The 115343-nt window shown below is 39.5% G+C and carries 76 protein-coding genes (1 of these 76 running past the window's edge); 47 read left to right on the forward strand and 29 right to left on the reverse strand.

All coding sequences use genetic code 11. The features are described 5' to 3' along the window. Nucleotides 1-263, forward strand: a 263-nt coding sequence (locus M2408_RS21615) for a hypothetical protein (RefSeq protein WP_259186550.1), incomplete at its 5' end; no start/stop codon positions are given. 593 nt (nt 264-856) lie between these two features. Here M2408_RS21615 and M2408_RS21620 read toward each other — a convergent pair. Then, nucleotides 857-2977 (reverse strand): hybrid sensor histidine kinase/response regulator, encoded by a 2121-nt coding sequence (locus tag M2408_RS21620; protein ID WP_259186552.1) that lies wholly within the window; start codon nt 2975-2977, stop codon nt 857-859. A 258-nt stretch (nt 2978-3235) separates the two neighbouring features. Between M2408_RS21620 and M2408_RS21625 the strand changes: the two genes are divergently transcribed. The 3 genes from M2408_RS21625 to M2408_RS21635 all read left to right on the forward strand — a co-directional run bounded on the left by M2408_RS21625 (nt 3236) and on the right by M2408_RS21635 (nt 10692). Then, nucleotides 3236-5248: a beta-N-acetylhexosaminidase gene (locus M2408_RS21625; protein ID WP_259186555.1), complete on the forward strand. Its 2013-nt coding sequence runs from the start codon at nt 3236-3238 to the stop codon at nt 5246-5248. A 355-nt stretch (nt 5249-5603) separates the two neighbouring features. Further along, complete coding sequence (locus tag M2408_RS21630; protein ID WP_259186557.1) at nt 5604-8909, forward strand: TonB-dependent receptor; 3306 nt, start codon at nt 5604-5606, stop codon at nt 8907-8909. Between the two features lie 10 nt (nt 8910-8919). Then, complete coding sequence (locus M2408_RS21635; protein WP_259186558.1) at nt 8920-10692, forward strand: RagB/SusD family nutrient uptake outer membrane protein; 1773 nt, start codon at nt 8920-8922, stop codon at nt 10690-10692. 227 nt (nt 10693-10919) lie between these two features. Here the strand turns inward: M2408_RS21635 and M2408_RS21640 are convergent, their stop codons facing one another. From M2408_RS21640 to M2408_RS21650, 3 genes are all read right to left on the reverse strand, one after another. Next, on the reverse strand, nt 10920-13259 hold the full coding sequence (locus M2408_RS21640; RefSeq protein ID WP_259186559.1) for a hypothetical protein: 2340 nt from the start codon (nt 13257-13259) through the stop codon (nt 10920-10922). 420 nt (nt 13260-13679) lie between these two features. Next, entirely contained in the window at nt 13680-13958 is a 279-nt protein-coding gene (locus tag M2408_RS21645; protein WP_259186560.1) for a DUF4342 domain-containing protein, read from the reverse strand. 273 nt (nt 13959-14231) lie between these two features. Further along, nucleotides 14232-16466, reverse strand: coding sequence for a glycoside hydrolase family 2 protein (locus M2408_RS21650; RefSeq protein ID WP_259186561.1), 2235 nt, complete (start codon nt 16464-16466; stop codon nt 14232-14234). Nucleotides 16467-16771: 305 nt separating this feature from the next. On the opposite strand from M2408_RS21650, the gene M2408_RS21655 reads away from it, so the two are divergent. The 4 genes from M2408_RS21655 to M2408_RS21670 all read left to right on the forward strand — a co-directional run bounded on the left by M2408_RS21655 (nt 16772) and on the right by M2408_RS21670 (nt 25104). Then, the gene (locus tag M2408_RS21655) at nt 16772-20032 is read left to right on the forward strand and encodes a TonB-dependent receptor (protein ID WP_259186563.1); all 3261 of its coding nucleotides are present in this window, start codon (nt 16772-16774) and stop codon (nt 20030-20032) included. Between the two features lie 12 nt (nt 20033-20044). Continuing rightward, nucleotides 20045-21778: a RagB/SusD family nutrient uptake outer membrane protein gene (locus tag M2408_RS21660; protein WP_259186565.1), complete on the forward strand. Its 1734-nt coding sequence runs from the start codon at nt 20045-20047 to the stop codon at nt 21776-21778. Nucleotides 21779-21904: 126 nt separating this feature from the next. Further along, nucleotides 21905-23512, forward strand: a complete 1608-nt coding sequence (locus M2408_RS21665; protein WP_259186566.1) for a beta-N-acetylhexosaminidase — start codon at nt 21905-21907, stop codon at nt 23510-23512. A gap of 86 nt (nt 23513-23598) precedes the next feature. Next, entirely contained in the window at nt 23599-25104 is a 1506-nt protein-coding gene (locus M2408_RS21670) for an alpha-L-fucosidase (RefSeq protein ID WP_259186568.1), read from the forward strand. A gap of 70 nt (nt 25105-25174) precedes the next feature. Here M2408_RS21670 and M2408_RS21675 read toward each other — a convergent pair whose 3' ends face one another. Together M2408_RS21675 and M2408_RS21680 are read right to left on the reverse strand one after the other, a co-directional pair. Next, complete coding sequence (locus M2408_RS21675) at nt 25175-25819, reverse strand: HAD family hydrolase (RefSeq protein WP_259186570.1); 645 nt, start codon at nt 25817-25819, stop codon at nt 25175-25177. A 239-nt stretch (nt 25820-26058) separates the two neighbouring features. Then, a complete protein-coding gene (locus M2408_RS21680; RefSeq protein ID WP_259186572.1) occupies nt 26059-27606 on the reverse strand; it encodes a DNA/RNA non-specific endonuclease in 1548 nt (515 codons plus the stop codon). A gap of 376 nt (nt 27607-27982) precedes the next feature. On the opposite strand from M2408_RS21680, the gene M2408_RS21685 reads away from it, so the two are divergent. The 9 genes from M2408_RS21685 to M2408_RS21725 all read left to right on the forward strand — a co-directional run bounded on the left by M2408_RS21685 (nt 27983) and on the right by M2408_RS21725 (nt 42805). Continuing rightward, the gene (locus tag M2408_RS21685) at nt 27983-28687 is read left to right on the forward strand and encodes a hypothetical protein (RefSeq protein WP_259186573.1); all 705 of its coding nucleotides are present in this window, start codon (nt 27983-27985) and stop codon (nt 28685-28687) included. Between the two features lie 5 nt (nt 28688-28692). Next, nucleotides 28693-30669 (forward strand): DUF4836 family protein, encoded by a 1977-nt coding sequence (locus tag M2408_RS21690; RefSeq protein WP_259186576.1) that lies wholly within the window; start codon nt 28693-28695, stop codon nt 30667-30669. 184 nt (nt 30670-30853) lie between these two features. Next, on the forward strand, nt 30854-31654 hold the full coding sequence (locus M2408_RS21695; protein ID WP_259186578.1) for a tyrosine-protein phosphatase: 801 nt from the start codon (nt 30854-30856) through the stop codon (nt 31652-31654). A 213-nt stretch (nt 31655-31867) separates the two neighbouring features. Beyond that, complete coding sequence (locus tag M2408_RS21700; protein ID WP_259186579.1) at nt 31868-33460, forward strand: DUF3843 family protein; 1593 nt, start codon at nt 31868-31870, stop codon at nt 33458-33460. A 256-nt stretch (nt 33461-33716) separates the two neighbouring features. Continuing rightward, nucleotides 33717-34271 carry an RNA polymerase sigma factor gene (locus M2408_RS21705; protein ID WP_259186582.1) on the forward strand — a complete coding sequence of 185 codons (555 nt, stop codon included), beginning with the start codon at nt 33717-33719 and terminating at the stop codon, nt 34269-34271. Nucleotides 34272-34327: 56 nt separating this feature from the next. Further along, nucleotides 34328-35284 (forward strand): FecR family protein, encoded by a 957-nt coding sequence (locus tag M2408_RS21710; RefSeq protein ID WP_259186584.1) that lies wholly within the window; start codon nt 34328-34330, stop codon nt 35282-35284. A gap of 3 nt (nt 35285-35287) precedes the next feature. Then, entirely contained in the window at nt 35288-38623 is a 3336-nt protein-coding gene (locus tag M2408_RS21715; protein WP_259186585.1) for a SusC/RagA family TonB-linked outer membrane protein, read from the forward strand. 17 nt (nt 38624-38640) lie between these two features. Next, a complete protein-coding gene (locus tag M2408_RS21720) occupies nt 38641-40170 on the forward strand; it encodes a SusD/RagB family nutrient-binding outer membrane lipoprotein (protein ID WP_259186586.1) in 1530 nt (509 codons plus the stop codon). 163 nt (nt 40171-40333) lie between these two features. Beyond that, nucleotides 40334-42805, forward strand: a complete 2472-nt coding sequence (locus tag M2408_RS21725) for a phosphocholine-specific phospholipase C (RefSeq protein WP_259186588.1) — start codon at nt 40334-40336, stop codon at nt 42803-42805. 66 nt (nt 42806-42871) lie between these two features. Here the strand turns inward: M2408_RS21725 and M2408_RS21730 are convergent, their stop codons facing one another. The 11 genes from M2408_RS21730 to M2408_RS21780 form a co-directional block, all read right to left on the reverse strand. Then, nucleotides 42872-44215, reverse strand: coding sequence for a TlpA disulfide reductase family protein (locus M2408_RS21730; RefSeq protein WP_259186589.1), 1344 nt, complete (start codon nt 44213-44215; stop codon nt 42872-42874). Nucleotides 44216-44226: 11 nt separating this feature from the next. Next, on the reverse strand, nt 44227-45453 hold the full coding sequence (locus M2408_RS21735; RefSeq protein ID WP_259186591.1) for a thioredoxin family protein: 1227 nt from the start codon (nt 45451-45453) through the stop codon (nt 44227-44229). Nucleotides 45454-45498: 45 nt separating this feature from the next. Then, entirely contained in the window at nt 45499-46992 is a 1494-nt protein-coding gene (locus M2408_RS21740; RefSeq protein ID WP_259186592.1) for a retropepsin-like aspartic protease, read from the reverse strand. A 39-nt stretch (nt 46993-47031) separates the two neighbouring features. Further along, on the reverse strand, nt 47032-48204 hold the full coding sequence (locus tag M2408_RS21745) for a TlpA disulfide reductase family protein (protein WP_259186593.1): 1173 nt from the start codon (nt 48202-48204) through the stop codon (nt 47032-47034). 2 nt (nt 48205-48206) lie between these two features. After that, nucleotides 48207-49586 (reverse strand): TlpA disulfide reductase family protein, encoded by a 1380-nt coding sequence (locus tag M2408_RS21750; protein WP_259186595.1) that lies wholly within the window; start codon nt 49584-49586, stop codon nt 48207-48209. 20 nt (nt 49587-49606) lie between these two features. Beyond that, a complete protein-coding gene (locus M2408_RS21755) occupies nt 49607-51160 on the reverse strand; it encodes a PKD-like family lipoprotein (protein WP_259186597.1) in 1554 nt (517 codons plus the stop codon). Between the two features lie 9 nt (nt 51161-51169). After that, on the reverse strand, nt 51170-51937 hold the full coding sequence (locus M2408_RS21760) for a DUF4843 domain-containing protein (RefSeq protein ID WP_259186599.1): 768 nt from the start codon (nt 51935-51937) through the stop codon (nt 51170-51172). 8 nt (nt 51938-51945) lie between these two features. Then, on the reverse strand, nt 51946-53400 hold the full coding sequence (locus M2408_RS21765; RefSeq protein WP_259186601.1) for a RagB/SusD family nutrient uptake outer membrane protein: 1455 nt from the start codon (nt 53398-53400) through the stop codon (nt 51946-51948). A 4-nt stretch (nt 53401-53404) separates the two neighbouring features. Then, complete coding sequence (locus M2408_RS21770) at nt 53405-56758, reverse strand: SusC/RagA family TonB-linked outer membrane protein (RefSeq protein ID WP_259186602.1); 3354 nt, start codon at nt 56756-56758, stop codon at nt 53405-53407. 304 nt (nt 56759-57062) lie between these two features. Then, complete coding sequence (locus tag M2408_RS21775; RefSeq protein WP_259186603.1) at nt 57063-58190, reverse strand: FecR family protein; 1128 nt, start codon at nt 58188-58190, stop codon at nt 57063-57065. A 113-nt stretch (nt 58191-58303) separates the two neighbouring features. Continuing rightward, nucleotides 58304-58876, reverse strand: coding sequence for an RNA polymerase sigma factor (locus M2408_RS21780; protein WP_259186604.1), 573 nt, complete (start codon nt 58874-58876; stop codon nt 58304-58306). Nucleotides 58877-59431: 555 nt separating this feature from the next. Here M2408_RS21780 and M2408_RS21785 point away from each other — a divergent pair. The 18 genes from M2408_RS21785 to M2408_RS21870 all read left to right on the forward strand — a co-directional run bounded on the left by M2408_RS21785 (nt 59432) and on the right by M2408_RS21870 (nt 90228). Continuing rightward, nucleotides 59432-60418 carry a LacI family DNA-binding transcriptional regulator gene (locus M2408_RS21785; RefSeq protein ID WP_259186605.1) on the forward strand — a complete coding sequence of 329 codons (987 nt, stop codon included), beginning with the start codon at nt 59432-59434 and terminating at the stop codon, nt 60416-60418. 173 nt (nt 60419-60591) lie between these two features. Continuing rightward, a complete protein-coding gene (locus tag M2408_RS21790) occupies nt 60592-62943 on the forward strand; it encodes a GH92 family glycosyl hydrolase (protein ID WP_259186606.1) in 2352 nt (783 codons plus the stop codon). A gap of 21 nt (nt 62944-62964) precedes the next feature. After that, nucleotides 62965-63684: a basic secretory family protein gene (locus tag M2408_RS21795; RefSeq protein ID WP_259186607.1), complete on the forward strand. Its 720-nt coding sequence runs from the start codon at nt 62965-62967 to the stop codon at nt 63682-63684. Nucleotides 63685-63694: 10 nt separating this feature from the next. Continuing rightward, nucleotides 63695-65989, forward strand: coding sequence for a GH92 family glycosyl hydrolase (locus tag M2408_RS21800; RefSeq protein ID WP_259186608.1), 2295 nt, complete (start codon nt 63695-63697; stop codon nt 65987-65989). A 253-nt stretch (nt 65990-66242) separates the two neighbouring features. Continuing rightward, a complete protein-coding gene (locus M2408_RS21805) occupies nt 66243-68531 on the forward strand; it encodes a GH92 family glycosyl hydrolase (RefSeq protein ID WP_259186609.1) in 2289 nt (762 codons plus the stop codon). Between the two features lie 176 nt (nt 68532-68707). Then, a complete protein-coding gene (locus tag M2408_RS21810) occupies nt 68708-69070 on the forward strand; it encodes a hypothetical protein (RefSeq protein ID WP_259186610.1) in 363 nt (120 codons plus the stop codon). A gap of 147 nt (nt 69071-69217) precedes the next feature. Further along, nucleotides 69218-70324, forward strand: a complete 1107-nt coding sequence (locus M2408_RS21815) for an efflux RND transporter periplasmic adaptor subunit (protein ID WP_259186611.1) — start codon at nt 69218-69220, stop codon at nt 70322-70324. Between the two features lie 13 nt (nt 70325-70337). Then, a complete protein-coding gene (locus tag M2408_RS21820) occupies nt 70338-74888 on the forward strand; it encodes an efflux RND transporter permease subunit (protein WP_259186612.1) in 4551 nt (1516 codons plus the stop codon). Between the two features lie 278 nt (nt 74889-75166). Beyond that, nucleotides 75167-76687 (forward strand): DUF6377 domain-containing protein, encoded by a 1521-nt coding sequence (locus M2408_RS21825; protein WP_259186613.1) that lies wholly within the window; start codon nt 75167-75169, stop codon nt 76685-76687. Between the two features lie 256 nt (nt 76688-76943). After that, complete coding sequence (locus tag M2408_RS21830) at nt 76944-79916, forward strand: TonB-dependent receptor (protein ID WP_259186614.1); 2973 nt, start codon at nt 76944-76946, stop codon at nt 79914-79916. A gap of 10 nt (nt 79917-79926) precedes the next feature. After that, entirely contained in the window at nt 79927-81447 is a 1521-nt protein-coding gene (locus M2408_RS21835; RefSeq protein ID WP_259186615.1) for a RagB/SusD family nutrient uptake outer membrane protein, read from the forward strand. A 36-nt stretch (nt 81448-81483) separates the two neighbouring features. Next, a complete protein-coding gene (locus M2408_RS21840; RefSeq protein WP_259186616.1) occupies nt 81484-82956 on the forward strand; it encodes a glycoside hydrolase family 30 beta sandwich domain-containing protein in 1473 nt (490 codons plus the stop codon). An 11-nt stretch (nt 82957-82967) separates the two neighbouring features. Next, a complete protein-coding gene (locus M2408_RS21845; protein WP_259186618.1) occupies nt 82968-84302 on the forward strand; it encodes a DUF5125 domain-containing protein in 1335 nt (444 codons plus the stop codon). 110 nt (nt 84303-84412) lie between these two features. Continuing rightward, complete coding sequence (locus tag M2408_RS21850; protein ID WP_259186619.1) at nt 84413-84793, forward strand: hypothetical protein; 381 nt, start codon at nt 84413-84415, stop codon at nt 84791-84793. Nucleotides 84794-85228: 435 nt separating this feature from the next. Then, nucleotides 85229-86173, forward strand: coding sequence for a FixH family protein (locus tag M2408_RS21855; protein WP_259186620.1), 945 nt, complete (start codon nt 85229-85231; stop codon nt 86171-86173). A 5-nt stretch (nt 86174-86178) separates the two neighbouring features. Beyond that, nucleotides 86179-88167 carry a TonB-dependent siderophore receptor gene (locus tag M2408_RS21860; RefSeq protein ID WP_259186621.1) on the forward strand — a complete coding sequence of 663 codons (1989 nt, stop codon included), beginning with the start codon at nt 86179-86181 and terminating at the stop codon, nt 88165-88167. Between the two features lie 31 nt (nt 88168-88198). Beyond that, nucleotides 88199-89065 carry an MbnP family protein gene (locus M2408_RS21865; RefSeq protein WP_259186622.1) on the forward strand — a complete coding sequence of 289 codons (867 nt, stop codon included), beginning with the start codon at nt 88199-88201 and terminating at the stop codon, nt 89063-89065. Between the two features lie 140 nt (nt 89066-89205). Then, the gene (locus M2408_RS21870; RefSeq protein WP_259186623.1) at nt 89206-90228 is read left to right on the forward strand and encodes a cytochrome-c peroxidase; all 1023 of its coding nucleotides are present in this window, start codon (nt 89206-89208) and stop codon (nt 90226-90228) included. Nucleotides 90229-90276: 48 nt separating this feature from the next. Here the strand turns inward: M2408_RS21870 and folP are convergent, their stop codons facing one another. The 4 genes from folP to M2408_RS21890 all read right to left on the reverse strand — a co-directional run bounded on the left by folP (nt 90277) and on the right by M2408_RS21890 (nt 93205). Beyond that, nucleotides 90277-91116 (reverse strand): dihydropteroate synthase, encoded by an 840-nt coding sequence (folP, locus tag M2408_RS21875; protein WP_259186624.1) that lies wholly within the window; start codon nt 91114-91116, stop codon nt 90277-90279. After that, the gene (locus M2408_RS21880) at nt 91113-91592 is read right to left on the reverse strand and encodes a DUF4920 domain-containing protein (protein ID WP_223584318.1); all 480 of its coding nucleotides are present in this window, start codon (nt 91590-91592) and stop codon (nt 91113-91115) included. Before M2408_RS21880 ends, folP begins: the two co-directional genes overlap by 4 nt. A gap of 186 nt (nt 91593-91778) precedes the next feature. Beyond that, the gene (locus M2408_RS21885) at nt 91779-92357 is read right to left on the reverse strand and encodes an L-threonylcarbamoyladenylate synthase (protein ID WP_259186626.1); all 579 of its coding nucleotides are present in this window, start codon (nt 92355-92357) and stop codon (nt 91779-91781) included. Between the two features lie 29 nt (nt 92358-92386). Next, nucleotides 92387-93205, reverse strand: a complete 819-nt coding sequence (locus M2408_RS21890; protein WP_108636324.1) for a 2,3,4,5-tetrahydropyridine-2,6-dicarboxylate N-succinyltransferase — start codon at nt 93203-93205, stop codon at nt 92387-92389. A gap of 102 nt (nt 93206-93307) precedes the next feature. Here M2408_RS21890 and M2408_RS21895 point away from each other — a divergent pair, with 102 nt between their 5' ends. The 5 genes from M2408_RS21895 (at nt 93308) to M2408_RS21915 (ending at nt 100327) form a co-directional block, all read left to right on the forward strand. Beyond that, entirely contained in the window at nt 93308-93718 is a 411-nt protein-coding gene (locus tag M2408_RS21895) for an RNA-binding S4 domain-containing protein (RefSeq protein ID WP_259186628.1), read from the forward strand. Between the two features lie 101 nt (nt 93719-93819). Continuing rightward, on the forward strand, nt 93820-96951 hold the full coding sequence (locus M2408_RS21900) for a SusC/RagA family TonB-linked outer membrane protein (RefSeq protein ID WP_259186629.1): 3132 nt from the start codon (nt 93820-93822) through the stop codon (nt 96949-96951). A gap of 14 nt (nt 96952-96965) precedes the next feature. Beyond that, entirely contained in the window at nt 96966-98396 is a 1431-nt protein-coding gene (locus tag M2408_RS21905; RefSeq protein WP_259186630.1) for a RagB/SusD family nutrient uptake outer membrane protein, read from the forward strand. Nucleotides 98397-98400: 4 nt separating this feature from the next. Further along, on the forward strand, nt 98401-99456 hold the full coding sequence (locus M2408_RS21910; RefSeq protein ID WP_259186632.1) for an isoaspartyl peptidase/L-asparaginase family protein: 1056 nt from the start codon (nt 98401-98403) through the stop codon (nt 99454-99456). Nucleotides 99457-99484: 28 nt separating this feature from the next. Next, nucleotides 99485-100327: a cyanophycinase gene (locus tag M2408_RS21915; RefSeq protein WP_259186634.1), complete on the forward strand. Its 843-nt coding sequence runs from the start codon at nt 99485-99487 to the stop codon at nt 100325-100327. On the opposite strand, the gene ytxJ is transcribed toward M2408_RS21915, so the two are convergent. From ytxJ to M2408_RS21940, 5 genes are all read right to left on the reverse strand, one after another. Next, a complete protein-coding gene (ytxJ, locus tag M2408_RS21920) occupies nt 100328-100657 on the reverse strand; it encodes a bacillithiol system redox-active protein YtxJ (RefSeq protein ID WP_223584325.1) in 330 nt (109 codons plus the stop codon). A gap of 5 nt (nt 100658-100662) precedes the next feature. Continuing rightward, a complete protein-coding gene (locus tag M2408_RS21925; protein WP_259186636.1) occupies nt 100663-101403 on the reverse strand; it encodes a hypothetical protein in 741 nt (246 codons plus the stop codon). A 147-nt stretch (nt 101404-101550) separates the two neighbouring features. Beyond that, on the reverse strand, nt 101551-102039 hold the full coding sequence (gene ribH / locus M2408_RS21930) for a 6,7-dimethyl-8-ribityllumazine synthase (protein WP_259186637.1): 489 nt from the start codon (nt 102037-102039) through the stop codon (nt 101551-101553). 83 nt (nt 102040-102122) lie between these two features. Next, the gene (locus M2408_RS21935) at nt 102123-102794 is read right to left on the reverse strand and encodes a tetratricopeptide repeat protein (protein WP_120261859.1); all 672 of its coding nucleotides are present in this window, start codon (nt 102792-102794) and stop codon (nt 102123-102125) included. 77 nt (nt 102795-102871) lie between these two features. Then, on the reverse strand, nt 102872-104797 hold the full coding sequence (locus tag M2408_RS21940) for a nucleoside-diphosphate sugar epimerase/dehydratase (protein WP_259186956.1): 1926 nt from the start codon (nt 104795-104797) through the stop codon (nt 102872-102874). Nucleotides 104798-105021: 224 nt separating this feature from the next. Between M2408_RS21940 and M2408_RS21945 the strand changes: the two genes are divergently transcribed. Together M2408_RS21945 and M2408_RS21950 are read left to right on the forward strand one after the other, a co-directional pair. Further along, the gene (locus tag M2408_RS21945; RefSeq protein WP_259186638.1) at nt 105022-106233 is read left to right on the forward strand and encodes an alanine dehydrogenase; all 1212 of its coding nucleotides are present in this window, start codon (nt 105022-105024) and stop codon (nt 106231-106233) included. 25 nt (nt 106234-106258) lie between these two features. Further along, on the forward strand, nt 106259-107110 hold the full coding sequence (locus M2408_RS21950; RefSeq protein WP_259186639.1) for an alpha/beta hydrolase: 852 nt from the start codon (nt 106259-106261) through the stop codon (nt 107108-107110). Here M2408_RS21950 and M2408_RS21955 read toward each other — a convergent pair. The 3 genes from M2408_RS21955 to M2408_RS21965 are packed head-to-tail and all read right to left on the reverse strand — an operon-like array spanning nt 107107 to nt 110150. Further along, nucleotides 107107-108150, reverse strand: a complete 1044-nt coding sequence (locus M2408_RS21955; RefSeq protein ID WP_259186642.1) for an ABC transporter ATP-binding protein — start codon at nt 108148-108150, stop codon at nt 107107-107109. The genes M2408_RS21950 and M2408_RS21955 overlap by 4 nt on opposite strands. 23 nt (nt 108151-108173) lie before the next feature. Next, nucleotides 108174-108584: a tRNA (adenosine(37)-N6)-threonylcarbamoyltransferase complex ATPase subunit type 1 TsaE gene (tsaE, locus tag M2408_RS21960; RefSeq protein ID WP_259186644.1), complete on the reverse strand. Its 411-nt coding sequence runs from the start codon at nt 108582-108584 to the stop codon at nt 108174-108176. A 12-nt stretch (nt 108585-108596) separates the two neighbouring features. Continuing rightward, entirely contained in the window at nt 108597-110150 is a 1554-nt protein-coding gene (locus M2408_RS21965; protein WP_120261853.1) for a bifunctional response regulator/alkaline phosphatase family protein, read from the reverse strand. Between the two features lie 260 nt (nt 110151-110410). On the opposite strand from M2408_RS21965, the gene M2408_RS21970 reads away from it, so the two are divergent. The 5 genes from M2408_RS21970 to M2408_RS21990 all read left to right on the forward strand — a co-directional run. Next, nucleotides 110411-111661: an HD domain-containing protein gene (locus M2408_RS21970; RefSeq protein ID WP_259186646.1), complete on the forward strand. Its 1251-nt coding sequence runs from the start codon at nt 110411-110413 to the stop codon at nt 111659-111661. A 33-nt stretch (nt 111662-111694) separates the two neighbouring features. Continuing rightward, complete coding sequence (gene lpxD / locus M2408_RS21975; protein WP_259186647.1) at nt 111695-112735, forward strand: UDP-3-O-(3-hydroxymyristoyl)glucosamine N-acyltransferase; 1041 nt, start codon at nt 111695-111697, stop codon at nt 112733-112735. Nucleotides 112736-112878: 143 nt separating this feature from the next. Next, entirely contained in the window at nt 112879-114279 is a 1401-nt protein-coding gene (locus M2408_RS21980) for a bifunctional UDP-3-O-[3-hydroxymyristoyl] N-acetylglucosamine deacetylase/3-hydroxyacyl-ACP dehydratase (RefSeq protein ID WP_259186648.1), read from the forward strand. A 10-nt stretch (nt 114280-114289) separates the two neighbouring features. Further along, nucleotides 114290-115078, forward strand: a complete 789-nt coding sequence (gene lpxA / locus M2408_RS21985) for an acyl-ACP--UDP-N-acetylglucosamine O-acyltransferase (protein WP_075990789.1) — start codon at nt 114290-114292, stop codon at nt 115076-115078. Nucleotides 115079-115101: 23 nt separating this feature from the next. Further along, on the forward strand, nt 115102-115343 hold the beginning of the coding sequence (locus M2408_RS21990) for an ATP-binding cassette domain-containing protein (RefSeq protein WP_259186662.1). The gene runs 382 nt beyond the window's last position; 242 of the gene's 624 nt are visible here — the first part of the coding sequence; it begins with the start codon at nt 115102-115104; its stop codon lies beyond the right edge, outside the window.

A 115343-nucleotide genomic window follows, 5' to 3' on the forward strand; every position in this document is an offset into this window, starting at 1 on the left:
GGTGGGAGAGTAGGTCGGTGCCTTTTTTTACACAGAAGCCCTTGCTGGAAACAGTCAAGGGCTTCTTGCGTTTACATACTTCCCAAAAGATTCCAGAGAGCAATGGAGCCGCAGTTATGGAGGAACTCTTATTTTACTACCTACAGGCGGAACTGTATTTTGTTCTTTGCCTGGTCAGGCCTGTTTGGTCGATTTCGGCTTATTGTAGTGGCTCAGTTTGTTCTCCTTCCATGGGGCGTTGTTGTTGTGAAGCGATGCCATAGTGGATCTTGTACTGTAAATATATCTGGTCAAGGAAACCAATCTGGTATTTGTGAGGACAATTCAGCTGGACAATGTGTCTATAGAGAACTGGATGTTTCAGGAAGTGCAGTATCCTCGAGCTGTCTAGCTTAAATTAACAAGGTCGTCGCTATAATGAAATGAATCCCAAAAGTTTTTGTCTAACTTTTGGGATTCATTATTTATAAGAAAACACATATTTGAGGAGAGACTAGCTATAGTTTACCAAGTGAGAAATGGGAAGCCAATCAAACAGATATTCCTCGAACATATGACGGGGTAAAAGCCATCAAAGATTTAAGTTCTGAACATGATATTGAAATGCTATTGGATTGTAAGCAGAAGGCCTGTTGAATATTCTATTACCATCCAAAGTGCCCGAATAATATCTTAAGAATTAACACCAACTAAGGTGTAATGAAGTGTTTCGGGATTATGAACAATTAGCACGAAAAAGGGGTCAGCAAATATTGCTGACCCCTTTGTTGTTTACCTTATGTTTACTTGATTGCGTGTCGATGTTAGCAGCCAATTGATATTGGACGTTAATGACAGTATAATCGAGCGATACAATCTATGATGTTAAAATCTGGACGAATGTTGCTAAATTAAAAGGCTTGACCATGATCCCGTCGAACTGATGGATCTGCCCCTGAGGACTATGTACGGATACCTGTGATTCATCCGATGTTAATGCGATTACTTTGTTGTTCGCTGAATGGATAGTGTTGTCCCCTTTAACTAAATTCAAAATATCCCAGCCGCTAGGGCCATTCATGTTAAGGTCAGTAATGACAATATCACTGGTATTATTTTGAAGATACTCCATAGCCTGTAGTGAATCCTGAAAAATCTGTACGTCTTTAAACTGTTGCAGGGCCTGCTTAACAAATAAATTATTGATAGGGTTATCATCGATAACGACAATACGTGAATTTAGCGGTAGATTGTCCTGTGTAACAACTTGCGTCAGGCTTTTCTTTTCATCAGCAATTGGAACGATTAACGTAAACGTCGAGCCTTTTCCTTGTTTACTTTGCACACTTAATGTTCCATTTAGTTGCTCCGCCATAAGCTTGGAAATATGTAATCCCAATCCAAAGCTATTTTTGGATCTGAGGTCAGTCATATAATATTGTTCAAAAATATGTTCCTGGTCTTTAGCTGAAATACCTTTTCCTGTGTCTGAAACCTCTACCTGTAAGGTTTTCTTTCCGTCAGGGTTGATGAATGCCTTAATCTCTACCTGCCCTTTGTCAGTATATTTAATGGCATTACTCAGGAGATTGGACACAATCTGACGCAAGCGATATGCTCCGCTCTTAATTAAGGTGTCTGGTTCTATGGCAATATTGCTGCTTAGCTTAAGCCCCTTTTTATCAGCCTGGCTTTGTTGCATTTTTATCAGATTGGCAAGTAAGTTGGCTGGTGAAAAATATTCTTCTTTAATTTCTAGCATGCCTGATTCTAATTTGCCAAGATTGAGTATATCTTCTACCGTATCATTGATCACATGGATATCCTGTGTGATGGAATCCAATAATGCGGGATTAACGCGATTGTTGGATGTGTTGTTCTTTAGGAGGTCAATGACGCTGACTAGCGAATTGACTGGTGTACGCACATCATGGCTCACATTGGCCAATATACTGGTTTTTTCTTTAGCTGTACGCAATGCATAATCCCGCGCTGCTGTGATTTTACGTTCGTAAATGAGGGTGTTATAATGATAGGACAGAATTAGGGTCACCATAATAATCATTAGGATGATTGAGGCAATAACTTGCTTCCCGAAAAAGGCAGAGTTTTCCTTATACAATTTGAAATCCTGTATCTCGGCCGCCCGTAAGGACTCATCTTCTTGTGTTTTTATCTTGAGCAGGGCGGTACTGATCGTACTAAAAAGTGCATAATTTGATTGTAGGAGTTGTCTTTCCTTATCTTGGAGCTCGACAAAAGAACGACGAATTTTGCTAAAATCTTGCTTATAGAACGTTTCATTCTGTTCAATTAATGTCTGTATCTGGCTGTGAATGGCCTTGATCTGATTGACATTAAATTGTTGTTCAAGTTTGTCGGCAACTAAAGTGTCATTTTTTGCTTTGAAAATCCGGGCGAAAAGTTTTTCTTTTTTTCTGACAATAGTATCCTTTTTTCTGACAGTTAAGGAAGTATCTCGTAATATTCTGCTAACAACGGAATCCGCATCTATCCGATTGGTTGTTGGACGTAATGTTCTACTGGTTTTAGTCAAAAGGGAAAGGGAGTCCTTTGCCAGGAAGATCATATTATCTACGGATTTCTTGATGCGTGCGAATTCATCAGAGAGATGTATGTTTTGTTCCAACGGCGTATTGGTTGAAAACGATATTCCTTTTTTGGAAGAAAGCGTAGAAAGAGAATCAATATAAAAACGAAGGCTATCTAAGTTTTTCGTATAGTTTGCTAAGTTTTCGGCACTGAAATCTACCGTATATGATCGGAATGCATTTCCTGCAGCATTATAGGATGCAAATAACTCATAAAATAAACTTGTCAATTGATTTTTGGAGCTATAGGCTTTATTTAGACGAGCTTCGGTTTTTTGATATTCAATATATTGATAGGTAAATATCGAACCGATATACACTAAAGAAAGAATCAGAAAAGCAATTAAAACTGTCCTGAAAATAAATATTTTTCTATTATTTTTCACGTTGTTACTCTTTCACCAATAAATTAATTATAGCCTCTTTGTTTAGTATGGAACTCAAATTTAATACTTAAAAATGAAAGCTGTTGTTTATAACTGTCAATTAATCGCTACTTTTTAAAAAACTTACACAATCGTTTGATTGAAAGGACAAGGCGGTAGTACAATTTTTATTTTCTATTTTACCGATGGAAACCTAAAAGAGTCAGATAGTTGACTCAAAATAATTCATTTCTAATAAAGGAACAAATTGTAAAACTGATGAAAAAACTGTTTATTTCAGCAATGTTGTCGTTAATTATCGGACAGGTAAGCTATGCGCAATCTATTGTAAATGTCATTCCAAAACCACAGGAAATCACTTATGGGGAAGGTTTATTCCAATTAGATAAACAAACGACCATAAGTTTTAAAAATTGTAGCGTTAAAGATGTGGACCTATTCGTTAGGCAATTGCGGCAAGCAAGCCATTATTCAATGATAGAAAAAAGGCAATCAAGCAATACGATTGAGTTTATTTTAGATAAAAAACTGGATCTTCCTAGTGATGAAGGGTATCAGTTGGATGTTTCTGCTAAAAAAGTGACGGTGAAAGCAAAGACAGCGCATGGTTTTTTCAATGCGTCACAATCGTTGCGCCAGCTTCTACCCGCTGCAATCGAGACAACTAATAGTACTGTTAATGAATCCACTTGGTCCATTCCTGCTGTTGCGATCAAAGATTATCCCCGATACCACTGGCGTGGGTATATGAAAGATGTAAGCCGCACATTCTATACGATAAATACTGTGAAGAAGTACCTGGATGCAATGGCTTTATATAAAATGAATACCTTTCATTGGCATTTGACGGATGATCAGGGATGGCGTATCGAAATAAAGAAATATCCCAAATTAACGGCCGAGAATGCGACTGTCTTCCATCGTACTGAAAAACAACCGGCTGAGCGTAGTGGTTTTTATACCCAAGAACAGATAAAGGAGGTGGTTCAGTATGCTAAAGAACGCAATATTACAATTGTTCCTGAAATTGACGTACCGGGGCACTCCTGGCCAACAATATTAGCCTATCCTGCCTTGGGGGTGAATAAGAATTCTTACCCCAATCATATTTTTCCTTTTGTGTCGTCCTGGAGTTATTGGGGTAACCAGTTTACACCAAATACGCTTGATCCAACAAAAGAGACAACCTATCAATTTTTGGATGATGTGTTTACCGAGATTGCCAGTCTATTTCCAGGAAGCTATATTCATTTCGGAGGGGATGAGGTCCGTCATGACTTATGGGAAAAGGAACCACATGTGCAGGATTTTATGAAGCAGCATCAGATTGCGGATGTCAAAGCATTGCAAAGTTATTTTGTACAACGTGTATCGGCTATCATAGTTCAGAAAGGCAAAAAACCTATTGGCTGGAACGATATTTTGGCTGATGCTAAGAATCTTCCCAAAAGTACAGCTATTATGAGCTGGCTTGGAGAGGAGGCGATTAAAGAGGCGACAAAAGATGGATTTAAGGCTGTGGCAACACCTGCCTCACATTTATATTTCGATATTACACAGGCGGATCGCAATGATGGTACAATGACTGACCTGGCCTATCCGCAGATTAATTCCCTAAAAAGGGTCTATGACTTTGATCCATCAAATGGATTGACGGCAGTGGAAGATCAATTGGTGCTGGGGGTGCAGGGTAATATGTGGTCGGCGATCGCCCAGGATATCAAAGATATGAATGTGCAGAATTTTCCACGGTTACTTGCTGTCGCTGAAATAGGTTGGGCATCTAAGTCAGAGAAAGATTATGCGGAGTTTTGCCGTAGACTGGATGCTAATCTTCCACGTCTGGATTCCATGCGGATTGATTACTATCATAATGGGGGGTATATTGCAGGTAGCTGGAAAAGTGATGACATTAAAGAGGAGTATAGTACATTAACCTTTGATGTGACCAAGAAGATTTATGACAATGGACGGGCACAAGCTGGTTTTTTCTTTGTAGATGGTAAGAATTTTCTGGAAATAGATGCTGTCCAATTGCTGCAGGATGGTCGTATTATTGATGAGGATGGACATCATGCGCTTGCGGACAAATTTAGAGGAACGAATAAGATTAAACCTTTTTATTACAATTTCACCGTGAGAGATTATAATCCGAATGCGAAGTACGAAATTAAGGCTCGTGTTAGGGGGGCTGGTGGAGTAGATTCAAAAGGTAATTTTACATTTAATCTGTCGCCAACTCTTCCTTTCAACAAAACGGAGAAAAGATAGTATATACAGTACATCTTTCGATTGAACAAAAGCAGCTGTCTCCGTAGCTGCTTTTGTTGTTAGAAAAACCCTCTAATTTCTAAATATCTGCTCTTTTTAGAGCGAACATCCCCTACTATGCCCGTTGTTTTATAAAAATAATGGGTTAATTATTCTAATAACCCATTTGTAAAACATAAAAAAACAACTTGGTTTTCAGTTTCTTTTGTTCAATTTCATTTTTATTTTCAGATTCTTTTATTTAATTTCCTATTAGAATCAACTATCTTTTGTAATTTTTTTACAAAAGATAAAATACCAATAAACCTTTTAGTAATTGTTTGTAAACTATTATCTAAACACCTCCATTTTAATTATGAAAAAGAATTATCTTTTTTACAGCAAAGCCAGACCTTTAAGTCTTTTAGGTCTAAGTCTTTTATGCTCGTCCCCTAATTTAATTGCGAGCAATTTGAAATCGAAATTAAGCTATTTTCATGTCGAACAGCAGCAAATTTCGGGTAATGTGAAGAATGAAAAAGGCGAACCGCTTGCGGGTGCTACAATTACCGTAAAAGGTAGCACGATCCAAGCGTCGACCGATGCCAATGGTAGCTTTTCTATCCGCGCCAAACAGGGCGATTTTCTGGTTATCAATTATCAAGGTTATGCGCGGCAAGAGGTCGCAGTAAGTAGCGGAACGATCGCTGTGACGATGATTGGCAATACCGAATCGTTAGAAGAGGTGGTTATCGTGGGGTATGGTAAACAGAAAAAGGGAAATCTAACCGGAGCTGTTGCAGCAGTAAACTCTGAACAACTGAAAAATATCTCGCCATCCAATCTGTCCAATACCTTGGCGGGAAGGGCTGCTGGGGTGAATGTGACCAATACCTCAGGGATGGCCGGAGCTTCCTCTTCCTTACGTATCCGTGGAGCTGCTGTCGAACCGCTTTATGTGATTGATGGTGTGGTGCGTGATAAAGCTGCTTTTGATGCCCTGGAAGCAAATGAAGTAGATCAGATGAGTTTCTTGAAAGATGCCGGAACTGCCGCTGTATATGGTACGAGAGCAGGTAATGGCGTTGTGCTAGTGACGACAAAAAAAGGGACTTCCCAGGCACCGGTGTTCAATGTGCAGAGTAATTATTCCTTCAGTGCACCAACACAGACGTTATTGGCCAATCTGACTACCGCGACGGATGAACTAATCTACCAGAATCGAGTTTCCCAATTCCGTTGGGAACAGGGAAAGAAAAGTGAACCGTGGGTGGCTCCAAATGGACAGCGTGAATTTGACTATTTTAAAGACAAAAATTATAATACCAATGATGTTATCTGGCGAAACCCTTTCAGCCATAGGCAGTCTATTGCTGTTAACGGCGGAGGCGACAAGATTACCTACTATGCCTTATTGAGCTATCGGAAAGAAAATGGATCTTATAAATCGCTAGATCACGAAAAGTTCAATCTCCGTAGTAATATTTCAGCGAAAATCAGTGACGCATTTAGTATGGATTTTAATATCTCGGCCAATCAGACGAACTCCAATAGGTTCTTCTGGCCATTTAGTACATCCGCCAGTGATGATGATTTTGATGTTTCGGATTTTTATAGGGTTACTTTCAACTGGCCTAAGATGTATCCCTTTTATCTGACCGCGGACGGAACGCCGAGCAATACCCCAACGGCTTATCCTGTACAGACACCGATGGGAAGCTGGCAGGCCTGGAATGTGATTGACCAGGTCATCGGCGATCGATACATTGATCGCAAAGTACGCCAGGTAAATCCGATCATGACCCTTAATTTAAAACTGGATAAACTGTTAGAGGGACTTTCTACAAAATTGGTGGGTAGTTACGTAGCAGAAGACTATATGCGCAAGCGTTATATGAGTTTCCAAAAGAATTATACATTTACTTCGCTGAATCCTAATGGGAACCGTTTCATACCAGCCCCACCATCGGAGGATAGGACAAATGTATTCACCTTTAGTCAGGCCCAGCCCTTTATGGACTATAATCCACAACGAAAATGGCAATACCAGGTGGACTGGTTCCTAAACTACAACCGCAAGTTTGGCAAACATACGGTGGATGGTCTGGTTGTTTATGAGCAGTTTAAATCGGGTAATACGAACATTACATCGCGGGCTGAAAATCCAATTATCCCATTGGATCAGATGTATATTTATCCGACAGACAGGAGCATGCGATCGACAGATGCCTTTGAATTAATGGATGCGCGACGCGGGGTGATCGGTCGGGCGAACTATAACTATGCGGATAAGTACATAGCCGAGTTTTCTTTCCGTTACGATGGCTCGCCTTTATTCCCAAATGATAAACGCTGGGGATTTTTCCCATCCATGTCCCTTGGTTGGCGGATATCAGATGAGAATTTCTTTTCGTCCATCAAAAATACGGTCAGTGATCTAAAACTACGTGCATCGTACGGAAGTTCGGGTAACTTTGTGGATGTGGAAGGCTATTCGATATTACCCTATTCGTATATGGAGAAATATAGCTCGATCATTACTTCGCGAACAGGAAGCAGAACACCGGTGCCGGGATATATTTTTGGCGATAGCTATTACACTGGGGTAACGTACCTCGATAATCCGACCACAAACCTTACCTGGACAAAATCCAAGAGTTATAACGTAGGGATAGACTTTGGTTTTGTCCACAATAAACTGACAGGTAGTTTAGATGGATTTATCCGGAAGGAAAGCGATATTCTCGGAACGAGGGGAATTAAGGTCCCGGATAATTATGGAAGAGGGCTGGCGCCGGAAAACTATGCGGCGCGAAGCTTTAGAGGGGGCGAGCTCTCACTCAACTGGAATGATAGGGTTGGTGAAGTTTCTTATGGTTTGAATGCGAATATGGGTTATGCAAAAGACCGATGGGATATTTTTGACGAGGAACCTTCCTACGCAGCAGGAGGACGGGAAAATTTTCGATCCAAGGTAGGGCGACCTGAAAATCGCATTATTGGTTTGGAAGCTTCGGGACTGGTCCGTACGCAGGCCGAAGCTGATGCACTGAAGGGAAAGGGCTTTAAGACTTATGGACGTGACCCTTATCCGGGCATGATTCTGTATAAAGATATCCGTGGACAAAATTATTCTGACCAGCCAGACGGCATTATCGATGACAATGATATGCAGTTACTTTCGGAGAATAATACACCGCGCATTAATTATGGATTTGGATTTAATGCCAGTTGGAAAGGTTTCTATGTATCTGCTTTATTTCAAGGCGTATTGGCTTATGATCGTGTGATCAGCAATCAGGAAGGAGCAGGAATGCGGCAACACGGGGATACGTTTAGACCCTATTATCCAATCTGGACTTCGGATGTCTGGACTCCGGATAATACGGATGCTAAATACCCACGTCCTGTAGGTTATAACTGGCAGGAATCTGGTGCCACCTCCTCAACATTCTGGATCCGAAATGGCGCTTATATGCGATTACGGGATTTAAATATTTCCTACACACTACCGCTGGCAATGATGGAAAAAATCAAAATGAAGAGTGTCAACGTATTCTTAAACGGAACCAATCTCTTTGTTTTTTCACCGATGAAGGAATTCCATGATCCAGAGCAAAAAATGTACGATTCCTATCCGGTGATGAAAACGTTTACATTGGGCCTTGATGTTAAATTTTAATTGATTTTTAATGATGAAAAAGATATTTTATCCGCTAGTTGCCTTGTTGCTGACAACGGCTTCTTGCAAGAATGTATTGGATATTGAGGATCTCAATTCGGTAAATGAAGACAAGGTGTGGAATGACCCCAATCTTGTCAATGCTTATCTGGCTAATTTATATACCTTATTTGGAAATTGGAACAGTGGGGCAGACAATAATTCGCAACAGCTTGCTGGAATTAATTTCCCTTTGAATGCAGTGACGGTCAATAACACGGCCTACAAGGCTTGGGACTATACCACCATGCGCAAGATCAATACTGCTATTCAAAAGGTGTCTGGAAGTACAGGATTAAATGATGCGACAAAGAAATCCATCCTAGGTCAGGCACTTTTTATGCGTGCCTATATGTATTTCAATATGGTCAAGCATCATGGTGGCGTACCCTACATCACAAAACCACAGGATCTGGAGGATGATGAATTGAAAGTTCTGCGAAACAGTACCAAAGAATGTTTTGACTTAATGGTAAAAGACCTGGATGAGGCGCTGACCTATTTGCCGATGACCATAGCGAAAGGTGCAGCGGATTATGGACGTATTGATGGTAATTTTGCCTTGGCCTTTAAAGCTAAAGTATTGTTGTATAAAGCATCACCACAATTTAATCCTTCCAATCCTTATGGAAATGCCTATTGGACAGAAGCGAATGCGGTGAATAAAAAGGCCTATGAGCAGCTAAAGGCACAGGGTTATAACTTGACCGCTGATTACTATAATATTGCATTGGTGGAGAAAGGTCCTGAGGTGGTCTTTGCTGTTATAAACTCGTATCCCAACAAAGTTGCCAACTGGGATAATGGGGTGCGGCCGGGCTCCGAAAGCCGGGGGACAGCTAGTGCTGTGCCAACCTGGGATTTTGTGAAAGAATTTCCAATGAAAGATGGTAAATTATATACAGATCCGACGGGTAAATACCATAAAACAGATGAGCAGTTCCTACAAAGTTATTGGGAGAACCGCGATCCACGTTTTGATAAATCCATTGTTTGGAACGGGAAGGTCTATGAGGTTTCGGGTAAAACGGGGAAAAGACAATATACCTCGCTGGGCATCGCGGATGCACTGGACAATTTTGGAGAAAATCCAAAAGCTGGAACAACTTCCTCAAATAGAGACCGGTATACAGGCTTTTTTATTTTGAAGAATTCAAAACTCTCTTTACGACAAACGCAGGTGGAGACCCAATATGATGTGGATTTTGTACTGATGCGCTATGCGGAAGTGCTATTGAATTATGCTGAAACAGCAAATGAAACAGGGGATTTGGCTACAGCAATGTCCCTTTTAAAACAGATTCGGATGCGTGCCGGTATCGAACCGGGAGGAGATAATAGCTATGGTATCATTGCGGGTAATAAATCCGATATGCGGGAGGCTCTATTGGCGGAAAGAAATATTGAGTTTTGCTTCGAAGGGCATCGCTTTTGGGACTTGCGTCGCTTACGTAAGCTTGCTGTCCTGAATAATAAAACCAAACAGGGAGTGGAAGCTATTGCGATCAATGCAAACGGAACCGATATGGATCTAAAGGCGGCAGCAGACTTGGCTAAAAATTATCAACTGAAAGAAAATCAGTTTAAGTACAATGTATTGCAGGTGCCTAGTACCGGAAATAAAATCAATCTGGTGCCAGATACATATTATTTCTTCCCGATTGCTCAATCTGTGATAGATAAGAACCCCAATATCAAGCAAAATAAAGACTGGGGTGGAGAATTCAATCCAACGTTGGAGTAGATATTCCTGTCAAAGAGATAGGGTCTATAGGACAGAAATTGTCATTTCTGTGAGATTGAAATTAGATAGAATTCTATGGCTCTATTGAAGTCCTTATAAGGAATGTAACAAAGGCTTGGCTTATTAAGTAAGTTTAATACCTTTCGGTTGTTTTTCATGGACTTTAAACTTTTTGTCACATACAGCATTTATCCAATTATTTTTATAAGGGCTGTATGTGACATCTTTTACTTAAAGATCTCTCTATAGTAAACCAGCTTACCAGATTCCGTGATACCTTGGATGGTTATACAAAAGCCCTTTGCTCGACTATTATTAAAAAAGGTGAAAAGTCCTGATGTATTTCCGGCTTCCATAGTTGCAAAGGCATTCCAATATAATGTTGATCGATAATCTTTGGGACTATTAAACTTCTTGGCTGTAGTTTCGTAGGTCACATTGGTATATTGTGTAATCGGCATGTACCCCATAAGGGTCTGCTTATCCACTGCCTTGCCAATCTCACGGTCGACTTCACCTACTGAGGACTGAAAAAGAAGAATGGCCGGCTGATTATCTGCCTGCGGTAAACTCGCATAATATTTTACCATTGGAAAGTTAGCCGCGTCTTCAAAGAGCCCATTACCATCAATATTGGATTCAAAATTAGTAAAGATCTGTTCTATTCCATTGATATAGATTTTGTAGTTTCTTTGCGGGTTATAACTTTTGAGTTGTTTCCGTATATAATCGCTAATATCATAAGACCGTTTAATCACATTGCTGTCAAGTGCTGGATATATTATTGCATCGGGCTTTATGTTGGTCGGAACATCTGCCATATAGAATCTTTTTTGAACGCGCTCTTGCTCTCTTTGCAATCGACTTCTGTGGACGACAACAGTTGCTAGCCTGCGCTGTCCCTTTGCGTCAACAGTGAAATTTGGAGCAAAGCTTTCGAGTTGGATTAAATCTGTCGTTTTATAATCTCTTTGTGGTAGGCTGTCAGCGATATAAACCGGACGTCGGAACTGCTGCGGATTCGCAAAAGTATAATGGACAGAAAACGGCTCAAATTTTAACCGACGGTAGATTTGGCTAAATTTGGTTTCTACGGAATCAAAAATGATTAAGTTGGGAATACTAAATCTGCCCAGAGAATCAAAACCAATTTCTTGGTATTTCATGCGTGATGAGCCAAAATCCTGATAACCGAAAGAAGCTCCTCGGTCAACGCCCTTGGATTTTTCCTCCTTCTTCAATAGGTTTCGGTAGCTTTCATAAAACTTAGCCCATCTGTCTTTTGGCATTATTATCTGGCCTTTTAAAACAAGTAATGTATCTTTATAGAATTGCTTATCGCTATAGCAGATTTCTCGGAGCCAGTTCACACTCTGAATATAACCGTCTCTATTCTTGCTTTTGTTCCAGTAAACTTGAGGTGCGATTAAATTGTCTGAGGCTAATGGTTTAAGGTATAGATCAGTCAATATACTTTCGTTGCTATCTATCGGAACATCAATATCCGTGACTGAAATTGATAATTTTGCAGACTCTTTTAATGGAAGCTGTAATTGGAGCCTATTCCCAGATTTTTCACCTTCACCGCGTTGTAAAGAAACCTCTGGCTTGAGCAGGATTTGTTCTTGTCCAATGATGGCTGTTCGCGAAGAAAGTAATTGATCTGAAGTATCGTTGACTTTAACTTGTAAAAGCCCATATTCCAAACTGTTATTCTGAAGCGGAATATTAATTTTTTTTCCCTTAATCAGGTGCACTTGTTCTTTGAAAAGAAAACGTTGTTGTAAGCTGGCTTCAATACGTACAGATTGTGAATCGATATTGGTCTGTAATTGGATGACGGTTTGATCATTCTCCGTTATCAGGCTAGCTTTACTGCCCAATTTCGCCGCTGGCAAGCTGTTTTTTCGAATGTTTCCATCCACAGCGGTCCATTCGATGAAATAGTTTGTAGCCAAATTCGGGGTAAAATAAATCATGGCAAGCCCTGCCCCGTCAGTCTGGAAATCACCTAAAAACTTACCCTGATCATCTGTCAGGCTACCTTTGGCCATGGACGGGATTCCATTGTTGTCCGTACATTTGATTGTAAGCTGATTCGAAATGTCACTTAATAATAAACCTCCTTCAGGATAAAGAAATAGATTGTAGTGCTTTTCTTTTTTAGAAAAATCAGATCGTTGGTCTGAAATAGGTTTTCCCAGTTGCAGTATGCCAATTTTCTTAAAATATGGGCGGCCTTGTGGACAATTCGGGTCATTTGTATAGGCATTGATAAATAACTCGTCTCCCTGATAAGTTGGTGGGATAACAAAATGACTTGCTGTAATACCTTGCGAAACCATTGCTACGGCCTGCTGGAATTCTTTACCCTGTCCATCTGCCCATTTGAGGTAGAGGTTAAATACATTTTTCGAAAGAAGACCTTCTTCCAAAATGTAACCTTTAAACCATACCGTATCGCCAGGAAAATAATAATCTCTGTCTGTATGCAGGTAAATACTGTTGCTTTGTGCGTAGCTGAAGTTTATTTGTATAAATAGAAGGAACAAGATAATATATCTCATGATCATAATTTATAAATGGTTTTCGCTTAGGGTTATTTTATAGCATTTACAATACTAAAAAGTTTTGTTCAGTTTAAGGTACGGAAATTAATTTTCTATTAAAAAATAAATATAAATCAATCGATTACATTGTTTTTGGTTAAAAATGGGGCAGAGAAAATGAGTGACGACTTAACAATAGGATGTGTGACGTGAAACTGAGAAAAAATGTTAAATATATTGTATAGAATGACTCTAGGACATCGTCATCGCGTATATCAAAAAAATCAAGACTCAGACAAAATAGGGGTTGTGGCAGATAATTTAATCCAAGGTTGGAATAATGTATTTTCCGATCTTTAAGTAAGATATTGATAAAAATAGAATGGGATGCCCATTGATGGGCAACCCGTTTATGTTAAGTTATGTCAAGGACAGCGTTTATTTTAGCTCGATCATTTTTTGTTTTTCTTCCTCCTGTTTATCCTCTTGTAAGATGGCCAACTGCAGGCTGCAAATCAAAGTAAGGATAATAAGGACTACAAAAGCTACCGGAAAGATAATTCCAATGATCACCGCCAGTAGTAATGATATGTTGAGGTATTCCTGTCCAGTTTTGGAAGAAACCTTTAAGCGTGAGCTTTTAAATGAATCAAAAAGGTCTTGAAAAGCTTTTGTGATTGTTTTGCTGTTAATGCTGAATGTTGTTTTAGTTGCCATGATGTTTATTTTTTAATGTTTTTATTTCTTATTTGATATCTCAAAGGTAGGGGAGATTCGCTGAAGGGGGGAGAGTCATTAGGCTAATCAGGAGTGAATCTCGGTAAACGGTTGGCTTATGTCGGTTAATGACCATCTGGTAATTTTTTTCTTAAAAGCTGGTTAGATGTGGATTCAGAATGATGATAGGGTAAGTCCGAAATCACTTTTACATAAAAAAGCCACACTAATGCAAGGACTAGTGCGGCTTTTTCATTCTATTTAATTTTGGTATTAGAGACCTACGTGTTCAGTTTTTGATTTGGTTGGTCCTGATGCATTTTGCTTATAAGATGGATCGTAATTCCAATGAATACTATCTGTCAATATCTTTCCGTCTTTTTGTATGATCTTAGCTTCGATCGTGTTCGCCCCCTTCGTAAGTTTGACGTTATCAAAAATGTAATGCACATCTGTTTGCCCTTTTCTAACGCCTTTGATAACAGTTCCGTTAACAGTTAAGGTTGGTTCGCCTCTATTGGAATAAATAGTTACCGGGGTAATTTCATTTCCGCGATTGATCATACGGCGTTGGGTGACATACAATACTGGTTCTTTGCTCCAATTTGCTTTATACCAGTAGAAGCCATCTTTTTTCAATTTTCTATCAAAAGAAACCAATCCTTTATAATTTCTCGGATTAACGTTCAGTGCGGTAATCGGTGTGGCGAAATCAAAAGTATTCCACACGTATGACCCTAGGAAAATAGGGCTTTTGGAGATTACGCCCCAATGGACTTCATGGAATTTTGTCGCATATTCTTCTGGGAAAAATGATGGATTGCTCCATTGGTTGCCGAAATTGCCTACCTCTTCCGCCTGATCCTCAGGAACTGCTTCGGCACCGTATTCAGAAAAGATAATCTTGTAGTCTTTAAACTCTTTACTTATACGTTGTGCCCATGTGGCTACATCGTCATCTTTATCAGATTTGTCCTCCAATTCACCATTATACCAACCGAAATAATGGTTGATTCCCTGTACATCTGCATTGTTGTTAACCGGATGATCAATTACATTGTATCCGCTTACGGAGACGGTGTAACGATCTGGGTCTTCGGATTTAGCGAGATCATTTAGTTTAGTTGTAAGTTCTACTGTGTAGGCGGACGGCGAGTAAACTTCGTTATGCATCCCCCAGATATAGATAGAAGGGTGATTGAAATTTTGTCGAATTAATTCTTTCAACTGTTGTTGGGCGTTGTTGTCTTCCAACGTTGTCACGCGATTCACAAATGGGATTTCGGCCCAGATCACAAGCCCGATACTATCGCATTTGGAATAGAAATATGCTGACTGTTGATAGTGTGCCAGACGGATAGAAGTAGCTCCCATTTCTTTGATAATAGATAGATCTTCGTCGTGGTCGGCGTTGCTCAAGGCTGAGCCTTTGCCCCAACGATCCTGATGTCGACATACACCATATAGAGGATACTTGATGTCATTCAAAAAGAAACCTTGGCCAGTGCGTAGTTCAAATTTGCGTATCCCTAAGGGTGCCATTACCTCGTCAATGACCTGACCATCTTTTTTGATCTGTGTCACAACCTTGTAAAGGTAGGGATCGTCCAGTCCTTGCCATAAATGCGGGTTTTTGACCACAATTAGTTGTGATAAGACCTGACGGCCCTGAGGTGGCAACGTATAAGCTGTTTGTTGTTTTGCTTTTATGGTGCCATCCTTTTCAAAGATGGTCGTTAATAATTCGATCGGTTGTGTTTTTCCGGATTTGTTGTCGATTTTTATTTTTAACGCTATATCTGCAGCCTTTTTTGAAACATTTTGTTGCGTGATATAGACACCTTGGGAAGCAAAGTCATTCACAGCAACATGAATGTCATCGGTGATAATAAGTTCAACAGGACGATAAATACCACCGTACATCGGGAATAGCGTGTGGTTGACCGGGATAACCTGTGGACTGGCTTCATTATTGACCTTGACCAGTAGCTCGTTTTCTACTCCCAATTGTACCATATTGGTTAATTCGAAGACAAAAGCGGAATAGCCGCCCTGATGTCGACCAACAAAACTGTAGTTGCCATTTCGTTGGGAATTATCGTAACTAACTTCATTTTTTCCTGTTTTGGCAGGGAGGGGTTTATTATTTAAGTAAACTTCGGTATTCGTATTTACTCCTTCAAATCGGATGAAAACACGCTTACCTTTCCAGTCTGATCCGGGGACAAATGATTTGCGGTAATAAGCATCACCGGTATAAAAACGTTCGTTTTTTCCAAGGCTGCCCGGCTTGATCTCTGCTGTCTGCATGTCGGTAGCATTCCAGGTATGTGGTAGGGTAACCAATTGCCACTTTCCATCAAATGTCTGGTTATAGTCTAATGCTGAGGTGGAAAATGGACCTTTTTTAAACGACCAGTTCGCATTGAACGGAATGACTGTTCTGGCTTGCAGATTCAGCATCGTTATCCCAATAAAGAAGAGCGTATAAAAAATCCTTTTAATCATATGGTTTTTAACTTAGGGTATTTGTTTCGTTTTCAAATATAACCAACAAAAAGACAATGCCTAATTAGCTTCTTTTTCGAAAAACAGTAAAATGAAAATAAATTTATTTTATGTAATTTATTTTTCAATTAACGTCTTATTTATTTCTTTATTATCCTGTTTGTAGGTTGTACACTACAACGTTTTCGAGAATAGCGCAAACGATTGTGTGGCTTTGGTCTTGGGTAATAACTTAATAATTTCTTTACAATTGCATTAGATATAAGACCAAATTACCAACACTAACAAACCTTAGAAAACATAATATGAATAGATCTCACTACGGACACCAATTTAGAAAAACGAGATTATATTGCCATCTCGCTTTCCTGACGCCGATGGTCGCATTTTCATTAATGGGCACTGCGCAGGCTAAAAATCCCCATCTATCAACAGTAAAAAATGGCACTTCAATGTCTGCTTTTCAGCAGAAAATCAATGGTACAGTTGTTGATGAAAATGGAAAACCTATCGCGGGGGTGACGGTCTCTGAGAAAGGGACTGCACATTCAACATCAACGGATAGTCAAGGGAAATTCTCCTTAGCTGTGTCCTCCTCGAATGCAGTGCTACTTTTTAATTCTGTTGGTTATGTTTCTAAAGAGGCAGCTGCGAATCAATCATCCCAGGTGACCCTCGCCAAATCGGAAGATATACTGGAGGAGGTCGTGGTGGTCGCCTATGGAACCCAGAAGAAAACGAATATGACCAGCGCCGTGACACAGGTAGACACCAAGGTTTTACAAAACCGTCCAGCACCGACAGTAGCAAATATGCTTCAAGGGGCGGCTCCCGGCTTAGTCGTTACCAGGCAATCGGGTAAACCAGGGGGACAGGGCCTAACGATTCAGTTGCGGGGAGCTTCTTCCGCTACGGATAACGTTCCGCCTTTGTATGTAATCGATGGTGTGATCAGTTCTCCCTCAACATTTGAAGGGTTAAATCCGAATGATATTGAAAATATCAGTGTACTAAAAGATGGTGGAGCGACAGCGATTTACGGCTCTCAATCTGCAGGCGGTGTTATTCTGATCCAGACCAAAAGAGGAAAAACTGGTCCTGGCCGTATTACTGTGATGAGCAATATGGGTATCCAGATGCCTTCTAATATGCCCGACCGTCTTTCTTTGGTTGAGGAGATGAAATATATGAATCTGGGACGGGCAAATGCCGGTTTAGCACCAGAGTATAATGATGAGGATCTAAACTATGCGGTTAACGGTCCAACATTCGTTTTGGGTGCGAACGGACAATGGCGTACCTATAATCAAAAGAATCTAATTGATGAGGTTGCTAAGAAGTCCTATAATCTGTACAACAACAATATCCAATTTTCGGGTGGTAGTGAGAAAATTACCTACATGGCCTCACTTGGTAATATGAGCCAGGCGGGTATGTTCAAAGTAGGCGAAGATCATTTTACACGCTGGAATGCCCGTGCAAACATCTCAGCTCAGGTAAATAAGTATTTAAAATTGGATATTGGGTCTGCCTATATCAATCAGGCAACCGATAATCCACAGGATGGTGGCTATGGTATTGATGGTGGTGGAAATGGAATATTGCGTCAGTTTTACTCTTCACGTATGCGTTTTCCGCTTTATAACGAAGATGGTACTTACTATCGGAGCGGTACTTCGTCCGCTATCGGTTACGCTTTAATGAAAGATGGCGGATTTAACCGGGACAGAAAAGATACCTATTTCAATAACGTAACAGCGACGCTGAGTAATTTTGTAAAGGGGTTGAATGTCAAATTGATGTATAGCCGCGAGAATACAAATCAACAGAACCGCAATTTTAGAAGGACTGTAACCTATTATTCTGGTCCGGATCCCAAAACGGCAAGTCAATTGAATAATCCGAATAACTATGCCATCACGGACTATAAAACATTATCGTTAAATTATCAGGCAATTGCGGATTATGATTTCAAGCTAGCAGAGAAACATAATTTTCATCTTATGGGTGGTTATCAGTTTCAGTCTTATGATTTTGGACAGATCACCGCAAGTGCAAAGAACTTGTATGTCAATGATAATCCAAGTTTAAATTTCACCTCTGATCCCTTGAATAAATCACACGAACAGCGCGCTGAACGTGGGAAAATGCAAGCATATTTTGGACGGTTTAACTATAACTATGATGAAAAATATCTTTTTGAGGCGACGGTTAGAAGCGATGAAAGTTCACGTTTATTTCCAGGTGTCCGTGTGAAGGTATTTCCATCCTTCTCTGCTGGCTGGAATATGAGCCGCGAAGCGTGGTTTGAATCAATTGCAGATGTCGTGAGTGAATTGAAGCCACGTGTATCATGGGGTAAAGTGGGCTCACAGGTTGGGATCCAATATTATGATTTTCTGGCGCAATTAAAGATCGGCCCTAATACGGATCCAGGAAGAACTGGGGTTGTTTTAGGTGATATTAAACAATCCTATATTTATCAGGATATGCTTCCGGCTTTGGGGATTAGTTGGGAAACCGTTGAAACACAGAATTTTGGATTGGATTTTAGTTTCTTAAAGCGTAAACTTAAGGGATCTTTTGACTACTACAACAAATATAATAACAATATGTTGGTGGCGGTTGACCTGCCCGAAACGCTGGGTATAAAGATCCCGCGGTCAAACGATGGAAAGCTAAAAACCTGGGGTTGGGAATTCAACTTGGGGTATAGCGATAAGGTCGGTGAGGACTTCTCCTATAATGTAAATTTCAACCTCGCGGACAATCAGAATCGGTTGGTAAGATATGGTGGAGCCGGTAATATCATCAGATCTGGCGTTAATCCACGGGTTGAGGGCTATGCACTGAATTCAATCTGGGGTTACCAGGCGGATGGTTATTTCCAAACCGAAGCGGATCTTGCACAAGCACCGAGTTATAAAGAGCTCTTGAACAAAACAGGAGTTCCCGGGTTGGGGGATGTCAGATATGTGGATGTCAATGGTGATGGGAAAATAAGCCCAGGTGGGGGTCAACTGGGAGATTCCGGTGATTTAGTTTATTTGGGGGATATCAACCCAAGATATCAGTATGGCTTTAATATCAATTTGAGCTATAAAAACTTTGATTTGGGTATGTTTATTCAGGGAATTGCCAAACGCAAATTTAAACCTAGCAATGAGCTGATCCAACCTTTACTGGCTTCTTGGTATATGCCTATGTCTTTCCAGACCGACTATTGGACACCGGAGAATACCAATGCGGCTTTCCCAAGACCTTATCTTGAGGGGACGCAGAATTTCCAGGAGTCAAGCAAATGGTATCTGAGCGGTGCTTATGCCCGCTTGAAAAACGTTCAGATCGGCTATACATTGACAAAGGATCAGATGAAGAGACTACCGTTTGAACGAATTAGATTTTATGCTTCAGGAGAGGATTTGTTGACATTATCCAAAATGGGGGTATTCAAAGGTGTCGTTGACCCTGAAATGAAACCAACGAGAGAGGGTTCAACGACGGAGATCGCTTCCCCTTATCCATTTGCTCGGACAATATCGTTTGGAATAAACCTTGATTTTTAAGAATTGATTACCATGAAAAGAAAATTTATATATATACTGCTCGCTTCACTTACACTTGGCTCAGTGCAATCGTGTAAAATTGATGAATTGCCAGAAACGACCGTACCGGATGTCGGTTTTTGGAATACAGTCGCTGATTTACGCTTGGCGGCAAATTATTTCTATACAACATTACCGGGGCTGACACAAAGGGAGGTAAATATGGACAACTGGTCGACTTTTGCCTATCCCAATGACAAAGGTGATCCAATTTCGGACGGCTCCCGTGTAAAACCGGCAACAAGTGATGACTACGACTACTCCAATATTTTTCAGGCAAATAAATTGATTGAAAAGTCCAAAGAAGTATTGGCAAAAGGAGGGGATCCTAAACAGGTGAATTGGTATGTCGGTGAGGCTCATTTTTTTAGAGCCTGGTATTATTTTGAGATGTTCAAGCGCTTTGGCGGCGTTCCATTGATTACTAAAACCATGTTGGTGGATGACCCTGATGTTTATTTGCCAAGAGCCTCGAGAGAGGAAGTACTGCAATTAATTTTTGACGATCTGGATTATGCGATCGAGGCGCTACGTACTGCTGATGAGATTAACACCGCAAAAGAGTATGGTCGTGTTTCGAAAACGGCAGCGTTGGCTTTTAAATCGCGGGTGGCATTATTTGAAGGAACACGGGAAGAGTTTCATGTATATGGCGAGCCTAGGAAACATCTTTTAATGGCAAAAGAAGCGGCAGAAGCTGTGATGAGTTCTAATATGCATGCTTTGTTTTCTCAGCCGGTCACAACAAATGGCCAAATCACAAACAATGCCTATTTCAACTTATTCCAATTGGCTGGGGAAGGCCGGGCAAATAGAGAAAATATTTTGGTCAGGGGTTATGGTATCAGTCAGGATAACAGTATCGTTTCTACACCTGTGCAACGCTATTATGAAGGGAATTCAATTGTACCCACCCAAAATTTTGTTGATAATTATGTGATGGCAGATGGACTTCCGACGACTAAGTCACCCTTGTATCAAGAACCCGATAAGACGATGACACATGCGGAATATTTTGGGAAACGCGATCCGCGGATGACTTTTACGTTGTTTAAAAGAGGAGATGAATATATTTCAGGTGGTAACTATACGATTCCTAACCCTAGTAGACAACGAAGCGGGTTTGGAATCCGTAAGTATGCCAACGAACAGTTCTGGGCAAGACAGGCTTCCTTTATCGATAAACCTGTTTTGCGCTATGCGGAAGTATTGTTGAATTACGCAGAGGCGGTCTATGAATTAGATAAAACTATTTTAGATGTGGATTTAGATCGGACTATTAATTTACTGCGTGAGCGTTTGCCACAGGTGAATATCGGTACAGCTGCTGCTCCTAATTTTGTTTCTATGGGCAAATTAACTAATGCTTTGGTCGCAAGTAATGGCTTAAATATGCGAGAAGAAATACGCCGTGAGCGAAATGTGGAATTGGCTTTTGAAGGATTCGCCTATTGGGATTTAATCCGCTGGAAAACAGCGGAAGTGGAAATGCCAAAAACTTTGTTGGGAAGTTATCTATTTACGGAATATCTGACTGATAAAGACCAAAAATGGGATGCAAAGACTCGGGTAAATGATAAAAATTATATTATTTTACAGGATGCTTCTTTAAGAAGATTTGAGACTCCAAGAGATTATTTGTGGCCAATTCCGACTTCGGAGATAGCTAAAAATCCTAAAATTACACAGAATCCCAAGTGGGATTAAGAATGAGGAAGATATCTTCGGGTATCTTCCTTTTTTTGTTTTCCGCGGATGATTAAATTTGACGAACAGTATTTACGATGACGATATGTTGGAATATTGTTTTGAAACTCACTAAACCAAATTTTGATGAACTTAAATAGCATCTTTCTTTTCTGCTTCTCTTTTTTTGTCATACAACATGTTCAGGGGCAAGTTGACATTATTCCAAAGCCGCTTTATGCGAAAGTCTCGGATAAACAGGTTGTAGTAAAGAACACACTTCTTGTTTTTGCTGATCCGGCATTCGGGACAGGAAGACAGTACTTTCAAAGACTTGTATTAGCCAAATATGGCCTGACCAGTTATGCTACAGATCAGCGAGATGCTGCGAATATCTGTTTGATAAGAGATGATAAATTGGATGAAGAGGCTTACAAGCTATCAATTACGGGGGCATCTATAAAAATTTATGCTTCTGCTCAGGCGGGCATTCTCAACGCTATATCGAGTGTTGACCAACTGTTTTCAGTTGCGGAGCGCAAAGATAATCAGATTCGATTAAACACAATAGAGGTCGAAGACAAACCTCAATTTGTCTGGCGAGGGTTTATGCTAGATGAATCGCGCCATTTTTTTGGTAAGGAGAAAGTGAAATCTTTACTGGATTGGATGGCTTTTTACAAGTTGAATAAATTCCATTGGCATTTGACAGATGAACCGGCTTGGCGCTTAAGTATACAAAAATACCCCTGGTTAACCCAAGTTGGAGGAATAGGCAATTATCTCAATCCTTACGCTCCGGTACAGTATTATAGTCAAGCTGATATTAGTGAGATCATTACCTACGCTGCTGAGCGAAATATTGAGGTCATTCCTGAAATTGATATGCCGGGACATGCTACAGCCGCAAACCGGGCTTATCCTTTCCTCTCTGGCGGGGGCAACGAAAAACATCCTGATTTTACTTTCCATCCTGCTAAAAATACAACATATACATTTTTGACTGATGTTTTGCGTGAAGTGAAAACACTGTTTCCCTCTGTCTATATTCATTTAGGAGGAGATGAGGTCGCTTTCGGCAGCGATGCCTGGGATAATGATGCCAAAGTTCAGGAATTGAAAAAGACAGTAGGTCTAAAGTCCAACAAAGAAGTTGAAGAGTATTTTATTCGTCGTATGGCTGATTCTGTGGCTGGGATAAACGGAAAGATTATTGTTTGGGATGAAATGGTGGATGCCAAACTGGCTAAGGATCAGACGGTCATGATGTGGTGGCGTCATGATAAACCAGAACAGCTAAACAAGATCTTGGATAAAGGCTATCAAGTTATCCTAACTCCTAGGTTGCCCATGTATTTTGACTTTGTACAACAAGAGAATCATAAGTATGGTCGCAAATGGGGGAAAGACTTCAATCCTTTGCAGGATGTGTACAATTTTGCTGGAAATCAATTGGATAGTTTGGGGAAAAGAAAAAAACAGGTCTTGGGTATTCAGGCTAATCTTTGGACTGAGACGGTGACCAATGTCAATCGTTTAGATTATCTTGTGTTCCCTAGAATAGCCGCATTAGCGGAGGCAGCATGGGTACCTGGAATAGGGCGTGATTTTGATGAATTTACAAAAAAGTTAAAAAAGCATTTGCCCTTATACCGCGATCAGGGACTTTATTATTTTGATCCATTTAAGGACAGTAATCCAGAGCCTGCGGTTATCAAGAAATCGCAAAAACAATATATAGATAATCCAAAGTAATAATCGGATGGACAACATATATCGGCTCAATAAACACAGATTTATTTGTCGTTGGGAGTAATCAATTTCAAAGAAATAATGATAAGATGAAATATAATAAATTAATCACAACATTGATTCTCGGCAGTATATTGCTGGGGGTAAAAACTACTTCGGCACAATGGACAGGTCCTCGCAAGAAAGTCGAAAACAAAGTAGAGGTGAAATATGGCCCTCTGACACCTGCACATCGGACAGATGAGGCGATGGAACGGTTCCGAAACTATGGATTAGGACAATTTATCCATTGGGGCTTGTATGCAATTCCTGGTAATGAATGGGAAGGGGTCAGTGCTCGAAAAGGAGCCGCGGCATCCGAATGGATACGTACCTGGAGTGGGCCAACAGCACCGAAGGATTGGAAGAATACTTATGATAATCTCTACAGAAAGTTCAATCCTACAGGTTTTGACGCAAAAAGCTGGGCTAAACAGGCAAAAGAAATGGGGGCAAAGTATCTTATTTTTACCACAAAACATCACGATGGATTTGCCTTGTGGCCTTCTAAATATACAGACTATACCGTGAAGAAGAGCCCTTATAAAAAAGATATTGTCAAGCAGGTCGTAGACGCTTATACAGAGGAAGGAATAGATGTATTTTTGTATTTTTCAATTCTAGAATGGAATAATTCAAACTATATGGGGAAAGCTCCCTCTACTCCTGAAGAAAAGGCTAAATTCAATAAGTTTTTGGAATACACGCGTAATCAGTTGCTAGAACTTCTGGAAAACTACCCGCAAATAAAAGGTTTTTGGTTTGATGGTACTTGGGATCAATCTTGGATCCAAGCGTATGATTTTACGTATAAATTAGAAAAAGAGCTGCGTGAAAAGCATCCCGGATTGATTATCGGAAGCCGATTTAGAAATGATGAATTTGAAAAGCGGCATTTTGACTCCAACGGCGAGATGCTAGGTGACTATGAACAAGGTTGGGAACGAAAAATGCCGAAGGAGTTTGAATGGTTGGAAGGACGTGACTGGGATTGTGTCATGACGATTCCACCGAATGGTTGGGGCTATATGAAAGACTGGTCTGGGATTTATACCAAGACCTCAGATGATCTCATCGATATGTTGATGAATTGCGTTTCCATGAATGGCAATTTCGTGCTAAACTTTGGCCCTGACGGGAATGGTCATATGCATCCTGGAGAGGATAAGCTCGCCAAGGAGATCGGAGACTGGATCAAGATAAATGGTGAAGCGGTATATGGTGTCAGACATGCTGGTCTTGCTCCATCCAAATTGGGTTACTTTACAAAAAAAGAAGATAATCTTTACCTTACGGTCTTTAATCGTCCAGTCAATAATATTGTTCGTATCGCTGTTCCTAAGGGTGCCGCTGAAGTTCCGGTTACGGCCACTATACTCCAAAATGGACAATCTTTAGAATTACGCCATACGGATATTGGTCTAGACTTAGACAAAAATACATATTACGATATTCGGCTTCCCAATTCGTTTAACTCAAATAAAGCTTTTGTGATCAAGATGAAATTAGGAAAACCAAAGTCGCAAAGTGAAAAGCTGATGGATGCTAAAATGTAGCTAACTACAATATTTTAATTCAAAAAAGCTGAACTTAAACCATAGTTGGAATAAAGTTCGGCTTTTTCTTTTATACAATGTTCAGCAATTCCTGCGGAACGTGAATAATATGCTTTGCACCATGCTGCCTCAATTCGGTTTCATCGCGAAACCCCCAGGTTACACCTATAGCAGTCACTCCTGCGTTATTGGCTGTGTCCATATCAACAGAAGAATCGCCTACATAGTAGCAGTTTTCTTTTGCTATCCCTAATGTCCAGAGGGTATCCAGGACAATATCTGGATCAGGTTTGGCCGGATGTCCTGTGCGGTGACCAAGGATCAGATCAAAAGAAATTGTAGGAAAATACTGTTCAATCAATGGGATAACCGCCTCATGATATTTATTGGATGCTACCGAGATGAGGTACCCCGAAGATTTGAGCGTCTGTAGCAGGGAGACAATGCCAGTATAGGCTCGGGTATGGGATATTGTCTGCTCTTCGTAGTAGGTCTTAAATGCCGTTAGTAGTGTTGCAATTATTTCCGTGGTTCGTGCATGTTCGGGAAGGGCCCGTTCGATCAGTTTCTGTACACCATTGCCTACAAATTTCTTATAAGCAGGTAACTGATGTATGGGATAACCATATTGCTGAAGGATTGCGTTGCAGCTGTCTCCAAGATCTTGTAATGTATCCAATAATGTTCCATCCAGATCGAATATTATAAGCTTCATGGGTTAAATCTAATAAAAAACTATGATGGATTGATAGTGCATTTTATGGATGAAATGGTGTTTTTTACAAGAATGTCAAGTTTTTTGACGCATCGCGGCTATACCGGTAAATAAAAAGACAAGACACAATGAATTGTGCCTTGTCTTTTTACTGTGGAGATCTTGGTATTTTAAGGCTTATCAAGCCTTGAGCTACTGTCTTAATCGGAATAAAATAATTCAATTAAGCCGACGATGAATTATTTCCAGATATTGGTGTTGATACTTTCTTTTTTCGTGTTGTCTAAATCTGGAAAAAATGTAAATCCGGTTACTTTTTCCAGATCGCTTACTGTTAGTTTATAATTATTAAAAGTGCTTCCTGAAGGCGGAGTTGTGTTGTCTATTTTATAGGCGATCGTATAGTATTCGTTCCCTTTCTTCATGGCTAGTGCTTTGAAATAGTATTTTGGTTTTGCGATATCTTTTCTGTCGTTGTCCTGTGCAAAGTCGAGCAGATTATCGGTATCTGTCGTGGGCATTGCTCCCGTTACCACATACATGGTGTCACATTGTGCGGTCCAGGTCCTGACCTTTGTTTCCAGGTTTGCCCAAAGACCCTGATTGAGACGGGATGCCTGTGCCGTCATATTGGTAAAATAAAATGTTGTTTTATTGTGGGTAATATTCAGGTTGCGGTCAGCACTAGGTAGCTGATGACCTCTGTCATAGCCCGTTGGTTGAAACCCTTTAAATAGATTTGGTTGGAATGCTGTTGATATAGAAGGATCATATCCCCAAGCATCTGTACGATTGCCAGAGCCTAAAATGCTATTATATAATGGATAAGCTACCCAGTAAGCCATTTTTAGCTTTTTATCATACAACATTGCATAGTTTCTCTGTGTGCTTGCATCAGGAAGAAAGTGCTGTATGAACACTTCATCATTGTTCAAATTGCTCATTTTGGGGATTTCCAGATAGGCTTGTGAATCGCCGATCCCGCCATTTGGTTTACCATTGTCTATTTTGATGTCAAAACTGTAACGATTTCCACCAATTAGGTTTTTCAGATTTTGATGTTGTGGTGTTGTCCATGTATAACTATCGCCATTAGGAGCAATAAATTTAATAGCCTTTCCGGTAATATCCTCTCCGGGAAGGAGAAAGAATTCCACGATAGCTGTTTGGCTGGTATTGGCCGAAACTTTTCCTTGTATATCTTTCTTTTCAGTAAGGTTAACATTCAGTTTTCCAGTTGAGAGATCAAATCCCCCTTGTGTGTGTACCGAAGGTATACTGACGACAATCTGATTGGCTTCTAAACCCGCTGTATTGGTAATGGAAAGATGAATCGCAATCTTGCTCAATTGTCTTACAAAATTGAGTGGGACGGTATTGTTGGTTTTATTTATATTTTCTGCATTGCTGGCATACATGAAATCCAATGCTGACTGGTTTGACTGATCACTCAGATCGATGAGATATTGAAAATCAGTAATGGATTTATAAGGATAATATGCAATGAAATCCACCTGTTCATTTGGTAAAAAGATAGGTGATTTGCTTTGAAATAATGAACCATTAATTGCGAATACATGATTGTTGACAGCATTCACAATTGAGGTTGATGTTAATCGCTGGCCTGATTTGATCATATAAACGCCAATTTGGTCGCCTTTGTCCCAAGAAGTCCCAGTAGCTTTGGTGTTAATTTGGCCAACAATTGTAGGTGTAAATTGTAATGCAGCTTGCTCTATTCTGGACTCATTTTTTTCACATGAATTAAGGGTAAGCAACGTAATCATAAAATAAACTATTCGCCACATTGTATGCTGTGGAACAGTCCTGGACTTGTAAATCATATTGATCGTTAGTGTTTGTTCGCAAAGAGGGGCAAAAGTACCTAAGAAAAGTTGAATTATCCGGGCATAAATATGCCTTTTTGTGCAAGCAAATGCTTTGATAATGCATCTATTTGATTTTTAGATATATTTATTGTGGGTATTGAATACTTTTAAGGAAGAAAACTATTTTAAATAGGTGGAAGGATGGGCGCTAAACATGTTCTTGGATATCGCTTTTTTTTAAAATTTTCCTAAAGTGACGAAAATAGCACAATGTTTGCTGTTAATGCCCGAACATATATTGATTTGATAATTTATTAATCGGTACCGAAAAGAAATGAAGAGAGTTTTTAAATTAAAAGAACCGTTGAATAGGTTTTATGTGGTTATATGTGCATTGTTGATGACTTTTACATTGTCCAGTTGTTTTGACTTTGTTGAACAGATTGACCTTAAACCCAATGGTTCGGGACATATTGCGGCAACATTGAACCTGAGTAAAAGTAAAACAAAGGTATCGTCTTTGATGAAGATGAAAAGCATAAAAGGGATACAGATACCAACGCAGGCCGAGATGGAAAAGGAAATCAAGGCGGCAGTTCAGCTACTCAAGCAAACAAAGGGTATCTCCAATGTTCAGTATCAAACGGATTTCACAAATTTTATTGTAAATATATCCTGTGACTTTAGTCAGATCGAGTCGTTAAATGCTTTTTCGGATATATTGGCTAATCGGTTTAAGACAAAGATATCAAATTCAAATAGATACTATTATAACGCTCAGACCAACGTTTTTGAACGTAAATTTGTCGCCTCGAGCAACTGGAAGACTAAATTTAATCAGTTGGGAAGCGATAATACAACACAGTTTTCGGATGCTTTTTATACACAGATTGTGCGTTTTGAAAAAGCGATAGTGGCTCAGGACAATAGCAAAGCTAAAGTTGCGGGCAATAAGAAGGGCGTGCTATTAAAATTACCGTTTATGGACTTGGTTTATGGTAAGTCTACATTGGCAAATAAAATCACACTAACAAAATAACCTATATGAAATCAAAAATTTTATTGACTGGGCTAGCATGTCTCTCTTTGATGGAGACTGTGAAGTCACAAGATTTAGTCAAGCTCATTCCAGAAGATGCTGAAGTTATTGCAGCATTCAATGTGAAGGAAATTGTTCAGAAGGCGAATGCAAACAAGTTGAATGAGTTGCTTCAGAAAGCTGGTCTGTTCAAGCAAATTGAAAAATCAGGTGCTTCAGTGGGGAATGATATCAAAAACTTGGGTATCGATTTGTCACAAACCTCCTATTTCTATAACAGAAAGACAGACAGCGTGAGTTTTCTCGAGTTTATATTTCCTTTGTCTGATAAAGGGCAATTCGAAAAACTGTTACATGATGTCGGTGAATCTAAACCTTTTGCCAATGGATATTCAAGCATAGGGATGAAGGCTGGGAGTGTGTTGGTTTACAATGACCGTGTGGCACGCTTTATTTCGTCGACAATGAGTACAACTTTTTTCGAAAACGACTCTGTTGCTAATCGGTATGGGATAAAGAAAGTTGCATACATGGCACCTGCGGCTGACGCATATTCTCCCGAACTGGATTCTACAACTGCGGTAGTGGATTCGGCGACGGCAGCAGTGGTGGCGTGGGACGAAGATGAAAAGGTACTGGAGCCACTGTCTCCCCCGGTAATTGTAGAGAGTGTTCCAGATACTGTTGTAGCGCAGGTGGATGCTGTTGATATTGCTGTTGACGCTACTGAAGCAGTGGAAATGCATGATCCAAGTTATTACGATTCGCTTTATACAGAATACGAGAATCAAAATAGAAAAAATGATTCTATACGCAATGCGCTTCGTGATAAGTGGTTGATGGGAGAAGCGACACGTTTGCTATCTGCTTCCTATAAGCCTCTTTCAGTTTCAGATCAGGAAAAAGTTCTCAAAAACTTAGGATTGATCCGCCTATATGTACCACATGTCGAGGAACTCTATCGTGGTCTTATACCTTATAAAACCATTCCTTATCTCTATATGGGGATTAATATGGATAAATTTAAAACCGGATATCAGGACGGAATGCTGGATTTGTTGCAGGATGGAAATGTATTGCGATTAAGAGGCTCTGTGGGATTGGATCGGGATCTTGCTGAAATGTCCAAGCGATTATATGCAAGAAAACCAAATGGAAAATTCAATAAATATCTGACTGATAAAACACTTGGGTTCTTTAACGTTAATATTAATTCAGAAGCCTATTTGCGAGATATGCCTAGTTATACAGCAAAATATTATAGCGGATTATTAGGTCCTCAGCAAGACTTGGTTGAATGGGGATTAATGGCACTTGAAGTTGCATTGGATGAGAAAGCAATTGCCCAAGTAATGCCGGGGGATCATCTATTTGTGGTGAATGGTTTACGCAAGTTCAGAAAGGAATATATTGATTATAGTTATGACGATGATTATAATGCAACGGAGGTAAAGAAGACAAAGGACGAAACTCTACCTGTCTTTATCTGGATGTTTACATCAAAAGATCAGCGTTTGTTTAGAAAAGGATTAGATCTTGCAGTAGCTAAAACCTTTGGTAAAATACAGGATGGCATCTATGCATTCTCATCCAAAAAAGGGTTAGATTTTCCAATGTATGTTCTTCTGAAAGATGATTTGGTGATGGTAAGTAATGATTCTTTGTCTTTGCATGATATCCGTCAAAATAAAACGGCTGGCTCTGCAAATAAAGATTTTATTAAGTTGATGAAGCAAAACAAAATGTCTGCTGCGATTGATTTGCAAAAATTGCCCTCGATGTTAAAAGAGATGGGCGTAAGTCCCGGAAAACAATGGGAGCAAACTGTGGCGCAATTGAATCAATATGGTAGCACAGCAATCACTTCGAAGGGAATTGTGGGCAACCGTATGGAAGCCGAAATATCAACAAAACTGCCAGAGACAAAAGAAGGTGCTATCGGTTATATGATTGATCAGATCCTTCGGGAGATCAGTAAATAAGAAGGTATTGAACTGAGCATCAAACAATTTTATAACCCGATTGTTTGATGCAAAGTTTGTAATATTATGGTTATATTTTTATAATGTTAACCTAATGTTACGCTCTTTTGGACTGATTTGGTATTTTTGTGGTTTATTGTTTATACAATAAAAAGATAACTAAACGATTTATACTTTATATAATATGGGGCTATTTTCAAAACTATTTGGAAACAAAACTCAAGAGTCAAAGATAAAGGTTGTAGGTACACTTGCTTTTTTAGAGGTGGATATGCACAATCATATCCTTCCTGGAATAGATGATGGAAGCCAGTCCATTGAACAATCTATTGATTTGTTGAAAGGCTTGGGAAGAATGGGATTTGAAAAATTTATTTGTACTCCACATATTATGGAGGGTGTGCATCCGAATACAATCCGAACAATTGAGGATGCCAAAGATAAATTAGTAAACGGAATAAAACAACTTCCGAACAGTCCTGGGATCTATCATGCTGCTGAACATATGATAGATGATGGCATTGCGAGGCTGATCGATACGAACGAGCTTTGTGTTATGCCAGGGGGGTATGTGCTTATAGAGATGTCCTATCTACAGGAATCCAAAGCTTTATTTCAAACTATTTTAGATATACAAAGACTGGGCTACCAGCCAATATTAGCACATCCGGAACGGTATAATTACTACCACTATAATTTCAATATGTACAAACAGATCAAAGACGCTGGCTGTATGCTACAATTGAACCTTCTTTCTATCAGTAGATATTATGGCGTTGAGGTGAAATCTGCGGCCTTGACAATGATTAAATCGGGCATGTATGATTTTGTAGGAACAGATGTACATCACAGTCGCCACCTTGCCGCATTGGAGGAGATCGTTGCAAAATATCCGGTCCGTGATCTATTAAAAACATGTAATATTTTGAATCCGACACTTCAGGATCATTTGGAGAGCAATGATAACGTAATCGCTGCTGGATAAAGAAAAGATAAAATTTGCGATACGGAGATGCCCATCAGGCATCTCTTTTTGTTTCTGTTAGGCGGTCCTTTATCCTCATTGAGTTAATTTATCTACGGCAGTTTTGTCTTTTGTTGGCCAGAAAGAATATCTAAATTATTTTCGTCTATGCTTGTATTTTGCAATCATGGAAATTTCGAAAATTTGGCTACTTTTGGATTTAGCATTTTTCATATGAGAGGAAACAAAATTTTTATTCAAGATTGGATTGCACACCATACTTACCAGAAAGCAAACGATATAGATAGTTATTATTTAAAGGTTGCTAATCAGATCAACGATAGTCTATCGACATTGTGGTTTGAAGAGCCAGAGACAAATGACCTCATTCACACTGACGCATTAAAAACATTGAGTATTTATCTCACCTGTTATCTAGAGGATGTGATTGCCAATACAGGGATATTTGCTGCTTTTAGGACCATCCACAAAGAACTATACAACCAGTTTTTGCCTTTCTACAGGGATAATAATCTGACGGATTACTATCCTGAAGATATCAATAACGAAGATGTCGCTGTATTGACCTGGTTATTTTTTAGTGAACGGAATCCACACTTGTTTATTGATCCTCAGGGGCGTTTGATACAATTGGTCACAGATCTAACCTATGCTATTTTGGAGGAACATTATGAAGTGGCACCTGAAAACCCAAAATTAAAATCAGAATATTCATTAGATGAAAATGCGAATTATTTTGATGTTCGTAACTTTATCGAAAAACTTGTCGCAACAAACTACCTGACAGCGGGAGAATATAACACCAATCTTAACCACTTGATGCAGGTGGCGGAATTGGGAAGATATCAACATGATCAAGCTCAATTGCAACAAATGATTTATCGTGTTCGTGATAATCATTTTAACAATTATAGGCTACATTTATTTGCCCTTAAATCTTCCGAATTTGCTGCAGAGGTGGTGGGTAAGGAACATGGTTTGTATAGCTCTGTCAGAACGCTGGGTAATCGCATCCATAGTTTTTTTGAATACGTAAAGACAGATGAACAGTTTGTCCATGTAAAACATATTGGCACAAAAACAGCATTCAAGATTTACAAAGATTCGATTCAGGAATTTGCGGAGCCTTCTGCCATATTATCTTTTTATATGGAAATCGTTCCTTGGAAAGATGCTTGGAATTTGTCAGGAATTATGACAGTGGTCAATCCGGAAGAAGTGAATTTTGATCTACCAGAACAATATGAAATGACTTACCGTATTGAAGCGATGAACGGCAAGGACAAGAGCCTGAAAAAAACAGAAAAGCAATTGAAAGATATGGGGGAATTATTCCAGTCTGAGCAAAAGGCTGCTGTAGCTTTTATGGAGGGACGGGAAGTAAAAGAATTTGCAAATGAATTCTTTCAAAGATATCAGCAAAAATATCCAAGCAAGGAGGAATCGCCACTGCCAGAATCGAATTTGGAACTTACAGCAGATGCTAAAGTAACCGTTTTCTTCAATCCAAAGACAGGATTAGAGGTATTTGGCGGAATAGAAGAATTTTTCCCATTGAAACATAATCCTTTTATTGAAAAGGAAGAAAAGGGAACTGAAGCAGATGTGCCTTATGCGCGTTATTTCTTGAATCTTTTGGTAGAAGATTTTTTTCCTAGCGAATTGCCAAAGTACTATGCTAACTTATTCAAAACGGAGGTAGATAAACAATTCTTCTTCCCATTAGAAGAGCCTATACTGGATTTTTTCCTGCGTTTCTATAAAAGGGGGAGTTACTTTTTAGGACCCTTTCCGCTCATAAAATAATAGCTTTCTATTAAACGCATATAATTTTTTAATCCCATTGGAATCTACAATGGGATTTTTTATTGACCTTGCAAAATTGCTTTTAACAATCCATCTGGAAGGAGCTATTCTGAAGTTTAATTTAATGTAAACTAATTGTAGCTAAATTGTTGTATCCATATCAGGAGAGAACAAGCTTTGATTTATGATGTACATTCATTCAGATATTTTGGAAAATTCTACCTAAACTTGTAGGGTCAATTATAAGTGATGAAGGATGCCTATTGAAAATAACAACATTCCGGATTTTAAAAATTTCTTTTTGTCTTATAAAGATAAGGTGTATAAATATGCCTTGTTACATCTGAAAGAAGAAGATACTTCCGCCGATTTGGTTCAGGAAGCATTTTCTCGTATCTGGAAAAAGTGGGGAGAATTAGATGGAAATAAGAATCCTCAGTCTTATTTATACACAATTGCTAAGAATCTTGTATTTGACGAATTAAGGAAGCAGAAAGTACGGGTTCAATTTAAACTTGATAGAATTGATGGTTCCAAACAAGTGGACAATTCAAATGAAGAATCCATCCGTTTTAAAGACTTGGAACGCGTCTATCGTGAGGCAATTGAAAAGCTTCCTAAGGCTCGCCTAGAAATATTCCTTTTGAGTAAAGAAGAATTTTTGGATAATCAGGAAATTGCCGACCGCTTGGGCATTTCTGTCAATACAGTCCGCGATCAATTGGTCAAGGGAAACAAGTTTGTACGTCAATATATCCTGGATAATTTTGAGATTTCAACAGCCCTGTTGATCTTCTTAACTATTTTTTAGTGTAGCGTCGTCTTATCGTCTTTTAGATACGTATATGTATTTAAATGATGGCAAAGATGATGGATCCCAAACTAGCTGCACTATACCGAAAATACTTACTGGGGGAATTAACCCCACAGGAAAACACTATATTTTTAGATTTACTGACTTCTTGCGATAAAGATGATTTGCCCGATTTGGAGGAGATAATCGCGTTGGATGATAGTACCTTTGATTTAGATAATTCTATATCAGATGATATTTTTTATGCGATTACGGGGGCTGAATTAAAATCTAAGGTGAGACCTATTTGGAGACGGTCAAGGACGCTAATGGGTATTGCAGCGACGATGTTGCTAGTTGGTTTTGCCTTTTTGTTCTCACTTGTTTTTAATCCGGTACCAAAAGATCTAAACTTCGTGGCGATTCAATATTATAACCCGACTAAATTTGTCAAACGTGTTGTTTTAGAGGATGGTACGAAAATCTCCTTGCGTCAAGGGGCCCGTGTTGTAGTAATGTCTGATTTTGAGACGGATAGCCTGAGAAAAGTAAAATTGTCGGGTGAGGCTTTTTTTGAGGTTGCTAAGAATCCCCACAAGGCTTTTGTCATAGTCAATTCAGGTGATTTTGATGTACGGGTTTTAGGGACTGCATTCAATCTGACATGTTCTCCCCAACAGACACGTTTGGTTTTAAATCATGGGAAAGTTCAGGTTAAACATGACCAACAACATTCTATTATCCTTCCTGGCCAACAAGTAGATTATGATATGCATCATAAGCAATTCAATGTAATTGCGATTGATACCATGACAGCTTCCAATTGGAAAAGTGACTTTTTATCATTCAATCAAGTCCCACTTTCGCAGATTGTAGGGGACCTCAATAATCTCTATCCAACATATAATTTGGAATTGATTGATTCCTTTCAAACAGAAAGTTTTACAGGTTATCTGCCTGCAAACGATCTTGAAAAATCTTTGAAAATTCTCAATACCGCATTTAATCAAACAATTATCCATAAAAAGTAATTTATGAAAAGAACCAATTACTATTTAAAACTTATGGGAGGAGCACTGCTATTTCAGTCTTTAGCACTTCAAAGCATGGCCGCCCAATTTTCTGCAAGTGAAGGGATAGGAAAAATCCTTACGCGAATGGAGCAGAAATTCAATGTTAAATTTGGTTATGATGCGTCAATATCTAATCAGAAGATTAATGAGCGAGCTGACATTGGTCATCTCAAAAAAGATCAGATTGTCCAGTTCATACAGACGATTTCAAATGGAAATCTTGAGGTAAAAAAAATTGATGACAAACTTTATGTTGTTTCTAAACGGATTAATGGCGACGAAAAAGTTGGAGTTGTTATTTCTGTGGATACTCAAAAAGAAATTCATGGTAAAGTTGTGGATCAGGAAACGGGCCAGCCTATTGCTGGTGTTACCATTCGTGTGAAAGGGGGATCCGCAACGGCGACAAGTAATGAAGACGGTAATTTTAGATTACAAGGAATATCAAGCGCTGGAGTCTTACTCATTTCTTATATCGGTTATGAAACAAAGGAAGTCACCGTTGCTGGAGCTGGATTAATTAAATTGTCGAAATCATCAGAGTCTTTGGAGGAAGTGGTTGTAACAGCCTTGGGTATTAAGCGAGAGCAAAAGGCACTCGGTTACGCGACACAGAGTATCAAAGGTGATGATTTAACTCGTGTAAAGGGGGTTGATGTCGGAACAACACTGACGGGGCGTGTCTCTGGGGTTAGGGTTCTGAACAGTACCGAATTTAATAGCACTCCACAGATTCAGGTTAGAGGACTGACGCCTATTTTGGTTATAGATGGTGTGGCATATGAAAATCTGACATTACGTGATGTCCCCGTGGACAATATAGAAGATATGACTGTTCTGAAAGGAGCCACTGCCACAGCCTTATATGGAAGTATGGGAGCTGGAGGAGCAATTATGATTACCACAAAAAAGGGGCTTGCTGAAAAAGGAACCGAAATTGCTGTAAATAGTAACAATATGTTTTTTTCTGGATATTTAGCTCTTCCAGAGGTACAACATGGTTACTCATCAGGTGAAGGCGGGAAATTCAATAATGACGATTATGTTTGGGGAGATAAGTTGGATATCGGGCGTACTGCCAAACAATGGAACCCATTGACAAAACAATTGGAAGATATGGAATTGTTGTCCAGAGGGAAGGACAATTTTAAAAATTTCCTCGAACCGGGTTTTATTTCCAACAATTCTATCAGCTTTACGAATCAGGGTGAACATGGGAGTATTCGTACGTCAATAAACCATATTTATAATAAGGGACAGTATCCTAATCAGAAGTTAAACATGACCAATATGTCTGTTGCTGGACAGACAAAAATAAGCGACCGTGTCGATATCGAAACAAGATTGGCTTATAATCGGCGTTCGGCAACAAGTAACTTCGGAGCTGGATATAATGATCAAGGATATATCTATAATATTCTAGTATGGACTGGTCCGGAATATAATCTGTCGGACTATAAAGACTATTGGCTGATCAAAGATCAATCGCAAAATTGGATGTATAAAGCTTGGTATGATAATCCTTATTTGACAGCATATGAAAAAGTTACTCCCGAATCGGTCAATAAGATTAATGCTGCCCTAACATTGAACTATAAGGTTTCGGATTGGGGAAAGCTTATGGTACGCTCTGGTTACGATTACTATGGACAGAAGAGAGAACAACGTAATCCAATGGGCATTTACGGTACACGTGGCGGTTACGCTGGCTTTGATAGTAAAGGCAAGTATTGGACTCAAAATCAAGATGGTTTTAGCACAACAAATGATGCAATCTTTACCGCAAAGAAAAAGATCGGTGACTTTGGCTTTGACGGTTTGCTGGGTGGAGCTATCTTTTATCGACGCGATAATACAATAACTGCCTCAACAGTGAATGGTTTATCGATTCCTGGATTTTACTCATTGCGTAATTCAATTGATCCTGTATCTGCAGTGGAAAGTAAGACAAAAGAAATGGTGAATAGTGTATATGGTCGTCTATCTTTGTCATGGCGAAATGCCGTCTTTGTCGAGGCAACTGGGCGTAACGATTGGTCGTCGGCATTATCTAAAGCACATCGTTCGTATTTTTATCCTTCCTTTTCTAGTAGTGTAGTTGTGAGTGATCTCCTCGCATCGAAACCAACTTGGCTCGATATGTTTAAGGTACGTGGTTCTTGGGCAATAACGAAAACCGTACCCTCTCCCTATGAAATTAACCAGGCCTTTTCTATTAGTAACAATGTATGGGATGGATTACCAACAGCTTCTTATCCCAATTCAATTAAAGACTATTCGATATCGCCAACACAGCGTGATTTGACGGAATTTGGTTTTGATTTTGCTGTATTGAAGAATCGTTTTTACGGTAATTATACTCGTTATTTTCGGCTATTGCACAATGTTACAACATATGCAACGATATCAGGATCATCTGGTTACACATCACGATTGATTAATACGCAAGAGGAAAAAATGACGAAAGGTCATGAGATCACTTTAGGAACTACAGCTATAAAAAAAGAGAATTTTCAATGGGATATTATCCTAAATATATCTCAAAACTTAGAGTACTTCCATAAACTCGATCCTACCTATTCCGCTGATGCCCTATATGTGAAAGAAGGCGCTCGTACCGATTATATTACCGTTAAGGACTGGGAACGATCTCCCGATGGACAAATTGTGAACAATGCCTCCGGGATGCCTATATCTGCAAAGTATGCGGCTCAGTTATTTGGTTATACAGCACCTAAATGGTTTGGAGGATTGACAAATCAATTTCGTTATAAAGATTTCTCCCTGTCTTTAAGCCTTGATGGGCGGATTAAGGGAATGTCCTATTCGGGGATGAATGCGCGTTTATGGCAGACTGGTGCACACCCAGATTCGGATAATTCGTATCGGTACGAAGAAGTTGTCAATGGAAATCGAACTTTCGTTGCTCCCGGTGTAAAAATTGTTTCTGGTGCAGTTACTTATGATAAGTATGGACAAATTGCCGAAGATACACGAGTTTTTGCACCTAATGATAAAGTTGTTTCTTATGAAACTTACTGGAAGTCTGGGTATTCTGGTCGACAAAATTATTGGGATGAAACATTTATTAAACTTCGAGAATTATCACTTAACTATCGTGTGCCTGAGCGGATCGCATCGAAATTTAAAGCGAAACGTGCTAGTGTAGGTGTTACAGGACAGAATCTTTTACTATGGACAAAGGAGTATCGTTTTTCGGACCCTGATGTTGGATCGGAGGATTTAAACTCACCGTCAATGCGTTACATAGGCTTTAATCTAAATGTTACTTTCTAATGATTACCGAAATTAAGATGAAAATGAAAAAATTGGGTATATATATAGCGATTGGAGCGTTGATCTCGTCTACGAGTTGTTCTAAATTTGACGAGATAAATACAAATCCAGAAACACCTGTGCAAGTCAATTCTTCGATGTTGGCTACACGAATTATTCTAAATTTGGCTAACCAACCTAGCCAAAAGTCCTTTATGCAACCATATCTGTTAACGAAAGAGATCGCCTGGACTGAATTGGTAGAAGGATTTCAATACAACGGATTTGGCGAGGGGGCCATATCAATGAATGCAATTAATGATGCTCATTTTATGGGCCAATATGCAGCAACAGATGTCTTGGCAAACGCATACAATGGATTGATGTATTTTGCAAGGGCAGTTAAATTTTACGAAGCAACAATGAGTGTGGGAGATATACCCTACAAAGAAGCACTAAAAGGTGAATCGGATAAACTTTACTTTCCAAAATATGATAGCCAAAAAGAGGTTTTTCTCGGCATATTGGACGAACTGGAAAAGGCGGATCAGTTGTTTGCAAGCGGAGCAAAATTTGCTGGGGATCCCATGTACGGTGGTGATGTCACTAAATGGAGAAAGTTGGTGAATAGTTTTGCCTTAAATGTTTTGATTCAATTGAGTAAAAAAGAATCAGATACAGACTTAAATATAAAGGGACGTTTTCAGTCAATTTTATCAAACAAGCCGATTTTTACTGGTAATGCTGATAATTTTCAATTGATTCGATCTGACAAAAGCGGACAAACCTATCCTTTTTATAAAATCAGTAATAGCTTTGTGATTTATCCAGTTGTCTCAACCGAAATTATAGACCGTTTGAAACAGTATCAAGACAGACGTTTGTTTTTTTATGCAAATCCTTCAGCTTTACAGATTAGCAGTGGAAAACAGATGAATGAATTTGATGCTTATGTGGGAATTGATCCTTCCTTGGCTTTTGGTGATATCGCAGATTTAAAAAAGAAGAATGACTATTCCAAATTAAATGACCGATATACAGAGTTGGTAAGTGGAGAGCCTACACAGCAATTTTCATATGCACATTTATGTTTCATAATCGCTGAAGCAAGCTCACGAGGTTGGATAGCAGAGTCCGCTGTCAACTGGTATAAAAAGGGAATTGAAGCTTCAATGAAATTTATTGCAGATAATACACCCAATATTACACAATACACCCATAATATGCCAATGGATGCGACTTATATCGCCAATGCTATAACAGCTTATGGAAATCAGTTCCCTGTTAGCAAAGAAGCACAGATAGAAGCGATCATGACACAAAAATATTTGGCCAGTTTTTTACAAGGAAGGATAAATCCCTACTATGATTACCGTCGTACAGGATATCCGAAATGGAAAATAAATCCAGCATCAAGTTTAAATGCTGATGATCCGACCAAAATCCCAATCCGCTGGCGTTATCCTGCAAGTGAATATAATTATAATGGAAGTAATATTGATGCGGCATTGGCGAATCAATATGGTGGAAAAGATGAAATCAATCAACTGATGTGGATCTTAAAATAGGTAATACTTTGATCTGTTGAATTATTATCGTAAAAACTATCCCTGCGCATGAGATCAATCGTGTGCGGGGATTTTTGTTAAAAACGTTACATGAAAAGCGCCAGCGAATGAATATATTCGCTGATAGACCATTGAATTTATAAGAGATATAATAGATATTTTTATGGATAGTAGAAGAGACTTTATCAAGAAGGCCTCCTTGTTGGCTGGGGTTTTTGGCTTACAGAGTGCTGTGCCGGATGCGATACAGCGTGCTTTAGCGATTGAACCAGTTGCGGGGAGTTCTGTTTTAGATGCCGAGCATATTGTTTTGTTAATGCAGGAGAATCGCTCCTTTGACCATAGTTTTGGTACACTTAGAGGGGTACGGGGATTTAATGATCCAAGGGCTATCGAGCTGCCTAGTGGAAATCCGGTATGGTTGCAGGCTTCTGCTTCGGGAAAGACCTATTCACCCTTTCGATTGGATATCAAGAATTCCAATGCCGCCTGGACAGGCAACCTCCCTCACTCTTGGGAAAATCAAATGGCTGCCCGTAACCAGGGTAAACATGATAATTGGATTGAGGCGAAGCGTCCCGGAGGAAAGGTGCTGAGTGAGATCCCGTTGACCATGGGCTATTATACCCGTGAAGATATACCCTTCTATTATGCACTAGCTGATGCGTTTACCATCTGTGACCAGCATTTTTGTTCTTCCATTACAGGTACGACAACCAATCGTCATTTTTTCTGGACAGGAACTTGTGTGCCCAATAAAGGTGCAAAACCGTTGATTCGTAATTCGGATATTTATTTTAACCGGTGGGCGCATTGGAAAACTTTTCCTGAACGTCTGGAGGAAGCGGGTATCCCTTGGAAGGTATATCAGAATGAAGTCAGTATGGAGACTGGTCTTAATGGAGACGAATGGTTAGGCAATTTTACGGACAATAACTTAGAGTGGTTTTCACAATACCATATTGAATTCAAAAAAAGCCACTTGGAATTTATGCGTAAGCGTGTAGTTGAACTGCCGGCTGAGATCCAAGAGCTTGAAAAGGCGTTGGCGAATAATGGAACTGAAAGTGTACAGAAAACCCAAAATAAGCTTAAGCAAAAACAGGAGCAGCTGAACAGTTATAAGAAACAGCTAGAGCGACTTACCGAACAGGCATTCCAGCTACTTCCTAAGGAGCAAATCGCTTTGCATGAGCGTGCTTTTCAGACAAATGAGGATGACACGTTTTATCGTGAGACGACTTCAGTATTGCACGAAGGAGAACAGATTACTGTACCAAAAGGGGATGTATTACATCAGTTTCGGAAAGATGTGAAGTCTGGGAATTTACCTACTGTATCTTGGCTGGTTGCACCACAATGTTTTTCTGATCACCCCAGTGCACCGATGTATGGGGCTTGGTATGTGTCCGAAATCTTGAATATACTGACCGAAAATCCTGAGGTTTGGAAGAAAACGGTTTTTATACTAAACTACGACGAAAATGATGGTTACTTTGATCATATTCCTCCGTTTGTGGCTCCCAATCCGGCAGATGCCCGATCGGGGAAAACTTCAGCGGGATTGGATTATAGTGATGAATATGTAAGTTTGGAGCAGGAACTTGCCAGTGGTGAGAAGAAGGAACATGCCACTGAGGGGCCGGTTGGTTTGGGCTATCGGGTGCCTCTGATCATTGCGTCCCCATGGAGCAAAGGTGGCTGGGTAAATTCGGAGGTCTGCGATATCACTTCGACCATACAATTTATGGAGCATTTCTTCGATAAGAAACTTGGGAAGGATGTGAAAGAGCATAATATCAGTTCTTGGCGGCGTGCTATAACGGGAGATCTGACTTCGGTATTCCGTAAAGCAGAAGGAGGAACTGCTGTAGAACTGCCATTCTTGGATCGCAATCAACAGATCTATGCAATTGATCAAGCTAAATCCAAGCCGCTCCCGAATAATTTCCATGTATGGACAGCAGATGAGATGCAAGCTTTGCACGCTACTGGAAAGGCTTCACAATTGGCAAGACAAGAAAAAGGTCAAAAAAGTTCCAATGCGCTGGCATATGAATTGTATTCGAGTGAATCTATTGATAAGGACAACGTAAAACTGACAATGTCCGCGGGTAATAAGATTTTCGGAACGAAATCCTTGAGTAGCCCTTTTAATGTGTATAGTGGACCAAGTTATAAAGATGGTGTAAGTTTTTGGCCATTTGCGGTTATCGCTGGTGAGGAGCTGAGCTTTGACTGGAACCGGACAGACTTTAAAGATGGTTATTATGATCTAACAGTATATGGGCCAAATGGGTTTATGCGTAGCTTTAAAGGTGAAGGAGAATCTTTGTCTGTTGTCGCAACCTATGAGATCGGGAAGAAAGGAATTCCCACAGGAAACCTAATCCTCGAAGCGAGCAATAAAGGAGAAAAAGCACTTGATGTACAGGTGAAAGATAACGCCTACAGTTCTTGGAAGAAAAATACCGTACTGGGTGCTGGTAAATCTATCAAGTGGGTTGTAGGATCTCAGAAAGTGAGTGGTTGGTATGATGTTACTTTACAGATTAATGGGAGTAAATTTTTCCGTCAATTTGCCGGTCGTGTAGAAACTGGGAGCCATTCGAAGACTGATCCACAATTGGGATAAAAATCGAAAGTTGTAAGCTGTTGAAAAGAATGATTAGCATTATTTAGGGTCGTTGATATTCGGATTTTATTTTTTAATCCATTCCTCAAGCAAAGCTTTTAGTTTAGGATCACTTGGTCTTGGGCTATCTGCGGAGATTGGGTTTCCGGCTTTGTCAATCAATATATAGCGTGGTATGGAATTGACTTTGTAAGCATTGGAAAGTTCATTGTCAGAACCAGCATGTAGCTGAATACCTTTTAATTTTTTCTCTTTCACATAGGTGTCCCATTTGGGTTTATCCTGATCTACTGATACGCCTACAAACGCTACTGGTTTCCCGTTAAATTCTTCATTTAATTTTTCCCAATGGGGTTCTTCGGCACGACATGGACCACACCAGGTCGCCCACATATCAATCAAGACAACTTTGCCTTTAAGATCTGCGAGACTTGTTTTCTTACCGTTTATATCTGAATAATTAAATTGAAAAGCAGGTACGCCTGTTTTCGTTTCGACCAATCGTGCTTCTACCACTTTTGATCGTTCGGTTTGCTCAGGTAGCGTAAAATATTTTTGGTATTTCTCATTCATTTCCTGAAAGTCACCATAAGAACGTGCCCCCTCAAGTCGTTGCAATACGTATTGTCCTTTCAATACATCTGGTCCGATTGCCGCAACTTGTTGATCAAATGTTGGTTTGGTTGACAGATCCAGCTTGCGATAAATCATATTGCTCATAAATCGGTCGCCATACGGAAATTTTAATAATTCAGTTGTCAGGTATCGATCAGCGTTGAAATGTGTGTAAAAATCGCTCATTTCCTCTTTACTTGGATGGGCTGTGCGCGGCATATAAAGATACGAGATCGCATAATAAGCGAAATCATAATCCACTAGTTCGGGAAAGAATTTGTCAAAATTCGGGTTCCCTGTTTTTGCGCTCTTTTTGATGGCATCCAGTTTTCCTTTGAATTGTTCTACCTCAGGGAAGAAATCAACATAGGTGCTCATTCCTCCAGGAGTAGTGCCTTTATCGTGAAAAGTTTTCGACTGCTTATCCCAAGTGTATAACATCTCATTTTCTGGACTATTTTTACCTGTCAATTCATAGTCACTTTGACTCAATTTTAGATTTAAATCCTCATTTCCTTTGAAGTAAAAACGGAAAAGTCCCTGTTGGTTTTGTGCATTTCCGCTGCCAACGGAATACAATCCTTCATATTCAGGAGTAAAGCGAAATGCAAATCGTCCCGATGCATCGGGAATAGATGTGGCGATTTCTTTCAAACGGCCATTTAATACTTTAAATAGTCCGACACGTTTTACTTTTGCAGGATCTGTCGTTCCGGTAATGTTGCTCGGCTGTTGCGCGAATGCTACAGCTGAGCACGCTAAGGTAGTGAGCAATAAAATGGTTTTTCTAATCATGATATAGATAGTTAACTTAATTTAAATGGAATTATTTTCTTAATATCCTTGGCCTTGTATAAAGAGGAATCTTTTTTTTCTATGGCCTCTTTTAAGTCTTGTAGGTCTTTTTTGTCTATGGCAAGGAACGGAGATATTGGATCTGATTCTAATAACTTTTTTATACAGCTGGAAGCCTTATCAAAATCTTTTAGATAGTAGTGTAATAGCGTGAGTCGATAACTATCCACTTGATCCAGTTTTTTCCCTTGTTCCGCGGCTAGATATTCAGCTCGCATGGATTTCAAGATTGTCGGATTTTTTGATTGATCAATAATGACCGGTCCGAAAGCGTTGCTGCGTTCATCCCAAGTCGGATAGAGCTTATATTCGTCAATCAGTGCAAAATAGGTGACCGCATTTTGGGAGCCAGCATAATAGCTAGCAACAAATCCGGGTAAAAATACCGCCCATAATTTTTCATTGAACGTGGGACGTATATAAGCTAGCATGGTCGTTAAACTATCCAATTGCTGTACTGCTCCGTATTGTTTACTTTTTGCTTTGGCAATTGTTGAAATTTTGTTGCGGAGTAGATTTCCGCCGTATAGTTTAATCAATTTTGGAAGATTGTCGTAAGCCCAATTATTGTATTTAGTAAAGTAAGTGACGCTATTGGCCAAGAAAGCTGTCTCATTGAACAAGTCCTTTTGTTGCTCGAGATATCCTTCTAGTTCCGCAAAATCATGTTTTTCTCCGGTTTTGATAAAGCGCTCGCTATAAGCTGCAGGATAAGTGTTGTCCAAAGTATTGTTAAATGCAAGATATTGGTTAGATTTATTTCGCTGGACAGCTTCCTTTAACAAAGGGACAAATCGATCTACGCCAAAGAAACCTGATTCTGTCAGTATTGTTTTGCCTTCGGGGCTTACAATGACGTAGGTCGGAAATCCTGGGGCAGCGTATTTACGGGCTAATTTCTTCCCGTCTGTCTCTTTCATTACATCTGTTTTGTACAGAATATAATTGTCGTTGAGTTCCTTCATAACAACTGGATCCGGGAATACTTGTTTGTCCATTTCTGCACAAGGCATACAACCAACAAAGTACAGATCGATCAGAATGAGTTTGTTTTCCTTTTTTGCCTGGGCTTGACATTCTGCATAACTGCCTTGGAAGATTTTTTCCTGGGCAATTGCCAGGTTTGAAAAGAATACGCCGTAATAGGCTATGATAATATAAAAAATGAGCTTTTTCATACAATTTGTTTTGAGAATTAAGGGTAGTATATCTTTTTAGCGTGATTAGATGTCTACGATATTATTGTCAGTCCTGGTAATCGAAATAGATTCTCCTCCTGCTTTCAATCGAATCTCATCTATCAGGGTTGAATTTTTCTGCAATTGATCGACAGTATATTTGTCAATACGTTGAATCAAATCTCCTGCTTTCAGACCCGTTGGATTTTCGACAGCTCCTACGACTCCAAGTGCTTTCAGCTGCCCGGCATTATCCCAGCCGAATTGATAATTCTTTATTAAAAAATCCTGTGGGTGGGAATGTAATCTATTTGGAGAAAAGTATACTTCGCTTTCTGCTAGATTTATTGTAATGTTATAACGGCTTAATAGGCGTACGCCAATTGAACCATCGAAACCAGGTTGCCATTGTTCGTTCCCTGCACTACCGCCCATTAGTGTGACAGGCAAGCCTTGCATTGGCGGCAGGGGAGAAATGGCAAATTGGTAGCTTTTGCCCGCAAAGGTGGGAGAGGAAACTCCCATGCTTACGGTTGCCGCCTGTGCTTCTGGTTTAAATCCGCTGACTAACAGTTTGTTTTGGCGTACAAAAGGACGGAAACAGATCAGGTCATAGGAAGCACCTGTGTCGAAAACAAAATGACCCGAGTAGCTCTTGTCCTTGACGATCTCAAGCTGTCCGGGTAATATCATTACGCCAGCAGGCATTGTAATCGGTACTGCAGTTCCCTTACCTTTGTATTGAAAATCTCCGAAATCATACAATGAAATCGTATTTTTATCGTAGTCGATATGCGTGATAAATTGGCGTATCAAAGTATTGCCGATAATCCCATCTCCTTCTTTGCCCATTTCGGGAAAGATAGCGATACCCTGTCCAGCCAGCTTAAGCGTGTCCAATAAAATACTATTGTTGTCCGATACCTGGATCTTTGTATTGCCCCCCACGACGGAAGCATTATTCTCACGGGTTACCTTTAAACCAATAGCCTCAGCAAGTTGCTGGTTGACGGCCATGCCATCAGCTCCAGTGTCAAACAGGAGTCTTAATGGCTTTTCGTATCCATTGATTTTTACCTGCAGGTAAATGGATCCATTCTTGTTTTCAAACGGAATGACCGCCCGTAATTTGGGCTTACTTTCTCTTTTTAGTCCATAAAGTTGATCAAAAAGGCTGAAGTAGATCAGCTTTCCCTTGTTATCGACTAGGGCCTGATTGCTTGTTGTCTTACCCTTGGCATCTGTGACCTCTATTTGAAGTAATGTCCCTCTTTTTGTTTTTTTCTCAGAGACAATATGTACAGCTTTTAGGGGGTAGTTTTTGATAATTTGGTTTATACGAAAGTTGGCTCCTTCACCAGTGTGCCCTGCTACGGAGAAATTAGGTGCGAGTTCACCTGTTATCATAGAGGTGTCTTTCTGTTCAAAACAGGTCAATAGTTTAGCTGGTAGTTGTGCCACTAGCTGAGCTTTTGACCATGATGCCCAGGCTGTTAACAGTAAGAAACTTCCAGCTTTGATTATTGGTTTATAAGGCATGGTTTAAAGTTATTGTCTTTAGTAATTGATTTCATTAGGTTAGTAGCCGTAGATCTTTTTCAGTGCAATGTCAATGTCATCTGTTGCTGAGGCAATAACCCGTAAAATGATTTTTCCATTTTCATCCACTAGAATTTTTGTTGGAAAACCGCTGATCTGATATTCTTTTACAATATCCATTTGCTCCTTGTTCTCGTTATTTAGCACATTTGTCCAAGGTAAACTGAGTTCTTCTATAGCTTTGTACCAGCTGTTTTTTGACTCATCAAGTGTTTTACCTCGTTCTTGGGCAATACCGATAATTTCAAAGCCTTTGTTTTTGTAGCGACTGTAAAGCTGTTGGAGGTGTGGCATACTTGCACGGCATGGACCACACCAACTGCCCCAAAAGTCCAACAGAATAACGCGGCCTTGCATCTTTTCTAATTTAAAAGGAGTTCCGTGGGCAGTTGTCCGTGTAAATAGTGGTGCTGCTTTCCCTTTCGCAGTCACGGTTTCTTTTGCAATTGTCGACGCTATTGCTTTACCCATGTCTGTTGATTTGTAATTCGAAACAAGACGATTAAATGCTAATTTATAGTCTTCGGAAGTATAGCTAGACTTCATTCTGTAAAGCAAAAATAAACTGACATAGGATTCAGCGTAATTTTCTATGAATTTTTTCTGAAGGTCATTTTCTTTTTTACCCAATTGACTAAGCTGTTCGAGTATCGTTTTACCTTCTGGAGATTCAGTACTTATCTTTCCCTCGAGAATTGGACTGTATAATCTATTTTTTTGCTTTACAAATCCCGCTGTAGACTGACGCAGATTATTATATTCATTGTTTTCCTCTCCACCTTTGACCTGTGCTAAATCAAGTTCTTCGGCATTGCCATCTATAAGAATGTCATCTTCAAAAATAAACACATTGAGTGGATGACGCATGACCTGTTGTAACGCGCTGGCGTTTGGATCTTTGCCAATAGTCCTTAAGGTAGCATCAACTACCCTTGCTTGTTTTGGGATCTTGATTTCAAATGATCCATCATTTATTGGAGCTGAAAAACCTAGCCTTTTACCTTGATAGTCTATAAAAGAAACGCTTAACTTCGTGGCAGGATCTGCTGCAGACGATGTAATTTTTCCTTTGATTGTAACGCTATCTCCCTGCGCAGATAGAAGCGAGGGGGATAACGTTAAAAATAGGAAGTAAATCCAAAGTTTGTTCATACCTATTTTGTTGCTAATACTTTTTCGAGGAGCTGTTTTAATTCTGGGCTCGATGGACGTGGTGAATCTATGGTGACAACTTTACCTTGTTTGTCGAACACCATAAAGCGTGGAATGCCTGTGATTTTGTAATATTTCGCAAAATCACCCCATCCGGAAGCAAAAAGCTGAAGACCACCGAGCTGCTCGTCTTTAATCATTTTTAGCCATTTGGCTTTATCTTTTTCCTCATCAACGGAGATGCTCACTACTTGAACATCCGTTCCGTGCAATTCTTGTTCAAGCTTTTTGAGATGTGGTATCTCTGCTTTACAGGGACCGCACCAGGTTGCCCATACGTCGATCAAAACTACTTTTCCCTTTAAATCGGCGAATTTTATGGTTTTTCCGTTATTGTCAGGAAAAGAAAAGTTAAGCCCTTGGTCTCCGCTTTTTAATTGTGCCATATTGTTCATGATCACGGTGGCACGTTTCTTTTGACTTGCTGTCAGAAAATACGACTGATATTTATCTGCAGCTTCCTTGTAACTGGCATAATCTTTTTGTTTGGCTAGATAACTCAGTATAGCATCACCTTTTAAAGTGTCATTGGGAAGGAAATCCATATCTTGCTGGAGGCCGGTGATACCTTTTCCGGGAGGAATATTAGCCGCACGACGAGATACAAATGAGATTGCATTTAAAGTGCGGTTTGCCCAAGGTGTTTGATATACTAAAGATGCATTTTTTGCGAACTTGGCCAATGTTAGATTCTTGTAGTAGTCCGCATATTCTTCTACTGCAGGGTGTGCCGAACGTGGGGTATTGAGAAAGTTTGTGGCATTGGCAGCAAGATCCCATTGGATATAATCTTGTAATCTGCTATCAAATTTGAAGTTTCCACTTTTATTATTTTTCGTGAAAGTATTTGCTTTCGCAACTACGGTCTCTAAATCCGGGAAGAAATCGACAAAAGTACTTTGGACTTTCATCCAATTGAAGGCTTTCTGTTCTATTGGAGTAACTTCGTTGTGCCAACGGTTAAGAATTTGATTTTCTTTACTGTTATTTGTGCCCGTCAACTGGTAGCTGTTTTCGGAAATGATGAACTCAAGTTGATCACCAGGTTTGAAATAAAAGATATTATTTTCTGTCTGACTACCTGTTGTCCCTGAACCAATGGCATAAAACCCTTCGTATTCAGGGTAGAAAGTGAAGCCGAATTTTTTATTCAATTGTGGCTGTGCCGAAGCAATCTCTTCCATGTCACCTTCGACAACCTTGAAGAGTTTGACGGGTTTGATAAATTCTTTGTCAAATGTTCCTTTGATCTGAACGGGTGATTGAGCAAAAGCCGTACTTGCGGCGAGTATTGTTAATGAAGTTATGATGTGTTTTTTCATTTCTTTTTTTATGAATGGAACTAATAGGTCGATGGATAGGTATAGTCAGAGACAGCGGGAGCAATATAAATTATCGCCCGCGCAGCACCGGCTCCCTCAAGTGTTTGGACTGGATTCGCATCTAGATTCCCAGAATTTTTTGTAAACATTCTGATCTTGTAGCCCGATCCAACTTTTGTACCAACGACGACGAAGTTGAAAGCATATCCTGATTCTGAATATTTCAGATGTTTGATGAAAGTAACCTGTTCGCCTCCAGGTGCACTAAATTGTAACTGTTCAAATCCGTTACTTAAATTTCTACTGTATAATTGATTATTATTGACAAAGTACATTAAGTTCTCATCGTCCAAGAGCAATGTATGCAGATTAGCATTATATAGTTTGGATGAAGGATCAATTACCTCTTTTTTTATAGACAACATATACTGCTTTTTCTCCAAAGCGCAGAGCGATTTTTGGGCAGGATCAGTTTTGTCCTGTAATATTGCATATCCAACAGTTTTGTAGTAGTAATCGGGGGCAGGTAAATAAACATTGGACTTCATTCCTAGAAACAGTGCTTTCTGGTTGTTATTTGCTGTATTGAAGTCATTGGCAGCATCATTTGAAAATATAGTCATGGTAGATCCATAACCGTTACCAAGTGTTGTGAAATTTCCCCCTAGATTGTCAAATAAAATAGGGTCATTGCTACCACTCGAGATCATATATTTAGACAATTCATAGTTGCTATTATTTCCATCTATCATGGCCTTATTGCCAAATTGTCCTGTATTGGAACTCATTGCATAGATGTTGTATAATTGCCCATTGTTGAGAACATAATTAGCCGTGCTCCCCAAGAAAGCTCCCGTATTGCCAGTTATCTGTTGTCCACCGCCCAAGAATAGATTCTGTTTGTCTCTGATTTTTTTTAGATTATTGACATTCACGGTTTGGATATCTTTTTCAGTGGTGAGGAATAATGCTCGTGTATTTGAATAAGAGGAAGGATTTAGGATGTTACTTTTATAACTGGAAGAAAAGCTAATAAAATTGCCTTTGCCTTCTATTTTTTGATTATTTGCCGCGCTGTAAACATTTTCGATTTTTCCATTTACCAAATTATCTTGTGGGGTAAGGTAAAGATCCAAATCTGAATTGGTGCCATCATCTTTAAGGACATACCAGCCCCGTGTAAACTGTGTGCTAACAGTTACAGTGGCAGTTTTGTATTGGCTATAGCCTGTTTTTTTGTTTTTCACAATACAAACTACAACCCAGTCCTTGGCATCCTCAGTGATAAAATAGCGTAGATTTTGGTTACGGGCTATTGTATCGATAGGTTCAGCTCTTCCTTGAACATTGGTTTCGTAAAACCCCCATTTATATTCTAATTCACCATCTTTATTTGATTTTGCTGTTGGGGAAATTTTTAACGTGTCTTTTAGAGAGATGACCGCATATTTTGATTCAATACCTTCGATATCAATATGCTCGGTTTCACTGTAATCATAGTTGCTTTTATCTTTTGAACAGGATAAAATAGCTAAGCAACCAAGGATTAATATGTAAATATTTATCTTTTTCATGGATAGAGTTTAATTAGGGAAGGTAATGAGATCTCCGTTCTCGGCCCGCAAAGGAGTGTTCGGATGTTGCTTATTGTAATCTATCACAGCCATCCCAAGTACAGATTTATAATAGTTCATTTGATCTAAGGGAAGAGTGGATATAAAATTTTGATCCCAACGCTGACCCGTAACCTCAATCATGAATTCATGCTTCCGAACACTGTATGCTCCGAAATAATAGGTTGAATAGGAGGCTGTCCAGGCGTTAGGTTGGCTAAGACGATCGGTAAATTGTAACTTTCGCCAAGATTTAGTGGGTTCACCAATAGCAAAATTCTCATTAGTAACGATCGAAATACCAAGATTGACTGTTTTGCTTTTTAACTCGCCATCTCTTAAAATAACGATAGGAACTCTTGCATGTACAGAGTCGGACTTGATAATATAGAGGTTAGCAACAGCAGGATCATCAAAAGCAATGAAGTGTTTTCCTGGGATAGCGTTTTCCACTCCATTTAGCTGTATTTGTTGAAGCTGATATTTTCTATCCTTTTTCGATGTTTCTCCAACGGTATAGATATCAAAATACACGGTATCTTGATGAGTATCCTGTGCTTCGTAAAAGAATGTTTCAGATTTTAACGAATCGGTATATTCATTGAGTTTAAGAGTAGAAATGGGCGGCCCAAATTGCAATCGTGGGATATCATCAAATATATAATATTGGTCTTTTTTGCAGCTATTGAATAACATGCATGTAATACCAACTATAATTAATAAAAAATATGGTTTCATAATGGTGTTTAATTAATTGATTCAACTGTTGGCATGGGTAAAAGGTAGTTTACAACTGCTGTAGATGGTGCAAACAGGATTAACGTTTTGGGAACATTGAGCCTTTTGTAAGCATAAAAAGCCTGTCCTTCGCCATAGAATTCTTTCCGGTATTCCTTGATAATCTCGTTTTGTAATGTTGGGACATCCCCTGGTATGGTAAGATTTGATATATTCCGATTTGCCCTGAATGTTTTTAAGTATTCTACCCCTTCGCTGAACGGAGCTGTTTCTGCTAAAATAAGATAAAGTTCACTGGTACGTAGCATAGGAAGTTGTTTGTAATCTGTTAAAACGGTTACATTATCTGCGGTGACCCAGAACTTTCTAATCACATTGTATTTGGAACCATTTGCCATCGTAATCATATTCCAAAGCGATGATTCTCTAAAATCAGTTCCAGTATTACCATATAATTGATTTGTAATAGTTGTTGCAGAAGTTCCCTTGCGATATGTCGCATTGCCAAAGTTATCAGTATAGGTTTTCGCTAAATCAAAAGCGTAGAGTCCGAATATCTGTTCAGATGTAAGAATGTAATTGGTTGCCGTAAATTCTTTTCCGGTTGCTAATTTAAACTTCAGATCTCCATTCGTGTCTTTTGCTTCGACCACTTCCTTTGCTGCGTTGTACGCATTTTGTTTCTCGCCATACCATAAATTTGCACGGGCTTCCAAAGCTTTCATTGCGTAGTAATTGAAGCGCATATTTCTATACGACATAAAATCATCCAGTGGCTTATAATTGCTTCCGAAACCATTTGGATTTCGCACATCATTCATGGAATAGGAAAGCATAGGGTCGAATTCTTTGATAAGTTCTTCCGCCTGTTTCAGATCAGTGAAAATTTTGCTTTTATATTCTTCATAAGAAATATGTTGATGGATTTCTCTGTTGAATTCGGTTACATAAGCGAGCTGATTTCCGATCCCAGATTCAGTGGGTATGGGGCCATAAAGCCGCATAAGATCAAAGTGGATATAGGCGCGTAAACCCAGGCATTCTGCTTTGATTACCTGATATACTCCTTCTGTCTTAAAGATGGATTTATTGGATTCTAGATTCTGCAGAATAGAGTTTATTGCCGCGATTGTTGCATATTGCTTGGCAAATATGGCATTGAATTGATCAATTACACGATTGTCGGAGTAATTGAAAACGCCCAACTGTTGTTCTACGGTATTTGCGGTCACATCCCAGCTTGAGATTAAACTTTCTATGGTCCCGAAAGTTAAGGCCTTCCCATAGGTTGTATTACTTTTTGCAGAAATGTAAACACCTGCTAATGCATCTTTAAAACCTTGCTCGGAATTGAATAATTTATCGGCGGGTATTTGCGTCCGTGGCAGGACGTCCAAAAATTTATTGCATGAGCTCAAAAATATGGATCCAATCAGACTTGCTATTATGATGTGTTTTTTCATTTTATTAAAATGTTGCGTTAAGACTAAAAGTTACCTGCCTTGAAAAAGGATAATTTGTTCCTCGTTCTTGACGGATACTAGAAATGATAAATGGATCAGATACATCCAGTCCTATGTTGATGTTTTCGAAGCCAATTTTCTTTACCCAGTTCATGTAGCGAAAATCATATTGGAAGTTGAAACTTCTCGCATATATGGTGTTTTCATCTTGGACAAACCGGGATGTTTTATAGGTTGGGTTTGTATTTAAAAGGCCCTTGAATGGCACATAATCGCCGGGATTTTGCCATCGGCCAGTATAGACGCGTTCGTCAACATTATATTTGTAACTGCTGGTTTCGACTCGTTCAGCTAGAGTTCTATTGTAAGCCTGACCGCCAAAACGGTAACCCAATGAAGCGGTAAATGTAAATCCTTTGTAGCGTATCATGGTGTTGAAATTACCCCAAACTTTAGGGTCCGTATTTCCGACAGCAGTAACATCTTTTGAGGCCCAGGTGTAAGTTGGTGTGCCGTCAGCAGCGAGATAAAGCTCTTTACCTGTGCTCGGGTCTATTCCGAGGGATGGGACTACCCAAATAGCGTTGCTAGAATATCCCTCGATATACATTTTGTTGGCATTATAGAGATCCCCCTGAAGTGTTTTCTGTGCGTCTTTTAATGCTTGTGAAGTTTCAAGTACTTTATTTTTGTTATGTAATACTGACCCCGAAACTGACCAGGTTAAACCGGTTGGCTTTTTCATCAGATAGACTGTCGCATATAATTCGAATCCTTTATTCCGTAATTTTCCGATGTTGGCTGTATAATAGCCTACACCACTTGATGCGGGGGTATTAACGGACGAAACGAGGTCATTGGTATTTTCAATATAATAGTTGGCCTGTAACGTTAAATAACGGTCGAAAAGGTCGATATCGGTTCCGATATTGTATTTAAGCACCTGCTGCCATTTTAGATCCGGATTGCCGAGGCCCAAGACATAAGCTCCCAGCCAATTATAATATCTATCGGAAGTGTAGTAGCCATAAGTTGTCAACGCCTGGTAAGTATTGAATTTTGTAGACCCGGACGTCCCTACTGACCCACGCAATTTAAGTCGGTTGACAACCTCATTCTTTTTAAAGAACTTTTCTTCGTGCAAATTCCAGCCGAGACCTGCTGACCAAAAAGGCGCAAAACGCTTGTTGGCACCAAATTGTGATGAGCCATCCATACGAAATGTACCGTCAATAAAATAACGGTTATCAAAGTTATAATTGGCATTTCCAACGAAACCTACTGTACGATAGTAGTATTCGTTTCCTGAAGGTTTTCCATCTTTCATATATTGCAGTGCCATCGATGGAAAATCAAGATCACTGTTTGGAAAACCTTCTGCGGCGTTTGTTAGTTGCGAGGTGTTATCCTGAAAAACATTCGCCTCTGTTCCGACAAAAATCTGATGTTTTTCTTTTATTTTTTTGCTGTAGGATAGATTTAAAGCTCCCTCGTATTTCATTCCACGATTGAGACCAATCCAATAAGCTCCTTTTCTAAAGACATCGACTCCAGTATAATTGGCAAAGTCAGTATGTTCTGCCGGTTTAAACGCATCGGACTGTTTATCCGATTTCGTAAAGCTAAACTTTCCTATTAATCTAAGCCCCTCTTGTATAGACCATTCGACAGCGGTTTGATTGGTGATATCTGTTTGATCTCCTTTGTCAAATGTTTTTAGAGTAGCATTATATAATGGGTTCGTTGGGAGGGTAGTCCATATATTTGAATAATCAGTTGTACCCGGATCACCCAATACTTTATTTACATTTCCATCTTTATCATAAGGGCGCCAATACGGATTGAGGTCGAAATAATCACTGAATGATCCATATGGCGACTGCTGATTCTTAATATTATTAATGTTTAAATAATTTCTAAATATTAAATTTTTGTAGGTGTAAGATAGGGTGATAGATCCATTCAGTGTATTTCTGGAAGAACCTTTCATTACACCGGCTGTATTGTTATTTTGAATACCGGCTGAATATCGGAACTGGTTATCACCGCCTTCCAATCTTAAATTACTTCTTAAAGCATAGGATGTGCGCAGTGGAATAGCCATCCAGTCCGTTTCTACGCCGCTATTAACTTCATCTAACAGAAAATTATAATAACGTTTATTCGGAATGTCTGTACTTGCGTTTGGAGAGTCATAAAGTCCGGTAATACGTTCCAACTCGAGTTTGTTTCTTGCATTAAGGAGGTGGTAAGCTGATAAGTCAGCATTTTCAACCTTTAGTTCTGATCCAAAACTTAAACGTAATTTGCCCGGTCTCGGAAGTTTTGTTGTAATGACGATGACACCATTTGCACCTCGGGAACCGTAAAGTGCAGTCGCTGCGGCGTCTTTCAAGAGGGTAATGGAAGCGACATCATTTTCATTAATATCGATAAGTGCCTGAAGCGATGTCTGGAAACCATCTAAAACAATCAGCGGTGTGTTAAGCTGACTTGCAGATTCGCTTTGAATTTCATTCACATTTGGGATACTGGAATTTCCCCGCATTTGAATTTCTGGAAGTCGATTAGGATCGTTACCGAAAAGATTATTCTCGATTATATTAAACGATGGATCAATATTACGTAAGGATGTCACAAGGTTTCTCGCACCATATTGTCGCAATTCTTTTGTCGTAATTGTACGTGATGCTCCTGTGAAACTTTTGTCTTCCTTCTTAAAAATACCTGTAGAAACAACAGCTTCCTCAAGGGCATTTTCTTGTTTTTTTAAGCGGATAACCATTTTATCCTGGTTTAAGCTCGCTTTAATTTCCTGCCTTTCGTAGCCTAAGGAAGTTATGACTAGGATTTCGTTTAGTGAAGATATTGGCAATGCAAAGCTGCCGTCAGGTAAGCTCATTACACCTTTTCGTGCATCTTCTTTAAGACGAATTGATGCACCTGAAATTGGTTTTCCTTCGCTGTCGATGATTCTTCCTTTGACGTATTGCTGCTGTATAGTAAATACGATCCTATGAGCGTCCGACGGTGCTAAGGTAAGCTGTTTGGGGGGCATCATACTTTTTTTGATCACTACCGTTTTATCAAAAAAGTCATAAGACAGATTTGCTTTGTTAAGAATAACATTTAACGCTTGTTTAAAGGGGGTATCCTTAATTTCAGCAGTTAAGTCGATGATCTGGTTGATCTCATTTTTCTTGTAAAAAAATGAATAACCGCTCTGTTTTTCGAGATTTTTCAAGATCGATTCCAGACTCGATTTTTGCTTTTTTAAGCTAATCTGTTGGGCATAGGTGTTTGCATCTACTTGCGAGAGACCTAGGCCTAGTAGTAGGGTGATTAAGTTGATCCTCATGAGAGATCTGGATAAAGGGCGCGCACAAAGAGGCTTTTGTTTTTCATAAATTCGCCATATATAGGACGCTAGGTTAGCATCCAAATTGGTCGAACGAAAATCTTTCTCCTTCTTAATGAACGGAGTTAAGGTAAATTTCATTAAATTCGTTTGGTTTTAACGTGTTAATAATTTAGAAGTTAGACGATACTTTAATACCAATAAGTTGGACGGGTTCTGCGCCAACAGGGTCCGTCTTTATTGATATCAATAGCTAGGTATTAGGGTGGTAGTTTTTCGCTTTTCATTTCGGTAATAGTTTTGGTTATGTGATGATTAAGTTGATCCTATTATTCTTCCCGACAATTGCTTTTGTTTGAATATTTGCATAATTCAAAAGCTGAATAAGCTTATCTAAACTTAAATTGCGGGGAATTTTTCCGCTATATTGACTTGCATTGCTCGTTCCATTATACGTGACATCTATATCATACCATCTAGCGATTTCTTTAAATACCTCAGATGTGTTTGTCCCATCAAAACAGAATTGACCGCTTTTCCAACTAAGCACTTGGTCTATATTGATGGTCTTCGAACGGAGTTTCCCGTCCGCGGAAAATGCTTGCTCGTTGGGCCTTAATTTAACTGCACTGTGCTGTTTGGAAACAATCACTGAACCTTCTTCTAGACTGGTACGGACATCTTCTTCATCTGAATAGGCATTGATATTAAATTTTGTGCCGAGTACCTTCGTTTGTTGGTTTTTTGTCTTAACAATGAAACCTTTGTGGTCTTTTGTTTTTGTTACCCGAAAATAAGCTTCACCTTCCAACTCGACGATACGGTCTCCCGATTCAAATGAAGAAGGATAAGTTAGCTTCGAATCAGCATTGAGACTAACCAATGTGCCATCTGCTAAAACGAGTTCATAGGTTGCTCCTTTAGGAGTTTTTAATGTGTTTTGTTGGGGAATATTTTTTCCGGTATAGACATTTCGATAGCTGATTTTCCCCTGAGCATCTTTTGTTAGAATCGTTTCTCCGACTTGGATTGTCTGATTTAGCGATAATTCATCCAGATTGATCTGTTTACCATCTGCTAGGATGATAATAGCCTTTTCGCTTCCGGGGGGAATCGATGCTAGTAGCTTGTTGGAAGCAATGTGCTCTGCTGCAGGCCAGTATTTATAGGTGAAAAAAGCGATTATCAATACGGCTGCCGCTGTACTGATAATCCTTATGTACTTTATATTATTGGATTTTTTTTCTATTACACCAATTTCGGCTAACAAGCGATTTTTTACATTCTTTTGGATGGTGGAAAACTGCTCTGCGGGTATTTGACCGGCCGATTGCTGATCAAACCACTTAAAAAGCTGTTTACGTTCCTCAATATTTTCGGATCGGCTCAGAAAACTGATAATCAGTCTATATAATTCTTTCACTTGCTTCATAAATCGCAACGTTATACTGGTTGGTTATAATACAAGTGATGTAAAAAGGAAGGAGCCTCTACTCAAAATGAAAAAAAAATATTTTTTTTTCATTAATAGAAGATTGCGGATAACTAAAAGAATAAGATAAAGTGAAATAGATTACCTGTTGCGGTGCGTAAATGGCGAATAGCCTTGTTGATATGTTTTTCTACAGTGGATTCACTGATTCCTAATTTTATTGCAATCTCTTTGTTACTCATATAATATTCGCGGCTCAACTTGAATACTTCCTGACATTTTTGAGGAAGATTTTCTACTTCTTTGGCAACAATGTCGATGATGTAACGGTAATAAAGTCGATCCTCGATTGGTATGGATTGATCTTCAAAATCAAGATATTCAATACCTTGAGTAATCTGCATTTTCATCTCTTTGCGGTAATAGGCAAGCACCAAATAGCGGCAAGAACTAAATAGATAAGCCGGAAGAGACTCTATTTCTGCAATGAAAGCCCTATTTTTCCATACTGAAATAAAAAGGTCATGTAGGATATCTTCAGCGATTTCACGACTGCTGATTTTTTTTGCTATAAAAGAAATCAGATCGGGGGCAAATAAATCATATAATACCGAAAAAGCTCGCTGATCCCCTTGCTGAATAAGGGGGAGAAGTTCTTGGTATTGATATGATTTGGTGTCTTTCATAAGGAGCTAGCAGCGAGTAAATTTAAAAAAAATTTAACATTTTCATTAAAAAATGGTAAAGTAGCTCAGATTTTTGTGTTTACTTTTGAATATTTATTAATAATCGACAAAAATCAAAGTTTTTTGATATGGATCAGTATCAGTAAATGATACTTCGTTGACCAGATAGGGCTCCAGTACGCGTGAAGTATTGATTAAGCATTGATTAAGCATTGACTAAGTCGTGTTGTAGTATCATGGTGAAGATACTTTAGCTAACCTCAAATGTTATTTTGTTAGGAAGGTAAGGACCTAGTAAATAGGACTACTGCAACCAAGAATGCTGAGTTGTTATGAGTAAGCTATTTGGTATTACACTAAAATGTAGGAACAACGAAATGCTACCAGCATAAAGAGTTTCAATTGTTGATATAAGCAACTAAATAATTGCCGTAATGTCTAAAAAAAGCACTCCGTTAATTTTACGCAAACGATTGTGTTGATATTCATTTGCCTCAATAAGAGCATATTCTTCATTTTATTTTCTAATTTCACTTAATTTTATGAAAAGCTCTCATGGCCAAATCTATTAAAGAAATTGCGCAGGAACTTAATGTTTCCAAATCTACCGTTTCGTTGGTTATCAATCATAAAGCGGAGCAGGCTCGTATCAGTAAGGAGCTTGAGAGGCGCGTGCTGGATTATGTCGCAAAAGTGGGCTATAAGCCCAATTCTTTGGCGAAAAGCTTGGCTACGGGGCGTTCGAATACAATTGGCTTGATTGTCGAAAATATAGGCGATTCCTTTTTTGGCCCTTTTGCTTTGTATGTTGAAGAGCTGCTGCGCAAGAAAAATTACCATGTATTATACAGTAGTACTTTGGGGGATCCTCAAAATGCGCAAGATATCATTGATTTCATGCTCGAAAAGAAAGTTGAAGGTATACTGTTGGCACCTACGGTAAATTTGGACGAACATCAACGAAAAATCCTGGAAAATAAAGTTCCTTTGGTCGTTTTTGACCGAAATTCACCAGAAGTAGCGACACATTATGTTCATATTGACAACGGTGATAGCAGCCGGAAGGCCTGTTTGCATTTACAGTCAATCGGATGTAAGAGTTTTGGGTTAATTACTATTGATTCGGATCAGCCTCAGATGCTGGCACGTAAAAATGCCTATTTGCAATTTTGTGAAGAAACGGGTATGCAAGCGAGGATATTGCAATTACCATATCGTCGTTTGCGACAAAAAGGTACAGCTGCTTTGCGGAGCTGGGTATCTAAAAATGTGGACTTAGATGGTTTATTTTTTACGACCAATTATCTCTGCATCCTCGGTTTGAAATCGCTTCGGACTGAAGGAGGGGAACATTTTAATTTTCCGTTGTTTTCTTTTGATGATCATGAATTGTTCGATATATTAAATCCTAAGATCTCCTGCATCCAACAACCATTGGAACCATTGGCAAAAACCTGTGTGAAGGTGTTGTTGAAAGAAATAGATAGTGGGATTACCAGTCCCAAGGAATATGTGATTTCGACAAATTTGATCAAAAGATAGTATAAATACCTGAAGCGGGATAAATCCGAAATTTGTCTTATAGAAAATAAAGCCTTATTGTAAAAAAATCATAAGACCTAATATGCGAAAGCTCCGAGTTTTTTTGATTTAATATTCTTTTTTATATCTTTACTAATACGTTTTAGTAGAAATATTTATATATATCCTAAATAATGAAGAAATCATTAAGTGTTTTTCTAGGGTCATTACTGTCCTTGGGTTTGTTTTGCGCAAAACCGGTTTTGGCTCAGAAGTTTAGAGGACAGCAAATGGAGGCTGTCGATCTGGTGAATCCTTTGATGGGTACAGAATCCAAATTTGAGCTATCCAACGGGAATACTTATCCTTCCATAGCAAGACCATGGGGGATGAATATGTGGACACCACAGACCGGGAAAAATGGCGATGGATGGCAGTATCAATATACAGCTGATAAAATCCGTGGCTTGAAGCAGACGCATCAGCCTTCTCCTTGGATGAATGATTACGGTGTTTTCTCTATTATGCCGGTTACTGGAAAGCCTGTTTTTGATCAGGATGAACGTGCAAGCTGGTTTTCGCATAAAGCGGAAATTGTGAAACCATATTATTACTCTGTGTACTTAGCTGATCACGATGTGACAGCAGAAATGACGCCGACCGAACGCGCGGCGATGTTTCGTATCTCTTTCAATAAGACGGATGATGCTTATATCGTTCTGGACGCTTATGAAAAAGGTTCAGAAGTTCAGATCATCCCCGAAAAAAATATGATCATCGGCTACTCGTCGAAATATGCGCGCGGCCCATTGCCTGAAAATTTCAAGAACTATTTTGTCCTTGTTTTCGATCAACCTTTTGCTAGTGTTGCTACTTGGGAGGGAAAAGAAAAGAAAGATGGCCAGCTGCAAATTAAAGGTGACCATACAGGCGCCATCGTTGGTTTCAAAGTTAAGGATAAATCAAAACCTGTTCAGGTAAAGGTTGCGTCCTCTTTTATCAGTGCTGACCAAGCTTTGTTAAATTTAAATGAGCTCGGCAATAAGTCATTTGACCAAATTAAGGAAGATGGACGCCAGATATGGAATACGACCTTAGGTAAAATTAAGGTAGAAGGAGATGATATTGATCAATTGCGCACATTTTATTCTACAATGTACCGTACATTATTTTTTCCGAATAAACTATATGAAATCGATGCACAAGGAAAGGCGGTCCATTACAGTCCATATAATGGTAAAACACTGCCAGGGTACTTGTTTGGTGGTACGGGCTTTTGGGATACCTTTAGAGCCTTGTATCCTTTCCTAAACTTTATGTATCCTTCTATCAATAAAGAAATGCAAGAGGGATTACTTAATGCCTATCTAGAGGGTGGGTTTCTCCCTGAATGGAGCAGCCCAGGATATGCTGATATCATGGTTGGTAACAATTCTGCTTCGGTGGTATCGGATGCCTATATGAAGGGCTTGCGTGGTTATGATATCAACAAACTATATGAGGCTCTGCAACACGGTGCAAACAATGAAGGACCAATGACAGCTGTTGGACGCAAAGGTGTTGAATATTACAATAGTTTAGGCTACGTTCCTTATGATGTTAAAATCAATGAAAATGCTGCTCGGACATTGGAATATGCTTATGATGACTTTACAATATACCAATTGGCAAAAGCATTGAACCGTCCTAAGGCTGAAATTGATCTCTATGCTAAACGTGCTCAAAATTATAAGAACTTATTTGACCCTTCCACCAATTTAATGCGTGGTAAAAATAAAGATGGTAAATTCCAAGCTCCTTTTAATCCATTGAAATGGGGGGATGCCTTCACTGAAGGTAATAGTTGGCATTACTCCTGGAGTGTCTTCCATGATGTGCAGGGACTGATTGATTTAATGGGTGGAGAGAAAACTTTTGTCAATATGTTAGACTCTGTATTTGTTCAGGCTCCAAATTATGATGATAGCTATTATGGAGGTATTATCCATGAAATTCGGGAGATGCAGGTTGCTAATATGGGGCAATATGCGCATGGCAACCAACCGATTCAGCATATGCCATATCTGTATAATTATGCTGGCCAACCATGGAAAACACAATATTGGGTGCGTCAGGTTATGGACAGAATGTATAAGCCAACTCCGGACGGTTATTGTGGCGATGAAGACAATGGTCAAACATCGGCGTGGTACGTATTTTCTGCTTTAGGTTTTTATCCGGTTTGTCCTGCGACAGACGAATATGTGCTCGGGGCTCCTTTATTTAAAAAAGCTACATTGACTTTCGAAAATGGTAAGACATTGACAATAGATGCACCTAAGAATTCGAATGAAAACGTTTATGTCAATGCGCTACAGTTGAATGGAACAAATTATGGTAAAAACTGGTTAAGTCATAAGGCACTCCATGAAGGTGGGAATCTTAATTTTGATATGACAGCTAAACCAAACTATAATAGGGGAACAACCTTGAGTGCAGCTCCATATTCGATGACAAGTGAATTCAAGGATGGGCTGAGTTCAAAAAAAACAAAAAAGAAGAAATAAGAAAATAACAATAACCTAATTATGAACTTTAAATATTTGAAAAGAACACTTGCTGTTGCGGCTTTAATGTATTCTTGTTCGCTTTCCGCACAAGATAATTGGCAGCATACACAAAATGATCGCAAGGTGGCTGTAGATGTCGACAGTATCACTAAGGGAGGATATACCTTGATCTGGATCAATAAAGACAAAGATTTTAATCCTGCATTAAAGGAAAGATTGGTAGCAGCCTATTTTACTAATTATCCAAAGCTGGCAAAAAAATATAATAAAAAGACCATAAAAAAGGTGTCTTTTGTTATTGATCCAGATTATAAGGGTGTGGCCGCAACAGCTGGAGGCATTGTACGATATAGCCCGGAGTGGTTTGCTAAAAATCCGGGTGATATCGATGTTGTTACCCATGAAGTGATGCACATTGTTCAGGCTTATCCTGATGGGGCCGGACCTTGGTGGGTAACCGAAGGGATCGCAGATTTTGTTCGTTTTGACGACGGATTAGATAATGCCGGAGCAAATTGGAAATTACCTGAGTATACAGCGAAACAAAAGTATACAGATTCTTATCGTACTACGGCACGATTCCTCTATTGGATTAACAAAAATGTGAAAAAGGATTTTGTTAAAAAATTGGACGGAGCAATGCGGAGTAAAACGTATACAGATGATTTCTGGAAAGCGCAGACCGGAAAAACGATTGACGAGTTATGGAGTGCTTATAGTCAAAATCCAAAGATCTAATCCTTAAGCGATGAACATAAGAAGTTTAGTTTGTTTCGGTTTGCTATGTGTCCCCTATTTATTAAGAGCGCAGGAAGCCAAATTGATTCAGTATGTCAAACCACTGATCGGAACGGCTCGAATGGGACATACTTTCCCCGGTGCGACAGTTCCTTTCGGGGCGGTGCAGCTAAGTCCAGATACGGATACCTTATCCTATGCTGTAAATGGACGGTACAATGGTGATGTGTATAAATACTGTGCTGGCTACCAATATGGTGATCCAACGATTGTTGGCTTTAGCCATACACACTTTAGTGGTACTGGTCACTCTGATCTTGGAGATATATTAGTCATGCCAACCCAGGGGAAGGTGCAGCTCAATCCAGGAACTGCAGATAAACCTCAGGAGGGGTATAGATCTCCCTATTCGCATGCTAATGAACGTGCTGAGCCCAACTACTATAGTGTTTTGCTTGATAAACATCAGATTAAAGCAGAATTAACAACAACAACCCGCGTAGGAATTCATCGTTATACCTTTCCGAAATCAGATGCTTCACATCTTGTGGTGGATTTAGCCGCTGGAATTTATAATTATGACGGTAAAAATGTTTGGACGGTTGTCAAGGTATTGAATGACTCGACTTTGGTAGGGTATCGCCAGACGAATGGATGGTCCCGGACACGTACGGTGTATTTTGCGATAAAGACATCCAAACCTTTCAAAAACTATGGCGCTAAATATGAAGATGGGAAATCAGTGTATAACGGTTTTTGGCGTAAGTTTGACCAACAACACAATTTCCCCGATCTAGCCGCTCACAACATCAAGCTACATTTGGACTTCGACACTAAAGCCGACGAATCTATTCTGATGAAAGTTGCGCTGAGCCCAGTAAGTATGAAGAATGCACTCAACAATATGGAAGTTGAAGCTCCGAACTGGAATTTTGATGGGTATGTGCGTGCAGGACAAACGACATGGGAAAAAGAACTTCACAAGATTGAAGTGGATATGTTGAACAAGGAGGATCTAGTCAATTTCTATACTGCTATGTATCATGCGAGTCTGATGCCAACCATTTATATGGATCAAAATGGTGAATATAAGGGATTGGATCAGGAGATTCATCAGGCTAAGGGTTTTACGAATTATACTTCGTTTTCACTTTGGGATACGTTTAGGGCATTCCATCCGCTTCTGAATCTGATTAACCCTTCGCGCAATGCAGATATCGTCGCGTCGATGATGGCGCATTACGATCAGAGCGTATTGAAAATGTTGCCGATCTGGTCACATTATGCCAACGACAATTGGTGTATGAGTGGTTATCACTCTGTATCTGTCATTGTTGATGCCATATTGAAAGGCGTGTATAAAGGTGATCCCGAAGCGGCATTACGAGCTTGTGTACAAACTGCAAATACCCGTAATTATGAAGGAATAGGAGCCTATATAGATAAAGGGTATGTTCCGGATGATGTATCAGGTACTTCAGTTTCCAATACACTGGAATATGCTTACGATGATTGGTGTATTGCTCAATTGGCAAAGAAGCTGGGTAAAGAAGATATCTACCGTACATTTTCGAAACGTGCTGAGAGTTGGAAATCGCTTTATGATCCGGCGATTGGCTTTATGCGACCAAAGAATTCTCAAGGGAAGTTCAAGGAAAAATTTGATGTATTAGATACCCATGGACAAGGCTTTATCGAAGGGAATTCCTGGAATTATAGCTTGTATGTCCCACATCAACCCCGTGAGATGATGGAGCTTATGGGTGGTCAAAAGAAACTGGAAATCTATCTGGATTCTTTATTTACAATGGAACTTCCCGATAAATATTTTGAGCATACTGAGGATATCACCCGGGATGGAATTATTGGGAATTATGTACATGGAAACGAGCCTTCACATCATGTCGCTTATTTGTATAACATGACCCAGAGCCCTTGGAAAGCGCAGGCACGTCTACGTCAGATTATTCGAAATCAATATCATAATGGACATGCTGGGTTGGGTGGAAATGATGACTGTGGACAGATGTCCGCCTGGTATCTGTTTACAGCGCTTGGATTTTACCCTGTAGCACCGGGCGAAGATGCCTATTGGATTGGAAGCCCATTGGTGAAATCTGCAAAGATCAATCTAGAAAACGGGAAAAGTATTGGCATTACTGTGCGTAACCAATCTGAGAAGAATGTATATGTTAAATCGGTAACCTTGAATGGTAAACTCCTGGACAATTTGAAACTATCGTATAGTAGCCTAACGAATGGTGGTGAATTGATCTATACAATGAGTAGTAAACCGCGTAAATAGCATATTTGTCCATACGCATGATAAAATTCAAACAGATGCCAAACGATATCAGATAGAATGGGTAAAACCGCGTTTGATCATGTTTTACAAGATACAATCCCCTATTCAAGCAACCACTTGAATAGGGGATTTTTTGTAACCATCTTGTGAAAATAGGCTTGTTATCCCCTATATTTAAATTTCTTATTTATATTTACTAATACGTTTTAGCTTTTTGATGAATTTTAGGACGGCTTCAACCAAAACAAGAATTATGTTTAACATTAAAAAAATAACAGGCGGTATCCTTTTTCTTTTTGCGTCTCATGTAAGTTTAGCGCAACAATCTTCTCCCGTAGACTATGTAAATCCCTTGATCGGTACAGAATCTAAATACGAGCTGTCGAATGGGAATACCGATCCTGCCATCGCGCGTCCTTGGGGAATGAACTTCTGGACACCGCAGACAGGTAATATGGGTGACGGTTGGGTATATACCTATACTGCGGATAAGATCAAAGGATTTAAGCAAACGCATCAACCAAGTCCTTGGAATAACGATTATGGACAGTTTTCATTGATGCCCATGACAGGTAAACCGCAGTTTGATCAAGAAAAACGGGCAAGCTGGTTTTCCCATAAAGCCGAGGTTGTGAAACCTTATTATTATAGTGTTTACCTGGCAGATCATGATGTCACTACTGAGCTTACGCCTTCCCAACGGGCTGCGGTATTTCAATTTACTTTTCCCAAAACAGAACAGGCTTATGTGATTATTGATGCCTTTGATAAGGGATCGTATATCAAGGTTATTCCTCAAGAAAATAAAATTATCGGTTATTCGACCAAAAATAGTGGTGGTGTTCCAGATAATTTTAAGAATTATTTTGTCATAACTTTTGATCGACCTTTTTCGTATAAAGCCGGTGTAAGGAATGGCAATATCAAGGATAATGAATTGGAAATTCAGGATGATCATGCTGGAGCGATTATTGGCTTCCCTTCTTTACAAAGAGGAGAGAAGGTGATGGCAAAGGTTGCTTCCTCCTTTATTAGTTTTGAACAAGCGGAGCTTAATCTCAATGAAGTGAAGTCTAAAACATTTGAGCAGGTCGCAGATGAAGGTAAACAACAATGGAATGAGGTATTGGGGCGTGTTCAGGTAGAGGATAAAAACGTGGATCGTTTGCGTACATTTTATTCCTGTCTCTACCGTTCAACATTATTCCCACGAGATTTCTCCGAAATTGATGGTTCAGGAAGACGAATTCATTATAGCCCTTACAACGGCCAGGTCTTACCTGGCGAAATGTTCACAGATACAGGTTTTTGGGATACATTCAGAAGTTTATTTCCACTTTTGAACTTGCTCTATCCATCTATAAATGATCGCATGCAGGAGGGCTTAGTGAATGCCTACAAGGAAAGTGGATATCTGCCAGAATGGTCTTCACCGGGGCATCGTGCGTCTATGATTGGTAATAATTCTGCATCGGTAGTAGCGGACGCTTTGGTCACCAATCGAACAGGTTATGATAAAGAGATCCTTTGGGAGGCTCTGAAACATGGGGCAAATAATGCGTATCCTAAACATTCTTCTACTGGACGTTTTGGCCATGAGTACTATAATAAACTAGGTTATATTCCAGCAGATGTAAAAGTTGACCAGAACGTGGCTCGCTCCCTGGAATATGCCTATAACGATTGGTGTATTTATGAATTTGGAAAGACCTTAGGTAAACCAAAATCTGAAACAGCTATTTATGCGCAACGGGCGATGAATTACAAAAATCTTTTTGACCCAACGACAAAGTTGATGCGTGGTAAAAAAGCGGATGGTTCTTTTGTTGCGAATTTTGACCCAAGCGCTTGGTCTCGTGAATATACTGAGGGTAATGCATGGCATTGGAGTTTTTGTGTATTTCATGATCCCCAGGGACTAATAGACTTGATGGGCGGAAATAAATCTTTCGTTTCCATGTTGGATACGGTTTTTGTTATCCCAAGTTATGAAGGAATGAAAAGTCGTAGTATGATCCACGAGATGCGTGAAATGCAGGTGATGAATATGGGGCAATATGCGCATGGTAATCAGCCGATTCAACATATGCCTTACCTTTATAACTATGCCGCAGAACCATGGAAGGCACAATATTGGGTCCGTAAGATTATGGATAAACTGTATCTTCCGACACCAGATGGTTACTGTGGTGATGAAGATAATGGACAGACTTCTGCTTGGTATGTGTTTTCATCATTGGGATTTTATCCTGTTTCACCCGGATCAGGAGAATATGTTATTGGTTCGCCTCAGTTTGATAAGGTTACCTTAAAACTCGAAAGTGGGAAAGAGGTCCGTATTCATGCGAAACAGGAAAGTGTCGATCAGGTCTATGTGAATCAGCTTTCCTGGAATGGAAAAACTTATGAGAAAAACTATATTCGCTATTCGGATCTCCTAAAAGGAGCAAATCTGGAATTTAAAATGAGTACAGAACCGAATAAAAATAGAGGAATCAAGAAGGACGATGCTCCATATTCTTTCAGTAACGAAAAGTTTTAGTACGAAAGATCAGGAAATAAATTAAATAGTATAAAAAAATCACAGGTACAATTCACTTAAAAAAGTGAACCATAAAAAAACCATGATGATCAATCTATTTGCTGTCATGGTTTTTTTACACGAATAAAATAATCTTGGCTATTTAAAGTCATACCTTTGTGATTCGAAAATTCGATATGTTAGGTAAATTATTTCATCTTTTAACACTCTTTGCGTATCTCAATCTCTTGACGTATGAGTCATTCTCATCGACGACGGGGCAAGTGCTGCATGCGGGAGAAACAATGGTGGAGTATTTTCTGGATGATGTATTGGATTTAGAACCTATTCATTCTTCACAAGAAGAGAAAGTCCTATTGCAGGACGACTATCGTATATTTTCTGTCAATAGTCAGGTACTATCCATTTTCATATTTGTTTTTGGGATAGTATTTACTGCATTATGCTTTTCCAAGGATAAAATACATCCATTTTATCGGTCGAAAACTATTTGTCGACCAGGATATTATCAATTTTTATATAGATTCCGGCCTTTCTAAGGATTCTCCTATACTTTTCTATTGGAGTCTATAAAATAATAGTGTTTTTTATTTTTTCTGGTGTCCAGGGGCAGTAGCTCTGGTATCTTCCTATACAATATTATTGTAGCTCCCATCTAGTTTTACATTTTATTTTTTATCGTTTTTATGAAGAAATTATTTGCACTGTGCCTATTATTGGGTACGGTAGGGATGCTGGCTTCTTGCAGCTCCTCCAATGCTAATGCCGAGCAAAAAGAAGAAATTAAGAATATACCCATTACACCGCTTGTTGTAATGGATACGACTGTCTATCAGGAATATATTGCAGATATTCAGGCCTTGAAAAATGTTGAGATTCGATCCAAATTAAATGGGTTTCTAGATAAAATCTATGTGGACGAGGGTGCTTGGGTAAAGAAAGGTCAGATTTTATTCAGATACGATAACGAAGAGTATCGCTCGGAGGTTGCCAAAGCAAAAGCACAATATGATAATTCCATTGCTGAAGCTCAAAAAATCAAGCTTGAGATGGAAAGAACCCAAAAGTTGGTGGATAAAAATATTGTGAGTCCTTCGGAATATAATCTATTGAAAATTCAGTTGAAGGCCGCTAATTCTAAAATTGAAGAAGCTCGTGCTTTAGTTAACCAGGCCCAAACGAGATTGGATTATACGGTTATCCAGGCACCATTTGATGGCCGGATAGATCGGATTCTATTGAAGGAAGGTTCGCTACTGACGGAGGGAAGCCTCATCACGACGATTTCTGATCTAAGCCAGGTCAATGTTTATTTTGATATTTCAGAACGGGAATATCTGACGATGATGCAAGATAAAATGAATGGTAAGGAAACTCGTAAAACGGTGAAATTAATTTTGGCGAATGGGGCCTTATACCCGCATGAAGGGGTCGCGCATATTGTCGAAAGTGAATTTGAGGCAAACACGGGGTCTATTGCCCTTCGGGTGCAATTTCCAAATAAAGAACATATCCTGAAGCACGGTGCTACTGGTAAGATTGCTGTGCCGATGGAAACTGGAGAACATGCATTTGTACATCAGAAATCGGTATTCGAGATACAGGACAAGACTTATGTTTATACCATGCAGGCCGATAGTACGGTCAAGATGACACCTTTTGTTGCTGGTCCTCGTGTAGGCCATTATTACATTGTTGAGGGAGGCCTTGATCCAAATGTTAAAGTGGTTTATGAAGGCGTGCAAAATTTGCGTAATGGAATGAAAATTAATCCAAAATTGAGGAAGCTGTAGCGGAGGATAAATTATGTTTGAAACATTTATAAAAAGGCCCATATTATCGCTTGTAATATCGGTTTTTATTACACTCTTAGGCTTACTGGCATTATTTACGTTGCCGATTACGCAATTTCCGGATATTGTACCGCCGTCGGTGGTTGTGAATGCCAACTATACTGGTGCGAATGCCGAAGTAAGTACTAATGCTGTCGCTATTCCATTGGAAAAGGCGATCAATGGTGTTGCAGGGATGACCTATATGAACTCCGTATCTACTAATAACGGAAGTACGGTGATACAGATTTTCTTTGAGGTAGGAACGGACCCGGATATTGCTGCGGTCAATGTTCAGAACAGGGTAACGACTGTATTGGATGAATTGCCTGAGGAGGTTATTAAAGCTGGGGTAACGACAGAAAAGGAAGTCAACTCAATGTTGATGTACCTGAATGTCTTTACTGACGATGAAACTGCAGATGAACGTTTCATCTATAATTTTGCTGATATTAATATCTTGAAGGAACTGAAGCGTATCGAAGGTGTCGGGCTAGCCCAGATTATGGGCATGCGTGATTATGCGATGCGTGTATGGGTAAAACCCGATCGTATGGCGGCATATAATATCTCTGCCGAAGATGTGGTAGCGGCTTTGCGCAAACAGAATATTGAGGCTGCACCTGGGCAAACTGGGATTAGCTCAGACAAAATGCGTAATATGCAACAGTACGTCTTGCGTTATCCAGGAAAATTCACAGAGATTGATGAATATGCCAATGTGCCTATTCGTGCAAATTCCAATGGTTCGATCATTCGTATCAAGGATGTAGCAGACGTTGAATTTGGCTCTCTGGATTATGAAATGGTCTCCAAAACAGACGGACGCCCATCTGCGTCTATCATGTTAAAACAGCTACCAGGATCAAACGCACAAGAAGTTATTCAACGGGTAAAAGATCGCATGGCTGAATTGAAGCAGAATTCGTTTCCAGCGGGTATGACCTATACCATGGGCTATGATGTATCACGTTTCTTGGATGCGTCTATTTCATCGGTTATAAAGACCCTGTTGGAAGCATTTCTATTGGTTTTTATCGTAGTTTTTATCTTTTTACAGGATTTTAGAGCGACTGTTATTCCAATTCTGGCGGTACCGGTATGTCTGATTGGAGCCTTGTTTTTCATGCAGATGTTAGGCTTTTCAATCAACTTGTTAACACTATTTGCCTTGGTATTGGCAATCGGAATTGTGGTCGACAACGGGATTGTGGTCGTGGAAGCGGTTTACGCCAAGATGGAGGAAGAACATCTACAGCCCATGGAAGCGACCTTAGAAGCCATGAAAGAAGTTGGCGGTGCTGTAGTGGCGATCACGTTGGTGATGTCGGCAGTTTTCGTTCCTGTTGCCTTTCTTTCAGGCCCTGTGGGTATATTTTATAGGCAATTTTCGCTGACTTTAGCCGCGGCTATCGTGATTTCAGGTATAAATGCCCTAACGTTGACACCTGCGTTATGTGCGCTTTTCTTAAAATCACCACATGATCGCAAACCATCCAATAATTGGTTGGATCGTTTTTTTAAACAATTCAATGCTATTTACGACCGAACCGCTTTCGGATATAAAGGAATATTGATGAAAACAAGTGCTAGACGCGGACTCACACTACTATTGTTGGGTGGATTCTTTGTTGCTACTTGGGGAAGCAGTGCAATATTGCCATCGGGTTTTATTCCAACAGAAGATCAAGGTATGATCTATGTCTCGGTAACTACACCTCCGGGGGCAACAGTAGATCGTACCGAGCGCGTATTGGATAAGATTGATTCCGTTGCACGCAAGTTGGATATTGTCGAAACAGTTTCAACCTTATCGGGATATAGTATCGTTACAGAGGTCTCCGGTGCATCTTATGGGATGGGGATGATTAACCTTAAACCTTGGAAAGAAAGAGATCAGACGGTCGATGATGTAATCAAGGAATTGCGGGAGAAAACAAAGGATTTTGTAGATGGGCAGATTGATTTCTTCCCTCCACCGACAGTTCCGGGATTTGGTAACTCTTCAGGCTTTGAATTACGGTTGTTGGACCGTAGCGGTAATGAAGATCTCAATAAGACGGCGGAGGTATTGCAGAAATTTATGGCGGATATGGAGAAAAGTGAAGTCATTCAGGATATCAGTTCCAGTTTTGATGTTAACTTTCCGCAGTATATGCTGAAAGTAGACTATGATATGGCTGCAAAGAAGGGCATATCGGTAGAAAATGCAATGAATACCCTACAAACCTTGATGGGGAGTCTCTATGCAACAAATTTCATCCGTTACGGGCAAATGTATAAGGTAATGGTACAGGCAGGACCTGAGTATCGCCAGCGGCCTGAGGATGTACTCCGTCTATATGTAAAGAATGAAACGGGAGAGATGGTACCTTATAACGCTTTTATTTCCATGGAGCGTATTTATGGTCCAGAGCAGATTACCCGTTATAATATGTTTAGCTCAGCAATGGTGACAGGTCAGTCTTCTCCTGGATTTAGTTCAGGGCAGGCGATCGAGGAAGTTGAAAAGATTGCATCTTCTTTGCCACAGGGTTACAGTATCGAATGGTCCGGGATGACGCGTGAACAGAAGATTTCAGGAAATCAGGCCCTGTATATTTTTGCGCTCTGTTTACTCTTTGTTTACCTGTTGTTGTGTGCTCAGTACGAAAGCTTTTTATTACCATTACCAGTTCTCCTCTGTTTACCTGCCGGAATTTTTGGCGCCTTTATTTTCCTGAAAATATTTGGCTTGGAAAACAATATTTATGCTCAGGTCGCGCTAGTCATGCTGATCGGTCTTTTGGGTAAAAATGCGATCCTAATTGTGGAATATGCCAATTTGAAATATAAGCAGGGAATGGATATTGTGACTGCTTCAATTGAGGGGGCTGTCGCACGTTTACGTCCTATTTTGATGACTTCTTTCGCATTTATTGCTGGATTGATTCCATTGATGATGGCTAGTGGCGCTGGTGCTTTGGGGAATCGGAGTATTGGTACAGCTGCAGTCGGTGGGATGCTTATCGGGACGATATTAGGCGTTATAGTTATCCCGGGGCTGGTTATCTTATTTTCAAAAAAAGAGAATAAAAAACAGGTTATTAAGCATACTTCGTTAGTGATCGCTGCGCTTATTCTTTTTGGTAGCTGTTCTGTCCCCAAGAAGGCGGCACAACCCGAGAAAATCGCCATACCGACAGCATTTTCAGAAAGGACAGCTGTTGATAGCGTAAATGTAGGGAATCGGTCCTGGCGCGAGATTTTTAAGGATCCACTTTTAGTTGCATTGATTGATTCCGCATTACAGCATAATATTGATATTCGTCAATCGATCTTACGGTTAGAGTCGGCGCAAGCTTATTTTAAACAGCGGAAGGCTGCATTGGGCCCTACTCTAGAAGCAGCTGTTGAGGGTGGGATTCGCAAATATGGACACTACACGGAATCGGGTATTGGTAACTATGATTCAAATTTTTCGAGTAATTTGAAAAATGATGAAAAACTGCCAGAGCCATTTATCCCGGATTATTTTATTGGACTTCGTTCATCTTGGGAAATTGATCTATGGGGTAAATTAAAAAGCCAGAAGCAAGCTGCTTATTTTGGTTTTTTGGCTGAACAGGAAGGAAAGCGTTTGTTGGAAACGGAATTGGTGTCCAACATTGCAACAGCCTATTATGAGTTAATGGCCTTGGATCAAAAGATCAAGGTGTATAATCGCAATATTGAACTGCATACGAATGCCCTTGAAGTGGTGGAGGTAAAAAAAGATGCCGGTTATGCTACGGAACTGTCCGTTCAGCAATTCAAAGCACTATTGGCAAATTCAAAATCTGCTCAGGAAAAATTAAGTCAGGAGATTGCGCTATGGGAACATCATATCAACGGATTGCTGGGACGGTATTATCAACCGATCAAGCGCAGTGAATATGTTGAGAACACAAATCTCTACCATGCGATGACCTTCGGGACGCCAGACGATTTGGTTAATCAGCGTCCGGATATTAAAACAGCATACCTGAAGATGATGGCATCATCAAACAATCAGGAAGCATCACGACTGGCTTTTTTACCTTCGGTGGCGATTAGCCCCTTTGTCGGTTTGCAGAGTTTCAGTTTCAACAAGTTGTTTAATTTGGACAAATCTATTGCCTATAATTTATTTGGTGGTATCACGCTGCCTATATTAAATCAGAGACAATTGAAAACACAGTATGAAGTTGCAAAAGCCGATTACGGAATTGCTTTTTTAGACTATGAAAAATCTGTTGTGAATGCTTATAACGAAGTTTCTAATGTCATTATGACCCAAGAGGCAATCAGTAGACGTAGAACATTTGTGGACGAACATGTAAAAGCCTTGGACCTTTCCATTGAAGCAGCACAAGAGCTTTTTATTGCTGGGCGTGTGACATCGCTGGATGTGGTTACAGCGCAAAAAGAATCCTTGGAAGCCCAGATTGGAAAAGTTGAACTGGAGAAAGAAAATACCTTGAACCAGATTTTACTTTATAAAGCTTTGGGAGGAGGGTGGAAATAAACCCGATGTTCAGCTAATTAGGAAAACTATTTTTCATGCGATAAAGAATTAATTTGTTAATTCTTAGACCCCAAAAAAAGGGTCAGGGAAAGAGGCCGTCGTGAGATGTCCTCTTTTTTATTGTTATTTTTATGTAGTTTAGCTTTGACTATGTTGAACCTGACTTTATTATGTTGCAACGCATTTTTGTTTTCATTTTTCTATTTCATTTAAGTTTTTTATTAACTGCACAGGACTATTCGGATAGTACCAAGATTTTTCAACGGTTAGAATATCTAATGGAAAATCAGAAGATGTATGTTAAAAATCGGGAAGACAAATTGGATAAACTAAAACAAGAGGCGAAAGCACTTGAAGCCGACCAAATCCGTTTTTTTGAGAAGAATTATGAAATTTTTGAGAACTATAAAAAGTTCGATTCCGATGCTGCACTTACCTATATCACGCTTTGCCAAAAGTTAGCTCCAGCCAACAATGATTCACTTCATACAGTTATTCAATTAGATTTAGCCTGGGTTTATTCGACGATTGGACGTTATATTGAAGCATCAAAATTGTTGAACCAAATTAGCCCCGCGGGCCTTGCTACCAAACTTTTAGCCAAATATTACGATACCTATAGTTCATTTTATAGTCATTATGGACAAAGTAACAACCGTCAGGAATATTATCAGGCAAGTGAACGCTATCGAGATTCACTATTACAGGTTTTACCGAAATCTTCATTGGAATATCGGACGACCATTGCGATAAAGACCTTATTTAATGGCAGTCGGGAAGATGCGAAAAAACAGTTTTTCAAGCTTTGGACCGAAAATCAGAAAGACTTGGAGCAGCGTGCCTTATTGTCCTATTTTATTAGCTTGATCTATAAATACGAAAAAAATACGGCCAGTCAACTTTATTATCTGGCTGTTTCAGCGAGTGCGGATATTGAGATGGCAAATCGAGACAATGCGTCATTTCATGATTTAGCACTAGCTTACTATGATAAACAGGATTTTGATCGTGCCTTTCGCTATATTGAAAAAACGATTGATGATGCGATGTTGTGTAAAGTACGTTATCGGATTATTGAAGGCACTTCTTCCTACCCGATCATTAATGCTGCATACCAACAGAAAATTAATAGTCAGAATAAGCAATTGACCGCCTTGGTTGTTGTAGTCAGTATTTTGTTGGTCGGTGTAATTATCGGCTTGATTGTAATCTATCGTCAAGTCAAGCATTTGCGGAGGATCAGATCGGAATTGTCAGGAACCAATCAGCAGTTGCGGTCGTTGAATACTGAAATCAATCAAACGAATTTAAAACTCTCAGAATCCAACCACATTAAAGAGGAGTATATTGCGCAATTTTTTGATATGTGTTCAAGTTATATTGACAAAATGGAGGATATACGGAAAGCATTGCTGAAAAAGGCATCCAATCACCAGTGGGAAGCAATCCGGGAGCAATTGAAATCGACACAGATGGAGGAAAGGGAGATACAACAACTCTATATCAATTTTGATCGGATCTTTTTGAACCTTTATCCAACGTTTGTTGATGAATTTAATGCCCTTCTTCAGGAGGACGAGAAGATATATCCGAAGAAAAACGAATTGCTCAATACAGAACTGCGTATTTTTGCCCTAATTCGTCTAGGAATAGATGACTCGGTTAAGATCGCTAGTTTTCTTCGATATTCCCTTCGTACGGTTTATAACTATAGGACCAAGGTACGTAACAAAGCAGCTGGTCATCGCGATGCCTTTGAGGCTTCTGTTTGTCAAATTGCAACTATTGATCGACCTTAATATCCACTGATAAATACCGAATAATAAATAGTATAAGCCTGTATTCGATCTCTTCTTAGTACTTTTTATCTTGTTTTTGTTTTTATAATTTATTGTTTTCTAGTATTTTGTGTTTTTTGATAGGTACTTTTTAAGTACCGCTGCTTTTTTTCCTGTTTAGGTCCTGCTAGTTTTGTTTTGAGCGAAGGAGCAGGGGAAACTCCTCGCTAGTTTGGAATAACCAAAGACAAAACAATAACCAATTTTTTTATTTCATATGATTTACTTTACTCGAAAAGTAACCTTTTCAATAGGGCTGATTTTCTTGTGTACCTGGCTGAATTCGGTGTTTGCACAAGACCGTATTCAGGTCAGTGGACGGGTGCTTGATGCCCAAGATCAGAAACCACTCACTGGCGTAACAATTACACAGAAAGGTACCAGTAATGCAGTCTCCAGTAACGGAGATGGGCGTTTTCAAATTTCAGCTGTTCAAGGTAGTATTCTTCAATTTAGTTTTGTTGGCTACGACAATAAAGAATTGCCCGCTAATAGTACAATGACTGTTCAGCTGAGCTCTTCAACGAATGTACTTGAAGACGTTATTGTGATCGGTTATGGTGCCGTAAAACGGAAGGACGTAACCACCGCAATTTCGTCGGTATCGACAAAAGATCTGGAAAAGAGACCGGTAGTAAGTTTGGGGCAGGCCATACAAGGGAAGGCAGCAGGTGTATCTGTGATCCAACCCAATGGAGCACCCGGTGGTGAGATGTCAATTAAAGTCCGGGGTACAACCTCATTTAATGGTTCAAACGACCCTCTTTATGTTGTCGATGGATTACCTGTTGAGGACATCAAATTTTTATCGCCAAGTGATATTACGGACATTCAGATTTTAAAGGATGCTTCTTCTGCAGCTATTTATGGTTCGCGCGGAGCAAATGGTGTTATTCTCGTGACCACAAAATCCGGGAAAGCAGGGGAAGCTAAAATTACCTTAGGAGCGCAAGCTACAGCAAATGTGGTTAATAATACCGTAAAAGTCCTGAATACTGCACAATACAAGGATTTGATGGAGGAGACCGGTTATGTTAAGCTGCCAGAAGGGCTTACTGATCAAACAGACTGGTTTAAGGAAACCTATAAAACCGGAGTTCAACAGAATTACCAGTTATCAATCTCCGATGGTAATGAGAAATTACGCTATTATTTGGGTGGGGGCTATCTGACAGAAAAAGGCACACTGCAGGGGTCATTCTTTAGACGTTATAACTTCAAAGCGAATATAGACAATCAAGTAAAAAGATGGATGAAGGTTAATGCCAATTTATCTTATGCGGATTACAATACCAACGGGATTATCTCGGGCAACGGATCTAATCGTGGCGGAGTGGTTACTTCGATCATTAATACGCCAACTTATGCAGCAATATGGGATCCTCTATTTCCTGATCGATACAATACCAATTTCAATGGGCTAAATATAAACAGCCCTTTAGAAAATCTCGAACGAACCAAGAATAACAATAATCGGGAGAATAGATTATTGGCAACAGGAAGTGTATTGATATCTTTTATGCCCAATTTAACCTGGAAGTCCTCTTTTTCAATGGACAGACGATCGGGTGTACTGACAACGTTTTTAGATCCCTGGATTACGCAGCAGGGTAGAAATCAGTTTGGAGAGGCATCTGACGCTCGTAACACAAATACGGTATTGACTTGGGATAATGTGCTGACTTACAGCAGAAGCTTTGGAAAACATAGCTTAGAGGCAATGGCAGGGTCATCCTGGACAGATTCCAAATATTCCAATAGTTATATTTATGGTTCCAATTATGCTAATGGCATCATACAGACGCTCAATGCGGCAAACAAGATTTCATGGAACGGCACTGGGTCCGGGGCATCCAATTGGGCCATCCTATCCTATTTTGCCCGTGCGATGTACAATTACGATGGAAAATATCTTGTAACAGCAAATATGCGTGCGGATGGATCATCAAAATTAAGCCCTTCTGGTCGATGGGGATATTTCCCTTCGGTATCGGCAGCATGGCGTTTATCTGCGGAGGATTTTATGAAGGACGTGGATTGGATCAATGACTTTAAAATACGCGGGGGATGGGGCCAGACCGGGAATCAATCCGGATTGGGGGACTATTCTTATCTTTCATTCAATGTGATTCAGCGTTTACCTTGGTTTGAAGACAAATATCAATATTCTCCACCAAATATTGGGAATTCGACTACCTTGCGAGCGACAGATTTAAAATGGGAAACAACGACCCAAGCGAACGTGGGGATAGATTTTTCTACATTAAATAATCGATTGAACCTGACCTTAGATTACTACCATAAAAAAACAACAGATATGTTAATGGAAGTGAGCTTGCCTACGGGGTCTTCCTCGGCGAGCACAATTAAACGGAATGAGGGTGAAATGACCAATAAAGGATTTGAGATCGGGATCAACTCCAAGAATCTAACAGGCGATTTTACATGGAATACGGATTTCAATATTTCGTTTAATAAGAACCGTCTGGATAAGCTCGTTTTTACAAAAATCTATAATGATGCGGTTACAAATAATCTAGTCAATGCAACGGTCGTTAGGAATGAACCTGGAAGGCCTTTAGGTGGATTTTATGGTTATATTTCTGATGGTGTAAATCCGGAGACAGGTGAATTGATGTATAGAGATCTCAATGGTGATGGCAAAACATCTCCTTCCGACCTGACCTATATTGGAGATCCCAATCCAAAATTTGTATATGGATTGACAAATAGTTTTTCCTGGAAAAATTTTGACTTAAGTATATTTCTTCAGGGCACTTACGGTAATGATATTTTCAATGCAAGCAGAATGGAAACAGAGGGCATGTATGATGGTCGTAACCAAACGACAGTTGTACTCGATCGTTGGCGCGTTCCGGGGCAGATTACAGATGTGCCCAAAGCAGGCTTTGATATCAAAAACTCATCTTATTTTGTGGAAGATGGAAGTTATTTGCGCGTGAAAAATATTTCATTGGGTTATTCTATCGCACCTGAACGTTTGAAAAAGATTGGAATTCAAAAGATTCAACCTTATTTTTCAGCAAGCAACCTATTTACGCTAACTAAATATTCAGGCATGGATCCGGAGGTAAACCAGTGGGGGAACTCGGGAAGAGTACAAGGTCTCGATTGGGGGACATATCCACAAAATAGATCTTTTGTACTTGGTGTAAATGTTGAATTTTAATTGAAATGTGATGAAAAAAACAAATATTAAATATGTTTTACCTTTGTTCATAACAGGCTTGTTGCTGGCATCCTGCTCGCTAAATCGTGATCCTCTGGACAGCTATACAGATGTGAGTCAAGGTAAAACTGAAAATGGAACACAGATCGTCTTTAAAAACAGAAGCGAGGTTGATAATTTTCTTTCTGGGATTTACCAACAGATGCGAGATCGACAAGAGCATTGGTACCTTGATTTATTGCTGATTGGCGATTCTCATGCTGACAATGCGTACGCAGGAACAACAGGTGCCGAAGTTGTACCATTTGAGAATAATTCTATTGAGGGATCCAATTCGGTTGTTGATCGGGATTGGGCACGTTATCTGGAAGATATTGCGCGGGCCAACCGTTTAATAATCAATGTGGATAGTGTTGCGGATAAATCGATTAGTGACGCTGACATCAAAGTCTACAAGGCTCAGGGTAAAATCTTTCGGGCACTAGCGATGTTTGATATGGTGCGCATATTTGGATCCATTCCAGTAATTACAACACAAGGTAAAGATATTACCGCGGAAAATATCGAAGCGGTATACCCGGAATACTTCCCCAAGCAAGCGACAGAAGAGGAAGCGCATAAACAGATTGAGAAGGATCTTTTGGAGGCCCTGGTTGATGCCCCGGTCAATAACAATGCAAATAAAACTTTGTTTACAAAATCTGTCGCCCGGGCTATGTTGGTAAAGCTATATGCGGAAAAACCACTCAGAGATTATAATAAGGTGATTCAGTATGCAGATGCATTGGCTGGAGATGGATTTGATTTGAATCCTAATTACGGAGATTTATATGAAGTGAATGCGGCCAAGACCGATTTAGCGCAACGAAATACAAAAGAATCAATTTTAGAGGCGCAATTTATGCCTGGCTCTGGAAACTGGGCGACCTGGATGTTTGGTCGCGATCTATCCAATTACGACAATGCATTTACATGGGCCAAATGGGTTACACCATCGCGTGATTTGATACAAGCATATACGAATGAGGCAGACCAAATTCGGATGGAGCAAGCGATTGTTTACTATACAACAACCTGGAGCAACTATTACCCATCGAGCCATTATCCTTTTATGTTTAAATTGCGTTCGGGCATGAGCAGTATCATCAAGTTACGGTATGCCGATATTTTATTGCTAAAGGCTGAAGCCATGATCCAATTGGGGTCAAATCTTTCCGGTGCAGCTGACATTATTGATAAGATCCGTACACGTGTAAAATTACCCAAATTGCCTGCAGGAATTCGGTCCAATAAAGATGCGTTATTGGAGGCATACCTGAAAGAACGTCGTCTGGAATTAGCCTTCGAGGGACAGCGTTGGTTTGATCTAGTTCGTTTGGATAAGGTGGAAACTGTCATGAATGCCGTGTATGCGAAAGACTCAGGAAGAAAGGCACAGGTATATCCGTTTACAAAGAATTCCTACCGTCTGCCGATTCCACAGCCTAAAATTGACCAGAATCCTAACTTAGTTCAGAATCCAGGATACTAATTATTTTAATTGTTTATGAAACGTAATAATAACACTATGATATATACATTCTTGTTGTCCTGTTTGATCACGGCAACATCTTGTAACCGTGATAGCTTCACACCCTCACAAGGTGACGATATCAAAAAATCTGGCGATGTCACTATTGTGATGACTAATACAAACCGTGCCTATGATCTGACAAAAAAATATGTCGATTTTAGTACAAAGTTTAATATGTCGCCCAACACAATTACCTTAAATCCCGCTCAGAAGTTTCAGACAATGGACGGATTTGGTGCAGCTATTACCGGTTCTACCTGTTATAATCTGATGAAAATGAGTAAGGAAGATCGGACGAAATTTCTTACGGAGACTTTCTCCGATAAAGATGGTATGGGCATGAACTATATTCGTATTGCTATCGGATGTTCTGATTTTTCATTGAGCGAGTATACGTGTTGGGACAAAGAAGGAAAGGAAAATTTTGGATTGCAGTCAGAGGAAACGCAATATGTCATTCCTGTGTTGAAAGAAATACTGGCTATCAATCCAAACGTCAAAATTATGGGATCACCATGGACTCCGCCAAAATGGATGAAGGTCAATAATCTGACAGATTTAAAACCTTTCGATTCTTGGACTAGCGGTCAATTAAATCCCAAATACTATCAGGATTATGGTTGGTATTTTGTACAATGGCTTCAAACCATGAAAAAGGAGGGTATTAATATTTATTCAATTACCGTTCAAAATGAACCATTGAATCGAAAAAATTCTGCTTCAATGTACATGTCATGGCAAGAGCAACAAGCATTTATTAAACAATCTCTAGGCCCACAGCTCAAGGCTGCAAGTATTGCTACGAAGATCTACGCGTTTGACCATAATTATAATTACGATAATATTGCTGATCAAGAAGATTATCCTGTTAAAATCTATAATGATGCCGGGGCGGCTTCCTTTATTGCTGGAGCAGCTTATCACAACTATGGGGGAGATAAAGCGGAACTCATCGATATTCATAATCAACGCCCGGATAAGGAGCTGGTCTTTACAGAGACATCTATCGGAGAATGGAATGACGGGCGTAACCTTAACAAGCGTTTGATGGAAGATATGCGCGAAGTGGCGTTGGGAACGGTCAATAACTGGAGCAAGGGTGTTATTGTTTGGAATTTGATGTTGGATACTGATAAGGGACCGAATCGCGAAGGTGGTTGTCAAACCTGTTATGGTGCTGTCGATATTAGCAAATCAAATTATAAGAGCATCACGCGCAACTCGCATTATTATATTGTAGGACATCTTTCATCTGTGGTTAAGTCCGGAGCGACACGAATTGGTGCTACAGGGTATACAGCAGAGGGGCTGGTTTATAGTGCCTTTCAAAATACAGATGGTACCTACGCTATGGTGTTATTAAATGAATCAAATGACAACCGTAAAATCACGTTGGCAGATGGTAAAAATCATTTTAGCTATGAGGTTCCCGCAAATTCAGTTGTCTCTTATCGTTGGAAAAACTAAATATTGGGATTATGAAAAGATATCTCATCAATATACTATTGGGAACAATAGCTGTGGTAAGTTCTTGTAAAAAGGATGAAAAATATGTCTATCAAATTGGTGATCCCAAAATAGAATTGAAATCAGCTATTTCTGCTGCTCATTTTGGTGATAGCTTAGTGTTTAATGTTAGTGTATCCGATAGCGAAGTAGCTTTATCTACGCTGAAAGCTCAATTATATTTTACAGACGATAAGGTCACCGAAACGACGATTCGTACAAAAGAAAATGGCGACTATAGTGGAAAAATTTATGTCCCTTTTTTGAAAGACATTCCAGATGGGAAAGCAACCATTAAGTTTGTTTTGCAGAATATTAGTCAGAAGAAGACCGAACAGTCTTTTGATATAGACTTAAGCCGTCCTGACTTTCCTTACCTCACTTTGGTTACTGAATCAAAGTCCTATCGGATGGAGAAAACAGGTCGAAATCAATATGCGGCCAAAGAGAATTTTCCGTTTTCTGTAAAAGGATATATTCAAGCGCCAAAGGTTGGTGAGCAGGGAAATAGCATGAATTTTGGATGGGTCAATAATGCCATTACGCTCGGATCCACATTGGATATTCCTTTCTCAAATTCGACCTCTGGTGTGTATAGTATCGCATTGAATACGTTGACTTATCAGGCATCACCTTTTATTATAGCCTACGCGATCGATGGTACGGTTTTTAGCCGTCTTGATGATACACATTTTAGAGCGGAGCTGAATATGACCAAAGGTAATTCGGTCACGATAGATGGTATCGAAGATTTGAAAGATTGGTGGATTGATCCGGATTTCTTCAGCCAATCAGCTGATGGGGCCATTACTTTTAATGGTGTTAACGGAAAATACCGGATTACAGCTGACTTCGCGCTAAAGTATTTTGTCGTTGAAGCAATGGCGGGAAATGACCTTGCTAAATTGCAGGAAGATGGTACTGGAGCTGTATGGATTATTGGAGAAGGCGTTGGAAAACCAAAAGTATCCAGTAATCAGGTGGGCTGGAATACAGATAAAGCACTCTGTTTAGCTCCATTGGGTAATAAAAAGTACCAAATTACATTTAGAGCAGGCGAGTCTATCAATACCGATAATATCAATTTTAAGTTTTTCCATCAGAAGGGCTGGGGTGGAGAATTTGGTGGTACGGATGTTACAACCTCAAGTGATTTAGTTTTTGTTGGTGATGGTAAAAATGGACGTGATTCCGGAAATTTGGGTATCAAAACTGGTAAAATGCTAGAAGCTGGCAAAACGTATACATTCACATTAGATTTAACAGCCGGTAATAAAAAAGCCGTGCTTACAGTTGTACCAAAATAATCTGTTTTTTGATTTTTCAGTCCCCGGGTAAAACTTTACCTGGGGACTATATTGTTCCTATTGAATTTGTTTAATCAAGGATTCATTTATATATTTGCCGAACTCACAAGATGAAAGCTAGACAGTTCATATGGATTTTATTGCCTTTGATGCTCCTCCAAAGCTTCTCAACGGTATGGCTGTGGTCCATCTTTGAACTGAATCGAGATTACATTGCACGCTATGAATGTATCAACCGTTTCAATGAGAACGCCCTTTCGTGTAGAGGACAATGTATCCTAATGAAGAAAATGCGTGAACACGAAGAAAAGGAGCAAAAGAACCTTGAATCACGTATTATCGACGTCGTTTTTATCAATAATTCCCAAAATTTTGACTTTAAGGTCTCTTCTTTATTTCAAGAAGATGTAGCGGAGCGCTTGTTCCCTGAATACAACGAAAATTATTCTTACAGACCTATTTTTACCATTTTCCACCCCCCGTTAGTTTAAATCCATTTTTAGAATTTATCATGAGTTTTTTGTTGTTCACTTAGAGCGACAAATAATTCCTCATGTTCACTTCATCGTGTTTAAGGAATAGTTTATTCCGATGAAACCATCATGATTTATTCAATCTTATAAGGCAACGAATAACCGAGCAAAGCGAGCGCATGAATGCCGCTTAAAATATACGCTCGATGAATAAATCTGATCGCTTCGTCACAACTGAATAAAAAATTTAAACGGGTGGAAACTTTATTTGAACAGGTTCTCGGATTTTTAGATGTCGGGTTTCAGTTAATGTAGAAGATTCTACGAATAGGATATGTCTCGTTATCCCTTTTTGTTGGGTACACTTTTCTGTCGTCGTTTTTGTCGTCTTCTAACTATACTTATCCTACACTAAGATTAGTCTCCTGTTAACTAAGCTAAGATGGTATTTTTATGAAGGTAAGTATATTGATAAAAACAATAGTTTTTTATGTTGCTATAACATGTGTATTTCTCGGGTCATGTACCAAGGGAAAAACAAATTATGAAGCCGAAAGAGGGGAAGTTGTTGAAGAAGGTGTTGAATTTAAAGAGGTTACAAACTTTGTAAGCGCTGGTTACACGATTAACATCGAGGCGTTGAATGGCGTATTGTATCGCGGTTATAATGATATCCGCGTGAGAATCAAGAACACGCAAACGAATACTCCTCTGGAAGTGTCCAGCGTTACATTTTTGCCAATTCAGACTGCTGTTTCAGGAGAGAAAAGATCATGTCCAAATCAGTATAATTTCAGTTATAAATCGGACGATAAGTATTTCTCGGGGTATACAGTTTTTACCAGCGAAAGTGGTGCGGAGGGCAGTTGGGAAATCAATGTCAATTTTACAGTTGGCAGTCAAAATTTCTCTGTGATAAAAGAAGTATTGGTCCGACAACAAACCAATAAAAATCTGAATATGACTATGTTCACAGGGAAAGATGATGAGCAATATGTCATAGCATTGGTTTCCCCAAAGAAACCTAATGTTGCTGAAAATAAATTGGTCGCTGGTATCTATAAATTGAATAAGCCACTTGATTCTTCATCGAAGAGCATCGCTGATCAATTGCAGTTTTCCTATTCGCAAGTCGATCGTTATACACTGAAGTTAGACCCACGTATGCCTGAACCGTCTATGGGCAATCACTCGTCTCCTAATAATAAAGATTTGATACAGGAAGCGGATGGTTTATATCACGGTATTGTAAATTATACAATGACCGGCAACTGGACGTTAAATTTCATCTTGTTGAATCCAGATGGAAAAGTGATCCGTGGTACCGAGGTGCCAAAGGATTTTACACCGGGAGTAGAGGGCCGTAAAAGTGAGTTGTACCTTGATATCCTATTTTAAGAGTTATGAAGAAACTAAGTATTATTCTTTTTATTCTTTCTCTTGGATTGAAAGTACATGGGCAAAGCATCCCAGTAAAAAGAGATACAACGAGACGTTTGGGGGAAGTCAATGTTGAAGCGGCGATCAAGCGAAAGATTGAAAGTGACATGAAAATGGCCGTCTCCGTCGATGAATTTTTGGCTTCATCAGACAATATCAGCTTTATCAAACGTGGGGCCTACGCATGGGAACCCTTACTGAATAACATGAGTACTGAGCGGTCCTCAATCACAATTGATGGTATGCATATTTTTGGTGCCTGCACAGATAAGATGGACCCCATAACTTCCTACGTGGAAAGCAATAACCTTTCTTCCATTGATATAAAGTCTGGGCAAGAGGGGAATATGCATGGCGCGACAGTGGCTGGAAGTATTGATCTCAAAAGGAGAAGCACGCCTTTTGGTCTGCAACAAAAAATAGGGGGTGCGTATCAGACAGGTTTTGAATTTAACAATAAACAAGCTTTTAACCTTGGGAATCTATTCTATTCAACAGACAATTTCGTTGCTGATGGTAGCATTGCCTTTCGTAAAGCCGGTAATTATTATGACGGAAACAACAAGGAAGTACTGCACTCACAATATAATAAACTGAATGCATCATTGGGCTTAGCCTATAAGACAAGTGCACTTTCTGCTGTCAGGGTAGATGCGATATTTGATCGGGCAAAAGATGTTGGCTTCCCAGCTTTACCAATGGATCTATGGTTATCACGGGCAATTATTACATCAGCATCCTATAAGCAATTGTTTGAGGAAGGGTTGGTAAAAGTGTGGGATACCAAGGTTTATTTCAACGCCGTAGAGCACTATATGGATGATACGACACGGCCGGAGAATTTGGTACATATGGATATGCCCGGGTGGAGCACAACCTATGGATTGGTGTCAAAAATAAATTTAAAGAAAGACCGATATTCTTCAGAAGTACAGTTAAATGCTTATGATAATCTTTCGATAGCAGAAATGCGGATGTACCCACAGGATCGATCCAAACAAACTATGTTTGCCTACAGTTGGCCTTGGGTAACAACACGTTTTGCTAGTATTGCAATGAACAATTCCTGGGAAATTTCAGATCGGAGTAAAGTGAACATGGGTGGATCGTTAGGCTGGAACTACAATTATTCTAAATATGTGGAGTTTAATTGGATTTTTCATCCGGGAGCACCGCAAAAAAAGAATAGATGGCTTCCGGGACTACATGCCAGTTACGAGTTAAACTTAAATCAGTTTGATATTTCTGTCGGAACGGGGTTTGGACATCGTGCACCTTCCGTTTCCGAAGCCTATGGTTATTATATCTACAATAGCTTTGACCGTTACGATTACATCGGAAACCCTGATCTCAAAAATGAAATCTCTTATGAGGTTAATGCCAGTGTTGGATTCAAAACGGAAAAGCTAAGTGTATCCGCAAAAGTGAACTACTTCTACATCGACAATTATATCATCGGACGGATTCTGAGTTTAGGAAGTCCCATGAATTATCAATCCGTTGGTGTGAAGGGATATACCTCTTTAAAGTATGCGACGCTATTTAATACGGCGATGAGCATAGATTATAAAGTCCTGGATAACCTGCATTGGAAAGCGGTGCTTACCTACGCAAGAGGTAAGGACGATGAAGAGGGTAATCTCCCTTTTATACGGCCGTTAAGCTATCAGACAGCACTTCATTATAGCTATAAACGAATAGGCTTGCGGACATCATTAAATGGGGATTTTGCCCAGACCAATTACAGTCCAGCCTATGGTGAAGATCAAACTGCTTCCTACAAAATATGGAACTTATCTGCTGATTACAGTTTCAGCCTCGGCAAGTTCAAATCGGTCTTTCAGGTTGGGGCCGAAAACCTGTTGAATGAATATTATAGTACCTATGCGGATTGGGGAAATATTCCACGAATGGGACGGAATATTTTTACCTCCCTAAAAGTCAATTTTTAAAAAAATCAATCACATTTAAATAACACATACAATGAAAAAATTAACGAACTATCTAATTTTATCTGCGGCATCATTAATAATGATTTCCTGTAGCAAAAATGATAACAACCCCGTAGCAAATAATATCAGCTTACATTTTAACAATACATTTAAAAATAACACGATTGTCCTTGGAGGGGCGGCAGCTACTGATGCTACCGTTAACACATCAGAAAAGGATCAAGCACATCACCTCTCAGAACTTAAGTATGTTGTCAGTAATATTCGTCTTGTTAAGACAGATGGAACTGAAATTCCTTACAATGTAAATGACCTGGATAAAGGGGCTACTGTGATTAACCAAAGCAAGCAAACGAGTTTGGATTATGTATTGACCAATATACCTGTAGGGGAGTATCGTCAGCTCAAATTTGGATTAGGGGTAAAGCAAGAAATCAATACATTGGATCAGGTCAGATTTCCGGTATTTTATGCTGCAGCGGGAGCTAATGATACTGATATGATGTGGCAATGGGCTACAGGATATCGATTTACGAAGATCGAAGGATTTTATGGTGGTGAAAATAATGCATTTCAGGTCCACACTGGAAGTACACTGAATGGAGAGGGAGGTAAACCTGAAACATATACGCAGGGCGTAGATGCTTATCGCGATATCACGTTGGATTTGACCACGACTGCTGTTGTGGGAAGTAATGCGCCTAAAATCACGATCAAAGCTGACTTTGATAAACTCTTAAGTGGAAAAACAAAAGTAATCCTAACATCGAAAAACGCAACAACACCAAGCCTTCATAGCAGTATGGCAGCCATGGAAGTATTTGTAAACAATATTGGGGGTGATGGTAAAGAGGATAAAAGCGGCATGTTTTCTGTCGAGCGTGTCGAAAACAACTAAAAGAAATTAATGGCAAGGTCATCAGGAACTTAGCGATGATGGCCTTGTCTTAATATAAAATCTAACAGACTCCTTGTTCGTTAGTAGGAAACAATAGTGGCATAATAACCCTATTCTTATTTGCAAAATCATTTATTCGAATGAAAACAGTAATCTGTGCCCTAACTGTGTTGTTGATTGTACTTTCCTGCAGTAAAAGGGATGTAGACGAATCAATAAAGGAGGACAACCCTGAAATTTCTCTGGAGATACCAGCTGAATTTCCAGCGCTAAATGGCTCCGTAGCACAAAATAGACCTACAAAATATGGTGTTGAATTGGGCGAGAAATTATTTCATGAAAAGAGGTTCAGTGGAAATAATACGATTTCCTGTGCGAGTTGTCACAATCCCAGTCTAGCTTTTTCAGATGGAAAGCAACAGGCTGTCGGAATTTATGAACGGGTAGGACTTCGCAATACGCCCGCTGTTCAAAACATGGCATTTATGAAGTTTTATAATTGGGATGGAAATATCCTGCAATTAGAAAAACAGCCTCTCGTTCCGATTATAACACATGAAGAAATGAACTCTTCTATCTTGGAGGTGATCGGTAAAATTGCTGTTGATGCCGATTATAAAAAATTATTTCAAAAAGCATTTGGCGATGTAAGTATAACGGCTGATCGAATTTATCGCAGTATTGCACAATACGAGTATACATTGATCTCTGCCAATAGCAAATATGATCGTGTAAAAAGAAATGAGGGAGAGCGATTTACAGCGGAAGAGGAGAGAGGGTATACTACTTTCAAGAGTAAATGTGCAAGTTGCCATAGTACAGCGCTATTTACTGATCAAAGTTTTAGAAATGTGGGCTTCCCATTGAATCCCAATCCTGAAGAAGCAGGACGAGGTCGGGTTACTGGGCTTAGTACAGATCAAATGGCGTTTCGTGTTCCGTCGTTAAGAAATGCAGCGTATACCGCACCATATGGAAGTTTTGGACAATTTCCAACCTTAAGATCTGTTTTGGATTATTTTGATAAAGGTGTGTTGGAAGCGGAAAATCTCGATCCTATTCTTAAAGAAAATGGTAATCGAATTCCATTAACGGGGCAGGAAAAACAGGATATTATCGCTTTTATCGAAACATTAAGTGATCCAACATTTATTGGAAAGTAAATACGAGATACCCAGAACGATGTTTATATAAATAGTGTGCACACTTCTCTAATAGAAGAGCTCAACGAGCTGTTTGGCTTCTGCGACATCATGGACACGAAGTATCTGTACACCTCTTTCCAAAAGTAGGGTATTTAATGCCGTTGTACCATTGAGGGCCTCTTGGGCTGTAATACCTAGTTTTTTGTAGATCATGGATTTACGTGATATGCCACCTAAAATAGGGAGACCAAAATATTGCAATTCATTGACCCGGTAGAGTAGTTCGTAATTTTGATCGATTGTTTTGGCAAAACCAAAGCCAGGGTCGAGGATAATGTCCTTTACACCCAGATCTCTTAATTGAGCTACAGCTTGTCCCAAAAAGGTAGCAACATCAGTCACGATGTCGGTATATTCGGTTTGTCCTTGCATGGTTTCTGGAGTACCACGCATATGCATGAGGATATAAGGCACCTGATATTTGGCTACTGTTGCAAACATCTCCTCATCAAGCGTGCCTCCTGATACGTCATTGACAATATGTACACCCGCGTCAATGGCTTCTGCAGCGACATCCGCCCGGAAGGTGTCTATGGATAAGATCGCTTCTGGAAAGGCGTTTCTGATTGCCAGGATAGGGGGAAGCGCTCTGTCCATTTCTTCCTGAGAAGAGATTAATGGCGCGCCGGGACGTGAAGAATAGGCCCCAATATCGAGGATTTGAGCGCCTGCCGTTAAGAGACTACTTGCTTTTTCCAGCGCTTTCTCTACCGTTGTATTATCTCCACCATCAAAAAAGGAATCTGGTGTAACATTGAGAATACCCATAATAACAGGTTTTTCAAATGTCATTAGCTTTCCACCTACATTGATGGATGGGGCAGTTGCTGTTTGAAATTTTTTCATCTTACGACAAGAACCCCATCAGCAACAATATTAATATCGTTTTTTGGCTGAGTAATCTGATTTATTTCGGCTTGAGATTTACCGAGATCTTTTGCGGCATGTTGCAATGAAGCGACTGAAGTTTCTTTCCGCTTGGCTACACCTTCGACAACAACTGTCTTACCGATGATATCTGCGGGCATAAAGAATCCATAATCTTTAAAACGTACCATGATAGGTTCCTCTCCGTCGCGTTGTAAGGTCATGAAACAGCCTTTCTTTTTGCAGACTTCAACGACTTTGCCTTCAATTTTACCGTTGAAAGTATTCTTGCTACTTAGTTCTTTTTCCAGTTTAGCAACAGAAATCGCTTTATTAGCCTGAATTTCCTTTCCATATTTTACACCCGGTTTCGCTGAAGGAATCTCCTTTTTCTGAGCGTATAATTGCGTACTTACAGCAATTGCCAATGCAAAAAATAAAATGATCTTTTTCATCTGTATAAATTATTTGTTCATCAATCACGCTGCCTTCGACGGTTTCAATTGTGATGAAGCTATCCGGTTAGTCTCCGAGCGCACGGGCTCGGTTTTCATCGCGACTATATGAAAGCTGCATGCAAGATAACTAACACTATTTATTCAATCTACTATGAGTTTGAATAAATCATGATGGTATTTATATTACTTTCGAATGAATTCAAATTTACCACTTGGGTCCAGCTTCATAATGGTAGATGATTTACCATCAGTCTTCACGTGCCTATCATATTCGACAATATAGTCTACACCTGCTTTGATCTCTTCAGCTATTTCGTCAAAATCTTTCGCTGTTGGCTCACCACTGATATTTGCTGAAGTAGAGATAATAGGTTTACGGAAACGTTGTAGAAGCTGTTCACAAAAAGGATGTTTGACAATTCGAATGCCAATCGAACCGTCCTCTGCAATGGCATTAGGGGCAAGATTTTTGGCATTCGAATAGACAATTGTCAATGGCTTGTCCGTATATTCAATAAGTTGATAAGCAACATCGGGGATTTCGTTGACATAACTTGCCAATTGGTTGTCGTTATGTAAAAGGACGATCAGACTTTTGGACTTATCTCTTCCTTTCAATTGAAAGATTTTCTCTACGGCATCAGGGTTAGTGGCATCACAGCCTATCCCCCAGATTGTATCTGTTGGGTATAGGATTACCCCACCTGCTTTTAGCGTTTCTAACGCTTTGTTCAAATCCTCACGATCCACAAATGCACTCATTTTTTATTTTTTTAGTTCTAACCTTGAATTTAGACAGCTACATTATGCTCCCGTAAAGCATCATTTAATGAAGTTTTCTTATCTGTAGATTCTTTACGTTGACCAATGATCAATGCACAAGGAACTTGATACTCGCCAGCTGCGAATTTTTTAGTATACGATCCAGGAATGACAACCGAACGGGCAGGAACATAGCCTTTGTATTCTACAGGTTCAGGTCCAGTAACATCAATAATTTTGGTCGATGCAGTCAATACGACATTAGCGCCTAACACAGCTTCTTTTTCTACGCGAATTCCTTCAACAACGATCGCTCTTGATCCAATAAATACATTGTCTTCGATAATAACCGGAGCAGCTTGAACTGGCTCAAGTACACCACCGATACCAACACCACCACTTAAGTGTACGTGTTTACCGATTTGAGCGCAGGAACCAACTGTTGCCCAAGTGTCTACCATTGTGCCTTCGTCTACATAAGCACCAATATTAACATAAGAAGGCATCATGATTACCCCTTTCGCTAAATAAGCACCTAAACGAGCAGAAGCGCCAGGGACAACACGCACACCAGTGTGTTTGTAATCTGTTTTTAGCTTCATTTTGTCATGGAATACAAAAGGACCTGCTGTCATTTCACGCATATCGTTGATCGGGAAATACAAGATCACAGCTTTCTTAATCCAGTCATTTACATGCCATCTTGTGCCGATCATTTCCGCTACACGGATTTCACCGCTGTCTAACTTCATGATCACGGTACGAATTGCTTCTGTATATTCTTTATACTCCAATAATTGTCTATCTTCCCAAGCTTCCTCAATCAATTTTTTAAGTGGCTCTACCATATTATTTGTTTGCTTATTTGAATTTGTTTATTTTGATGTACAAATATGTTAATTTTCGGTGGAAATACCACGATAATTTGCTAATATAACTATTTTTGCACTATGGCTGCAGCATCAGAAAAATTGAGAATTGATAAATATTTATGGTCGATAAGATTGTTTAAAACAAGAACTTTGGCAACCGAAGCCTGTAAGGCGGGACGGGTAAAGCTGAATGGTCAAAATATTAAACCTTCTTACGAAGTTAAGATCGGCGATGTCTATCATATTCAAAAAGGAATAGAAAAGAAAGTCGTTAAAGTGGTCGGTCTTCTCGAGCGACGGGTGGATGCAAAAACTGCTGTTCAGTTTTATGAAGATCAAACCCCTGTAGAAGATACTGTAGGATACAAATCGGTGTTTCAGGCACCGGTACTTAAGCGAGACCGCGGAACGGGAAGACCCACGAAGAAAGATCGTCGTGAAATAGATGATTTACAGGCTTCGGACTGGTGGGATAAAGAAGATGAATAAGACAAAAAACATTTCATTTGTTCGATAATTATTTGCATTTTAGGTTAAGTAAAGTTATCCATATTGATATGCTTTAACACTGACCAAAAATGTAGATATTTATGAGAGGTAGCATGCACGCTCAAGCGCTGATGACACTAGCGCTCAGCCTAAACCTAGCACCAACTATTGCCAAGACTGGAAGCAAATTCATCTCATTTGCCAATCATGGAAATTCATTTGTACTGTTGCAACAAACTATTCGAGGAAAAGTTCTTGATGAGAAGGGGCAAGGCATAGGAGGAGTCACCGTCAGAAATTTGACAGCGGGAACAACTGCACAGTCTGCTCCAGATGGCAATTTCAGTATAGCTGGAAAAACAGGGGATCAATTAGAATTCTCCTCCGTGGGTTATGATCGACAGAGCAATACTGTCAGTGGTTCGGGGCCGCTAACGATTGTATTGGCAAATAAGAGCACGGTGTTGGAGGATGTGACAGTGACGGGATATACGAATTATTCGAAAAAACAGTCCGCCAATGTTTCAACCACAGTAAAAGCAAAAGATCTGGAACAGGTACCTATGGCCTCTGTTGACCAAATGCTGCAGGGGCGTGTTCCGGGGATGAGTGTGATGGCTAGTTCAGGGCAACCCGGTGCTACTGCTTCTGTCGTTATCCGGGGAATTGGTTCCATCAATGGTATTTCGGATCCCCTGTATGTGATCGATGGAATTCCTATTGCCACATCTGAACTGAAGAATTTTAGCGCGAATGATTTTGAATCTGTGAATGTATTGCGTGATGCAACAGGAAAATCTTTATACGGATCCAGAGGTTCAAACGGTGTTATTGTTATCACGACAAAAAAAGGTAAATCTGGGCAGTTAACTGTGAATTTTAACTCTCAATATGGCCTTTCCAAGCTGACACGGCCAAAATTCCAGATGATGAATACGCAGCAACGTTTGCAATTTGAAGAAGAGTTGGGGGCGTTTGTCGATCCAGATAACAATGAAGGCATTGGTCCTGGATGGACCTATTCACCAAAAAATCCTGACGTAGCGGGCGGAACTTCCGCTTATAAAGCTCGAGCAGCTCAAATTTTGGATAGTTTGAGAGGAATTAATGTTGACTGGCGTGATTACTTCTTTCGCAACGGAAAGTTTATGGATCAGCAGGTGAATATAAGCGGAGGCGGGGAGCATGTGAGGTTCTATAGCAGTGCGGGATACTATAAACAGGAGGGTGTTGCCATTCGATCTGGTCTCGATCGGTATACCTTGAAAAATAATGTAGATTTTGATAAAGGGAAGCTTTCAGGAGGTGTAAATGTGACCCTTGGGTATACAAATTCGAAATTTACCGAAGGTGTGGGAGCCTCACGTGTCGGGGCGTCTATGGCATCGGTTTATTATGCACTACCTTATGAATATCCATATGCACCGGACGGAACGCTCATTCATTTTGGTAATGAAGACGATTACTTTATTTTAGATCAGCGCGAGGGAAGTGCCGGATTGGAGCGTCTGCTCAACTCAAGTAGTTCTTCTGAGTTGTTTAATACCAATGTTGGCCTCAATCTAAATTATCAATTGCTACCAACTTTAAAAGTCCACACGCGGTTGGGGATAGATTATAATACGACTACAGGCCAAGATTATATCAACCCCGATTCTTATTATGGATCACGGGATCGGGATCCGACACTTGGTGGAAAGGGATTATTCGCAGAAGACAATCTCCGGTCTACCAATGTGATCAGTACCACAGGATTAACCTATCAAAATACTTTTGACGAAAAGCATAATTTGGAGCTCTCGGCTTACTTTGAATATTTATATCGACGTAACCGCGGCTTTGGATACAAAGGTTACGGTATTGATAGCCGTCTACCGGAAAATCCGAATGGTGTAACAGTAAGTCCGACCTATTTGCCAGCAATTTTGGGTGGACGCACTAAATATGCATTGGCTTCGTATATGGCCTTGGGAAGGTATACTTATGACAATCGTTATTCGTTGACGGCAAGTTATCGTTATGATGGCTCTTCCCGTGTAGCAGCGGCGAATCGTTGGCATGGTTTCTACTCCTTCGGTGCAAATTGGAATATCAAAGAAGAGGAATTCTTGAAGTCCAATGAACTCATACAAGGCCTATCCCTACGGGCTAGCTATGGTACCACGGCCAGTACAATCAATGGTGATTTCAATTACTTGGCAACTTTTAGAAAGGACATTACCTATGGTGGTGAGACAGCCATTCGTCCTTATGATCCCGGAAATCCGAATTATGACTGGGAATATGTGGATGAATTCAATGCCGGATTTGATATGGAGCTTTTTCCATCAAAGCGGCTTCGTATTGCCATGGATTATTATAATAAAATAACCAAGAATATGTTTTTTGATCAGCCGATTTCCTTGACATCGGGATTCTTGGATCGTAAGCTACCATTGAGCACGGGCAAGATGCGTAATAGGGGGGTGGAAATGAGCTTATCCGGTGATGTCATTAAGAGGGAAGATTGGGGGTTGACTTTAGGGGTCAATGCTTCCTATAATAAAAATACCATATTATATCTTTCTGATGCATTGACAGAGGTTTTAGATGGAGATACACGGATCATGCGTGTGGGATTGCCTTATGGAACCTATTATGCGCCCGAGTGGGCAGGAGTTAATCCCCAGACTGGCGATGCGCAGTATTATAACCGCGATGGTAGTATAACAACCGAATACGATGAAACTTCACAGGCCGTTACAAAATCTGGCAGTATGTTTCCAAAATGGGTTGGCGGATTTAATACAACTGTCCGCTGGAAAAACCTCTCGTTAGATGCTTTGTTTGCATTTGTGAGTGACGTTCGCCGTTGGAATAACGAGGATTTTTATAATGAGAATTCGAGCTATATGACGAGTAACCAAAGTATACGCATGCTTACTGACCGCTGGAAGCAACCGGGAGATAATACCATTTTACAGCGGATTGATATACCACGCGAATATACATCCAAAGATATTCAGGATGCCTCTTTCCTACGATTGCGGAATGTCAACTTAGTTTATCAGTTTCCAAAAACCTTGTTTGGGGATCAAAAGGTAATTAAAGGAGCCCGAATTTTCTTGCAGGGACAAAATTTATTGACCTGGACGTCTTGGCGAGGGCTTGATCCCGAAAATAGTGAAGGGATAAGTCGTTTTAACTATCCTGCTCCGAGAACATACACAGCAGGATTTAGTGTTAATTTTTAAAAAGGACTACGGCAATGAAATCATTTAAAAATATATTAGTAATCGGCCTCTTTACTGTGGGTTTGTCGACTTTCTATTCCTGTAATAAATTGGATCTAAAACCTTCAGATACGATTGATCCCGAAAAAGCTTACCGTAATCTGGATGATATCGATATGGCCATCAAGGGCGCTTACGCCGGTATGACCTATACACTTATTGGAAATAGTGTGGTTGTCTCAGATGAAGCAATTTATCCACTGGAAAACACCGTCGGAAATGTTAGTGCTTATCGTTGGCAATATACAGCCTCAAGTTCATCGGTGACGAGCGCTTTTGGTGAGTACTATGTAGTCATAGATCGTGCAAATCGCGCTTTGGCAGGACTGGAAAAATTGGAGAACGTAGATGCCGATAAGAAAAAGCACTACCAAGGCGAATTGCTTGCAATCCGTGCTTTTGCTCATGTTGAGCTTTTGAGAGCTTATGCAGCGGGCTATGAGCCTACAGCATTGGGAATTCCCTATATGTTGAGGTCTGAAATTGGACATCCATCACGCAAAACAGTTGCCGAAGTAATCAGCTTGGCCCAAAAGGACATTAATGACGCTTTGGGCTTAATTGGAGATGAAGAGGCTGTTTACCGTTTTTCTAAGACTGGCTTGTATGCATTGCAAGCAAGAGCCGCTTTATATGCAAAAGATTGGACCTTGGCAATTGCTGCTTCATCGAAAGTCATTGCTGCAAAGCCACTGGCTGACCGGACTTCTTTTCCGAAAATATGGTCAGACGAGAGTTCCAATGAAGTGATCTTTTCATTGCGTAGGACTGCCGCAGATCTCCCCAAAGAAGATGGTTCTCCAGCTGAAGGGCCTATCGGGGCGATGTTCTTTAGGCAGGATGGCGAAATAGCACTTTACACACCTTCAAATAAATTGATTGCTTTATTTGACAAGAATAAAGATATCCGTTTTGGAAGCTATATTCTCGATGACCCCAATCGGGGAGATGGAAAACAACAGTACCTGATTGGAAAATATCTTGGCCGTAAAGAAGCTGATGCAACAGCTGGACTCGTGGACGTAAAATTATTTAGAACAGGCGAGATGTACCTGATTCGGGCGGAGGCCAATGCGGAGACAAATAAGATCAATGAGGGAAATAATGATTTGAACACTTTAAGAAGAGCACGTATTCAAGATTATCAAAACCAAGTGAGCGCTTCTAAAGATGAACTTATTGATGCTATTTTGGCAGAACGTTATAAGGAGTTAGCATTTGAGGGCCATCGTTTTTTTGATTTAAAAAGAAGGAAAATGCCTGTGCGTAGAGGAGTCCAAGATGCTATAAATACTGCGGGAGCACTATTGTTGGAGTCAACAAAAGCGCAATACAATTTTCCTATTCCCGCAGATGAAATATTTGTCAACAAAAATATGGTGCAAAATCCAGGTTATACAAAATAATAAAATGAAGATACATGCAATGATAGCCATGATTATTGGAAGTGCTGCGGTTGCGGCTTCTTGTAATCACAATGGCGGAAAGGAAAAGCAAGAAATGACGAAAGAACAATTTGTTCTGGCAATTCATGGTGGTGCAGGGACAATTTTGAAAAAAAATATGACTGACTCCATGGAGCAGGCGTATAAAACAGTTTTGGAGCAGGCTTTGAATGAAGGTTACAATCAATTGAAGAAGGGGAATTCCAGTTTAGATGCTGTTGAACAGGCTATTCATGTAATGGAAGATTCTCCATTGTTTAATGCAGGCAAGGGAGCTGTCTTTACGAATGCGGGAAAAAACGAGTTGGATGCTTCTATCATGGATGGAAAGACATTAGCTGCTGGTGCAGTTGCTGGAGTCACCACCATTAGAAACCCGATTTCCGCAGCGCGTGCGGTCATGGAGAAATCGGAACATGTGATGATGGTGGGCAAAGGAGCAGAAGAGTTTGCCAAAGAAGCTGGTTTGCAAATCGTCGATCCATCTTATTTTTGGACTAAAATGCGTTGGGATGCCCTGCAAAAAATTAAAAAAGAGGACAGTACCAAAACACAGCTGGATCATGATCAGAAACAGAGTTCGCGTTTGGGGATCCTTAATAAGGACTATAAATTTGGGACAGTGGGTTGTGTCGCATTGGATAATCAGGGGAATTTAGCTGCGGGTACTTCGACCGGTGGGATGACGAACAAAAAATTTGGACGTGTTGGCGATTCACCAATTATTGGCGCAGGGACTTATGCTAATAACGCAACTTGCGCGGTTTCCTGTACCGGTTGGGGTGAATTTTATATTCGTAATGTAGCCGCATATTCTGTTTCGGCCTTAATGGAATATAAAAATGATAATGTATGGCATGCTGGTCAAGCTGTCATTGATCGGATTGGCAAAATGGGCGGAGATGGTGGGATGATTGTTATGGACAAAGAAGGTCATGTCGCCATGCCGTTCAATACCGAAGGCATGTATAGGGGCACGGTAACAAAGGAAGGTAAGATAAAAGTAGAAATTTATAAGTAATCAAACGTATAATCTAAGGGAAGCTGTTATGAAAAAGTTGTTGTGTATTATCGCGGTAATCGTTTTGTGTTCTTTCACCAGTCAGAAATCACGAATTTCACCTAAAGGAACATTGTTTGTCATTGGTGGTGGACATAAAGATGAACATCTGATGGAAGCTTTGGTCGAAGCAGCGCAGCTTTCACCAAAAGATTACATAATGATCTTACCGATGGCTTCCACTGTCCCCGATGAGTCTGTAGAGGGGATGGTACATCAATTAAAGGAAGTGACAAAAAATAAGATCACCAGTATTAATTTTTCGAAATCGGATGCTGAAGATCGAAAGCTAGTTGATTCGGTACGCCATGCAAAACTGATTTATATTACTGGAGGAGATCAAAATCGTTTTATGTCGATCGTAGTGCATACAGCATTGTTCGATGCTATTCATGCAGCTTATCAGCAAGGTGCATGTATAGCGGGTACAAGCGCTGGTGCGGCTATTATGAGCGAGACAATGATAACAGGTAATCAATTAAAAGATTCGGTCTATCGACCTACCTTCAATAGACTGGAACATCAAAATTTAGAGACAGCCAAAGGTCTGGGATTGATAAAATCTGCGATTATAGATCAGCATTTTGTAAAGAGAAGTCGATATAATCGACTTTTTACTGCCTTAGCGGAGTTTCCTGACAAGACCTGTATCGGGATTGATGAGGGAACTGCTATCATAGTTCGACAGAATACTGTAAAAGTGGTTGGGGAATCCCAAGTCATCGTTGCCAGAAATCCACGTGGATTAAAGAAAAAATCCAATGGAATGATCACTTGGGATAATCTTACATTGAGTGCCTATGATGAAGGCAAAATATTTAAAATCAAATAATTACAGGTATTTTTCAATTTCGTCAAATTGAATATCCCCATGTGAAGCATCGTAAAGGCTATTTTTGCCTTCGACAATCAGTATCTGTGGTGATTGATGTTCGATATTCCATCGTTGAGCAATTTCATTCGAAAGTGCCCGGTAGCGCAACAGGTCTAAAAGATAAATAGAATAGTCCTGATCGACAGTGTTTGACATCCGTTCCAAACTGCGTTTTGCCATGTTACTGATACCACAGGTTGTACTGTGTTTGAATATGGCGGACACCTTATCCGATTGATAAAGTTCCTGTAATTGTTCTTCTGTATTTAATTCTATCCAATTAATCATAATAGCTATAATTCTTTAAATTTCTTTTGCTCGACTTGTACAAATGAAGATATCGAAGAGAATACACAGGTTCTCTTGTCGTTGCTTGCAGCGCTAAATAAACTAGGTAGACGTATTCCATCACCTATTTCTTTGTATTTGCTTACCTCATAACTGATTTTTTCTGTTTTATCAGTGTATTCATAACGCGTAATCTCACCCGTATTTTGATCGATATAGATTAAACCGTCTAGCTTCGAGCCGAGAATCGGACCTGATGAGGTAATACTTGCAACTGTTAATTTTTGCCCACCAATAAATCGTTCCTCCTGATTTTTAACCTGCACACTTCTTTGCTCTATCAGCGTTGGTAGCAAGAGCAGATTTAGATCCGCAAAAAGTTGATTTTTTATGGATTTCTTTATTTCTTGGCCGTCAGTAGATAGATTGCCCGCAATAAAAAGCTTATCTGTGCTGCTTCCTTTAAAATTGAATAAATAGGTTACCTGATCAGATCCGCTAAATCCATCGAATCTACATTCTCCTGTTGTACGGTTAAAGAGGAATTTACGTTCTTCATTGGATAACTCTTCCGTTACTGTATTACCCTTTGCAGAAAAAGCGAGATACTGTAAAGAATCCCATTTACCTTGGCCACCAATACTGCGCCAAATTTGCTTATTCAGGCTATCATCTTGAGCAGATAAATGCCCGAGAGAAAGGAATGATAGCATAAATACGAAGAGTATGTTCGATAATGTTTTCATAATCATATCTAAAAAATAAAAATCGATTAATAAGATATTATCATACTTTATTAATCGATTTATTTAAAATAAAAGTACTTGTGCGTTTTTGTATTTTGGCCCAGAATACTTTTTCATGATTAAATAATAGACAAAATTGATACCAAACTAGAATTTTTTAGCAATGGCAGCCATTTGTATTGCTGTAATAGCAGCTTCTTCACCCTTATTGCCATGTTTACCACCGGCACGGTCCAAAGCTTGTTGAACGTTATCTGTAGTAAGTACACCAAAGATAACCGGTTTGTTATACTTCAGTGCTACGTTTGAAACGCCATTGGCTACCGCATGACAAATAAAATCGAAATGGCGGGTTTCTCCTTGGATTACACAACCCAGACAGATAACAGCATCAAAGCTTTGATTTCTCAATGCCAGATCCGCTCCAGAGGTCAGTTCGAAGCTTCCTGGAACCTCGATAACTTCGATATTGCCTTCTTTTGCACCATGTTTTTCTAAACCTGAGATAGCACCGTTCAATAGTGCACCAGTAATTTCTGCATTCCACTGTGCAACTACAATTGCAAATTTGAATGGACTCGCATCCGCAACTTGGATATGCGAAAAGTCTGATAGATTTTTAATGCTACTTGCCATAATAAATGCAAAGATAGTGATTTTAGATGGTCACAAAAAAAGAGGCTATCAAATAGCCTCTTTTTTTGTGTATTTATGATTTCTTATAAATGTGCTTGTACTCTACCCAATAGACCATCGATAGTAGAAGCTTCTTGGCTTTCTGGAAAATCTGTTTTGATTTTTTTGTAAGCTGTTTCAGCACTTTTGTAGTCATTTTGTGCCTCATAAACAAGGCCTAATTTTTTTAGGAATAATGGAGTTGTGTATGAGTTACTCGATTTTTCAGAAGCTTGTTTGTAATAATCAGCCGCTTTTTTATAGTCTTTTAGCTCTGAATAAGCATCTCCTGTCAAACCAATAACTAGTGGGTCTAAGATTTGACTTCCTGTAGGGGAATATTTTTCTAATGCTTTTACAGCATCATCAAATTTACCTTGGCGTAAGTAAAGACCTCCTAAATATGCATTCGCAATATTGGCAGATTTTGTGTTTGAATATTCGTCTGCAATTTGCTTGAAACCAAGGAATGCACCATCTCCTGAAATCGCTTTATTCTGTAAAGAATCAATTGTAACAAGCTGCTCGGCTTTATACATACGATTCGATGCTTCCTCTGCTCTTGGTTGCAAGTAAAGTTTTTCGTATCCAAAGTACAGCAAAATCAATACAACGATACCACCTAAAATAAACGCAACGCTTTTTTGGTTATCTTGAAAAAAAGATCCTTTTGAAGGTTTCAAACCTTGATTTGTATTATTTGTATTTTTAGACATTACTAATCAGTAAAATATGGTTGCAAAAATACACTTTTCGAGCAAATTTGCAAGTGTTTTACAAATTTTAAAGTGAATTAACTTTTGTTTTCGGACTCATTTGATAATTCGATTTCTTTATCCAGTTGTTCATAGATCGAATTTTTACTTTTAAATTCTGGAACAATGAGCTTCATTTGATAGACGACCTCATTTTTATTTTGAGTAGCTAACTGCTGTTCTAATTCCGCTAGTTTCAGACTTACAATGTTATAATTATTTTCACGGACCTTGGCGATCATAATTTTCTCATGATGGGTTGGAAGGGTGTTTTCTAGATCGTTTAAGAGTTCTTCATATAATTTTTCGCCTGGTCTTAGACCGGTGAATTTTATTTCGATATCTTCATTTGGTTTGAATCCGGAAAGACGTATCATCTTCTTGGCCAGCTCAACGATCTTCACTGATTTACCCATGTCAAAGACGAATATTTCTCCACCCTGACCCATTGCACCAGCTTCAAGAACAAGCCGACAGGCTTCGGGGATAGTCATAAAATAACGTGTAATCTCGGGGTGAGTTACTGTAACAGGACCTCCTTTTTGGATCTGATCTCTAAATCTAGGAATAACAGAACCATTTGAGCCTAGAACATTGCCAAACCGCGTGGTAATGAATTTGGTGTTGACGTCTCCATTCGATAAGCTTTCCAGATGATTGTTTAGGGCCTGTACATATATTTCGGCAATTCGTTTTGTTGCCCCCATAATATTTGTTGGATTAACAGCCTTGTCTGTAGAAACGAAAACGAATTTTTCGACCTGAAATTCCACCGCCAGATCAGCTAGGTTTTTGGTTCCCATAACATTGGTTTGTACAGCTTCAAGTGGATGGTTTTCCATCATCGGTACGTGTTTATAAGCTGCCGCATGATATACATAATGTGGTTTGAATGTTTCAAAGAGTAAACGCATTCTTTTTGTACTTCTGACATCTGCTATATAGGTGTGGTATACCTGATTTGGAAATTCGTCCTGTAAATCCAGTTGTAAATTGTGCAATGGGGATTCCGCCTGATCACAGAGAATAATCATTTGAGGTTCATATTTACCCAATTGTGAGGCTATTTCGCTCCCTATTGATCCAGCGGCACCGGTGACAAGGATCCTTTTACCCTTGGTTTGGTTTAGGATATGATCGTCATTGATTTTGATTGGATCCCGCTCTAATAGATCTTCAATTTTTATTTTCTGGATCTGATTGGGGTTAAGATCCCCATTCATAATTTTTTTAACAGGAGGAAGTGTTAAAATACTTACATGTCGTTCTAAAGCAATATCCGTGATTTCGTTTTTGCGCTCTGAAGGAATATTGTGTGATGCAATAATGACCTCTTCAACATTCAAGGTATTGATCAGATGATTGAACTTTTTGGATGAATAAATTTTTGTACCATCAATTACTTTGTTGATCTTCTGGTCATTATCATCTAAAAAGCCAATTATAGCGTTTTTCGATCGCACATCATGATCTAATGTTCTTTTTACGGCTATACCGAGATCACCTGCGCCATAAATCAAGGTTTTCTTTCTGGTGCCATTGACCTTCTTTGTATAGAGAAAGAAAATTTTAATAATAGTTCGATATACGGTTAATATTAAAAACGAGAAGAGTGCAAAGAAGATGATCAATGCTGTCGGAATGTTCCGTTCAATTTCATTTGCTTGAATAATCAGTTTGATGACTAGAAGCATGAATACACTAAATATTATGGTGGATAATATCCGGATGGAGTCAATCGCGCTTGTATAACGAATTATCCCAGTATACATCTTGAATAAGTAAAATGATAGGGAACAGACGCTTATAAATAGAATATATCTTATGCTGAAATCTATATCAAGGAGAAAGTCGAAATTAAAATCGTAATAAATAACGTTTGCAAGGAGATAGGCGACAGAGACACTGAAAATATCCAATAAGAAAATGATCCATCTGGGTACTATACTGATTTTACTTAGCATGGTATTATATCTGATTAATTTAGACAAATGTAGATAATTTTGTTTCATTCCCATGGTCTTTGTTTGGATTAATCTTTTGCGCTATTTAATGGCTACAGGGCGTTGATGGGAGCGCTATGTAGCTTGTAGATCATCAACTAAGGATGTGAGCAGTTTGCCAATTTTATCTTCGTTTGATTAGATTGATTATTTATTGTAATTTTAACTAAAGTCAATTTAATAAAATGAATGAGTTAGGGAAGCTTGCGAGTCAGGCCATGATTTCTCCGAAAGAAATGCTTTTTGAGAAGAAAAAGAATGGAAAAAGTCTTTTTATTGGGATCCCAAAGGAGACCTCACTTCAGGAAAAGCGTATATGTCTGACACCCTTGGCGGTAGCATTACTTGTCGAAAATGGGCATGAGGTATTGATTGAGACTGGAGCCGGAGCCGGAGCAAATTTTTTGGATCACCATTATAGTGAACAAGGAGCTCGGATCGTGTCATCCAGAGAAGAAATATATCAAGCAGATTTGATTATTAAAGTTGGTAGTCCTACCGTCTCGGAGGTTAAATTGATGAAAGAAAGGCAATTACTCTTGTCTTCCCAACAGCCTTCCTTAATGAATGTTGAGGTGTTAAAGGCGCTGATGCATAAGAAGATTACCGCGATCTCTTATGAATATCTGCGGGATGAAGGGGGGTGTTTAGCTGTGGTGCGGGCGATGAGCGAAATTGTCGGGGCGACGGCGACTTTGATCGCTGGAGAATATTTAAGTAATGCTTTTGGTGGAAAGGGACTTATGCTAGGTGGTGTTACAGGAGTAGCTTCTACAGAGGTCGTTATTATTGGCGCAGGGACAGTCGGGGAACAGGCTGCACGAACAGCCTTGGCGCTGGGTGCACAGGTAAAAGTATTTGACAATTCAATTTATAAACTCCGCCGTTTACAAAACAACCTTGGCAGTCTTGTATTCACTTCGGTTATTCAACCAATTATTCTCAATAAAGCAGTAATAAGTTCAGATGTCGTTATTGGTGCATTGCGCGCGCGCAATGGCCGCTCTGCTTGTGTGATTTCTGAAGAAACGGTTTCAAAGATGAAACCGAACTCGGTTGTAATAGATGTCAGTATCGATCAAGGTGGGAATTTTGAGACATCGGAAGTAACGTCACATGATAAACCTGTTTTTCGGAAATTTGATGTCATTCACTATTGTGTTCCCAATATCGCTTCTCGGGTCGCTCGTACAGCAACCTATGCAATGAGTAATATTTTCACCTCCATCTTGTTGGACTTCGCCGAGTTGGGCGGATTGAAAAATGCAATTTGGAAAAGCCCGGGGATAAGGAGTTCAATCTATCTGTACCAAGGTAATCTAACCAATGCCGATATGGCTTCCCGATTTAATATGACGGCAAAAGATTTGGACTTATTGGTAGTTTCTTCACTGTAACCGACACCTCATATTAATAATACAAATGAAAAAAATTCTTATGATCTTATGCTCTTTGGTTTCGCCTGCAAAGGCTCAGGAAGTTATAAATCTTTACCCGGATACTATTCCGAATGTAACTGATAAAGATCAGGTTCTTTTAGAAAAAAATATACCCAAATTATTTGTTTATACTCCAGCTGAAAGTGCGGCCAAAAATATTGCCGTACTTGTGATCCCTGGGGGTGGATACGCACATATTGCAATGGATCATGAAGGGCATGCAGTCGCTAATGAACTCGTAAGAAATGGATATTCGGCTTATGTATTACAATATAGATTACCTTCACCCAATATCATGCGGGATAAGAGTATTGGGCCGCTTCAAGATGCTCAGCGGGCAGTCCAATTGATTCGCGCTTCCAACCCACAAATAAAAAAAGTTGGTGTTATAGGCTTTTCGGCGGGAGGGCATTTGGCATCAACCTTGGTGACAAAATTTAAGAAAGAATATATTTCCAATCCGTCACATGTGTCACTTCGACCGGACTTTGCAGGACTAATATATCCAGTTATTTCTATGCAGAATGATGTGACGCATAAAGGTTCTAAAATCAATCTGATTGGAGAAAATCCACCCGAAGAACTTGTTCACTTATTCTCTTCAGATTTACAGGTTTCTCCGGAGGTCTGTCCTGTTTTTTTTGTGCATGCCAAAGATGACAAATCTGTTCCGATTGAAAACAGCTACCGAATGATGGCAGCATTGGATAAGGTGCATGTCCCCAATACGCTCTATGTGTTTGAACAAGGTGGCCACGGCTTTGGATTGATCAACAAAACTTCAGAAAAAAAATGGTTTGATTCATTTCTATCCTGGGTATCCACCTTGAATTAATCGAAAGGAATCCAATTGGAAATTGTTAATTCAACTGCTTGATTTTTCTGAGGGATTAGCTGTGAAATGGTTGTGCAATGCAGGTCAACCACATTATTTGAAACAACGATTTCATAATAGAAGCCTCTAAATTTAGTGTCTTTTACAAAGAAAGGTGATTCTTCGGCGAGCGTAATAGAGATCCATTCTTGATGAATTGCAATAGGCTTTTCGCTTGTTATGCCTAAATTTTCTGCTTGTTGGGGATTTAGGATATTACTTTTTGCCAACAATTGTGCTGTATAAGGGTGTGAAGGTTGGCTATACAATAGATGTGGATTATTTTGATCTAATATTTTCCCTGATTTCATGACAATAAGGTTGTCCGCCAGAGCGAGTACCTCAGTGGGATCATGCGAAACCAAAATTATCGTAAGACCTGTTTCCTTCACAATATCTTTGATGTCCTGTTGCAAGGTGTCTCGAAAAGATGCGTCAACTTGATTAAACGGTTCATCCATTAACAATACTTCAGGTTCATTGATCAATGCGCGGCAGATGGCAACACGCTGTTTTTCTCCGCCACTGATATCTGCAACTCGTTTTTTTGCCAAATGATCTATACGTAAGCGTTGTAAAATCTCTGCGGTCTTATCCTGTTTACGTTTGATATCCGTATTAGGTAACTGTGAAGCAACATTATCCCATACATTCGCATAGGTATTTAAATCGTCGAATCCTTGCGAAACGAGTTTCATGGCATCATGCCCGGGTATTAGCTTGTCTTTGCGTGTGGGAACTTGCCAGCCTTTATACCGTACGACACCGTCTGTAGGCTCTAACAAGCCATATATTAATTTAAGTAGGGTACTTTTTCCACTTCCTGACTCACCGATTATAGCTGTTATTTTTCCCCCTTCAATATCAAAAGAAGCATTTTCAACAGCAAACTGTACATTGTTTTCATGAAATGAGAAACTTAAATGTTCAGCGTGAATAGCTGCTAACCCTGGTACGTGGATATCTGAAGGAATATATTGACAAGATGATGAATGAGCCATAATGGAATATGATAAAAGATAGATTAACGGATAGATATTTTTCGGGTAGCAGCGTCAATGATGCTGATATTTATTTCTTTTGCTTCTTCGGGCAGCAAATTTGGTATTTTTTCAGGCCACTCAATAAAACAGTATGCTCCCGAATAAAAATATTCCTCGTAACCAAAGTCAAATGCCTCCTGTTCATCTTTAATCCGATAAAAATCAAAATGATAGATTGGCCCGTTATCAGAATCATATTCATTAACAATCGAGAAGGTAGGACTCGACGTGCTATCTTTTACACCTAATTGTTCACACAAATATTTTATAAAGGTTGTTTTTCCTGCCCCCATTGGGCCATATAACAGAAAAATTCGATCCTTTGGAAACCTGTTCAAAAGAGTTTGGGCTGCAACAGAAAGATCTGCCGTTGTATTTACGATAATTTCCATGTTGCAAAATTACTATTTCGGCAAGTATGTCGCAAAGGGGATGATCATTTCTTCCAATGATATTCCTCCATGTTGGAATGTTCCGTTAAAGTAATTAACAAATTGATTGTAATTGTTTGGATAAACAAAGTAGGAATCCTCTTTGGCGAATACATAGGTTGAGCTAACATGAAGTTTGGGTAACTGTGCATCATGGGGATTCTTTATCGTAAATACATCTTTTTCAATGTAGTTTAGATTTTTCCCTTGTTTATAGCGGAGGTTCGTATTTGTATTTCTATCTCCAACGATTTTGCTCGGTTTTTTTACCCGAATCGTCCCATGGTCCGTTGTGATAATAACACGTACTTTTTTCTGTGAAAGCCATTTAAGAGTCTCTAAAAGAGGTGAGTGCTCAAACCAGGATAAGGTAAGCGAGCGATAAGCTGCTTCATCATTCGCCAGTTCACGGATCATGGAGCTGTCCGTTCGTGCATGGGATAGCATATCAACGAAGTTGTAGACCAGGACATTGAGCTGATTATGCATCAAGTTTCCTAAATTATCTAAAACGTCCTTGCCTTGTTCAAGTGTTAAAACTTTAGTGTAAGAATGTTTTATCGGTTTACGATATAATCTTTTGACCTGATCATCTAGAAATTTGTCTTCGTATAAGTTCTTGCCACCTTCATCCTCGTCATTTTGCCATAACTTCGGAAACCGTTTTTCCATTTCCAATGGTGTTAAGCCGCTGAAGATGGCATTCCTGGCATATTGAGTTGCTGTTGGGAGGATGCTGAAATAGTTGATCTCTTCTTCCAGTCTAAAATAATCAGTAATCACCTCGTTGATGATTTTCCATTGATCAAAACGCAAATTGTCTATCAGGACGAAGAAGGTCGAGATTTCATCCTCAAGTACCGGAAATACTTTCTTTTTAAACAACTGATGGGATAAAATAGGTGCATTTTCTGGACGATTGATCCAATTGATATAGTTATTTTCTACAAACTTTGAAAATTGCATGTTTGCTTCTGACTTTTGCATGGTCAGGATTTCATGCATGTTGTTGTCATCGAGTTTTTCAAGTGATAATTCCCAGTAAACAAGTTTTTTATATACTTCTGACCATTGATTAAAATCCAGATCGTCATTTAATATCATACCTAAATTGCGGAAATCTTGCTGGTAGGCCATGGAAGTTTTCTCATTGACAATACGTTTATTCTCAGTGAGTTTTTTTATTGTCATCAAAATCTGCTTGGGATTTACAGGTTTGATTAAATAGTCATCTATTTTAGATCCGATGGCATCTTCCATGACATGTTCCTCTTCATTTTTGGTGACGAGTACGATAGGAACTGTAGGATTAATGGATTTGATGATCGCGAGTGTTTCGAGCCCAGTTAGCCCTGGCATGTTTTCATCCAGAAATATTAAGTGAAAAAAACCATTTTTAAAGGCTTCAACCGCATCATTTCCATTGTTGACTGTGTCAACTTTATACCCCTTACTTTCTAAAAACAAAATATGAGGTTTTAGAAAGTCAATTTCGTCATCAGCCCAGAGAATATGTGTTTTTTGCATCTTGTTATATATGTCTACTATAAGAGAGGTTGATATGTTACTCAAATTGTAACAAAAGAAAATACCTCGGTCATTGAATGGATTTCAATATCGTGCTAACATAAGCAAATATCGTGCTTTAGATTTATTTTTAACATTTCTTAACGATGAACTAACTATCTTTGTTTTAAGTTTATATTAGTGATAACCATAAGTTTGTGTTTTACATAAGTGGGTTTTCTATTTAATATGTTGAAAAGTAGCATTAATTTATCGCCGCATTGAATAAAAATAAAATCATCAATGATCCTGTATACGGGTTTGTTGCCATTCCTACGGGGTTGGTCTTTGACCTTGTACAACATCCCTATTTTCAGCGACTTCGTTATGTTAAACAGGTGAGTATGACTCATTTGGTGTACCCAGGGGCGTTACACACACGATTTCAGCATGCTATAGGCGCGATGCATCTGATGTCGATGGCGCTGGAGACGCTTCGGAGTAAAGGGGTAGAGATCTCTGAAAAGGAAGAAGAAGCTGTCTTAGCCGCAATTTTGCTTCACGATATTGGTCACGGTCCCTTTTCCCATTCATTGGAACATAGTTTGATTGCAGGCGTTTCGCATGAATTGCTTTCCTCTTTGTTGATGGATCGGATGAACCAGGATTTGGGTGGGAGATTAAGTATCGCGATTGATATCTTTAATAATAAATACACTCGAAAATTTCTCCATCAGCTTGTCTCCAGCCAATTGGATGTAGACCGGATGGATTATCTGAATAGAGACAGCTTTTTTACTGGCGTTTCTGAAGGAGTAATTTCATTTGACCGCATTATTAAGATGTTGAATGTAGTCAATGACGAGATTGTAGTTGAATACAAAGGGCTTTATTCTGTGGAAAAATTTATTATTGCGCGGAGACTGATGTATTGGCAAGTGTATTTACATAAAACAGTTATAGGGGCGGAGCAATTATTGATTAAAATTTTACAAAGAGCAAAATATTTAACGGCATCTGGAGTAGCACTCTTTTCTACCCCAGCATTCCATTGGTTTTTGAGTCAGGAGATTGACCGAACAAATTTTATGGCTGACCCGTTGCATTTGGACTGGTTTACTCGTTTAGATGATACGGATATTATGTCAGCGATAAAAACATGGGAGTTGCATGAGGACAAGATTTTGAGTAAAATGTGTCAGCGAATAATGAAAAGAGACCTGTATCGTTCAGTTATGAGCAATAAACCCTTTTCCCCAGATTATATCGAACTGGTAAAAACCAAAGTAAAGGAGTCCTTGGGTGTAAAGGAAGAGGATATTCATTATTATGTGTTTACACAGGAAATTCATAATCGCGCATATAACCCTTCCAATGATCAAATCAAGATATTATTGAAGTCGGGAGAGCTTATTGATATTACTGAAGCGTCGGATCTTGGAAATTTAGAAGCATTGTCAAAAAATGTGTCCAAATATGCATTATGTTATCCGAAAGAGGTAGGATATATTGCAATTCCTTCCATCGGATAGTTATTTTTTAATAAAAAAACATAGATTTGTACCATGCAATTTACTGCTCAACAAATAGGGACATTATTAGAAGGAAGGATTGAAGGGAATCCTGAAGTTACTGTAGGTAACCTTGCCAAAATTGAGGAAGGTAAAAAAGGCGATCTTTCTTTTTTGTCAAATCCAAAATACGAGCATTTTATTTATACTACTGATGCATCAATAGTCATTGTGAATGAAGATTTGCAATTGATGCAGGCGACTAAACCCACACTGACGATTATTCGTGTTAAGAATGCCTATGCGGCCTTCTCTACCATATTGAATATGTATAATGAGTTTCGTCTTGACAAAAATGGACGTGAAGAACCTTGTTTTATACACCCTGAGGCAACGATAGGAGCTGGGGGGTACATTGGAGCGTTTGCGTATATTGGTAAAGGAGTTACGATCGGCGATAATGTGAAGATTTATCCACAGGTTTTTATAGGGGATAAAGTTACGATTGATGATAATACGACCCTTTATCCAGGAGTAAAGATTTACCATGATTGCAAGGTAGGTAAGAACGTTGTTGTTCATTCAGGTGTCGTTATTGGCTCTGATGGTTTCGGTTTTGCCCCTCAAGAAGACGGTTCTTATAAGAAGGTTCCACAAATAGGTTATGTTCAAATAGAGGACAATGTCGAGATTGGCGCAAATACTGTGATCGATAGAGCTACGATGGGAGCGACTATTGTGCGTGATGGTGTCAAATTGGATAATTTGATTCAAATTGCACATAACGTTGATATTGGTAAAAATACAGTAATTGCTGCGCAGACAGGTATTTCTGGAAGCTCAAAAATTGGAGAGCGCGTGGTGTTAGGAGGACAGGTTGGTGTCGTAGGCCATATTGTCGTAGCTAAAGGCTCCCAAATACAAGCTCAATCGGGTGTTAATCGGTCAATTAAAGACGAAGGAAAAAAATGGGGTGGCACACCGGTGATGCCGTACCAGCCTCAGTTACGCTCAAATGTTATATTTGCGCGCCTTCCTGAGCTAGAGAAACGCATCCAAGAGCTAGAAAAATTAATAGAATCAAAGTTAAAATAATCTTTTTTCATTGAAATAAACCGTTATTTAATTGTAATGAAGCTATCATGAGCAGTCCAGCTTGCTGCTATTTCGATATAAATATTATAATCTCATGATGGTTTTGTCAAAAGAAGTTTTGATTTAAAAATATGTTATTAGAAATGAATGTGAAACAGAGAACCATCAAAAACGAGGTTGAAATTTCGGGGGTAGGTCTTCATACAGGAAAAATTGTATCGATGACGATCAAACCAGCTCCGGAAAATCACTGGTTTAAGTTCAGACGTGTAGATTTAGATGGTCAACCTGAGGTTTTGGTTGATGCAGATAATGTTACAGACACTTCCAGAGGAACCACTATTTCTCAAAATGGAGCAAGTGTCAGTACAATCGAACATTTAATGGCATCATTAATTGGTCTTCAAATCGACAATGTTCTGATTGATATTGATGGTCCTGAGATTCCAATATTGGATGGGAGTTCAGCAATTTTTGTAAAATTGCTGGAAGAAGCGGGGTTTGAAGAACAAGATGCGGACAGAGATTATTATGAGATCTCCAGTAATATTCATTATGCAGAGCCAGAACGTAAAGTTGAGATCCTAGGAATGCCCATGGATGATTATCGTTTGACTTGTATGATTGATTTCAATTCACCTGTTTTGGGTAGTCAACATGCTGCTATTACTTCTATTGAAGATTTTAAAGCAGAAATAGCTTCTTCACGTACGTTTTGTTTTCTACACGAATTGGAGATGTTAGTTGACCACGGACTCATCAAGGGAGGAGATCTAAGCAATGCAATTGTTATTGTTGATAAAGAAACTTCTCCTGAGGAATTGCAGAAACTTGCGCATCTTTTTCATAACGATACAGTTGCCGTTGCAAAAGAAGGTATTCTGAATAATATTCAGTTGCGTCATCAGAACGAGCCAGCCCGACATAAACTGCTGGATATGGTTGGTGATTTGGCACTTGTAGGTAGACCTCTGAAAGGCCATATTATGGCTGCTCGTCCGGGACATGCTGCAAATGTTGCCTTTGCAAAGAAAATCAAAGAGCAGATTAAGAAAGATAAAACACGTAAAAAAATAAAAGTTTACGATCCAAATATGCCCGCGTTGTATGATACTGTGGAGATTATGAAAATCCTTCCGCATCGTCAGCCAATGCTCATGGTCGATAAGATTTTAGAATTAACTGAGACACATGTTGTGGGTTTAAAGAATGTAACCATGAATGAAGACTTATTTATGGGACATTTTCCTGGAGCTCCATTATTTCCGGGGGTATTGCAAGTTGAGGCAATGGCGCAGACTGGTGGTATCTTGGTTCTAAAGACTGTTCCAGATCCTGAAAACTGGCTAACATTATTTCTCAAAATTGAAAATGCACGTTTTAAAGCACAAGTAACCCCAGGGGATTGTGTTATTTTTAGATGTGATCTCATGGAACCGATCCGGAGAGGTATCGCTAAAATGAAAGGTGTGGCCATGGTGGGAGAGAAAATAGTCTGTGAGGCAGAACTTATGGCACAGATCGTAAGAGTAAATAACAACTAAAGAAGTATAGATGATACAGCCATTAGCTTATATTCATCCAGAAGCAAAGATTGCTAAAAATGTGGTCATTGAACCATTTGTAACCATTTACAAGGACGTTGTCATTGGAGAAGGTACTTGGATTGGTTCAAATGTGACCATTATGGATGGAGCTCGAATTGGAAAGAACTGTAAGATATATCCCGGTGCCGTGATTTCTGGTGAACCTCAAGACTTAAAATTTGATGGCGAGATTACAACAGCAGAAATTGGAGATAATACAACGATTCGTGAATGTGTAACAATCAATAGAGGAACGAAGGACCGTTATAAAACTGTCATCGGTAAAAACTGTTTGATTCAAGCTTACAGCCACGTCGCACACGATTGTGAAGTGGGAGATAATTGTGTTTTTTCGAATAACAGTACCCTTGCGGGACATATCACAGTCGGGGATTATGTTGTTTTAGCAGGAATGGTTGCAGTACATCAATTTGTGAAAATTGGTTCGCATGCATTCGTCACAGGAGGTTCTTTGGTACGTAAAGATATTCCACCGTTTGTAAAAGCAGCCCGTGAGCCTATTTCATATGCCGGAATTAATTCTGTAGGATTGCGGAGAAGAGGTTTTTCGGAAGAGCAGATAGCTGAAATTCAAAACCTTTACCGTATTCTATTTGTTCAGAACCGAAATTTAGCTAAAGCAATAGAAATTATTGAAGCTGAATATCAGGCAACAGAGATCCGTGATGAAATTTTGGATTTCATTCGGAACTCCGGAAGAGGTATCATGAAAGGATTCAACAATAGAGCGATGTAATCGCATTACCGATTTTTATAGCTTTGGAAATAACATTAAAGGATATTGGTCGAAGATATAACAGTGAATGGATTTTCAGGCATATTAACTATCGTTTTGAATCCGGAAAGAGCTATGCTGTCCTTGGACAGAATGGTTCTGGAAAATCCACCTTGTTGAAGGTTCTTTCTGGCAGCCTGTCATCTTCTGAAGGTGAATTGGTTTATACGAATGGAGAGAGCATCATTGGTATCGATCAGGTTTACCAACAACTGTCTATCGCTGC

The sequence above is a fragment of the Sphingobacterium sp. BIGb0165 genome, from assembly GCF_024810095.1.
Classification (GTDB): domain Bacteria; phylum Bacteroidota; class Bacteroidia; order Sphingobacteriales; family Sphingobacteriaceae; genus Sphingobacterium; species Sphingobacterium detergens.

Coding starts and splice junctions, on each gene's coding strand:
- M2408_RS21625 (WP_259186555.1), top strand. CDS start 3,236: ATGAAAAAACTGTTTATTTCAGCAATGTTGTCGTTAATTATCGGACAG.
- M2408_RS21795 (WP_259186607.1), top strand. CDS start 62,965: ATGAACTTTAAATATTTGAAAAGAACACTTGCTGTTGCGGCTTTAATG.
- M2408_RS21635 (WP_259186558.1), top strand. CDS start 8,920: ATGATGAAAAAGATATTTTATCCGCTAGTTGCCTTGTTGCTGACAACG.
- M2408_RS21945 (WP_259186638.1), top strand. CDS start 105,022: ATGAATGAGTTAGGGAAGCTTGCGAGTCAGGCCATGATTTCTCCGAAA.
- lpxA (WP_075990789.1), top strand. CDS start 114,290: ATGATACAGCCATTAGCTTATATTCATCCAGAAGCAAAGATTGCTAAA.
- M2408_RS21675 (WP_259186570.1), bottom strand. CDS start 25,819: ATGAAGCTTATAATATTCGATCTGGATGGAACATTATTGGATACATTA.
- M2408_RS21850 (WP_259186619.1), top strand. CDS start 84,413: ATGAAAGCTAGACAGTTCATATGGATTTTATTGCCTTTGATGCTCCTC.
- M2408_RS21645 (WP_259186560.1), bottom strand. CDS start 13,958: ATGGCAACTAAAACAACATTCAGCATTAACAGCAAAACAATCACAAAA.
- M2408_RS21690 (WP_259186576.1), top strand. CDS start 28,693: ATGAAATCAAAAATTTTATTGACTGGGCTAGCATGTCTCTCTTTGATG.
- M2408_RS21650 (WP_259186561.1), bottom strand. CDS start 16,466: ATGATTAAAAGGATTTTTTATACGCTCTTCTTTATTGGGATAACGATG.
- M2408_RS21890 (WP_108636324.1), bottom strand. CDS start 93,205: ATGGTAGAGCCACTTAAAAAATTGATTGAGGAAGCTTGGGAAGATAGA.
- M2408_RS21845 (WP_259186618.1), top strand. CDS start 82,968: ATGAAAAGATATCTCATCAATATACTATTGGGAACAATAGCTGTGGTA.
- M2408_RS21855 (WP_259186620.1), top strand. CDS start 85,229: ATGAAGGTAAGTATATTGATAAAAACAATAGTTTTTTATGTTGCTATA.
- M2408_RS21980 (WP_259186648.1), top strand. CDS start 112,879: ATGAATGTGAAACAGAGAACCATCAAAAACGAGGTTGAAATTTCGGGG.
- M2408_RS21815 (WP_259186611.1), top strand. CDS start 69,218: ATGAAGAAATTATTTGCACTGTGCCTATTATTGGGTACGGTAGGGATG.
- M2408_RS21715 (WP_259186585.1), top strand. CDS start 35,288: ATGAAAAGAACCAATTACTATTTAAAACTTATGGGAGGAGCACTGCTA.
- M2408_RS21770 (WP_259186602.1), bottom strand. CDS start 56,758: ATGAGGATCAACTTAATCACCCTACTACTAGGCCTAGGTCTCTCGCAA.
- M2408_RS21810 (WP_259186610.1), top strand. CDS start 68,708: ATGTTAGGTAAATTATTTCATCTTTTAACACTCTTTGCGTATCTCAAT.
- M2408_RS21865 (WP_259186622.1), top strand. CDS start 88,199: ATGAAAAAATTAACGAACTATCTAATTTTATCTGCGGCATCATTAATA.
- M2408_RS21935 (WP_120261859.1), bottom strand. CDS start 102,794: ATGTCTAAAAATACAAATAATACAAATCAAGGTTTGAAACCTTCAAAA.
- M2408_RS21765 (WP_259186601.1), bottom strand. CDS start 53,400: ATGAAAAAACACATCATAATAGCAAGTCTGATTGGATCCATATTTTTG.
- M2408_RS21860 (WP_259186621.1), top strand. CDS start 86,179: ATGAAGAAACTAAGTATTATTCTTTTTATTCTTTCTCTTGGATTGAAA.
- ribH (WP_259186637.1), bottom strand. CDS start 102,039: ATGGCAAGTAGCATTAAAAATCTATCAGACTTTTCGCATATCCAAGTT.
- M2408_RS21745 (WP_259186593.1), bottom strand. CDS start 48,204: ATGAACAAACTTTGGATTTACTTCCTATTTTTAACGTTATCCCCCTCG.
- M2408_RS21695 (WP_259186578.1), top strand. CDS start 30,854: ATGGGGCTATTTTCAAAACTATTTGGAAACAAAACTCAAGAGTCAAAG.
- M2408_RS21880 (WP_223584318.1), bottom strand. CDS start 91,592: ATGAAAAAGATCATTTTATTTTTTGCATTGGCAATTGCTGTAAGTACG.
- M2408_RS21670 (WP_259186568.1), top strand. CDS start 23,599: ATGAAATATAATAAATTAATCACAACATTGATTCTCGGCAGTATATTG.
- M2408_RS21895 (WP_259186628.1), top strand. CDS start 93,308: ATGGCTGCAGCATCAGAAAAATTGAGAATTGATAAATATTTATGGTCG.
- M2408_RS21775 (WP_259186603.1), bottom strand. CDS start 58,190: ATGAAGCAAGTGAAAGAATTATATAGACTGATTATCAGTTTTCTGAGC.
- M2408_RS21730 (WP_259186589.1), bottom strand. CDS start 44,215: ATGATTAGAAAAACCATTTTATTGCTCACTACCTTAGCGTGCTCAGCT.
- M2408_RS21700 (WP_259186579.1), top strand. CDS start 31,868: ATGAGAGGAAACAAAATTTTTATTCAAGATTGGATTGCACACCATACT.
- M2408_RS21660 (WP_259186565.1), top strand. CDS start 20,045: ATGAAAAGAAAATTTATATATATACTGCTCGCTTCACTTACACTTGGC.
- M2408_RS21790 (WP_259186606.1), top strand. CDS start 60,592: ATGAAGAAATCATTAAGTGTTTTTCTAGGGTCATTACTGTCCTTGGGT.
- M2408_RS21830 (WP_259186614.1), top strand. CDS start 76,944: ATGATTTACTTTACTCGAAAAGTAACCTTTTCAATAGGGCTGATTTTC.
- M2408_RS21640 (WP_259186559.1), bottom strand. CDS start 13,259: ATGAGATATATTATCTTGTTCCTTCTATTTATACAAATAAACTTCAGC.
- M2408_RS21630 (WP_259186557.1), top strand. CDS start 5,604: ATGAAAAAGAATTATCTTTTTTACAGCAAAGCCAGACCTTTAAGTCTT.
- M2408_RS21720 (WP_259186586.1), top strand. CDS start 38,641: ATGAAAATGAAAAAATTGGGTATATATATAGCGATTGGAGCGTTGATC.
- M2408_RS21950 (WP_259186639.1), top strand. CDS start 106,259: ATGAAAAAAATTCTTATGATCTTATGCTCTTTGGTTTCGCCTGCAAAG.
- M2408_RS21710 (WP_259186584.1), top strand. CDS start 34,328: ATGATGGATCCCAAACTAGCTGCACTATACCGAAAATACTTACTGGGG.
- M2408_RS21885 (WP_259186626.1), bottom strand. CDS start 92,357: ATGAGTGCATTTGTGGATCGTGAGGATTTGAACAAAGCGTTAGAAACG.
- M2408_RS21965 (WP_120261853.1), bottom strand. CDS start 110,150: ATGCAAAAAACACATATTCTCTGGGCTGATGACGAAATTGACTTTCTA.
- M2408_RS21910 (WP_259186632.1), top strand. CDS start 98,401: ATGAAGATACATGCAATGATAGCCATGATTATTGGAAGTGCTGCGGTT.
- M2408_RS21955 (WP_259186642.1), bottom strand. CDS start 108,150: ATGGCTCATTCATCATCTTGTCAATATATTCCTTCAGATATCCACGTA.
- M2408_RS21705 (WP_259186582.1), top strand. CDS start 33,717: ATGCCTATTGAAAATAACAACATTCCGGATTTTAAAAATTTCTTTTTG.
- M2408_RS21900 (WP_259186629.1), top strand. CDS start 93,820: ATGAGAGGTAGCATGCACGCTCAAGCGCTGATGACACTAGCGCTCAGC.
- M2408_RS21800 (WP_259186608.1), top strand. CDS start 63,695: ATGAACATAAGAAGTTTAGTTTGTTTCGGTTTGCTATGTGTCCCCTAT.
- M2408_RS21940 (WP_259186956.1), bottom strand. CDS start 104,797: ATGCTAAGTAAAATCAGTATAGTACCCAGATGGATCATTTTCTTATTG.
- ytxJ (WP_223584325.1), bottom strand. CDS start 100,657: ATGATTAATTGGATAGAATTAAATACAGAAGAACAATTACAGGAACTT.
- M2408_RS21780 (WP_259186604.1), bottom strand. CDS start 58,876: ATGAAAGACACCAAATCATATCAATACCAAGAACTTCTCCCCCTTATT.
- M2408_RS21805 (WP_259186609.1), top strand. CDS start 66,243: ATGTTTAACATTAAAAAAATAACAGGCGGTATCCTTTTTCTTTTTGCG.
- tsaE (WP_259186644.1), bottom strand. CDS start 108,584: ATGGAAATTATCGTAAATACAACGGCAGATCTTTCTGTTGCAGCCCAA.
- M2408_RS21825 (WP_259186613.1), top strand. CDS start 75,167: ATGGAAAATCAGAAGATGTATGTTAAAAATCGGGAAGACAAATTGGAT.
- M2408_RS21905 (WP_259186630.1), top strand. CDS start 96,966: ATGAAATCATTTAAAAATATATTAGTAATCGGCCTCTTTACTGTGGGT.
- M2408_RS21685 (WP_259186573.1), top strand. CDS start 27,983: ATGAAGAGAGTTTTTAAATTAAAAGAACCGTTGAATAGGTTTTATGTG.
- M2408_RS21735 (WP_259186591.1), bottom strand. CDS start 45,453: ATGAAAAAGCTCATTTTTTATATTATCATAGCCTATTACGGCGTATTC.
- folP (WP_259186624.1), bottom strand. CDS start 91,116: ATGAAAAAATTTCAAACAGCAACTGCCCCATCCATCAATGTAGGTGGA.
- M2408_RS21760 (WP_259186599.1), bottom strand. CDS start 51,937: ATGAAACCATATTTTTTATTAATTATAGTTGGTATTACATGCATGTTA.
- M2408_RS21655 (WP_259186563.1), top strand. CDS start 16,772: ATGAATAGATCTCACTACGGACACCAATTTAGAAAAACGAGATTATAT.
- M2408_RS21925 (WP_259186636.1), bottom strand. CDS start 101,403: ATGAAAACATTATCGAACATACTCTTCGTATTTATGCTATCATTCCTT.
- M2408_RS21755 (WP_259186597.1), bottom strand. CDS start 51,160: ATGAAAAAGATAAATATTTACATATTAATCCTTGGTTGCTTAGCTATT.
- M2408_RS21740 (WP_259186592.1), bottom strand. CDS start 46,992: ATGCCTTATAAACCAATAATCAAAGCTGGAAGTTTCTTACTGTTAACA.
- M2408_RS21725 (WP_259186588.1), top strand. CDS start 40,334: ATGGATAGTAGAAGAGACTTTATCAAGAAGGCCTCCTTGTTGGCTGGG.
- M2408_RS21820 (WP_259186612.1), top strand. CDS start 70,338: ATGTTTGAAACATTTATAAAAAGGCCCATATTATCGCTTGTAATATCG.
- M2408_RS21750 (WP_259186595.1), bottom strand. CDS start 49,586: ATGAAAAAACACATCATAACTTCATTAACAATACTCGCCGCAAGTACG.
- M2408_RS21840 (WP_259186616.1), top strand. CDS start 81,484: ATGATATATACATTCTTGTTGTCCTGTTTGATCACGGCAACATCTTGT.
- M2408_RS21680 (WP_259186572.1), bottom strand. CDS start 27,606: ATGATTACGTTGCTTACCCTTAATTCATGTGAAAAAAATGAGTCCAGA.
- M2408_RS21870 (WP_259186623.1), top strand. CDS start 89,206: ATGAAAACAGTAATCTGTGCCCTAACTGTGTTGTTGATTGTACTTTCC.
- M2408_RS21835 (WP_259186615.1), top strand. CDS start 79,927: ATGAAAAAAACAAATATTAAATATGTTTTACCTTTGTTCATAACAGGC.
- M2408_RS21665 (WP_259186566.1), top strand. CDS start 21,905: ATGAACTTAAATAGCATCTTTCTTTTCTGCTTCTCTTTTTTTGTCATA.
- lpxD (WP_259186647.1), top strand. CDS start 111,695: ATGCAATTTACTGCTCAACAAATAGGGACATTATTAGAAGGAAGGATT.
- M2408_RS21915 (WP_259186634.1), top strand. CDS start 99,485: ATGAAAAAGTTGTTGTGTATTATCGCGGTAATCGTTTTGTGTTCTTTC.
- M2408_RS21785 (WP_259186605.1), top strand. CDS start 59,432: ATGGCCAAATCTATTAAAGAAATTGCGCAGGAACTTAATGTTTCCAAA.